The sequence below is a fragment of the Arthrobacter sp. CMU6 genome (genome assembly GCF_059090205.1).
In genome coordinates this window covers 1-105,270 of sequence record NZ_JBNHFL010000019.1, presented here as the reverse complement: position 1 = coordinate 105,270, position 105,270 = coordinate 1, and the positions used below count along the sequence as shown (strand labels likewise).

Genomic DNA, 105,270 nt, shown 5'->3' with positions numbered 1-105,270 from the left:
CCCCCCCCGCCCCCCCCCCCCCCCCCGCCCCCCCCCCCCCCCGCCCCCCCCCCCCCCCCCCCGTCGTCTCCGCCCAGCCCGGCGACGACAATGGCGGCCTGCGCACCGTCCCGGAACCGCCCGATGACCAGGGCGGACAGCGCAAGGCGCCCGAGCCGGGTGACGACAGCGGCGGACACGGTTCCGACGACTAAGACGAAATCTGCACCGGGGAAAAATTCCCAAAACGGGCCTTCTGCACTCATACGGGAGTCCCGCTCGAGCTGGCTGCACTACACAATTTTCGGGCGGCATTGGGCAACGACACGCCAATCAATAGAACACGCTTTCTTTGCTTAATCCGTAAATCAACCTGTATCGTATTCATTTAGGTAGCCCGAAACTCCTCCGGAGCCACAAACTCCAAGAGCCCCGCCCTGCATCGCAGCGCGCCAGCAACTCCCGGTACCGAAATAAAAAATCCCCCAACCAAGCCCAGCAATTCCCCGCTGTCCGGAACTCCCGGTCAGCCCGGCTCCCGGCACCACTCTCAGGGGAGCACAACAGTGATGAAAGGCCGGCATTATGTTCGCCGACACCCGCACCACCTTGACCCGCCCTGAAACCCGAACCACGACAAACTCCGCACCCAGGACCCACTCCCACCGCCGGTTCGTACCGGCCCGACGCAACCGTGCCGCGCTCAGGACGCCCACCTCCCGCAAGCAGACCATCCGACTGTTCCTCCTGGGTGTCCTCTGCACCGCGGGCTGGCTCGCCTCGCTGCTCGTGGGGCACTTCGTGGACTGTGGCCCGGAACTTCACCGCATCGGGCTCGCCGTGCACATCCTGGCCCTTGTGCTGTCCTTCGGCACCATCCTTGTTGTCGACTGGCTGGGCCTGCTGTGGCTCATGGGCAAGGTGCACATGCACGAATCGCCCAAGCTTGAGAAGGCAGCGAAGCCCCTGATCTGGGGCGGCCTGGCGCTCCTGCTGGCCTCCGGCGCCCTCATCCAGCCCGACCTCACCAACCCGGTAACCGCCGTGAAGCTCGGCTGCGTCCTCATCCTGATGCTCAACGGCCTGAGCATCGCCCCGGCCATGCACAAGATGTTCGCGCTTCCGCGGGAAACACGCTTCAGCGAACTGGGGCGCCGGCTGCGCACCCGGCTGCTGATCGCGCTCAGCATCTCGCAGGCGTGCTGGTGGACGGCCGTGCTGATCGGCCTCGTGAACAGCACCCTCCGCCGCTGGACGGGGACGTAACCAGAACCCCACGGCCGGCGCACGCGCCATTCAGGCGGGGCCTTGGGCCGCGCCGCTCTTCAGACCGGGCCGCCATTCAGGCGGGGCCGTTATCCCACCCGCTCCTGCGACTCCGCGGCTGGCGCCGGCGCGTGCCCGTTGCCGCGGCGCATCCCGTGCAGCAGCCCCGGCAGCGCCAGCGCGGCAAGGACCGCCAGACCCGCCATCGGCAGCCAGGGTGTACCCGGCCACCAGTGGTTCCGCTCCGTCAGGTCCAGCAGCCAGCCCAGCAGCGCATTTCCTGCCAGCACGGCGATGCCGCCGTAGGTGGCGGACAGCCCGTAATAGGCGCCCCGCCCTGACGCTGCCCCTTCCGATGGGATGAACCGCGGAATCAGCGACAGGATGGTGGGCGTCAGGAGCATATGTCCAAGGATCAGCGCACCGACTATGCCCGCCATCAGGGCCACTGAGCCGGCCTCCGCCGAGCCAGGACCTCCCGCACCAGAACCGGCGGCTTCCGCCTCGACAGAGGTCACGGCTGCCGCGGCCAGCGCGGCGGCCACCAGCAGGAAGCCGGCCGACATGGCCCGGCCCGGGCCCAGCCGCTGGCCGGCTGCGGCCACCGGCAGCTGCAGCAGCAGCGTCAGCACGGAGGCGAGCAGGAAAAGCATGGCCAGCCACGAACCGTCCAGGCCCCGGCGGCCGAGTTCAAGCGGGAACGCGAAGTAGAGCTGGTTGTACGCCACCATGTTGGTGCTGGCGAGCAGGCAGAACGCCACAAAGCGGCGGTTCTTCAGGCACCCCAGCGCGCCGCGTGGATGGCCTGGTGAAACGTCCGGCTCGGCCGCGGCTTTCGCCTTCCCCGGCGATCCGGCGGGGAGACGGAACCACAGGACCACCGTCACCGCAACAAAGATGGCAATTCCGGCCGCCAGCGCCGCGTCGAAGCCCCATCCCAGCAGGGCAGCTCCCAGAAGCGGGCCGGCCAGGGCGCCCATCTCCCCCGTTATCGCCAGCCAGACGAACACCGAGCGCCGGGCCTTGCCGGGAGCATGGTCGGAGTGGCCGGCATGGGACCGGTCCGCGTGGGACAGCTGGGATTCCAGGGCGGGCGAGAACAGCGCACCTCCCGCACCGGTCAGCACCGCGCCGAGCAGGAACAGCATGAAATCCGAAGCTGCCGCGAGGGTTGCATACCCGGCGATGCGGACCAGGCAGCCGGTCAGGATGGCTCGTCGGGCGCCCCACCGGTCGGCCAGCAGCCCGCCGAACAGGAACATCCCCTGCTGGCTGAAGGTACGGGCACCAAGAACAAGCCCGACGGCGGCGGCGTCCAGTCCGTAATCCCCGCCCATGGCGCCGGCCAGGAAGGGAATCACCGCGTAGAAGCCCAGATTGAACACCATTTGCGTGCCGAGCAGGATGCGCGTTTCAGGCAGGTACGGCATTGGTCAGGTGGTTCCTTAAGAGTCCGGGAAGCTGACGAGTTCCAGGGAACGGGCTGCCTCCGGCCCGGCCGCCGCACGCCCAATGGCCATAGCCGCCCGCGGGGCCCCGGCGACCGCCCGATGCGCGCATGCCGCCATGTCACTGCAGGCTACCGGAGCGGCGCAGGCCGTCGGCTGGACCCGGGCCGCCGCCACCAGCTCCTTGCTGTGCCCGTGCTGGGGGCTGGCGAAGAACTCGGCCGTCCCAGCCAGCTCCACCAGGGCGCCCTGGTACAGCACGGCGACCCTGTGGCTCATGTACCTGATGACGTTCATGTCGTGGGAGATCATGATCAGCGACAGACGGCGGTCCCGGTGCAGGCGCAGCAGCAGGTCCAGGACCTTCCGCTGCGTCACGGCGTCCAGCGCCGAGGTGGCCTCGTCGCAGATCAGCACCGACGGGTCCAGCAGCAGCGCCCGCGCGATCGTCAGCCGCTGCAGCTGGCCTCCCGAACACTGGCTCGGGTACCTGTCCAGCAGGGCGGGATCCAGCTCAACATCCCGGACGGCCTGGTGAATGTGCTCCCGGCGCCCGTCCGCCGTGCCCGTCCGCTGCCGCAGCAGCGGCGCTTCCAGGCTCGTGAACAGTTTCATCCGGGGATCGAAGGCGTCGTGCGGTTCCTGAAAGACAAGCTGAACCCCGGTGCCGGGAACGCCGGAACTGGCGGTGCCGCCGTCGTCCTTGCCGCCCGCCACGGGCAGGGCCCGGGTGACGCTGCCCCGGTCCGGGGCCTCGACCTCCACCAGCAGCCGGGCAAGAGTGCTCTTCCCGGAGCCGGACTGGCCCAGGACGCCCAGGACCTCGCCTTCCCGGAGGCTCAGCGAGACGTTTTCCAGGGCCGGGAGGGCGCCGCGGCGTGTGGCGAACCGTTTGGTGACGCCGTCCAGCGCCAGGATGTCGCGGGTCGGTGCAGGCTCCCCGGCGGCTGCAATGCGGCGGCGGGTGAGGGCACACGCCTCCAGCAGCTCCCTGGCGCATGCGGTCCGCGGCGCCCCGAGGACGGTTCTGGCCGGGCCCTCCTCCTGGACAGCGCCGGCATCCATCACCACTACACGGTCAGCGAACTCGGACACGGTGGCGAGGTCATGGGTGATGTACAGGACGCCGAGCCCGTGCTGGCGCCGCTGGGTGTCGATCAGTTCAAGGATCTGCCGCTCCAGCACCTTGTCCAGTGCGGAGGTCGGCTCGTCGGCGAGCAGCAGCTCCGGCTGTCCGGCCATGGCCACGGCCAGCATGGCCCGCTGCGCCATGCCGCCGGAGAGCTGGTGCGGATACGCCCGCGCAACCCGCGCCGGATCGTCGAATCCTGCGTCTGCCAGCAGCCGCAGCGCCTGCGCCTTGGCGTGGCGTCCGCGCAGCCCGCGGTGCAGCCTCAGCGGTTCGGCCAGGTGGCTGCCAATGGTCATGCGCGGGTTGAACATCCGCTTGGGCTGCTGGTACAGCATCCCGATCCGGCCACCGCGCAGGCGGTTGAGCTCCGCGCCGCTGGCCCGCAGCAGGTCGGTCCCGCCCAGGCTGATGGACCCCGATTCGGCCCGGATCTGCGGCGGCAGCAGTCCCAGGACGGCCAGCGCGGTCATCGTCTTGCCGCTTCCGGACGCGCCCACCAGGGCGACGAATTCGCCCGGCGCCACGGAGAGGCCGACGCCGGAAAGCACCGGGCGGGAGGACGGCGACCGCACGCTGAGGTGCAGGTCCTCGATGAGCAGGCCCTCACGCATGGGTGGCCGCCGGTGCGGGGGCGCTGGCCAGCAGCAGCCGGCTGCTGGACATGCGGGCCAGATGCTGGCCGATGAGGGTGACGCACAGCGCCACGGTGAAGATCACCAGGCCCGGTGCGAGGATGGTCATCGGCGACCTCACGGCGTAGGGCTGGGCGGCGGCGAGCATGGAGCCCCAGTCGGACTGCGGGGGCTGCACGCCGAGACCCAGGTAGGACAGGGCGCCTACGCTGATGAGGAACTGCCCGAACCGGAGGGTGGCCTGCCCCAGCAGCGGCCCGGCGAGGTGCGGCAGGATGTGGCGCCGCACAGTGAACCAGGGCGAGCAGCCCAGCACGCGGGCCGCCTCGATGAAGCCGCGGGCGGAGACATCATAGGCCAGCGCCCGCGCCAGCCGTGCGAAGGGCGTCCAGCCCGTGACGGTCAGGGCCAGCAGCAGGGAGGGATAGCCTGCCCCTAGCGCGGCCACCAGGAACAGCGCCACCACCATCTCCGGCATGGCCAGCAGGATGTCGTTGGTGCGGGTGAAGAACTCGTCCAGCCAGCCGCGCCGCCGGGCGCTGAGCACGCCGATCGCCGTGCCGATGACCGCGGTGAGCAGCGTGGCCAGGGCGGCGATGGTCAGCGAGAAGCGGCCGCCGTCGAGCAGCCGGCTCAGGGTGTCGCGGCCCAGGTGGTCGGTGCCCAGCCAGTGGGTTGCGGTGGGCGCCGACAGCCGGGAGGCGAGGTCCTGCTCTGCCGGCGGATAGGGCGCGATCCAGCCGGCCAGGGCGACGGACAGCACCACAACGGCCAGCACGCTGGCGGCAATCCGGATGTGCAGGGGAAGTTTACGCATGGCGCATCCTGACCTGGGGGTTGAGGAGCCCGTGGACCAGGTCCGCCGCCGTGGTCAGCAGGACAGCCAGCCCGACGACCACCACCACCGCCCCCTGCGCCAGCGGAATGTCGCTGTTCAGGACTCCGTCGAAGAGGAGCCGTCCCATTCCGGGGATGGCGAAGATGACCTCGACGATGACCGATCCGCCCAGCAGGCCGGCGAACCATACGGCTGCCAGCGTGGTGAGGGGCAGCAGTCCGTTGGGGATCACGTGCTTCCGGACCGTATGGAAGTAGCTCAGTCCCCTGCCGCGCGCGGCGGTGACATGGTCGGCGCCCAGCGCATCCAGCATTCCCTCGCGTACGGCGGACGTGAAATGGCTCGCCGGACGCAGGGCGAGAACCGCCACGGGCAGCACCGCCGACGTCGGGCCTTCCCACCCGGCCGACGGCAGAACGGACAGTTCGAGTGCGAAGACCAGCACGAGCATCGGCGCCAGCCAGTATTCCGGCATGGCAATGAACGCCTGGGAGACGGCGGTGATGGCCTTGTCGGCCGCACGGCCCTCGTTCAGCGCCGCGGCGATGCCCAGGATCACGGCTATCAGCGCGGCAACGGCCAGCGTCATGACCACCAGGCTGAGCGTGACCCAGAGGGCGGGCAGCACCTGGTCCGCCACGGGCGTGCGGCTGGTGTAGGACAGGCCCATGTCGCCGCTCGCGAACCGCCCCAGCCAGCGCAGGTACTGCGTCCACAGCGGATCCTGGAGTCCCAGTTGGGCACTCAAGGCCTGGACGGCGGAGTCATCGATCGCGTCGCCGGCCACCCGCGAGCGGATGATCTTGCGCACCGGATCGCCCGGCGTGACGTACGGAATGAGGAAGACCACGAAAGACGCCAGAAGAACGGCGACCACCAGGGCCGCCGTTCTCCTGGCGAGGAACAGCATCATGCGGAACCCTGGGCTTGGAGTCCGCGGTGGCGGAGTGTCACGATCCGGACTTGGCCGTTTCGGCCCGGAGCACGTAGCGCGCCAGCGGGTCCTGGACATGTGCCTGCAGGTCGGTGCGGACGGCGTCGATGGCCTGCTCGTTGACGAGCCACACATTTACGGCCTGGTCCTGGAGGATCTGGCCGGCCTCGGCGTAGAGCCGGTAGCGCTCCTCGGCGTCCGCCGTCGTGGCTGCCTTGGCGATCTTTTTGTCGTACTCAGCGTTGCAGAAGTGGCTGAGGTTGTAGGTGCCATCGCAGGTGTAGTCAGCGGTGAGGAAGCCGATGGGGTCGGCGATGTCGATCAGGCGGTTGCGCTGGCTCAGCACCATGTCGTAGTTGCCGGACAGTAGGTCCGGTTCGACGGCGGCGTACTCCTTGGTCTGGATCTTCACCGGAACGCCCACGGCCTTCAGGTTGTCCTGGATGACGGTGGCCACGTCCGCGAACTCCGCGCGTTCGACGATCGCGACGATCTCCAGCGGCCGTCCGGCGGTGTAGCCGGCGGAGGCGAGCAGCTTCTTGGCGGCCTCGACGTCCTGCTTCGGCGCTTCAGCACCCTCGATGGCCCAGGGCTCCGACGGCGCGAACGGCCCGGTGGCCGGAATCGCGGCGCCCTCATAGACGCTGGCGGCGAGCGCATCCAGATCGAGGGCCGAGCGGACCGCCTTGCGGAAGTCGACGTCGTCGAACGGGGCCTTGCCGTTGTTCATGTACAGCGTGGCGGTCCGCGGCGAATCCGCCTTCAGGACCTTCACCTTGGCGTCCGACTCCAGCGCGGCGAGGCCGGAGACCGGGATGGACAGGGACACGTCCGCTTCGCCGGTCTGGACCTGGGCGGTGCGGGTGGCGCCGTCGGTGATGAAGCGGATCTCGGCGCCGGCGAGCTGCACCTGCCCGCCCCAGTAGTCCTCGTTGCGGTCCAGGGTCAGGGACTGCTTCGGCTTCTCGGACACGGGCTCGAACGGGCCGGTGCAGTGGCCGAACGGATCAACAGTTTCGCCCTTGAAGGCGGCCGGCGACAGCACGCCGGTGTTGACGCTCGCCAGCCGGTAGGGCACCAGCGGGCTCTCCGTGGGGGTGGTCACGCGGACCGTGCGGCTGTCGACGGCCTTGACCGCCTTAACCACCTTCGGGCTGAAGGCGCGGGCGGGCACTTCGGCGTCGAGGACGTTCTGCAGCGAGGTCACCACCGCGTTGGCATCGAGGGCGGCGCCGTCCTGGAACTTGACGCCCTCGCGGAGGGTGAAGTCCCACTCGAGATCGGAGACCTGCTTCCACTCCGTGGCGAGCGAGGGCACAATCTTGCCCTGGGTCTCGTCGTAGCGGGTAAGGGTCTCGAGGCAGCCGGACAGGGACAGGATGTAGGCGGCGTCGCTCTCCAGAGCCCAGTCCGCCACAGGGGCGCGGAAGTTGTCGACGACGATCCGCTGGTCAAGATCGGCCGCCTCGCTGGATTTGCCGGCTTCGCCGCTGAAGCCGCAGGCGGACAGGGACAGCAGCGCCACGAGTCCCACGGACACGGACAGCGGGAATGAAGAGCGCAACGGTAAAACCACCTAGATTCGAATGCCTGCACAGCACGGCAGGCACATAGCGAACGGCCAAAACGAGCCACGCTGAGTGTAGGCTAACCTAACTTCTGCATCCAAATTGGCTCGTAACGGTCAGTAGTTGCGGCGGTGCTTGAGCTTGGGGAGCACGACGGCGAACACACCTGCCGCTGCGAACCCCAGTACCCCGGTGGCCGTCACGCCTGCGCTGAGGGAGGCCGCGGCCGTCACCGCGGACAGAAGCACCGGCCCGCCGGTGGAGCCGGCGTCGGCCATGAACCGCCAGAGTCCCAGGAACTGGCCGCGTCCGCGGTCGGGCGAGAAGTCGGCGCCTAGCGTCATCACCAGGCCGGAGCTGATCCCATTGCCGAAGCCGATCAGCAGGGCCGCGAGCAGCAGGCTTGTGAATCCGCCGGTGAGCGGGATCAGCACCAGGGCCACACCCATGATCAGCGTCGATGGGATGGCCACCCACTGCCGCCCGCGCCGGTCCATCACCTTGCCCGCCGGGTAGAAGACCAACATGTCGATCGCCCCGGAGAGGCCGTACACCAGCGAGGCATGCGTCGCGTCGAGGCCCAGGTGGTCGGCCCACAGCGGGATCACCACCTGGCGGGAGGCGCGGAGGGCGCTCAGCAGTAGGATGCCAATCCCGGCAGTCAGGAAGACGCCGGCATGCGAGACGGCCACGCCGCGCAGGGTGGGTTCCGGACCGGTCTTGGCGGTGGACCCGTCGGCCGCCACCAGGTCGGGGACGGTGATGGCGAGCGCGGCGGCAGCGGCCATGCCGGCCACGCCCACCCAGTACGCGCCGCTGATGCCCACGAACGCCATGGCCGCGGCACCGATGAATGGCCCGATGAAGGTGCCGATGCGGCTCACACCGCCGAGCGTAGACAGGGCGCGGGCGCGGAATACCACCGGCACGGCCTCGGTGAGGTATTTCTGCCGGGCCAGGCTGAAGACGGCGGCGGACATCCCGACGACGGCCATCGCCACCGCGAGGAGCCAGAGTCCGTTGCCAATCACCAGGGACACCCCGGCGGCCAGCAGGGCCAGCGCCCCTGCGGCGGCTGCACCCACAATCGACCAGCGTTCGCCGAACTTCAGGGTGATCATCGAGGCCGGCAGGTTGAAGAACCACGAGCCGAGGCCGATGAGGGTGACGATCAAAGCGGCCACGGCAACGGACGCGCCCAGCTCACGGGCGGACAACGCCACCACCGGCAGGATAGCGCCCTGGCCGATGCTGAACAGAAGCGCGGGGCCGAATGCCGGAACAGCAATGCCGCGGAGGCTGAAGGGCGGCGGGCTGTTCGGCGGAGTCATCCTTTTTATCCTAGGGCGCGGGCCGGGCCGCCCCCGCGGAAACTCGGGCCTCCAGGCGGCCAGCATCACAAACAAATTGATTTACGACGCCGCGGGTTTCCACCAGACCTTGGCGAAATAAACAAGTGTGCTTAGCCTTGTGTCAGGGCGAGGCGCGCGGACCCAACTGGACATCGACTAAGGTTCGGAAATAACTGAACAGCCGCAGGAGTGATCATGGAAGTCTGGCCGGGCAGCGCGTATCCACTGGGTGCGACCTTTGACGGTATGGGGACAAACTTCGCGCTCTTCAGCGAGGCGGCAACCGCCGTCGAGCTGTGTCTGATTGCCGGGGACGGCACCGAAACGCGCGTGGAACTCCTCGAGGCGGACGGGTATGTGTGGCACTGCTACCTGCCCCAGATCCAGCCCGGGCAGAAATACGGGTACCGGGTCCACGGGCCCTACGACCCCGCCAGGGGCCAGCGCTGCAACCCCAACAAGCTTCTTCTGGACCCGTATGCCAAGGCGATCGCCGGGCAGGTGCACTGGCACCCGGCGATGTTCTCCTACAACTTCGGCGACCCCTCGTCCCGCAACAACCAGGACTCGGCGCCGCACACCATGCTGGGCGTCGTGATCAACCCGTTCTTCGACTGGGCCGGGGACCGGCCGCCCCGGATCCCGTACCACCGCTCCGTCATCTACGAGGCACACGTCAAGGGGCTCACGGAGCTGCACCCCGAGGTGCCCAGGGAGCAGCGCGGTACCTTTGCCGGCGTCGCCCATCCCGCCGTCATTGCGCACCTGCAGCGGCTGGGCATCACGGCCATCGAGCTGATGCCGGTGCACCAGTTCGTCAATGACGGGACGCTGCAGGAGAAGGGCCTCAGCAATTACTGGGGCTACAACACCATCGGCTTCTTCGCGCCGCAGAACACGTACAGCTCGATCGGCCAGATGGGCCAGCAGGTCCAGGATTTCAAGGCGATGGTCCGCACACTGCACCGTGCGGGGATCGAGGTGATTCTCGACGTCGTCTATAACCACACGGCGGAAGGGAACCACTTGGGTCCCACCATGAGCTTCAAGGGAATCGACAACGCCGCGTATTACCGGCTGCTGGAGGACAACAAGCAGTACTACGTCGACTACACGGGCACCGGAAACACCCTGAACGTCCGCCAGCCGCACTCCCTGCAGCTGCTCATGGATTCGCTGCGGTACTGGGTCACCGAAATGCACGTGGACGGGTTCCGCTTTGACCTCGCCGCCGCGCTGGCCAGGGAATTTTACGACGTCGACCGGCTCTCCACGTTCTTCGAACTGGTGCAGCAGGACCCGATCGTGTCCCAGGTGAAGCTCATCGCCGAGCCGTGGGACGTCGGGCCGGGCGGTTACCAGGTGGGCAACTTTCCCCCGCAGTGGACTGAATGGAACGGCAAGTACCGCGACACCGTGCGCGACTTCTGGCGCGGCGAACCCGCCACGCTGGGCGAGTTCGCGTCGCGGCTGACGGGGTCGGCGGACCTGTACGAGCGGTCGGGGCGGCGCCCGGTGGCGTCCATCAACTTCGTCACGGCGCACGACGGCTTCACGCTGCGGGACCTGGTGTCCTACAACGAGAAGCACAACGAGGCCAACGGCGAAGGCAACCGCGACGGCGAATCCCACAACCGGTCCTGGAACTGCGGGGTGGAGGGGCCGTCCGACGATCCCAAGGTACTGGCACTCCGGGCGCGGCAGCAGCGGAACTTCATCGCCACCATGCTGCTCTCGCAGGGCGTGCCAATGATCCTGCACGGCGACGAACTCGGCCGGACACAGCAGGGCAACAACAACGTCTACTGCCAGGATTCCAAGCTCAGTTGGGTCAACTGGGACACCGTCGACATGCCGCTCATGGATTTCACGGCCGCCGTGAACCGGTTGCGCGCCCAGCACCCCACGTTCCGCCGCAGCACCTTCTTCGACGGCAGGCCGGTGCGGCGCGGCAAGGGCGAGAAGCTGCCGGACATCGTGTGGCTGAACGAGGACGGCATGGAGATGCTCCCCGAGGACTGGGGCCGCGGGTTCGGCCGGACCATCGGCGTGTTCCTCAACGGAGACGGCATCCAGGGCCGGGACGACCGCGGCCGCCGCATCACGGACGTGAACTTCCTGCTGTACTTCAACGCTCACGACGACGACATCAAGTTCACGCTCCCGTCCGGTGAGTTCGCTGAGGCCTGGGACATGGTGATCAACACCGCCGGGACCGGAGTGGAACGCGGACCGATCGACGCCGGCTCCGTGCTGAAGGTGGCCGCGAAGTCCATGGCCGTGCTCCGCGCCCGCGACCTGACGCTGCCCGAGCCCAACCTCTCCGTGGCCCCCGGCCTGCAAACCTCCGGCCCCGCGTAGACCCTCTGGCACTTTTCGCCGCTTTTTCCCCGACCCTCCCGCACTTTTCGCCGCCCTGACCCGGGCGGACAAGCAGGTCACGCGGAAATCACCCGGCGGAAACCACCCGGCAATGTGGCAGCCCCATCCTGAAAGAGCGCCAACGGCGCAACATGATCGAAGCGCCGACGGCGCCAGGATGGAGCCCTCATGCATGATTCCGCCGCCACAGGCAACGCAGCCGGTCGCATCATCGACTGCCGCCACCTCTCCCCCGGAGACACAGTTGAAGCCCGCTACAACGGCCAGCTTTACTATGTGGGAACCGTGACGGACATCGTGCCGGTCCTTGGCATGTTCTGGATACTCGAGGCCAAAACCGGGACCCGGAAACTCCTCGATCCGCTCGCCCTGCACGTGGTCCGCCAAACGGCCGCGGACACGGCCGAACCACCCAGCCGGCAACCAAATGCCGTAGCAGATCAGTGACGTTTGCCACGGCCGAAGTCGCTAGGTATTTTTACTCTCACAGCAATCTTCCGGGCGGCATTCAGGTAAAACTGAGGTCTCGCCGTCGTACTCCGGATGATTAGCAGTACGAGTGTCTCTTCTGCCCGACCGGAATCTCCGGGCAACATCGATGAGCCGCTCTGCCGCGCGCTGAACCGCCGGGGCTGTCCCGGCGGCCACTTCTTCTTTGGGGGACGCACACACCATGACCGCTGTATCCAAATGGGTCGCCGCCGGTTCGTCAGCAGCCGTGGTCGCCGGCGGGCTCTTTCTCGGAGCGACCACAGCCGCCGCAGCACCGGGTGACCCCGCCTGCGTTCAGGCCTCCTCCCAGTTTGAGGCTGCCCTCTCCGCCGCCGGCATCACTGAGACGACGATTGCCGATCTCGAGTCCAAGGCCGCCGTCGCGGCGGACGCCGAGGCGACTTATCTGGCGATGGTCGAAGCAGCGGGTGCCGTCCCCGCCGCCGAACTCGCGACTGCCCAGGCAGCGCTGGACGACGCCATCGCAGCGACCGATGCCGCCGAGGCTGCGCAGGAAGATGCCGAGGAATCAGGCGACCCTGCCGCCATCAGCGCTGCCCAGGCAGCCACGGAAGCCGCCGAAGAGGCCGAGGACGCCGCGCGGCAGGCCGTGACGGACCTGACCGCGGCCTACGACGCCGCCACCAACACGCCGGAGATCACCGCAGCCCGGGACGCCTTCAACGCGGCCGCGGCTGACTTCGACGCCGCGCTGGCCGAGGTGTCGCTCGATGAAGCTTCCGCCGCCGACCTCGCTGGCCTCTTCGAGGCCTTCCTGGCAGCCTGCAACCCCGACTCCACGGGCGTTGATCCCATCACGCCGCCGGTGACCGGACCGGTCACCGCCCCGGAAAACACGACGCCGGCCGTCGCCAGTGCGGTCAGTGTGACTCCCGCCGGGGGCGGCACCGCGCCAGCCGCCACGAACAAGGGCCTCAACGTGCAGACCGCGGCAGAAGCCGAGCCGGGCAACCACCCCGGACTGGCGCTCCTCGCCGGACTCCTCGCGGCGGGCATCGCCGTGCCCGCGGCCGTCGCCGCGAGGATGCGCCGCCTGGAGCGCAGCCGCAACTAGGCATTTCAGGGTGGACCCGCAGATGACTGCCAGCCGGCGCCGGCCCGTCCGCCGGCGCTGGCTCGCCATGCCTGCCGTCGCTGCGGCGGGTTTGGCGGCTGCTCTCTTCCTGGCGCCCTCGAACGCTGTTCCTCCAAGCGGCGGCAGCACCGCCGTCGTACCCTCAGCTGTTCCTTCGGTGGTGGGTTCCCGGAGCGCCGCGCCCGTAGCCCGCAAGGCGATGCGGCCTTCGGCGGCGGCACCGACGTCGGTATCGATCGACGCCGTCGGCCTGAACGTGCCGGTCCTGCCGCTGACCCCGAGCGCGGACGAGCTGGCTTCCGAATCACTCGTCCCGCCGCTGACTCTCGACGCTTACTGGCTGACCAGCTACGGCATGCCGGGTGCGGGGTCGACCAATACGACATACATCGTGGGGCACAGCTGGGACGGCCGGGATGCCCCGTTCAACCGGCTCAGCGACACGTCGCTCGTGGGCAAGGCCGTCACAGTCACCACCGCGAAGGGAGCCCTGCAGTACGTCGTGGATGCGGTGACGACGCACGACAAGAACACCCTCAAGGACAGCGACATTTGGAACATCGTGCCCAACCGCGTGGTGCTGATCAGCTGCTACACCGAGGACCCGTGGGGCAAGAACGTGGTGGTCACGGCCTCGCCCGCACCTTCCTGACCTCCGCGACGCTCTCCCACCGCCATGGAGTCGCGAACAGCCATCCCGGGGTTCAGCACGGAAACGACGAGGGCCGGGAGCAGTAAGCTCCCGGCCCCAGGTCCCGGGTCCAGGCCCGGAAAATCGTGCTACTCGCCCAGGAACTTGTCCAGTGCGGGAAGATCATCGGTGTTGATGTGGTCGACGCCGGCGTCGCGGAGCTCGGTCCACATGGCGTCGCGCGCGGCGCCGGGCTGGTCCGGCGTCGCCCAGAACCGCACACGGTACCCATTGCTGTGGGCCGTTTCCACATACTCCCGCAGCTTGGCGCGCTCTGCCAGCGGCATCGGCCCGACGCCCTGCCACGAAAACAGCTTGGTCCAGTTGTCGCTAACCAGCGGCATCAGGCCGGCCGGCATTCCCGCGGCCAGATCGGCGGACCGGCCGTCGTAGAAACCAAACCGCTTGTTCTCAGCCTGCATCGTCGCCAGCGGGCGGTTGCCGCTGATGACTGCGGTGACGGGCCCGGCTGAAACCTTGCCGTTGGCGTAGCGCGTCAGCAGCGCAGGGTGCTCAGCCAGTTCCTTCTCGACGGCCGCATAGGTTGTTTCGCCGTCGCTCTTGATGTCGATCAGCAGCTGCAGGCTGCCGTCCCAACCCGGGTAAACGCTGTGGCCCTGCTGCCGCACGAGCTTGTCCAGCGGGTCCAGGTAAAGGCTTTCGAGGGTGACCCCTGCGCGCGCATCAACCAGGTCGTGCGCCACGCGCAACTCGCCGTCCACCAGCCAGACGTCCGCCTCCACGCTGGTGAACCCGTGCTCGAGCGCGTCGAGCAGCGGGCGGTCGTGTTCGTAGTCGTTATGCGCGTGCGCTGCTGCATGCGGCTCGCCCAGCACAACGGCGGCATCCGGCGCCGCGGTGGATGGGGCGGCGATTCCGGCGAGCGCCGTGAGGGCGACGAGGGCGGTGACGGTGCTTTTGAGCAGCACAGGGTTCTCCTTCAGTGCGGTTGGGGGTCCGCCGTCGCGCTTCCCGGATTGGGAACGTCCGACGGCGTGCCCCACCACCCTGCCCGCCGGCAGCTAACGCTTGCCCACCGTCGCCTGACGCCCCGGTGAACAGGACGTGTCGTGCTGCGCCGGTTGGTCGAAACCGAGCGTGCCGGCGCCCTTGACCTCGACGGACTCAACAAGAAGTGAGGACGCGTCAGGAAAAACCCGGCGAAAAGTGAGGACGCGTCAGGAAAAACCCAACGAAAAGTGAGGAGGCGTGCCGGGCAGGCGGGTCAGCCGACGTGGATGCCGGGGCGGCGGGCGGGGTCGGGCTCGTTTTCGCGGATGATCTCGCGGACCACGGGGGCGGTGTCGCCGCGGCCCAGCAGCAGGTAGCGCATCAGGTGGGCCAGCGGGTTGCCCTCGGCCCACTCGAAGTACGCGTGCGGCCGGACTCCGGTGGCAGCGTGCAGGGCCAGCAGGATCGCCGCGATGGCGTTGGGCGCGGCCGGGCTCGTGGCGCGAAGGACACGGTGACCGGCCACCTCCACGCCCCGCACCGTGAGCACGTCACTGAAGCCCGAGGGGTCCGTGACATCGATCTCCAGGAACATCACGTCAGCCGTGCCGGGAACGGGGTTGTTCTCCCGTTGCGCCGCCTCCTTCTCCGCGTACTCTTTGGCGTCCCTGGCCTGCGGGCGGTTAGCGATGATGTTGATCCGCCCGTCGTAGTCAATGGTGTCCGTCACAAAGCGGCGCGCGGCCTCGTCGAACTCGATCCGGTCCACCCGCAGCTCGGTGGTCCGCGAGACCCGGGACACCAGCGAGACCACCACGATGCCCAGGATGAAGAACCCGGAGATCGCCAGGCCGTCCGGCTTCTCGATCACGTTCTCCGCCAAGGCGTAGAGCATCACGAGGGTCAGAATGGTGAAGCCGACGGCGGCCCCGCGCTGCTTCTTGCGCGCGGCGGAGATGCTCACGGCCACCGCGCCGGAGACCATCATGAACAGGATCCCGGTGGCGTAGGCGCCGGCCTGGGCGTTGACGTCGGCCTTGAAGCCGATGGTGATGAGGATGCTGATGGCTGTGTACACCAGGACCACGGGCCGCACCGCGCGGGACCAGTCCGGGGCCATGCCGTAGGAGGGCAGGTACCGGGGCACGATGTTGATCAGCCCGGCCATCGCGGACGCCCCGGCGAACCACAGGATCAGGATGCTGCTGATGTCGTAGACGGACCCGAAGCCGTTCCCGAGCCGTTCATGCGCCAGGTAGGCCAGCGCACGGCCGTTCGCCGGTCCGCCCTCCTGGAACGCCTCGGCCGGGATCAGCACGGTGGTCACGAAGCTGCTGCCGATCAGGTACACACTCATCACCACGGCCGCGGTCGTGAGGAGCTTGCGGGTGTTGCGGATCCGGTTGTGCAGCACCTCCTCCGGAGTGGAACTGGAAGCCTTCACCAGGGGCATCATGCTGACGCCGGTTTCGAAGCCGGAGAGTCCCAGCACCAGCAGCGGGAATGCCAGGATGGCAGGCCCGGCGATGTTGCCAAAGCCGCCGCCGAACGACCCCAGTGAAGCAATCCAGGCGGCGACGGCACCCGGCTGGGTGACGGCGTCGTATATTCCGGTGCCGATGATGACCGCATTCAGCAGCAGGAAGACCCCCACCAGCGGAATGGCGACGGCCACCGCTTCGGAGAAGCCCAGCAGGAACACCCCGCCCAGGATCAGCAGCATCACCACGGTGATGGGGACGGCCTGGCCCTCGAGGAACGGCGGGAGATACGGGTTCTCCAGCATGTGCACGGTGGCGTCGGCGGCGGACAGGGTGATGGTGATGATCCATGACGTCGCCACGAATCCCAGCAGCACCAGCACGAACACCTTCCCGCGCCAGAACGGCAGCAGGTTCTCGAGCATGGCCACGGACCCTTGCCCGTGCGGGCTCTCGTGCGCCACCCGCCGATACATCGGCAGCATGCCCAGCAGTGTCAGCGCCACGATCAGCAGCGTGGCCAGCGGCGAGAGTGCCCCGGCGGCTAGCGCGGCGATGCCGGGGAGGTAGGACAGCGTCGAGAAGTAGTCCACGCCGGTCAGGCACATGACCTTCCACCAGCTCTGCTGGTGCCCCGTGCCCTCGGCGGACTCCGGCCCCACCGGCTGGTGCACCTTGTGCTCCAGCAGCCACCGCGTGAGTGCGCCGCCGGGGCCGTTCTCCCGCTCGGGGTTGGGCACGCTGGCCGGAACGGAATATTGGGCTGGTGCGGTCATGAAGTGTCTTTCTGGATTTGGGGAAGGGGCGCCGCTGGCCGCTGAAAAGAGCGGCGGGAGGGCTGCCGGGCGCGGCAGGAGCGTACCCGCCGTCGGGCCGCGGGAGAGGCGCCCGACGGCGGGGAGCTACTTCGTTGCTTTGATGAGCCGGTAGATCATGTAGCCGGTCACGCCGATCCCGAGGATCAGCCACAGCAACGGGGCGCATTGGGTCAGCATGGCAGGACACGGCCTTGCGTGCTTGAGGTGGCCACGGGGTCCTTCGATTCACATGGGCAGTTTGCTGATGACCACGGGAGCCTAGCACCGGCCGGAATCCGAAAAGCGCCAAAACCGGGGATCTTAACGCTTTCTTAACGCCTCGTCCTTCACACCGGTCCCAAGGAATTCCGCGGTGGTAGCGTGACGCGTATGCGCGACGTTCCTGACCCGAAGGCCCGGCCTGCGGGCAGGAACGCCCGGCCTCCCGGCAAGAGGCCCGTGCCCGACCGCAAGAAGCCGCTGTCCGGCACCAAAAGGCCTCTGCCGGAAGCCAAGATGCCCCGCCCGGCTTCCAAGACGGCCAGGCTCGCGGCCAAAACGGCCAGGACCGCCGGCAAAGCCGCGGCGAGGACTGACACCAAGGCAACGGGCCGGGGCTTCAGCGGGCTGTGGCCCGGCGGCTCGAAGGTCTTCCCGCGCATCCTCAACGTCTTCGCACCCCAGCACCCCGCCCAGGTGATCGTGCTCGGCTTTGCCGCTGCGGTGGCCGTCGGCACCATCCTGCTCATGCTGCCCATCTCACGGAACGGCCTCGAGGGCGCACCCTTCCTCGATGCCCTGTTCACCTCCACCTCGTCCGTGTGCGTCACAGGGCTGATCACGGTTGATACCCCGGTGTACTGGAGCGGGTTCGGCGAGGTGGTGATCATGGCGCTGATCCAGATCGGCGGGTTCGGGGTCATGTCCTTCGGCACGCTGCTTGGGGTGCTCATGGCGCGCCGGCTGGGTTTGCGCTCACGGCTGTCGGCGGCCGCGGAGATCAAGAGCACCGGATTCGGCGACGTCCGCCGCGTGCTGCTTGGGGTGCTGGCCATCAGCCTCACCGTGGAGATTCTGCTCGCCGGGATCCTGGCGGCGAGGCTCGTCGCGGGCTACGGCTACGAGCCCGGGCGTGCACTATGGCACGGCGTTTTCCATGCGGTGTCCTCGTTTAATAACGCCGGATTCGCGCTGCACACGGACAACCTGATTGGTTTCGCGGGCGACCCGTGGATCTGCCTGCCCATCGCGGCCGCGGTGATCATCGGCGGCCTCGGCTTCCCCGTGCTCTTCGAACTGCGGCGGCAGTACCAGCGGCCCATCCACTGGAGCATGAACACCAAGCTGGTCCTGGTGGGCACCGCCGTGCTCCTCACGGCAGGCACCGTCTTCCTCACCGCCGTCGAATGGTCCAACCCGGCCACGCTCGGCGCGCTCAAGCCGGGCGAACGCATCCTGGCCGGGTTCTTCCAGTCCGTCATCACCCGCACGGCCGGGTTCAACAGCGTCGACATCGGGCAGATGCACGAGGTGTCCTGGCTGGGCATGGACATCCTGATGTTCATCGGCGGCGGCCCGGCCGGCACCGCGGGCGGCCTGAAGATCACCACCTTCAGCGTGCTGTTCTTCATCCTCCTGACGGAGCTGCAGGGCGGCACGGCCGTGAATATCTTCGGCAAGCGGCTCTCCCGCGCCGTGCACCGGCAGGCCATCACCGTGGTGCTGCTGGCCATTGGGCTGGTGGTGGGCTCAACGATGTTCCTCATGGTCATCACGGACTTCGGCCAGGAGCGGATCCTGTTCGAGGTGATCTCCGCGTTCGCCACGGTGGGCCTGTCCACCGGCATCACGGCCGCCCTGCCGCCGGCCGGGCAGGTGGTCCTGATCCTGCTGATGTTCATCGGGCGCCTGGGCCCGGTGACACTCGGCGCCGCACTGGCGCTCCGCGAACGCCCGCTTCTGTACGAATACCCGAAGGAAAGGCCCCTCATTGGCTAAGAACTTCTTCTCCCGTTCCCCCGAATCCGCGGCACAGGCGGACTCCGTGGTGGTCATCGGGCTCGGCCGCTTCGGCGGGTCGCTGGCGCTGGAGCTCGAGGCGCAGGGCACCGAGGTGCTGGGCATCGACTCCAACGAGGACACCGTGCAGTCCTACAACGGCCGGCTCACCCACGTGGTCCGGGCGGACTCCACCAAGGAGGAGGTGCTCCGCCAGCTCTCCGTCCACGAGTTCGACCGTGCCGTCGTGGGCATCGGCAGCGACATCGAGGCGAGCATCCTGACGACGTCGCGCCTGCTCACGTTCAAGAAGCCGCAGATCTGGGCCAAGGCCATCAGCGAGCCGCACGCCGAGATCCTCGACCAGCTCGGCGTGGACCACGTGATCCGCCCCGAGCACGACATGGGCAAGCGCGTGGCCCACCTGGTCCGGGGCTCGCTGCTGGACTACGTCGAGTTCGAGGACGACTTCGTGATGATCCGCACCAGCCCGCCCACCGAGGCCTGCGACCGTCCGCTCGGTGTGCTGGGCCTGCGCGACAAGTACGGCATCACCATCGTGGCGGTCAAGCGCCCCGGCGGCATCTGGGGCCACACCACCGCGCAAACCGTCCTGTACGACGACGACCAGATCATCGTGCAGGGCAGCAAGACGCAGGCGGAGCGGTTCAGTAACATGCCGTAGGTTCCGCCGGTGGCCGCCCGGCGGATTGCCGGGCGGCCGCCCGTGGCCGGACGGCCGGTTACCGCGTGGGGGGCGCCTCGATAAAGACCACCTGGCTCAGGCTTCTGACGGGCCGCCGCCTCCGGGCGGCAGGCTTGCCGGCGGCGTTAGCCGGATTCCCGGCGTCGGACTTCAGTTTCCCGGCACCAGCGGAATGCCCGGCACCGTTGGCATGCCCGACGGCGTTCCCAGCCCTTCCGGCCGGGACCCGCCGCACGCTGAGCTGCTCAAGATCCAGCAGCCGGCGGGCGCCGGTCCGGGCGTCGATGATCCAGAACAGGTCGATGTCCCGGAACGTGCTGCTCACGGTCCCCCGGTGCGCCAGCCGCCCGCGGTGCCAGGCCTCGACTTCGTCCCCCACCGTCAGCTCTGCGCCGGACTGCACTTCAAGCTCCACATCGTTGTTCACAGCCGGTCCCCCTTCATCGGAATGTTGATGGGTCCAGCCTGCACCACGATGTTTTCTGGAACGTTTCGGGTTGGTGTTTACTGCGAGTCATCCCTGTTTCCGGCGGTGCCCTCGAGCGCACCTCCTACATATTGGTGTGCGGCATGCCGGGAAGGACCTGAGCGCCTGTTGCGGCGGTCCAGGAAATCCGGCCGCCTTGGAAGCCCTGCATGGTCCTGCCATCCGGCGTCGTGAACTCATCTGTTGTCGGGTAGCCGAGGCTGCCGTCCTGTGCTCCGCTCTTCAGCCAGGCGGTGCGGATGGCCCCCTTGGACACCTGGGCGCCGGTCATGGAGGACCAGACGATGGCGCCCTTCTCAAACGACTGCGAGGCCCCGCCTGCCCGCAGGCCAGTGGTTTCACGCAGGTCGGTGGGGTATCCCAGGCCGCTGGTGTACCCGCCCGCCGAGAAGTACTTTTTGCCGATGGCACCGGAGAGAACGGCCAGGCTTCTGTCGGTGTAGACGATCACGCCGTTCTGGAAGGTCTGAGCCTGTCCTCCGTTGGGGGTGGCGTACTGTTCCGTGACCGGGTAGCCGAGCCTGCTCTTGTCCGCTCCGTCCTGCAGCCAGATCCCGGCAATGGGCCCATGCATGGCGCGTGCCCCGGTCCTGGGCGACCAGTAGATGATTCCGCCGTCGAACCACTGTCCCGCACCGCCGTCCTTGAGTCCCACCTTCTCGTCGGTCTGGGCGGCATTGAACCCGCCGTACTTGCCCTGGCCTGCCTTCCAGCGGGCTCCGATGGCACCGGAGATGGCGTGTGCGCCGAGCGGGGAAGCCCACGTGATCCAGCCGCCCTGGTACTGCTGGTAGACGGTGTTGTCGAAGGCGATACCGCTCCTGAATTCCCCGGACACCGGGTAGCCGAACTTGCCCTTCTCGTAGCCGAGCTTGGCGTAGACGGTTCGGATGGCGCCGCGTGAGACCTGCGCGCCGGTGGCCGGCGAGTAGACGACGAACCCGCGCTGGTACTGCCGGTACGCGCCGCCGTCTTTCAGACCGGTCCGTACGGGTCCCAGCGGTGAACCGAGGCCATACTTGACGGCCACCGCGGCAATGGCTGCGTCCCTGCCTTCCGGCGAAGTCGCCGTGGGTGTGACGCCGCCCGCGCTGGCGAAATCATTGTTGTAGCACTCCACCGAGCCGGTGGCTGGTGCCTTGATGCAGTGCTCTGCCGCATGGGCCGGTGCGGCGGCCAGAACGGAGCCGCCAAGCAGGCCGAAACCGAGCACGGCTGAAATAACTTTGGAACGCATTAATCCCCCATGAAAAAGGCCGGAATGTCCCGGCTGGGGACAGCGTAACTGATTGCAGCCGGCAAAAATGTAACTAATCCATCAACTTGAAATACGCGCTGGGAAGCCCCGGTTAGGCTCGGAAGGCCGCGGGAAAAATCCGTCATAAACGCCCCTTGGTGTGATCGGCGTCATATCATGGCGTCCAGTGCATTCCTGCTGCAGCCAACGTCGTCGTCGCCCAGGAGAAAGGACAGCCCGTGAAGCCGCACGCTTCGTTCCGTCTGTTCCGCTCCGGGCTGATCGGCTCCATCGTCCTGGGCCTGGCCGCCGGCGGACACCTCGCCGGTGGGGGCCAGCTGCCCGCGCCGGCAATCCTCGCGGCCCTGTGCGCCGTGACCATGGTTCCGGTGGCCGCGCTGACCCGTTACAAGCTGTCGCTGCCGGTCCTGACCGGGCTCATAGGTGGCGGACAGGCCTGGCTGCACTGGGCGTTCGACGCCATGTCCGCGCAAACTCCGGCGGCGGTTTCCCCGGCGCTGATGTCCGGACACGCCGGACATCCGCCGGCGTCCCTGAACCACGAGGCACTGATGATGGCCGCCCCGGCGCACGGGGCTGCACCTGGCGGCCTCATGTTCGCCGCCCACGCCATCGCCACGCTGGCCACTGCGCTGCTCCTTGCCCATGGCGAGCGGGCCCTCGGCGCACTGGCCGATTGGCTGGGCCCGCTGTTTTGGAACGCCGAGCCATCCGTCGTCGTTCCCGTCCTCACCCCCTTCCCATGCGCCACGGCCGCGGTCCTTCCGCCCCAGCACCATTCGGTGCGCCTGCCCTCCCGCCGCGGGCCTCCGCTGCCCGCGGCCGCCTAGGGCAGGTTCCTTTCACAACCGGCAGGAACTTCCGACGGCGGTCCTCCCGCTTTCCGGACAGGCTCAAGGCCTGTTATTCCTGACCCCTAAAACCTGTGAAAGGCACTCCTGCCATGAATACCTCCCTTCGCCGTACCCTCAAGAGCACCGCAGCCGCCACACTGGCAGCCGGATTCCTGGCCGCAGGCGCGGCCGCAGCTTCCGCCCACGTCACCGTCGACCCCTCCGCCACCTCAGAGGGCGGGTTCACCAAGCTCACGTTCAGCGTCCCCAACGAATCCGAAACCGCCAAGACCAACCGGCTCGAAGTGAAGCTGCCCACGGACACGCCGCTGACCTCCGTATCGGTCCTGCCCATCGACGGATGGAAGGCCCAGATCATCACCGGCACCCTGCCCAAGCCGGTCGAGGTGGCAGGGTCCACCGTGACCAAGGCGCCCACCAGTGTGGTCTGGACTGCTGACGCCGCGCACCAGATCGGACAGAACCAGTTCCAGACCTTCACCCTGTCCGTGGGCCGCCTCCCCGCGGCCGGCACCACGGTGACCCTGCCCGCGGCGCAAGGCTACACGGACGGGACCACCGTCAACTGGGCCGACGCCGCCGAGCACGAGCACCAGCATGCGTCGGCAACGTCCGCCGCCCCGGCCTCAGAGGCAAAGGAGTCCCGCCCGGCACCATCATTCGTCACCACGGCAGCCGAAAGCGAGGGCGCGCACGCGGCGGGTACCCCGGCGGCAACGCAGGCGTCGGCCGTGGCACCCGCCACTTCGGCTTCCTCCTCGGGTGGCGACACCGCCGGCTGGGTCGGGCTCGCTGCGGGACTGGTCGGCCTCGCCGCAGGTGTCACAGCGCTGGCCCGTACCCGCGCCAGCCGCGGCAACTAGCCGCACGAGGCAACTAGGCCGCCATGGTGCCGTGGGGCTACGTGATGTGGTGGAAGCGCCGGCCCACCCGCGGCAGCGCCTGGGCCATGGGCCGGCCGGCACCCCGTGGAGCCTTCGTCCGCGGACACTGGGCAGGCGTCCTGGCCGCGATGACAGCGATGGTCCTGGTGGGCATGTTCCTGCCGCTCCTCGGCTGGAGCCTGTTCGCCTTCATCCTCCTGGACACGGCCATCGCGGAAGCCAAGCACCGCCGTCGTCCATTCGAACCGGAAGCGGCCGCGGAACCGGAACAGGCGCCCTCCCGGTAGCGCCCCGGCGCAAAGTGGGCATGGCCGCCCCGGCCCGCCGTCGATAGACTGAGAATGGCCGCCGCGGCAGCAGGCCGCCCGGCCGTCCCGAACAGGAGGTCACGATGGGTTTGGGTGACAAGATCCACAACGCCGCCGAAAAACTCCACGGCAGAAGCAAAGAAGCAGCCGGCCGCGCGAGCGGAAACGAACGGCTCCGGTCCGAAGGCAGGGCCCGCCACATCAGGGCCGACCTCAAGCAGGCCGGCGAAAAGATCAAGGACGCCTTCAGGAGGCACTAAGGTCCCGCATTAGCTCGAGGCCCTGTCCGGTAAGAGCGGACAGGGCCTCGCCGCGTCTCCGGCGGGACTTCCATCGCTCAAGCAATTCAAACCGAAGAGGCGTTAAAAAAACGTTAAGATTCCCGCCGCCGGCGGAGGAAAGGCTGTTGCGGGAAAGTGCGGCACAGTACCGTGGATCCATGCCGTCCTGCGATGGCCCCCAACACCGCAGGGCGGCACTTCCATGTCCTCCGACCGGCGCTTCCCGGCCGCAGATTGCCAAAAATGGCCGCCTGCAGTTGTTTCCAAGCGACCATTCCTGCCGAAACGACGCGCCTGCAAAACCCCCGGAAGCGCGAACGGACACTTGAGGCCCTGGCCTGAAGGGCCCCAAGTGTCCGTTCGCGCTTCACTGTGCTTCGAGGCGGCCCTTCTGGATGGTGTGCCGCCGGTGGGTCCAAGGCCGCTGAAACGGCGTATTCTCGTTGACATATGAGTGCCCCCGCAAAGCCGTGTGAACATGCATCATCTGAGTAGATTGGCAGTCCTGGGAGCGGCGCTTTTGCTTGCCCTGTCAGGAGCGGGCGGCCCGCCCCAGCCCGCAACAGGCAAGTCCCTGTCGGCGACAACGGCCGGGTTCCTGCCCGCGGCGAGCCGACCCGCAATCAACCCGCCGGCAACAAGCCAGCGTGCACCCGTCCCCCGTCCTGTCCGGCAGACGGTGGTCCGCCATGCTCTGGCGGCGGCGCCCGTGACTGCCGCGCCCACTCCGGCGCAGCAGCTCGCCCGGCTCACACTGCCCCAGCGCGTCGGCCAGCTGTTCATGGTGGCGGCCGCGGCCACCGGAGCGGACGCCAACACCATGTCCGGCCTCACCAGGTTCCACGTTGGCAATGTCTATCTTGCGGGCCGCAGCCGTGCGGGCACCACGACGACGGCCGCCGTCGTCCGTCGCATGACGGCCACCGTATCGGCGGCCACCTCCGGCGGCGTTCGCCTCGCGGTGGCGACGGACCAGGAGGGCGGCTTCGTCCAGGTCCTCAGTGGCCCCGGTTTCTCGGTGATTCCCACAGCGCTGTCCCAGGGAACACAGACGACGGCGGCACTCAAGGCGAACGCGCACGTTTGGGGAAGCCAGCTGCGTGCTGCCGGGCTCACCATGAACCTGGCGCCGGTTCTGGACACTGTGCCGAGCAGACAGTTCGCCCCGCGCAACGCGCCCATCGGGTTCTTCGCCCGCGAATACGGGTTCACGCCGCAGACCGTCTCGGCCCACGGCGGCGCCTTCGCGGCCGGAATGCGCTTGGCGGGCATCGCTCCTGTGATCAAGCATTTCCCTGGTCTGGGCCGCGTTGTCCTGAACACAGACACCAGCCGGAACGTCAAGGACACCGTAACCACGCGCACCGACCCGTACCTGCTGCCGTTCCGGACGGCGATCCACGCGGGCGCCCGGTGGGTCATGGTCTCGAGCGCCTATTACACGCGCATCGACGCCGGCCACATCGCACCGTTCTCGCCTGTGATCATGCGGACGATGCTGCGCACGGACCTGCACTTCACCGGCGTCGTCCTCTCCGATGACCTGTGCAACGCGGCGCAGCTGGGTCCTTGGGCCCCAGGCACGCGGGCCACGAACTTCATCAACGCCGGCGGAACCATGCTGCTGTGCGCGAACCCCCGCGCTATTCCGGCCATGTACTCGGCCGTGCTGCAGCTCGCCCAGCGGAGTCCCGCGTTCGCCGCCGAAGTCAACGCCGCCGCCCTGAAGGTACTGACCGTGAAGGCCGGGCATTAGAGGGCGTTGCGGCCCAGTCCGCGGATTCGGCAAAAAGGGCCGCTCGAAGCGGGTCCGAAGCGGCCCTTTTCGGCGAAAGGGCGCTCGTGCAGAAACGCGGGAAGCGCGAACGGACACTTGGGGCCCTGTCCGGCGAAACCACGAGGCGAGGACCCTTCAGTGGACCAGGCCGGAGACCAGGTTGATGGTGGTGGCCAGCACAATCGCGCCGAGCAGGTAGGACAGCAGCGCGTGGCGGAGCACCGTGCCGCGAATTGCGTCTGTCTTGAGGTTGGTGTCCGAGACTTGGTAGGCCATGCCAACGGTGAAGGCCAAGTAGGCAAAGTCCATGTATCGCGGCGGGTTGTCCTGGTTGAAATCGACGCCTGCTTTGTCGCGGTAGTAGATGGAGGCGTAGCGCAGCGTGTAGAGCGAATGCACCAGGAACCAGGACAGTGTGGAAGTCCCCAACGCAAGGGCGATAATGCCCGATTTGGCTCCGCCTTCGGTGTTGGAGGCGTCCCCGAGGATCATGGCAACGCCGCCGAAGCTGGCCAGTGTGGCGGCCAGGACCAGGGCGTCGGAGGCGGCCCGGCCGGGATCGTCGCGCCGGGCGTGGGCCGCGGTGGACGCTGCCGGCAGGCGCCCGATGATGGCCCATACCCAGATCAGATAGGTGGCGGCTGCGGCCGCCCAGCCCATGGCCGGGCATAGGTCCACGACTGCAGGAGCCCCACGGCCACAGCCGTCGCCAAACCGACGACGGCCATCGCCACCAACCTGAGCCGTGAATGATGCGCCGGCCTGTCGAACTTCGATGCCTCGTGTCCAAGGCCGTCCACTCTGCTCATGGTCCGATCATTGCAGTTTCGCTGGCTCCGGCTCCGCGCCGACGCGCGTGCAGAAACCCAGGAAGCGCGAACGGACACTTGGGCCCCCGGTTGCAGGGCCTCAAGTGTCCGTTCGCGCCCGACACAGCCGCGCTAGCTGAGCGCGGGCACCTGCACCTGGCCTGGCTTGAAGCGGGCACCGGAGCCGGGGTACGTGGGCACGTCGATCCTGGCGTGGGTGTGGACTTCGCTGACGGTCGCCTTGGTGTGCTCGGCGATCTGCTCCATGGTTGTCACCCACATGCCGTCCATACCCTTGACCCGCTCGATGAGCTGCTCCAGCGCCACCGCCTTGGACGGCCGGCCGGAGATGAACGGGTGGTTGGTGAGCACGAAGCAGCTTCCCTGCGAGTGGTGCGCCTGGGCCTCGAGCGTCCACATCTCCAGCACCTTGGCGGGGCTTTCGATCACGCCGCTGCCCGTCACGCCCGGATAGAACGCGTACTGCTCCCAGTCGTCCAGCGTCCAGTCGACGGGGATCTCCACGATGTCGCGGGTGTCGCCGGCACCGGACGGGGAACCCGAGGAAACGGACATCCGGTACGGCGCGTCGCCGTCGAGCAGGCTGGAATCGTAGAGGAAGCCGCGGTCAGCGAGGAGCGCCGGCGAGTGCCAGTTCAGTTCCCACCACGGTGCCCGGTAACCCACGGGGCGGATGCCGGCGACCTTCTCCAGCGCCTCGAGTCCGCGGTCGATGTAGCTCGCTTCCGTGGCGGCGTCGATCCCCTGCATCGGCTCGTGCAGATAGCCGTGGTGGGCAACCTCGTGCCCGCCGTCGAGGATCTGCCGCACCACGTCCGGGTAGCTTTCGGCCGTGAAGCCGGGGATGAAGAACGTCCCGCGGATCTCCTGCCGCGCCAGGATCTGCAGCAGCCGCGGCACCGCTACCTTGGGCCCGTACGACTGGTGGCTCATGAGCGACATGCGCCGGGTGCTGGTGGGATCGTGCGCGATGACGCAGGATTCGGCATCGACATCGAAGGTGAAGGACGCTGCGGCGGTGAAGCCGGCCGGCCAGGTGATGGGGTGCTGGGTATCCGCGAAGGCGCTAGTGCTCATGCCGGGGTTCCTTTCGTCAGGGGGCGAAGCGGAGAGGTACAGAAGGATTTAGAGTTCGACGGCGGGAACGGGCTGGGGTGCCTCCGCAGCGGAAGATGCGTTGACCGTGGCGGTGGCGCCGCCGTCGTCTGTCACCGTCACGTACGGCCGGTGCAGCCGGGGGCCGAGTACCGCGTAGACCGCGGCACTGGTGAGTCCGCCGGCGAGCCAGGAGAGGTCCCAGCCGCCGAGGGCAACCGCGATGGGGCCCTGCATGATGGGAACCAGGCCGTACATGAACAGCCAGGTGGCCACGATTCCGGCGAGCAGCGAGGTCACGCCCGCCCAGTTGACCACGGGCAGGCGGCGGGTGCCGACGCCGTCGAACAGCCGGTCAACGTTGCCGGGCCAGCGCTTCTCCAGCCAGAAGTAGTGCACCAGCATCACGCCGCCCCAGGCTGCCACCCACGCCACCAGGCCGATCAGCCAGGCATCCAGCACGGCGGCGAAGTCCTCCTGGAAGATGAAGTAGACGACGGCGATGAGCGAGAAGACCCCGACGAACAGGTTCAGTTTCCGGCGGCTGACGGTGATGTCGAGCGCCTGGGTGGCCACCGAGAAGGTGTAGATGTTCAGGATGTTGGTGGCGATGGGGCCGTGCAGCACCATGAGGAGGACAGGCAGCGCCATGGCGCCGAAGTTCTGGACGATGAGCTTGCCGGGGTCGACCTCGCCGCTGTTGGTGGCGAGGCTGGCGCCGAGGACACCGAGCCAGACGACGGGGATGAACTGGCCCAGGACGGACGCCAGGTAGACCTTCTTCTTGGGCACGGTGGTGCTGACGAAGCGGGAGTAGTCGGCCGCGTAGGTGAACCAGGTGATGCCCCAGCCGATGCCGATGGCCGTCATCACGGCGCTCATGGCGGCGATGCGTTCGGAGCCTTCCAGGATGTTGCCCGCGGGGCCGGCGTAGGTCCAGTCGATTTTGAGGCCGAACCAGGCGACGGCCGACATGACCACGAGGATGATGATGGTGGGCGGCACGGTCCATTTTTCGAAGGCGGCGATCGCCTTGTAGCCGAACCATGCGATGGCAACCTGGGCGGCCATGATGAACGTGGCGACGCCGATCTTCCAGGCGTAGTTGTGGGCGTTGGGATCCACCCAGCCGAGTGTGCCGAACAGGGCCATGACCAGGTCGAGGATGATCCAGGTGTTGACGGCGCACCAGCCCACTACCAGCAGGGCCTGGATGGCGGCCGGGAGGTAGTTGCCGCGGCGGCCGAACGCAGCCCTGGCCAGGACCATGCCGGTGGCGCCGGTCTTCTGGCCGAGCAGGACGAAGCAGCCGAACAGGAGCATGCCGATCAGGTTGCCGAGGACCAGGACGGTGACGGTGTCGGCAAAGCCAAGGCCTAGGTTGATGCCCAGGGCGCCGAGGACCCAGTTGATCGGGGCGAGGTTTGCGCCGGCCCAGATCCAGAACTGGCCGGACACCTTTCGGGTGCGCGCGGATTCGGGAATGGGCTGGAGCCAGGCTTCGAAGTCCTCGGCCTGCTCCATTGCGGGCCCGGACTGCGGTGTTTGGGGATTGTGCATCGGAAAAGCCTCCGTATGAGGAAGAAGAGCCTCCGTGAAGAAGGGATGCATTAAGCGTATGTGCGTCACATCACAGCAACAAGGTACGATCTGTCTAACAGAATTACCTTGCCTATGACGGAGTGTAAGATCAGTGTTCCTCGAAGACGTCCTGAAGCATCAGACTGTCCAGGCGGCTGACCCGCGGCTGCGGGCGGCCCCGGACAGCGTGCCCGGCCGGCAGGTGCGGTGGGTCCACTCCAGCGAGGTGCTGGACATCGCTCCCCTGCTGCGCGGCGGCGAGCTCCTCCTCAGCGGCGGACAGGCACTGGCCACGGCTTCCGACCAGCGGCGGGTGGACTACGTCCGCGAACTGGCTGGGCGCGGCGTCGCGGCCCTGGCCATCGAGACCGGGCCCGCGCTGCCCGACATTCCCGAGTCGATGCTGATCACTGCGCAGTCGCAGGGCCTGCCGCTGTTCGAGCTGCGCAAGGTGGCCCCCTTCGTGGGCATCATGCAGGAGATCAACTCCATCCTGGTGAGCCAGTCCGTGGAGCTGCTGCAGCGCGGAGACGAGATCAGCCACGCCATGGCCGCCGAACTCGCCCACGGCGGCGGGCTGGACGATGTGCTCGCCGTGCTCGCCGGGCAGACCGGAACCGGCGTCCGGCTGGTGTCGGCGGCCGGGCTGACGCTGGGGAGTGCGGGAGCGGCCGACGGCGGGGGTTCTGGAGCGGCCGACGGCGGCGGTTCGGGAACCGGCGGTTCTGGATCAGTGAGTACGACGGCGGTTGACGTTCCGGTCCGCGGCGTTCTGGCTGCCCGGCTGGAGCTGGAGCTGCCCGAAGGCATCGACCCGACGTTTGTCCGGGTGGCCGGCGAGCGCTCGGTGGACATTCTCGGCCTAGCGCTGTTGCAGCGGATGCCGCCTGGCCTGAAGGAACTGGCGGGAGCGGAGCTGATGCGCGCCGTCCATTCCGGCGCCCAGCCGTGGCGGCTGGAGCAGCTCGGCGCGGCGGCGGGGTTCGCCGTCGCCGGCCCGGTGACCGCCGTCATGATCCGTTCCGCCGCTTCGGGCAGGCTGCGCCCGGCGCTGGACACGATCCTCGCGGCGTCCGTCCCGCATGCCGCGAGCTACGCGGACAAGCTGGAGCTCATTGCGCTGGCCGGCCTTTCCCTCGAGGGAACCCGTGCATCGCGGGCGTCACTGATCGACGCGCTGGGCAGCCTCGATGTCCCGGAAGGTTCCGCGATCGCCGTCGGACCTCTGGGGCAGGGCATTGGTGAGGCGGCGTGGTCTATGGCGGAGGCCCGGCGGACTCTCGATCTCGCGCCGCGGGCTGGCCGTGGCGTCGCCGGCGGTCCCCGGCAGGTACGGGATGCAGATGCGTTTAGTGCCGAGCGGCTGGCTGCCGAGAGCATCGACAGCGGTGCCCGCCGCGACTTCGTCCGCCGCACGCTGGGACCCATCCTCGAGCACGACGAGCAAAGGAACTCGCAGCTGCTGCATACACTGACGGTGTGGCTCGACTCCGGCTGCAACACGGCGCAGGCTGCACGCGAGCTGCACCTGGAACGGCAGTCGATGTACCACCGGCTGCAGCGCATCTTCGACCTGTGCGGCGGCGACCCCCGGGGAACGGGCCGCCTCGCCGGCCTGCACCTGGCAACCCGCCTCGCCCCACTCCCCTAGGACGCTCTCTCACTTCCTGCCGCTTTCCCGCACGGCCCTCTCACTTCCCGCCGCCCAAACCCATACCCTCCCGCCGGTGAATGCCTGCCGGCCCGCGGCGGCGGTCTGGATATGCTCGACAGATGCTGCCCGCACGCTACCTCGCTGAACTCGCGCAAACCCTGAGTTCCCTCGAAACGCTCGCGCGCCAGCCCGAGAGCGCGCTGCGCCGTCCAGTTCCGGCCTGTCCGGGATGGACTCTCGATGCGCTTTTCGGGCACATCAGTTCAATCGAACGGTGGGCTGCCGCCATTGTTCGTTCCGGCCAGTACGTCGAGGAAACAGCCCCGCCTGCAGACGGAGCCGCAGCCTGGTTCCTCGAGGGTGCGCCCGGCTTCCTGGCCACGTTGCGCTCCGTGGACCCCGTGGCGCCGTGCTGGAACTTCGGCCCTCCCCCGCGCACAGCCGGTTTCTGGCTGCGCCGGCAGGCACATGAACACGCCATTCACCTCGTCGACGCCCACCAGGGAACCGGCCTGGCGGACCCGGAGTTCGCCGAGGACTTCCTGCTCGACGGGGTCGACGAGGTCCTGGCAATGTTCACCCCGCGCCAGCTTCGGCTGCACCGGATGGCTGATCCGGAAAAGGCCGTGACCTTCCTCGTACCCGGCGGCACCGCATGGACTATCGGCAGCGGGGACCCCGCGGCGTCGGTCACCGCAGCGCCACAGGACATGTACCTGGGCCTCTGGGGCCGCTCAAGCCTGTCCGACACGGCCTTCATCGAGGGCGACGCCGAGCTGGCGCTGCGTGTCATCCGCGGTCCGCTGACTCCCTGAACCACCGGCCGAACCACCGGCCGAACCGCCGGCCGAACCGCCGGCCGCCATCGAACGCCGCCATTCCGCCGTCGGCCGCCCTTACGTGATCTGGCGCCGGTACGCTGCCATGGCAAAGACGTACGCGAGAACGAGGATCCCAAGGCACCAGGCCAGGGCGATCCAAATGTCGACGCCGACCGGCCGCTGCGCGAACAGGTCCTGGATGGTGTTGACGATCGAGGTGACCGGCTGGTTCTCGGCGAACGCCCGCACGGGACCCGGCATGGTGGCCGTGGGGACGAAAGCCGAACTGATGAACGGCAGGAAGATCAGCGGATAGGAGAAGCCGCCGGCGCCGTCCACGGACTTCGCTGACAGTCCGGCGATGACCGCGATCCAGGTGAGTGCCAGGGTGAACAGCGCGAGGATTCCGGCAACAGCCAGCCACTCCAGCGGGCCCGCCGATGTGCGGAAGCCCATGAGCAGGGCAACCAGCACAATGATCACCAGCGAGAGCGCATTGGCAACCATCGACGTCAGCACATGGGCCCACAGCACTGACGACCGGGCGATCGGCATGGACTGGAACCGCTCAAAAATGCCGCTCTGCATGTCGGTGAACAGCCGGACGGCGGTGTACGCGATGCCGGACGCGATCGCGATCAGCATGATGCCGGGAAGCAGGTAATTGATGTAGTTGTCGCTGCCTGTCCTGATGGCGCCGCCGAAGACGTAGACGAACAGCAGCATGAGTGCGATCGGCGTGATTGCAGTGGTGATGATCGTATCCACGCTGCGGATGATGTGGCGCAGGGAGCGGCCCAGCAGGACGGCCGTGTCTCCGAAGAAATGCTTGCTCATGGCTGGTCCTTACTTGACCCGACTTTGTCGTCCTTCCCCACCAGTGCAAGGAAGATGCCCTCCAGGGTCGGCTGCTTTTCGACGTACTCGATTTCCGCCGGCGGGAGCAGCCGCTTCAGCTCGGCGAGGGTGCCGTTCGCGATGATCCGGCCCTCATGAAGAATGGCGATTCTGTCTGCCAATTGCTCGGCCTCGTCGAGATACTGCGTGGTGAGCAGAACGGTGGTCCCCTGCCTGGCGAGCTCCTTGACCACCCGCCACACCTCGATGCGCGCTTCGGGGTCGAGCCCCGTCGTCGGTTCATCGAGGAAGATCACCTTCGGCTGCCCGATGAGGCTCATGGCGATGTCGAGACGGCGGCGCATGCCTCCCGAATAGGTGGACACCTTCCGCGATCCTGCTTCGGCAAGGTAGAAACGTGCGAGCAGATCATCCGCCACCGCGCCAGGGTCTTTCAGGTGCCGCAGTCTGGCAACGAGCACCAGGTTTTCCCGGCCGGAGAGGATCTCGTCGACCGCAGCGAACTGTCCGGTCAGGCTGATGGATTCTCGGACCTGGAGCGCGTGCGTCGTGACGTCGAATCCATGCACGGCGGCCGTGCCGGCGTCGGGCCGCAACAGCGTGGACAGGAGCCTCACGATCGTGGTTTTTCCGGCTCCGTTTGAACCGAGGAGGGCGAAGATGCCGCCCGGTGCCACGTCGAAGTCCACGTCCCGCAGCACCTGCAGTTCCTTGTAGGACTTTTCCAGGCCCTGCACACGGATCGCGGGTTCGCGGTCCCGAGTGTTGACCGGGTCGATGCTCATGGGACTTCCTCCTCCTTCGTGACGCTTTCGATTGCCTCGTTGAGCCGTTTCCGTTCCTTGTTGATCCACTGCCCCTCGGAGTAGTTCTGCAGAAACGTCTCCGCGAACTCCACGGGGTCCTCCCCGACGACCTCCCGGATCGGGGTTCCGCTCGCCGCGCTCTGCTCGAAGAGATCCGCCAGGTCCTCCAGCATCTTCACCAGGGTCTCCCCTTTCGTGATCGCTCCGAAGTACGTCAGGTACCGCTCCAACGCATGAATGGCTGTGCGGTAGTTCGCGGGAAGCTGCTTGGTGCGCGCTTTGTACTGCCGGTACTGCTTCTTTTGTTCGAGCGAGCCGGTGACCTGCTCGATCCATCCCATGGCCATGTCTAATTCCCTCCATCCCGGAGCTGTTCGAGCCGCTGGGCCAGAAAGCTCCACGTTCTCCAGAACTCTTCCAAGTACTCATCGCCCTGGGCGTTGAGCGTGTACACCTTGCGCGGGGGTCCTTTCTCCGACGGACGCTTCTCGACGTCGACAAGACCCTTTTGCTCCATCCTCACCAGCAGCGCGTATACGGTTCCCTCGGCGATATCGGAGAAGCCCTTCTCCCTGAGCAGCGTCGTGATCTCGTATCCGTACGCCGGATTCCCAGTGAGGAGAGCAAGAACGATGCCCTCCAGCGTCCCCTTGAGCATCTCCGTCATTTGCTTGCCCACCGGACACCTCCTCAGCTATCTAGTATTACTAGCTACCAGTACATAGTAACGCTAGGTAGACGAGTTGCAAGGGGTCGGTGAGTGCGTTGGAACAACGACGACGAGGACCATCGCCGGCGGCGACGAGGACCTCGCATTCTCGCTGGCGGAGGACGCCGTTTCCGAATTCGAAACGATGGTCCGAAAAGTTCTCTAAAGCTGAACCGCCGTGTAACGTCAGGGCAACACCGAGCCTGAGGGGGCAGCGCTATGAACCGCTATTCAACGTCGCTGATGGCAGCCACACTGGGCGGTCTGCTGCTCACCGGCTGCTCGGCCCCATCAGAGCTCAAGGCACTCGACCGCCCGGCGACGGCGGAAGACCGGCTCCCCGAAGGAGTCCATGTCAGCGACGTCGAGGATCCGGAAAGTGTCCGCCTGCTCGCGGACGACAACGGGGTCAAGTACTTCGCTGTAACTAAGCGGGAGTCCCACGCGGCGTGCCTGATCGTAGTTCCGGCCGCCGAACCCCCGATATGGGGATCGAGCTGCTCGACCCCGGTGACCGAGGGCGAGATCGTCAAGGTCGATGTCCGCGGTGCCGGATCCACCATGCTCGTCACCGACGGCTACGACACGAACCAACTGCAATCAGACGGCTGGAAAAAGGTGCACGAGAACGTGCCCATCTCACGCGGATAGCCCGACCAGGACGCCCTCTCACATCCCGACAGACCTTCCCACGGGGTCCCCGGCGGAATACGGTAAGGCCTGACGACCCGATTTGGAGGACCCGATGCGCAAAGTGACTGCCGGACTGTTCCACTCCGTAGACGGCGTGGTGCAGGACCCATTCAAGTTCCAGTTCGACAGCTTCGATGAGGACCTGGGCAAGGGACTGACCAAGATGATCAATACCGTGGACACCGTGGTCCTCGGGCGCGTCAGTTACCAGGAGTGGGCGGGGTACTGGCCCAACGCTTCCCAGGACGAGGACTTCGCCGCTTTCATCAACCCGGTGGAAAAGTTCGTCGCATCGCGCACCCTCTCGGAGCCCCTCGAATGGGAAAACTCACGCCTGATCGACGGACCTCTGGAAGAGTTCGTCACCGATCTCAAAAAGCGCGACGGCGGCGAGATCGCCGTTTGCGGCAGCATCTCGGTGACGCGCCAATTGCTGTTCGCAGGCCTCCTGGATGAATTGACGCTCATGACGCATCCTGTAGTGGCCGGCAGCGGGCGGCGCCTGTTCGAGGACGGCGACCCGCTGACCAGGCTGGAACTGAAAGACCAGTACAGGACCAGCAAGGGCAACGTCGTCAGCACCTACAGCCTGCGCAACGACTGACGCTCTCTCACATCCCGCCGCATCCAGCCAAACCCTTCCTCACATCCCGCCGCATCCAGCCAAACCCTTCCTCACATCCCGCCGCGTCCAGCCGGACGCCTCCTCACGTCCCGCCGCGTCTAGCCGGACGCCTCCTCACATCCCGCCGCGTCTAGCCAAACCCTTCCTCACATCCCGCCGCGTCTAGCCAAACCCCTCCTCACGTCCTGCACACCCAGAACTGCGCCAAGCGAACGGGCAAGTGAGGACGCGTCAGGAAAAACCTGACCAAACGTGAGGACGCGTCACGGAAAACCCGACCAAAGGTGAGAGAGGGTCGGGGAAAAGGCGACGAAACGTGAAAGAGCGTTTTTGGCGTGCCTTCAATACCGAATCGTCTGCAACTTTGTTGCGCTTGGAGCAACGTGCCTTTCGGCGTCTCAGTAGCCGGAAGCGTTCCCTGCGTCACGTCCAAAACTGCACAAATAATGCAGCTGCGGCACACCAAGCCTCAAATTACTCATTGACGAGTGAACCACGTCACGCCTAATCTGGTGCAACAGGGTTGCAACAGAAGCAACCCCAAGATTCTCATTGGTGGACACATGGAACACCCGATAACCCAAGCGGCCGGAGCAGCAGAGCAGCTGAGCGGCCAGCAGCCCAACAGCACCACTCCCCGCAGCGGCGACGAAGTCAGCAAGGACACCCGACGCCGCGTCATCACCGCGAGCTTCATCGGCAACTTCGTCGAATGGTTCGACTACGCCGTCTACGGTTACCTAGCCGGCATCATCTCCACGGTCTTCTTCCCCGAGGCCGACCGCCAGACAGCACTCCTGGCCACGTTCGGCGTCTTCGCCATCTCCTTCTTCGTCCGTCCCCTGGGTGGCTTCTTCTGGGGCCACATCGGTGACCGGCTCGGACGGCGGAAAGCACTGTCGCTTTCGATCGTCATCATGTCCGTGGCCACGTTCTGCATCGCCCTGATCCCCGGCTACGGCACCATCGGCATTCTGGCGCCGGTCCTGCTCCTGCTGGTCCGCGTCGTCCAGGGGTTCTCCGCCTCCGGCGAGTACGCCGGCGCCTCCGCCTTCCTGGTGGAGTACGCACCGGCACATCGGCGCGGACTTTATGCCGCCGTCGTACCCGCAAGCACCGCGGCGGGACTGCTGCTGGGCAGCCTCCTGGCAGCACTGCTGACGTCAGTCCTCAGCGAAAGCCAGCTGCACGACTGGGGATGGCGCCTGCCGTTCCTGCTCGCGGCCCCGATGGGCCTGATCGGCCGGTACATCCGCACCAAGCTCGAGGACACCCCCGCCTTCCGTGCCCTCTCGCAGGAAGAGCACGGCAAGGCGCCGGCCCGGGACATGTTCCGGAACAACAGGAAGCAGCTCATCATCGCCACCGGCGCGGTGCTGCTGAACGCCGTCGGCTTCTACGTCATCCTCAGCTACATGCCCACTTACCTCGCCGAGGAACTGGGCTTCGGCGCCGGGGAATCGTTCCTGGCCACCACCATCGCGCTGGCCAGCTATATCGGCTTCATCTTCCTCACAGGCATCGCCTCGGACAGGTTCGGCCGAAAGCGGATGCTGATCACGGCGTCGGTGCTGTTCATTCTGCTCACCGTCCCGGCGTTCATGCTCCTGGACACCGGCAACTTCCTGGTGATCGTCCTGGTCCAGATCCTCCTGGGCGGCATGCTCACCCTGAACGACGGCACGCTGCCCAGCTTCCTGGCCGAGTTGTTCCCTACGAAGACCCGGTACAGCGGCTTCGCCGTCAGCTTCAACCTTTCCAACGCCCTGTTCGGCGGCACTGCCCCGTTCATGGCCACCCTCCTGATCGGCCTCACGCACAACAAGCTGGCCCCCGGCTGGTACCTCGTGGCCGCCTCACTGATTTCCCTCATCGCAGTCCTGTTCGCCGTGGAGACTTCCAAGAAGCCCCTGCAGCAGCACTGACACCACACCCACCCCAAGAAAGAAAAGGAACAAGCATGACCATCACCGAAAATGAAGCTGTCAACGACGTCGCCAAGCTCGAGCGCCTGAAGGTCCTCAACAACGGTGAGAAGGTCTCGCTGACCTTCTCCGACGCCGAGTTCGAGCGCCGCCTTGCCGGCCTCCGCAGCATCATGGCCGAGAAGGACCTGGACGCGGTCGTCCTGACCAGCTACCACTCGATCAAGTACTACTCCGACTTCCTGTTCACCTACTTCGGCCGCTCCTACGCCATGGTGGTCACCAAGGATGACACGGTCACGGTCACCGCAAATATCGACGCCGGGATGCCTTGGCGCCGCAGCTACGGCGACAACCTGGTGTACACGGACTGGCGCCGGGACAACTTCATCTTCGGCATCCAGGAGGTGCTGCGCACCCGCGGCATCAATGTCCGCCGGCTCGGCGTCGAGGACGACTCGCTGCCGCTGGACAACCGGAACAAGATCCAGGCCGCGTTCCCGTCGGCCAACCTGGTGGACGTGGCCCAGGCCGCGATGCGCCAGCGCATGATCAAGTCCGCCGAGGAAATCGAGGTCATCAAGCACGGTGCCCGGATCGGCGACCTCGGCGGCGAGGCCATCCGCAACGCCATCACCGCCGGCATCACCGAGTACGAAGTGGCGCTCATCGGCACCGAGGCCATGGTGCACGAGATCGCCCGCACCTTCCCGAACTCCGAGATCCGCGACACCTGGGTGTGGTTCCAGTCCGGCATCAACACCGACGGCGCGCACAACTGGGCCACCACCCGAAAGATCCAGGAGCACGACATCCTGTCGCTGAACTGCTTCCCGATGACCTCCGGCTACTACACGGCGCTGGAGCGGACGCTGTTCTTCGGCGAACCGGACGCCCGGTCCCTCGAGCTGTGGAACATCAACGTCGAGGTCCACAGGCGCGGCCTGGAACTCATCAAGCCCGGCGCGGTCTGCAAGGACATCGCTGCCGAGCTCAACGAGATCTACGTGTCCCACGGCCTGCTCGCCAACCGCACCTTCGGCTACGGCCACTCCTTCGGCGTCCTCAGCCACTACTACGGCCGCGAGGCCGGGCTCGAGCTGCGCGAGGACATCGACACCGTGCTGGAACCGGGCATGGTGGTCTCCATGGAACCGATGATCACGGTCCTGGACGGCCAGCCCGGCGCCGGCGGCTACCGTGAGCACGACATCCTGGTGGTGGGCGGGGACGGCGCCGAGAACATCACCAAGTTCCCATTCGGCCCTGAGCACAACATCATCAGCGCCTAACACCCCCGGTTAGCCAACAGCCCCGTCGGCTAACCACAGGGCATGCCCTGCCCCGCCGGCCGTTGTCAGCAAGGCTTTCGTCTTAGCAGCCTTGGGTTAAGTACGACGACGGCGGGCGGCCGGGAGGGCATGCCCGCCCCCGCTTCCGCGGGGCAACAAAGTCCGGAAGCACAGCAGCGAAGAAATATAGTGAACACCATGACTCCCCCGGCAACACCCGCGAGCCCCGCCCCTGACGCAGGCAAAGACGCCGGCAACGGCGACGCCCGCGGCGCGTCCGTAATCGTCAACGCGATCGCTGTGCTCCGCAGCTTCACCGCGGACGAGCCCATGCTGGGCGTCACCGAAATCGCCAGCCGGGTGGGCCTGCACAAGAGCACGGTGTCGCGGATCCTGGCCACGTTCGAACAGGAACACCTGGTGGAGCGGGACCCCGACACACGCCGCTTCCGGCTGGGGATGGGCCTGATCGCGGTGGCCGGTCCGCTGCTGGCCGAACTCGAGGAACGGCGCGTGGCCTATCCGGTGCTGCGTGAACTCACCGAACGCACCGGAGAGACCAGCGCCCTCATGGTGTGGAACGGCACCGAGTCGATGTGCGTGGAGCAGATAGCCAGCCGCCAGCAGGTCAAACACACCACCCCGCTGGGCGCACGCTACAACGATGCCCTGAGCGCCTCGGTCCAGATCTTCCTCGCCGGGGAACAGGCCGAACGGGTGAACTCCCTCCTCCGCAGCGGCACCATCACCCTGCCGGGCCTCGACGACCACTCGGCCGGGGAGTACCTGCAGCGCCTCGAGGAAGTCACGGAGCGCGGCTGGGCCATCAACTATGGAGAAACGTCCATCGAGGAAGTTGGCATTGCTGCCCCGGTCTACGACCACCGCGGCGACATCGTGGCCGCCGTTCTCATCCCCGCCCCCAAGTTCCGGGTCTCCCCCGACACCCTTCAGAGCCTCGGCGAGGCGTGCGCCGGCGCGGCCCGGCTGGTCACGCACCGCCTCGGCGGCGTGGCCCCGAAGCAACGCCGCAGCGCCTAAGCGCCGCAGCTTAAGAAGCCAACCTCTCACCTGCGTTGTGGCCGGAGCTGGTGGGTGCAACATCGCATTCGGGCGGGTTGATCTCGGCCCACACTGCGTCGAGGGACAGGCCGAGGACATCGGCGATCACCGCGATGGTCGGGAACGCAGGGGTCGCCACGCGGCCCGATTCGATCTTCCGGAGGGTCTCCGGTGAGACACGGGCATCGAGCGCGGTCTCGAGCATGGAACGCTCTCCCCTGGCGCGACGCAACAAGGCGCCGAGGCGTTGTCCGCGCTCGACTTCCGCGGATGTGAGGGGCAACCTGACCATGGCTCCAATTCTAATACCGGGATAATATGACCGGTATAGTTATTGGCCGCATAAGAAGGGCGCCGCATGATCGAGATCCTTACCCCCGCCGAACTGGACCGAGCAAAAGTGTCAGGTGCCCTGGTCGCCGACATCCTGCACACGCTGAAGAGCCGCAGCTCTGTGGGCACGAACCTGCTGGACATCGACCGGTGGGCCCAGGCCATGATCCAGGAGGCCGGGGCGGAGTCGTGCTACGTCGACTACGCGCCGTCCTTCGGACGCGGGCCGTTTGGCCACTACATCTGCACGGGCGTCAACGACGCCGTGCTCCACGGGCTGCCACGCGACTACGCCCTGGCCGACGGTGATCTGCTGACCCTCGACCTCGCCGTCTCCAAGGACGGAGTGGCCGCCGACGCCGCCATCAGCTTCATCGTGGGCGAATCCAAGCCCGCGGAAAGCGTCGCAATGATCGAAGCGACCGAGCGCGCGCTGAGCGCAGGGATAGCCGCTGCGCGACCAGGAGCCCGCATCGGTGATATCTCCCATGCCATCGGCTCCGTACTCAGCGAGGCGGGATACCCGATCAACACCGAGTTCGGCGGTCACGGCATCGGATCAACCATGCACCAGGACCCGCACGTTCCAAACACCGGGCGGCCCGGCCGCGGGTTCAAACTGCGGCCGGGCCTGATGCTCGCGTTGGAGCCGTGGGTCATGGCGGACACGGCAAAGCTGGTCACTGATGCCGACGGTTGGACACTCCGAAGTGCGACAGGCTGCCTGACGGCTCACAGCGAACACACGATCGCCATTACTGACGACGGAGCCGAAATCCTCACCTTGCCGAAGCACGTCTAGGACCCCCCTACGGTGCTTCGGTCTCAGCAGCAGCCGGTGCCGCCGGAGCTGGCGCAACGGCCGGCGCAGGTTCGGCCACCACCGGGGCCGGCGCGACAACCGGCGCAGGTTCGGCCACCACCGGGGCCGGCGCGACAACCGGCGCAGGTTCGGCCACCACCGGGGCCGGCGCGACAACCGGCGCCGGTGTGACAACCGGCGCCTGGGCCGGGGCTGGTGTTGCCACGGGAGCCGGCGCGATAACCGGCGCAGGTGCCGGTGCCGGCGTTGCCACGGGAGCCGGGGCTGGGGCTGGAGTTGTCGGTTTGGGGGCCGGCTTGGGTGTAACAGTCGGAGCAGGAGTTGCCGGCTTAGGTGCGGGCTTGGGCGCCGGCGCCGGAGTTGCCGGCTTAGGTGCGGGCTTGGGCACGGGCTTCGGAACCGGAGCCGAAGTCACCGGCTTGGGGGCGGCCACCTTGGGAGCCGGCTTGGGCGCGGCCACCTTGGGCGCAGATTGCGCGGCCCGCCTGCCCGAAGGCTTCGCGGCGGAAACAGACGCCCTGGCAGGGGAAGAAGACCTCAACATTGAAACGCGCTGCGACGACGGTGCATGCTCATCGTTCACCGCTGTATGGCGAGCGCTGGCACCGACCGGAACAGCCCACGAGGGTGTCTCCGCAGCGGCGCCGGGCTTCCGGTAGTCGGTCATCCTGATGTTGGCGACAGATCCCGAGTGGCGGAGGCGCAGCAGGGTCCAGTTGTCGGGGTCCGTGTGCTTGCCGTTCAGTATGGTTTCGAAGTGGAGGTGGCATCCGGTTGATGACCCGGTGGTCCCGACCCTGGCGATGAGTTCCCCCACCTGGACCGACTGGCCTTTCTTTACACCGATGGCCTCAAGGTGGTTGTAGGTGGTGATCAGGCCGTTTCCGTGGTCGATTTCCACTCGGTTGCCGCCACCCCACGGATGCCAGCCCACGGCCCGCACCACGCCGGCGTCGGCTGCAAAGACGCGAGTTCCGCAGGCGGCGGCGAAGTCCTGGCCCCAGTGAAACTCGCCTGCCGAGCCGGTGATCGGACTTGTCCGCAGCCCAAAGTGCGAGGTGGGAACAAGGACCTCCAACGGCGCCATCAGCGTTCCGGCAACAGGGCGCCGCGCCTTCGTGGAAACCACGTCGAGTTTCTGGGTCGCATGCTTTGCCACGGTGAACACCGCACTACGGCTGTAGGACAGGAAAGTATCAGCGGAGGCCGAGACGGCACCGGTGCCCGAAACGGAGTCCTGGGCGGCCGAGGCAACGGCAGCGGATGCCTGAGGATTGCTGACGGCGATGCCACCCGGCATTTTGGCAGGAATCTGCGCTGACGAAGGAACCTGCCCGGATGAAAGAACAGGGCCAGTGCCCTGGAACCCAAGGGCATAGACAGCCAGGAAAGCCGTGCCGGCGCCTATCCGAACGGCACGACTCAGGACGGTTGGCCGTAGGACGTGCGGTGTGCGCCGGACAGCGGAAGGCGCCAGATGCTTTGACATTAGATCTCCCCATGAAGGCCGCCTAAGGCGGGTGGATGGCGGCGTGCTCCTAACATGGGAGCACGCGGGGCAGGCCAGCGAAACCGCTACGGCCGCTTATGTGGATAAGCTAGGAAGATCTTGACCGGGAGCCTGGTGAACTGCGGAAATCTTGACGTGATGTTGAGGAATCCCGGGGCGCCCGCCGGGCCCTAAGCTGCCCGACCGAAGTCCGGCCGCGGCCGACCAAAGTGCGGCCGCAGCCGCCGGGGCGGCCCCTGCGGCCGCCGGGGCGGCCCCTGCGGCCGCCGCGGCGGCAGCCCCGAGGCCCCGCCGATTCTCCGTCCAAGGACCCGGTCCAACCCCCGGAACCAGCCAAGAAAAACACCATAGTCCCCCGCCCCGGACCGGAGTATCCTGTACAGCGCCCGGCCCGTCGCGCCCGGCCAGTCCCGTCGAAAAACAGCAGGCAGTGGCATCCCTGCCGGCATCCTGAACGAACAAAACCAGTGTCAACGAAGACACAGCAGGAGGGCCCCATGCCTTCGTCCAACAGCACCCCCATCCCCCAACCGCCCACCAAGCCGTTGGTGGGTAACCTGCCCGACATTGACGCCAGCCAAGGGGTCATGGGCCTGGTCGAAGTGGCCGAACAGTACGGACCCATCGTCCGCATCCAAGTATTCAACCGCAGCATGATCGCCGTCTCCTCCCAGGAGCTGGTCAACGAGATCTGCGACGAGTCCCGCTTCGGCAAGGTGCTCGGCGTCTCCCTCCGCGAGGTCCGCGACTTCATCGGCGACGGCCTGTTCACCGCGGAAACCGAGGAACCCAACTGGCAGAAGGCGCACCGCATCCTGATGCCCGCGTTCGGCCCGAAAGCCCTGACACGGATGTTTGCCGGCATGGACGACATCCTCGAGCAGCTGCTGCTCAAGTGGGAGCGGCTGGGGCCTACGGCACGGATCGACGTTTCGGACAACGCCACCCGGCTGACCCTGGACACCATTGCCCTGTGCTCGTTCAGCTACCGGTTCAACAGCCTCTACCGCGACGAGATGCACCCCTTCATCGGCGCCATGGTCCGCGCGCTCATGGAGTCCCGGGACAGGTCCACCCGGCTGCCCGTGCAGAACAAGCTCATGATCCGCAGGCGGCACCAGCTCGAGGAGGACAACGCGCTGATGCTCGAGGTGGCGGAGCAGCTCATCAGCGACCGCCGGCGCAATCCCACTCCATCGGGCAGCGAGGACATCCTGGACACCATGCTCAACGCCGCGGACCCCGTGACCGGCGAGCGCCTGCCCGAGGACAACGTGAAGAAGCAGATGGTCACTTTTCTGGTGGCCGGACATGAGACCACCAGCGGGCTGATCACCTTCATGATGTACGAGCTGCTGCGGCATCCGGAGGTGCTGAGGAAGGCACGCGCGGTGGTGGACGAGGTCCTCGGCTCCGAAGCCGCACGGTTCGAGCACCTGCCCCGGCTGGGGTACCTGGACCAGATCCTCAAGGAGACGCTCCGGCTGTGGCCCACGGCCCCGGCATTCAACGTGGCGCCGTACGAGGACACAGTCATCGGCGGCCAGTACGAGGTCTCCAAGGGCCAGACCCTCATGGTCCTGATCCCACAGCTGCACCGGGACAAGGCGGCGTGGGGTGAGGACGCCGAGCTCTTCAACCCGGACCGGTTCTCCCCCGAGCGCGTCGAGAACATCCCGGCTAACGCGTGGAAGCCGTTCGGCAACGGCCAGCGCTCCTGCATCGGCCGCGGGTTTGCACTGCAGGAGGCCATGCTGTTCCTGGCCAAAGCCCTGCAGCGCTTCGACATTACGGCCGCGGACCCGAACTATGAGCTGCACATCAAGCACACCCTCACCATGAAGCCCGAAGGGCTTTACATCCATGTACGACGCCGGGACGTCCGGATCGGCACGGCGGCAGCTGCCGCCGTCGTACAGGAAACGACGGCTGAGGCGCCGGCGTCTGCCGCCGCCAACGGCGTCCCGGTGCGCGTGCTGTACGGGTCGAACGCGGGAACGTCCCAGGACTTTGCGCAGCGGATAGCCAACGACGCCGGGCGGCGGGGTTACAGCCCCACGATCGCGTCGCTGGACGAGGCGGCCGGCGGGCTGCCCACGGTGGGGCTGGTCGCCGTCGTCGCCTCCTCCTACGAGGGGATGCCGCCGGACAATGCCAAGAAGTTCATGACCTGGACCGAAAGCCTGCAGCCGGGCAGCCTGGCGGGCGTGCGGTACACGGTGTTCGGCAACGGCAACCGGGACTGGGCACGGACCTACCAAGAGGTGCCCAAGGCCATCGACGGGCGGCTCGCGGCGGCGGGCGCAGAGCGGATCTACGAACGCGGCGAGGCCAACGCCCGCGGTGACTTCTTCGGTGATTTCGAGGAGTGGTACGCGGGGTTCTGGCCGGCGGTGGACGGCGCCCTCGGGCAGCGGACGAGTGCCCCGGCCGGCAAACCGCAGCTGGAAGTACGGTTCGTGGGCAACGTCCGGGACACGCTGCTGCGCCAGAATGATTTGGCGCTGGGCACCGTCGTCGTCAACCGGGAGCTGGTGGACCTGACCAAACCCCACGCCCGGTCCAAGCGGCACGTGGAGATCGCGCTGCCGGAGGGCATGAGCTACCGGACCGGCGACTACCTGGCTGTCCTGCCGCTGAACCCCAGCGACCTGGTGCAGCGGGCTCTCACCCGCCTCAGCCTGGACTACGACTCACACGTGGTGCTGGCCATGGAGCACGGGGACACATTCCTGCCCACGGGCACGCCGGTGGCCGTGGGTGAGCTGTTGAGCAGCTACGTGGAACTCGCCGTTCCGGCCACCCGGCCGCAGCTGGAGCAGCTGGCCGAAGTGGCGGCGGACCCGGCGGAGCGCGCGGAACTGCAGGCCCTGGCGCAGAACCGGGAGCGGCATGCGGCGGAGATCGTGGACAACCGCGTCTCGCTGCTGGACATGCTGGAGATGTACCCGTCGTGCCAGCTGCCGTTCACGACGTTCCTGCAGCTGCTCACCCAGCTGACCCCGCGGCGCTACTCCATCTCGTCGTCGCCGCTGTGGAGCCCTGACCACGCGACCCTGACGTTCGCCGTCATCCAGGCCCCGGCATGGTCCGGGCGCGGCACCTTCGAGGGCGCGGCATCCACCTATCTGGGCCAGGCGCGGCCGGGGTCACGGGTGGCGGTGACGGTGCGGCCATCCAACGCGGCCTTCCATCCGCCGGAGTCCCTGGCGATGCCGGTGATCATGGTGTGCGCCGGGACAGGGCTGGGTCCGTTCCGCGGCTTCGTGCAGGACCGGGCGCTGAAGGCCCAGGCCGAGGGAATCAAGCCGGCGAAGTCCCTACTGTTCTTCGGCTGCCGGGCACCTGACACCGATTTCCTCTACCGGGCGGAGCTGGAGTCCTGGGCGGAGCAGGCCAACCTGGACCTGCGGCCGGTCTTCTCCAAGGCACCGTCCGACGGCCAGAAGTACGTGCAGCACCGGCTGTGGGCGGACCGTGAGGACGTCAAGGAGCTGGTGCAGCAGGGGGCCACGGTGTACGTCTGCGGCGACGGCAAGAACATGGCGCCGGAGGTCCGCGAGACCTGCGAGCGCATCTACCAGGAGGCCACCGGCGCGTCAGAAGCGGACGCCGATGCGTGGATGGATGAGGTGGAGCGCACTCATGGCAGGTACGTGGCGGACATCTTCACGTAAACGAGCGCGCTGCGTCAGGTCACGGGTTGCGCAGGAACAGGAACGCCCACGACGCAGGGCGGCCATGATGGTGAACCCGCGTTGAGCCCATAGGGGTGGCACAGCGCCGACGTCGGCCTGCCCGCCCGGGTTCGGCGCGCCCAGGCCGGCGCCTCGGTGGCGGAGTTCGCCGGCGAGGCGACGATGTTCTGGGTTGATCATCCAGTGGTCCAGCGTCGTGATGACGAGGCTGACCAGTCTTGTCAGGGGCTGCTCAGATGCGTCTCATAACTAACTATGGACACACCGATTGAAGTAGAAGCTGTCTGAACGGCGGAACCGTAGGGCATTTCCTGGGCCCTGGATTGCAGTCTTCGGGCGGAGAGGCCGGGGCAGCGCCGTAGCAAGTCCCAATTGCCGGGCGCTCCGTCCAGTCGCGTCCCCGGTTCCTGGGCGGCACCCTCTGATCACGCTTCGGTGGTTGTGATGCTGTCCTGGGCGTTCCCGTAGAGTTCGTTCAGGTTGTCACGGACCGGTGCCGTGTGTGTCGTGTGCTGGTCGAGGATGGCCGAGTGCGTGTTGAGTCCGACTGGCCGTTCCTTTGGATGCCCCAGGAGGTAGCCCTGGCCGGCGATGACGGGTTGCTGCGCGGCAGGTGCTGGGCTGTGCTGTAAGAGCAGGGTGAGCATGCCGGGGTCTTCGATGCCCTCCGCGACGATCCAGCCTCCGGCCTGCTGGACGAAAGTGATGGCGGCGGACACTGTGGCCGCCGAGGAGGGGTCCGTGTCGAGACTCGCGATAACTTCTCCGTCAATTTTTACGATGTTGAAACGGACGAGCCTGAGGGCGTGCAGTCCTGCGTTGCTCCTGCCCATGTCGTCCAGGGCCAGTCGGATGCCCCTGTCCTGGGCCCGCCGGAGAGTGCGGATCGGATCTGCATGGTTTAGTCCCGCCTGCTCGGTGACTTCCAGGACGATGTCTTCCGGTTCCAGCCCTGCGACTGCCAGCTCGGCAACCAGGTTATCCAGGTCCAAACGCGGCAGCGCGTCCGGGTGCACGTTCAGGAACAACAGCCCTTCCCAATCCTGGCTGCACACTGCCGCGAGCACCGCTGACCGTGCCCGCGTATCCAGGGCGGCAGCAATCCCGAGGCGCTCTGCCAGTTCGAATGCCTCCTGAGGCCCGCTGATCCTGGAGCCTGCCGGCAGACGCAGCAGGGCCTCATGAGCCAGCACGACTCCTCGGTGCAGGTCCCAGATCGGCTGGAACGCTACATTGAGCGGGTTCGCTGCCGGCCACCAGGGCAGTCAGCTCATCGATTTTCTCGGCGCTGACGGTGTGGCCCTCGGCCATGGACTTGAAGGAAACGCTTCGGTGCCGCCCCAGACGTTTCGCTTCGTAGAGGGCTGCATCGGCACGTTCCCAGAGCTCGGTCAGTACCAGCGGCTGACGCGTGCCGCTGGCGGCGATGCCCGCGCTGAACGAAACTCCCGGGAAGGAAGCGGCAAGGGCAACACGAACGCGGTTGAGCGTTGCCGCTGCCTGGTCTTCGTCGCTGCCGGGAAGGATGACGGCGAATTCATCACCACCGAGGCGGAAGGGCGTATCGGAGGCACCCAGCACCTCGAAGGAATCTGCGAGGGCCTGCAGGACGCGGTCACCGTGACTGTGCCCCAGCCGGTCGTTGAGCTGTTTGAAGCCGTCCAGATCCAGCAGGGCAAGCGTCACCACGCCGTACTTCTTATCGCCCAGCGTCGCCTCCAGGGAGGGCTTGAATGGGCGCCGGCCCGAGAGCCCGGTCAGCGGATCAGCGTCTGCCTGCTGCTGTGCGCGCAATTGGTGGCGCTGCAGGGACCGTCCCCCGAACAGATAGGACAAGGGTGTGGCCACAATGATTGCGGTCAGCAATCCAAGGAGTTTGTTCTGCCCCATGTCCTGGACCAGTTTGTCGATGATGTCTGGGTGCTGGTCAATTTCAAGCACGAGTGTTCCCTCCCGCCCCGCCAGCGGCACTAAGAATTCGTAACCCCTTCGGCCGGTGCCCTCATGATTGGATTCGGTAGTGACGGTTGTCTCTCCTGTGGAGAGCACCTCGGCAAAGCGTGTCCGGTCAGCGCTGTCGAGCTCACCGCGGCCGGTCTGACGCTCGCTGCGGGCGACCAGCCTCCCTGCCGAGTCAAATAACCCCACGTACACAGTTCCTTGGCTGTGTCGCAGATGTCGGATCTCCTCCGCGATTCCTTCCTCGCGCCGTACGGGGTCGGTGCGGGTGAGGGCTACCTCGAGCCCTTCGGCCAGCGCTTCGTAGTTCCGCCGGGAACCTTCCACGCCCCGGTCAATGATCTGCTGCTGGGCCAACCCGTACTCCATCACCCCTGCCACCAGCATGGCGGCGGACACCGCAAAGACCCACCGGACCATGAACGAGCGCCTCAAGGCGGCCAAAGCCCGTCGCCTTCTATGGCGTACCCGCCTGCGGGACGACCGCTCCTCAGGCCCGCGTTCTGACCACACGTGATGCCCATGATGCTCCATAAACGGCCCCCGTCGTAAGGAATAACGGACACCCTACATGCCAATCCTCAAGCAAACCGGCTGCGCGCCGGGCGCGCGGGAACTCCGTCAGCCTTGCAGGGCTGATGGACGTAGAGCCGCACGGATCCCGGTCCACCGGCACTCTTCTTCCGGAGCCGCGGTCGGAGTAGAGCCGCGGTGATGCCTCGGCCACGACTTCCGCCAACCGCTGCTGGTACTGCCCATAACTACCGGGGGACCAAGACGTTGGACGGGAAGTCCCGGCCCTGCTCAGGGGGCGTGGCGGGCTTTGTCCAGGATGAAATCACGGTCCTCCTGTGACAGCAGCGTCCCGCCGTGCAGGTCGCGGTCTGCTGGTTTGCCGATCTCCTTGCAAATACTGGCGGCTATCGTGCGGGGCAGGATCGCGGACCCTGGGTTCTCGGTGAGCCATTGCTGCGTGGAGGGGCTGAGCCTGTCCCAGTTCCCCCTGATGTCCATCTCCATTGATGCTTCCTTCCTGGGCCGGGCGTGCCACAGCGACCAATAACGGCGAGTGGATCCCGCCCAGCCTACGTCCACGGAGCGTGCTGGGAAAGAGACCCGCAGATGGGACCAGAACCAGACATCGGTCGCGAGTTCCGAGACCCCGCCTTCCAGCTGGTTCCGGTCAATTCCGCCTGAAGATGCCGATAAGTCATGCCCGTCGACGTCCGGCAACCTTCGCACCACCTCCAACAAAGATGACGGGGTACGGGAAGGGACGGGTCCGGCAGACAGGGTGCCGGTTGAGCAGTGTGGAGGGTCTGATGTGGGGCACTGGAGTTGTGGGGGCCTTGGTTTCATAGGGTTCGTCAGGTATTCCCTAGGGGACCGCGAAAGGATCGGACAACTGGCCGAAACGGTGACTCCTCGACCAGTCCGCCGGGCCCGGCAAATGCACCCCCCCTGTAGACGCCTGGCCCGGCGGGAACCACGCCCCCCTTGCAGAAGTGCCGGTTACGCGCAGTCCGCTGGCCGGAAAAGGCGCATAGACCTCTGTCAGGCGGCTGACGGGGATGGTGAAAGTACCTACCGTCATTGCCCTAATTACTGTCAGCCGGTGCGGTCGCGGGGATAATGAGGCCAAGCAGATGGAATGCTGGCCGCCCGGCCCTGGCCGGGCAGGGCTTCGGCGGAGGGACGCGACGTGGGGCCGACCAAGGCAGACATCTCGGCGGACTACAGCCGCGTCCGCTCTGACCTCAACGCCTGGCTGGGGAACGCAGCCCCCGCCCACCCTCGCCGCAGGAGCAACGGCACAAAATGGACCAATGAGGAACTCCTCTTCCATATGGTTTTCGGCTACATGGTCGTCCGCGCCCTACTTCCCCTGGTCCACTTCATCAGCCGGCTCCCCAAACCCGTCGGCAAGGCTTCGCCGCACTCCTGAACGCCGGCGCACGCCCCTTCGACGTCATCAATTACTGGGGTTCCCGCGGTGCCGCACTCTTCTATAACAAGCGGCGAATGGCCCGGAAACTCGACAAGACCGTCACCGCTATCGCCCAAAGACTGGAACGCGAGAGCCCCGCTTCGCTATCAAGATCGATGCCGTTCCCGGACCGGTGGGATCCATTCTTCGCACCGTCGATGACGCTCAACGACGTCTATGCCTATCCCACCAGGCATTACGACTTTCACGCCCGGCAGCTCAGTCTCGGCCGCCGACACCGGTAGCGGGCTCACTCGGCCAATCCAGTTCTACGCCAGGGACATTCCCCATGGCCGACAGAGCCACGCTCCCGGTCTTGGGGATTGCGGCACCCCTCGAGCGCGAACGTTACCGTTTCGTCAGCCCGGACCCATCAAGGTCATCGACCAGCACAAGGGTCTTCCGTGTTGCCATCCCGGAACCCTATCGCTCTTATGTGGATACGCTTTTATCAAAGAGTGACCAGTGAGGCAAGTGTTACCTATTGTTACTCCTGTGACTTGCGTTTACCCTTACTCCTATGGTGATACCCGGTGCGGGGATCAATCTTTCGCAGCGGCCCGGGCGCGCACCCTTACCGGTGCATCAACGTTGATGGCACTGTAAAGGAGAGTTTTAAATGGGGGAAATTCATGCCGGTGCCCCGGCATCCAGCATTCGAGGACGGCGGTTGTCCGCGTTCGTCCACCAAACCCTGGCCCGTGCACGCACGGCATCTGTTCCGTACAGGCTCGGCGAAGTAGTCATCGGCGATGATCCCTTCAACGGGCGCAGGGAAGGGGTGGTGGCCGTCAAGCACGGCACGTTTGTGGGGCTGCAGACCGCAGACCAGACCTTCTTCTACGACTATCGGCAACTGAGGCGGCCGGACTAGTAATCAGTCCAAACCACGCCAGCCCAGCCACCTGATCCGAAGCCGCGGGAGTCTGATTGAGATGTCGATTGCAAACGTGCCCAGCCATTACCTGACCATCGCCGAGGTGGCCACGATGCTTCGTGTGTCCAAGATGACCGTCTACCGACTGGTCCGCGCCCACGCATTGGCCTCCGTGCGCTTCGGCAACTCCTACCGCATTCCCGAAAACGCCGTCGAAGAGTACATCAGGAAGGCCGGCGCCCCCGCGGAAACCTAAAACCGCTTCGCGCCAGGATCCAGGACTCCATCACCATCCATGCCGGCACCCATAGGGACTCTTTTGATGGCCCCCTGCCAACTGGGCGCGTTCGCCATTCCGCCCCGCCGCCACGCCACCGCCAGGTTCCTGCCCTGCGCTCTCCGCGCACATATCGGCCCCGCCAGAAAGGCGACAGTTGCTGAGGTCGCTCTGAGTAGTGGATTCAATGGGCGCCCACACTGCGAGAGTCACTGGCGCCTACATAGTAAGCATGCTTATGATATTTGAGGCCGGACTGAACGGCCGTCAACCGGAGGAGGAACGCCATGGGACTGGGCGACAAGATCGAAAACGCTGCCGAGAAGGCCGGCGGCAAGGGTAAGGAAGCCGCAGGTGCAGCCACGGGTGATGACATCCTGCGGCTGAAGGCCAGACCGACCAGGCCAAGGGTGACCTGAAGCAGGCCGGGGAAAAGGTCAAGGACGCGTTCAAGAAGGACTGACCTGACGAAGGCGACAGGCGCGTCCTTTCCGGGGGGCACCCTGTCGCCTTTTCCGTGTTCACCGGACCGGGCCGGAGCGTCTGAATCACGGGCCTTGGCGGCAGGCCCGATGTCGCTGCCCTTATTGGGAACCGGGCCTGCCGGGCAGGCTGTTCGCGCCAGCGTCACCTGCGGCTGGTACGTTCAATGGATGACGCAATTGCCGCCTGAACCGCTGCCCGTGACCGCAGGAGATCTTTCAGGGCGGGACGGCTTCGACTCCGAATTCCTGGGACAGCACGTTCCCCTGCCCAAACTGGACGGGGTCGACACTGTCCTGCTGCCTTACACTCACTTCTCGGTGCTCATGCGCACCGACAGGCGTCTGGCCGCCGTAGCGGGTCTCGGCATCGACGGCGGAAAACTGATGGACCTCGACCGCTCCGGAATCCCCTGGAAGCTGGATCCAAGGCTGCCCGAGGACCAGCAGACAGGCGAACGGGTCTACGCCAACAACGACATCGACCGGGGCCACCTCGCACGGCGGGCATCGGCCGTCTGGGGTGACACCCGCGCCGAGGCCGCCCAGGCCAATAGAGACACCTTCCACTACACCAACGCGGCACCGCAGGCAGCAAGGTTCAACCAGGGCATGGCGCTCTGGCTGGGCCTGGAAACCTACCTGCTGGACAACGCCGCCGACTACCGCCGCCGGCTCGTCGTCTTCACCGGCCCCGTTTTCAGCGACAGCGACCCCGTGTACCGGGATGTCCAGATTCCCTTGCGGTTCTTTAAGGTCGCGGCCTTCATTCACGACGGCGACCTGGCAGCAACGGGGTACATTGTGGACCAGACCCCGGTGCTGCCGGACCTGTCACGGCCAGGACTTCAGGAAAACGCTCCCCCGCTGGGCCCGTTCCGGACCTTCCAGGTGCCCATCCGGGACGTCGCCGCCCTGACCGGACTGGAGCTGGCACAGCTGGCCGCGGCGGACCGCATGCCCGTCGCGGCGGCACAGCCAACAGCACGCCCGGCCGACACCTGGCGGCGCCTGCGCTCATTCGAGGACCTCGATCTGAACTTTGAGCTGAAGGAACAGCAGTGACCGGACGCTGCTAGGCCACGCAGACTCCTAGGACCCACGCCGGACCCTGCGGGCCGGTGTGGACTTCAGCCCGCGGGGAAAGCACTGAAAATGCGGACCGGTGATGGAGCCCCGGGCTGAGAATCAGTCGCGGCGGCTCCTGCCTTCTTTATCGTTATCGGTGGAGCCCGGAACGGCATCCTGGCCCTCGGGATAATCCGCTGGCCGGCCCTCCGGGACTCCGGCCTCGTGCGTCGTTCCGGCCTCTCCGTAGTCACCCTCGGCGTACCCGCCAGCCCCCCTCACCGCAGCATCAGCGCCCACCGTTCCGGCACCTCCGTAGTCACCCTCCGCGTACCCGCCAGCGCCCTTCAGTGCTGTACTGGTATCCGCCGTCCCGGCATCACCATAGTCACCCTCGGCGTACTCACCAGAACCCCTTGCCGCAGCACCGGTATCCACCGTCCCGGCATCTCCGTAGTCGCCTTCGGCGTACTCACCGGCGCCCTTCTGGCCAGTGCCAGCATCCACCCCTCCGCTATCTCCGTGGTCACCGGAAACGTTGCGGCTTCCCTTACCTTCTACCGCAGGACTCGGCGTGCCGATGTTGTCTTTGCGGGCATCGGATTCGTTGTTCTCTGACATTGGGGATCCTTCCTGGAAGCAGTGCACCTGAGCGGCGTGCGTGGGATTTTATCCGCGATCGCGGCGGAGCGACAGAGTTCCTCGGGCTGTAGAAAAAGTCCGCCAGTCGCGAAGAACAGTCCCCCACGCAGCTCAGCACAACAGCTCCAAGGGAACCCCGCCGCAGACCCGGGGATGACCGGTGAACGTTTGGGACCGACGGCGGGCTGGGTCGAGTATCAGGCATGGGGGGAACCTGTATCTCTGTCCGCCGCCGGCCTGCTGTCAGTTTACGCCTGCGCCGCCGGGGCAGGGCCCGACTGGCTGATCAGGCCGGGTCAGGCGGGGTACCGAGCCCGGGAAAGCTCTCCGGGCAAAGGGCCACCATGGCCGAGGGTCGCTATGGAAACCTCCAACCCGTCGTGAGCTGCAGTCAGTTGGGCCAGCACGAAAAAGCAGCATCACCTAAAACAACCCGGGTCACCTACCAGGGGCTGGCCCGCATGAAGGAACTGATCGCGGAAGTGCAAGACACCGGGCGGTACCCCTCCCCGTACGCCAGCGACCTATCGGAGCGGACCCTTGCGGCCTGGTTGAAGCGCCGCCGCAGCGAGGCGCACGCCGGGACCCTCGCCCCCGCCTATCGGGCAGGACTCAGTGTCCTGCCCGGCTGGGAGGGAACCCCACGGACCGTCGCCTCCCACACCAGATGGCAGAACAGGCTCCAAGCCCTGACGACCTACCGCGCCGCCGGAAAGGACTGGCCCCTGCACCAGGGAACAACCGGGGACGAACATGAGCTCGGCGTCTGGCTGCACCGCCAGCGGTTCGAGCTGCGCCGCGGCGAGCTCGACCCCACAAAAGCTGCGGCACTGGATGCCGCCGCGCCCGGGTGGCTGACCGGCAGGAAGCGCGGAACGATGGCGGGCGAAGCAAGATGGCAGGACCGGTTGGCAGCCCTGACCGCCTACCGGGCGGCCGGGCAGGACTGGCCCCGGCACAAGGCCAAACCCGGAAGCGAGGAGCATCAGCTCGGCATCTGGCTGCACGCCCAGCGAACCAGGATGCGCCGCGGCAGCCTCAGCCCCGCGAGGACCCAGGCACTAAACGCCGCGGTACCGGGATGGCGCACGGGCCGACAGCCAGGAAAGAAACCCAACACTCAATCCTGAGCGCCCTCCGAATCGGGGAACGGCCCAAGCCTTTCACTGGGCAAATCCGCGGACGAACCAGAGGAACCTTGCCAAAGGTTAGTAAGCATGCTTAGGTTATTGGTCATGGGGGCTGCAGGCACGCCCTACCCGGCGGCCTGCCTAACCAAGAAAAGTTCATCGAAGCCAAGGAGACACCATGCTCGCCAAGGAACACATCGACGACCTGCTCAACCGCGGCGGAAACATCCTCTCCACCGACGGGGAAAAGATCGGCTCCATCGGGCAGGTCTACGCCGATGACGACAGCGGCCAGCCCACCTGGGTCACGGCCAAGACCGGCCTGTTCGGCACCTCCGAGTCCTTCGTCCCTCTCGAAGGCGCGCGCATCGAGGGCGACGACCTTGTGGTTCCGTACACCAAGGACCAGGTCAAGGACGCCCCGAGGATGGATACCGACGGCCACCTCGAGCCCTCCGAGGAAGACCGGCTGTACCAGCACTACCAGCTCGCCGGCGGCGGACGGACCTACACAGACACCACCACCGGGCGCGACACCGACTACACCACCACCGCCGGCACCTCTACGGGCACCGGCCGCTACGATACCGGTGACGCACGCGGCACAGTCGGCCGGGACACCTCCGGGCCCACCACCGATGACGCCATGACCCGCTCCGAGGAACGCCTGAACGTCGGCACCGAAAGGCAAGCCACCGGCCGAGCCCGGCTCCGCAAATACGTAACCACCGAAAACGTCACCCAGACCGTGCCGGTCCAGCGCGAAGAAGTCCGCATCGAACGCGAACCGATCACCGACGCCAACCGCGGCGACGCCATGTCCGGCCCCGAACTGAGCGACGAAGAACACGAAGTCACCCTCCACGAGGAACGGCCCGTTGTTGAAAAGGAGACCGTCCCGGTGGAACGGGTACGGCTCGATAAGGACACCGTCACCGATGAGGTCACCGTCGACGAACAGGTCCGCAAGGAACGCATCGAGACCGACGGCACCGACGACACTCGCCGCTAATCACATGCCCGGCAGGCACCAGGCCAGGGCTGGGGCGCCAGGCCCCAGCCCTGGCCTGGATCCGGGACCCGGCTTAGGTTAATTGGCGGCGCCCCCTTGCCTGAGTAAGGCCCGAGCGCACCTCCCCGGTCAGGCCGCTTTGCCTGATAAAAAGCTCACCGAGTTTGGCTGCTTCCTCCCGGGAGAGCCACGCCGGGAATGGCCGCTGTTCATCCGCTCTCTCAAGGGTCACGGTCACTGCTCCAGGACACCATCCCGTTCTTCGCCTTGCCCCGGCGTAAAATTGAAACCCCCCGGCGGCGGACGGCCGCTGGTGCCCCGCCCGTGCCAGCCGCCACCCAGTTCCGTCGTCGGTCCCAAAAATCCCGCCGCTGTCTGCCCTTGTGCCGGAGGAGAGCTGGCTCTACGTTGGAGACCAGCGGAGGAGGACTTCCGCCCCCGCCGGTACGTCAATGCCTGCGGTGAGAGGATGACTTCCCCAGGGGGCAGCGGGTATGGCAACAGGCACAGTGAAATGGTTCAACGCGGAAAAAGGCTTTGGCTTCATCGCCAACGACGACGGGTCAGCAGATGTCTTTGCCCATTACTCGGCAATCACTTCCAGCGGATACCGCTCCCTGGAGGAGAACCAAAAGGTCCAGTTCGACGTAGTCCAGGGCCAGAAGGGCCCCCAGGCGGAAAACATCAGTCCGCTGTAACCTCCCCCGCCGGTGATCGGACGCCGACGTTTCCGATATCACCAGCGCGCCCAACACACGGTCGTGACGACGTCCAGTGACGATTCAAGAAAGTGCCCACTGCCCCGATTCCTCCGTGCAGCTCCCGGCGTGCGCCTGACCGGTATGCCAGGCGCACGCTTCCCGAGAGGGGGTTCCTTCTTGGGTCGGCGGACTCCTTCACCAATCCAATTCGGTGTCTCGAAAACCCCAGGGTTATGAGCCGGTCCGTGCCACATTGTGCACACCTCCACCGCTCGAAGAAGCCCCGTGGCCGACCCGGAGGGTCAACTTCATGGCCTCAGAAGAAGGGGTACAACGGGAAATTGGCCAGGGACTCCATGCCTCTCCCCGGAGCAGGGGAGGCTTCCGTAGGTTCGGCCGCGGCCGCCATCGAAGGTGCAGCGCGCTTAGAGCTGCTCGATTGCCCAGCAGATGCGCCTATCCCTGCCTCCGAGAGGCTGTCGGTGTCCGTTCCTGACTGAAGTGGCATTGCTGGTCCCCCCGCACCTTTAGTCTTCAGGAAATTCCTTAAAGCGCATGCTTAGGCAGTCTTGCGGCAATGCCTCAAGAGCCGCCCAGACTTTCCGCAAGATTCGATCAAGAGACATCCGGGCGGACGTCTTGGAGGCGTGGGCCAGGAAACAGCTCATGGGCGGTACTGCGGATTCCGCGGCACCCCTCAAAGCCCGCGAGGTCAGGCCCGATGCGGGGCTACTGCCGGGCCGCCACAGCGGCCGTGGTCCGGAAGTCCTAGGTCCGTGGTGCCGGTGCAGGACCAAAAAAGCGGGGCCCCGGCCCTGCTGTGGTGGCGTGGCGGGCTTTGTCCAGTATGAAGTCGCGGTCCTCCTGCGACAACAGAGTTCCGCCGTGCAGATCGCGATCTGCTGGTTTGCCGATCTCCTTGCAGATGATGGCGGCTATCGTGCGGGGCAGGATCGCGGATCCGGGGTTGTCACTGAGCTATTGCTGCATTGAGCGGCTGAGCCTGTCCCAGTTCCCCCTGATGTCCATCTCCATTGATGTCGCCTTCCTGGGCTGGGCGTGCCGCACGCCCAATACAGCCGAGTGGATCGCACCCAGCCTACGTCCAGCGAAGGGTTCGGGAAAGAGCACCAGAACGAAGCCGGGATTTCCCGAAGCCGTCTTGTACCCAATGTCCGCCGGCCTCGGCGGCACAAGGTTTCCGCCAGGCCCAGCTGGCGGGGGGAGCATAGCCAGGCCCGGCGGACTGGCCCGAAGGGCGCCTCGTTGGCCAGCTACCCAGATGCTGTCACTGGCGCCTTGGGGAAACCCGGCGAACCCTATAAAACCGATGCCGCTCTCTCAGAAACATGTCCCTCAGAGAGCCCCCACCAGAAAAGAGGGTGTGGGCCCGACTGTCGATAGGGAATTCATCACGAAGCCATGGCAGAGTGCGGCCAGTCAGGACAGGCCGAAGTTGGTGGTTCTCGTGGACATCGACGCAGCCGATACTCCTGTGCAGGTCGAAGGAGACGGATTGATGCCTCGTTCCGAACCCCTGCCCACGGCTGACGAAAAGCAGCAGCACGCCGCTTCGCCCCGAGCGGCAGCCCAGATCCCGCCGGCCTCGCCAGGCCGGGACGGAACGGGCGGGCTTCTGCAGTTCCAGCTCATGCAGCTGATCGGCGGGATCCTCGCCGAGCAGGACCTGGATCCTGACATACGCCTGGCCCTGCTTCGACACCTGTCCCAGAACCCCGGGCATCCCGAACATGCCCTGCTGGCACACCTCCGCGACGTCCAGGCCCCGAAGGAGCTGCCACCATTCAAGGCCTGCCGGAAGCCCACGATGCAACCCTCCGGTTCATAGTCCGCCCTCCCCTACGGCGCTGTCGGCGCCTTCCTGAGTTGCTTTGTCCGGGCTGCTTTGTCGAGAAGACCAGCGGACGGCTGATCCGGGAAACCAGCCCGTTCCTGGCCGTGTGCCCCGGCGTAAAATTGAAACCGGCCGGCGACGGACGGCCGCGTTGGTGTCCCCCCATGCCAGCCGGCTCCCAGCTCCGTCGTCGGTCCCGGTGCTGCCGCGGCCTTGTGCCGGTGGAGGGTCGGCTCTACGTTGGAGACCAGCGGATAAGGATGTCCGCCCCGCTGGTACGCCGCTGCCTGCGGTTAGACGAAGAGTTCCTTGGGGGCACGCATGGCAACAGGCACGGCAAGTGGCTTAACGCGGAAAAGGGCTTCGGTTTTATCGCCCCTGACGACGGGACCGGAGAGATCTTCGCCCATTACTCCGCGATCGCCGGCCGCGGTTACCAAAAAGTACAGTTCGACGTGGCGCACGGACCCAAGGGCCCCCAGGCCGAAAACATCCGTCCGCTCTAACGCTGACTGGCTGGATGGCGAGATTCCCGGACAGGTGACGCCCGGTGAGGACTCAATAAAGCGGCCGTTCCTCCTGGCTGGAAAAGGTTCAGGTCCTCGGGCCCGAGGCGCTAATACCTGACCTCGGCGTCGAAGTCATTCCCGAAGCGGCCAGTCAGTATTGCCGCGGCGTCCCTGACAGCGTCCGGGATATCTTCGAAGCTTCGGGCATGGGCTCGAAGTTCCGGGAACTCGACGACGTGTAGGTCAAGCAAAGGCGAACGCCCTTTAAAGCTGAGAGAGGCGGCAGTCCTTTCCGCAGTACTCGGAACCACAGTACAGACATTGGTTGGAGCCGATCCCAGACTTGTGCTTCCTTTGAACAAGCTCACCCATGTACATGAGAGCATCCGTGCCCATCAAAAAAAGGTAACTGCTCTCGAACAGGAGCTCGCCGAAACGAAGGCCGCGCTTGAGCGCGTTCAGGATGAGGGTCGGGCCTTGGAGGAGGCGTTCCGCGCCGGAGCTGAGGCAAGTGGAAACCGGGACGAGCTAGCCCTGCTGGCCGAACTTCGACGCCCCGACCAGTCATGAACATTCGGCACGCAGCAGGACGGGCATCCGGAAACGACGTAACGGTTACGAGGCACCATAAAGGACCGTCGAGCCGCTCCCGGCATCCTTCAACTATCACGCCGAACGGGCGGGGACCGGATCAACAAGGACTAGAAAACTCATACCCAGCATGGGGACTGGTTCCGGAGGCTGGACTCCTCTATTCCTTACCTCCGACCCCTGCCACAATAATCGTCAGGAGTGCCTGACACGAGGGGGTCGAAGGTCATGGGCTGGGTATCAACAGATAACGAGCACGAGGGCTGGGCAGCGTACGTCGCCCCTGACGGGCGGCTGCCCGTAACATCATCAGGCGAAGGAATGCTTTTTAGCGGCCTGACCGGCCGCTACGAGCCTGACAAGATGCGCCCCGACTACGAGGTGGTCCCGGACAACGAGATCGTCGGGTGGCGGGGACGCCTTGCCAAGACCGTCCCCGCTGCGAAGGCGACCGGGGCGTCCTGGGCAGACATAGGCCGTGCAGTAGGCATCAGCCGCCAGTCCGCCCACGAACGCTGGGCCGACAAGGCTGCGCCGGTTCATGCAGAGGAACCCCAGCGACGATCGCCCAACGGGCACTGAATGCACGACTCCTCCACTCTGGTCTTCAATCTCGTTTATGCCGGCACCCTGGGCATTGGACTCCTGATGTTCCTCGGTCACCTCGCGGCCTTTATCGTTCTGCTCGCCAGCGCCGCTACAGCCAAACTCCTGATGAACGCCCTTCAGGCACTCATCCGCCGCTTACGGACCCCGGGACCACGCCGGCAACTCAGCGGTCGCCATTTCTCGCCGATGTCGCCTGCCGCTACTACCTTCGACGACTAAACCTGGCCGGTCACTGCAGACGGCTTCAGCCATCGGTGCAACGACTACGGATACTGACAATTACGCCCAATCCGTGACAGGGCAGTCGAGGCGGCTGTTCACTTGTTGAGACGTATCGTTTCCTAGCGTTTCAGGACAGCTGACGCGCAGCGGTGTGGCATAAAGCGATCGCAGAACGCCGCCATTTATCGGCGAACTCCACACCAACTCGGTGTCTCGAATTCTTCCCGCCTCGAGACACTAGGGTTACGAGACACCGACAGCGCCAGATAGAGCTGTGAAATCTGAACTAAAAGCGCACCGTTGAGGTTCTCACGCGGATGTTCCGCAGCGTTGGAACCGGAACACCCTCAGCGGGCCACTCCCCCAGCACAAGGCTTCTCCACAAGGCAACCATCACCTTTTTCAGTTCAGGCTCGGTTCTTTTGGCGCACGTCTGGGCTAGAAAGCGAGAAGTGCACTCATAGTGCACTATGATGCACTCATGGATAAGAGTACATCTGCCCTGGCGGTAGCCATTGGCGGCCGGGTGCGGCGGGAACGGCAGTCACGGGGGTGGACGCTTGATCAGTTGGCGGAGGCCACGGGTGTGAGCCGGCGCATGCTGGTCAACGTCGAGCAGGGTGCCACGAATCCCAGCGTGGGGACGCTCCTGAGAATCAGTGACGCTCTTGGGATTGGACTGCCCGCGCTGGTTGAACTCCCCCGCCCGAAGCCAGTGACGGTCACCCGCCGCGGTGAGGGTGCAGCGCTGTGGAGTTCGGATTCCGGTGGCCGCGGCGTGCTGGTGGCCGGGACAGAGACGCCCGATGTGGTTGAACTCTGGGACTGGACGATGGCCCCCGGGGATACCCATGGGAGCGAAGCGCATTCACCGGGAACCAAGGAGCTGCTGCAGGTCCAGGAAGGATCCATCTCCGTTGTGGTTGCCGGTGAGACGTTCATCCTCGAGGCCGGAGACGCTGTGTCCTTTCCCGGCGACGTTGAGCACTCGTACGGCGCCGTGGGCACGGAACCCGCCCGGTTCTCCCTGGCGGTCTTTGAACCGGGCGTGGGATCAGGACACCGGCCGGAGGCGACCGATGCGTGATCTGAAAACGCTTCAGAAGTTTCTGTACGGCGCCGGGGTCGATGCGGCGGTATTCGCGCTGCGGCCGGGCTACCGCGCCGTCCTGCTGGCCGTCGACGGGCTTGTCCGGCGCGAGGCTTACAAATCGTTCGGCGCCAAGCCCCAGCGCACCCGCACAGCCTGGAAGCCCTGCGCCAGGGCCGGAGAACCCAACTCCGCGACGACACCACAACGGCACTGTTCATCCTCGACACCCTCCAGCCCATGACCGATGAGGCACTCGACAGTGCCGCCGACGACCTGGCCGACCGGCTGGCGGGGCTTGGTCCTGACGTCAGGATCGCCCGCCGTCGGATAGCCGCGGCCCCTACAGCCCATGAAGGAAATTGATATGCGCCTGCGAAACGCTTTAAACGTCCCGGTCCCGCCGTGGGGTCTGGCCGTGACGGCGATCCTGTCAGTTCAGTTGGGGTCTGCCCTGTCGGTGGATCTGATTGAGGCCGTAGGCCCGGCCGGAACAGCCTGGCTCCGGCTCAGCATGGGAGCCATCATCCTGATGTTGATTGCCCGCCCGCCGCTGCGCTCCGTCCGCCGTGGCGACGTGCTGCCGCTGCTCGGTCTGGGCATCACCACTGGGCTCGTGACGATCGGGTTCCTCGCCGCGATCGAGCACATTCCGCTCGGCACCGCCGTCGCGATTGAGTTCCTGGGACCCCTGACGGTCGCCGCGGTACGCAGCCACACCAGGAAGGCGCTCATCTGGCCGGCTGTGGCACTGCTCGGCGTCGTACTTCTGACCCAACCGTGGCAGGGCGACTTCAACCTGACCGGCGTCACCTTCGCGGCGCTGGCAGCGATCGGATGGGCCGCCTACATCGTGCTCACCCAGCGGATCGGGGACCGTTTCACCGGAATCGGGGCGCTCTCAATGACTGTGCCGATCGCTGCGGCCACGGCGGCCGTCGTCGGCATTCCGCAGTCCGCCGGCCACCTCACGTTCGGGATCCTGGCCGCAGCGGCCGGGCTCGCTATCCTGTTGCCCGTACTGCCGTTCGCGCTGGAAATGCTGGCCCTGCGCAGGATGACGCCCACAGCGTTCGGCACCCTGATGGCCCTCGAGCCAGCCCTCGGGGTCCTCCTCGGACTGCTCATCCTGCACCAGCAGCCGTCGGCCATCCAGGTCCTGGGCATCCTGCTCGTCGTCCTCGCCGGCGCCGCGGCGCAGCGGGGCGGACGACGGCGCCCGGCACACCAGGAGAACCCCAGCCCTGCGGACCTCGACTTCGTCGCCTAACGGGCCCGCAGCTGAAGGTGACTCACGTGAGCCATCACAGATTCCCGACACTCCACCCTCCTGCCTTCCCCCAACTCGAGCGAACGGACTAAAAGCATGCAACTACCCACAACTGACACCGCTGTCACCTACCCGGACGGCGCGACCACCTCGACCGGGACCGTGCTCCACGTTGAGCCTCTCCCCGATGGACGATCTGCGGTCCTCCTCGACACCACGGCATTCCATCCGGTCGACACGGCATGGCCTGACCAGCCCGCCGACCGAGGCACAATCACCACTACGGCAGGCGCACAACCGGTCGTCGACGGCGTCACCGGCGGCATCCGCGACGGCGAACTCCACCTCGGCGCGAACTTGCCCGTGCGAACAGGAACCGAAGGATGGACCTTCGTGGTCGCCCACATCATCGAAGGCCCACTACCCGCCGTCGGCGAGTCCGTGCAGATCGACGTCGACCAGGACTACCGCGCAGCCCTCTCCGCGGCACACACCGCCTGCCACCTCGCCGCGCTTGCCCTCAACGCCGCACTGTCAACAGCATGGAGCAAGGCTGCACCCCCAGACACACTGGGAAACCCCGCCTTCGACGCGCTGGCCATCCAGCGTTCGCGCATCGACGCCCACCGATCCACGGACACCTACCGCATCGGAAAATCTCTCCGCCGCAAGGGATTCTCTCCCACCTCACTCGAAGACCCCTCCGCCGTCGCTGAACGCGTCAACGCCCAACTCGCGCAGTGGATCAAGGCCGGCGGCACCGTGCGGATCGAACGGGACGATCCTGCTCTTTGTGCACGGCGAACCTGGGTCTGTGAACTCCCTGACGGACGGACCAATATCCCCTGCGGCGGCACCCACATCCACGACCTGGCCGAGCTCTCCGACATCACCACATCGCTCACCACGGCCGAAATCGACGGCGGACTCGAACTCACCATGCAAACGGTTTCCACCACGACCTGATAAATCCCCTGGAAACAACATTCTGGGGCTCTGGCAGTACGCCTAAGGAAACTTCCGATATGAATCAACAGGACAAGCAGCGACGCAGGGCGGTACGACGCATCTTCGTTTTTCACCGCCCTGGCGGACCTGGGATTCGGGGTGTCTCTTTCCTGTGTCAGCGATGGTCGAAAAGTGAGCCATTTCGTGGTTGGTTAATGGCCCCCTTGGCTTGCCGGAGGACGGCACTATTCGTGACATTGACAGGAGGCAGATGTTTTGCCCAGCTACCGAGCCTTGGCGGTGCTGGAAGCGAGGATTTACTTGGCGGCGGCGGTTATCGGGCCCAAGGACTCACAGAACACGACCATGTCCCATGCAGGATGGGGCCGGATCATCTTCGTGGGAAGCGAATCAGGTGTGAACATACCCGCTGACATGACGCACTACGGTATGACCAAAGCAGGGATGCTTGCTTTAAGTAACGGCCTCGCCAAGCTCACCGCGGAACCGGCGTGACGGTTAACACGATCCTCGGCGGCCCGACCTACTCGGACGGCGTGGCCACTACCGTCCAAAACATCGCCGAAGCGCAGCGACTCTCGACCGAAGATTTGAAGGCGATGATCATTGGCCAGAACCAGACGTCTCTCCTCCAGCGTTTCATCGAGCCGGACGAAATCGCGAGCCTCGCCGTTTATCTCTCCAGCCCGCTTTCCTCCGCGACGAACGGGGCTGCCGTGCGCGCGGACGGTGGAGTGCTGACCACAATGTTTTGACCGGCGCAGGGGCACTGCGCGCCAAATAGCGGCGCGAAAACGCCGCCGATTGCCCGGTGCGGTTCACGGCATCCTCCCCGTCGGGAGAGCCCGCCTTACCATTTAGGTGCTGGGGCGACGGCGCCGTCGCAGGTCTGGCCGGACGTGGTGTCGCAGGCGGCCAGGAACCTGTCATCTCGTCCCCGAGCGGATGGCCCGCAATGAGCACCAAGAATCACATCTGGAGGCGGGCGGCCTTCGCCGTCGTTCTCGCTGTCTCTGGCTGTTCCTACACCACAGACGACATCACACCGTCACCAACCGCACCGGATCCCATGGCTCCCTTGCAGAAGCAGATCCAGCTGTTCATGGACCAAGGCGCGGTGGCCGCCGTCGTGCAGATCCGGTGGCCGGAAGGCGAGTGGTCCAAGGCCTACGGCGTCCGCGACCTCGAGTCCATGACCCCGGCCCAGCCGACGGACCGGGTGGGGATCGCAAGCGTCACCAAAACGATGACAGCCGTGGCGGTGCTGAAGCTCGTGGACGACCACCTCATCGGCCTCGACGATCCCGTCAATGACGTCATTCCCGGGTTCACGTCCGCACTCAAGCCTCCGGGTCCCATCACAGTGAGGCAGCTGCTCAGCCACACCTCCGGGATGCCCGACGTCAACGAGGCCCTGCCACGCGATGTTGACTTCCGTCCCGCTCTCTCCCGGACGCTCACGATGGAGCGCGGCTTGCAGTTAGCCGGGACCCTCCCCTGGACCGCGTCCAGCGTAGGGTCCTTCGCATACTCGAACACGAACTACCTCGCTCTGGGCCTCCTCATCCAGACACTGCGGCACAAGCCCTTCGTCCAGGTCATGCGCGAGCAGGTCTTTGACCCCCTCGGTTTGAAGAACACCAGCCTGGACCGCACCGACCCGCGCGAGGCCGGGCTTTTGCACGGCTACGTGACCCTCCGTGGTGAGAGAGTCGACACCACAGACAACATCTTCTTTGTCGGCAATCCGGCTGCAGGGGCGGTGTCGACAGTGGTGGACCTGAATCTCTTCATGGCTGGCCTCCTCCAGGGACGGGCGCTCTCTGCGGCGTCACTGCGGGAGATGAAGACAAGCCCCGGCTTCGCCCCTTACGGGCTGGGAATGTGGGAGCACGCGGACGGTTGCTCGATCGAGTCGCGGCACGAGGGCCGGGGCTCCTTCTGGGACTACCAGACGGTCACGGTCAGCAGCGGCGACGGTCGCTACCAGGCCGCGATGGCAGTCACCATGCCACCGCTGCCCACCGAGTTGGAGGACGAGTCCAGCCAGAACAAACGTGATCTCCTGAACAGCCAGATCGAGTCCTCCCTCAACGAGACCTTGGACCGGCTCTGCGAACCGGCCAACTGAGAAAGGGCCTGCCGTTACCGGCTGCAATGGTCCAATTTTCGCTGGGCCGACTGCGAGGCTCCAAGAGACCATTTAGCCGCATGCAACAATGACCGCATGAACCGCGAACAGCGCAAACCGCTCCACGGGAACCACTAGCGGGCCTCGACCCCGCCTTCGAAGCTGCCTACGAAGCGGCGAGAAAGAGTCTCAGCGAAGGCGGCATCCCCATCGGAGCAGCGCTTGCCCGTGAGGGCGTGGTCATCGCCAGCGGACACAACGAACGGGTCCAACGCGGCGATCCGATCGCGCACGGCGAAATGTCCGCACTTCGCGCAGCCGGTCGCCAGAAGACCTACCGGGACACCACGCTTTATACCACTCTCGCTCCGTGTGCCATGTGCACCGGGAGCATCATCCAGTTCAAGATCCCCCGTGTGGTGGTGGGTGAAGCCCGTACGTTCGACGGCGAGTTCGAGCTTCTCCGGTCACGTGGCGTTGAAGTGGTGGTCCTGGACGATCAGCGCTGTGTGGACATCATGCGCATGTTCCAGGAGGAGAACCCGGACCTGTGGGCAGAGGACATCGCAGAGTAGGGACTTAGGCACGTGCACGACGCCGGAAGCTGATTTTGGTTCCCCCGTTACACTTTCGGAGTTGCCGGACATTAACCGGGTATGAGCTTGCAAGCAGTCCGGAAGGATCGTGCGGATTTGGACCGGGAAAAGCGGTTTTTGGCGGCGCACGCTGCCGGTCATGACCGTATCTACCGCTATTTCCGGCGTCGAACAGATAATGCCGCGACCGCGGAAGACCTCTGCTCCGAAGTGTTCCGGATCGCTTGGGAAAAATCAGCCGACAACAGCCTGTCGATCATGGTTCTCTTCGGCGTCGCTAAAAATGTCCTCAGGAACCACGACCGTTCGCTGCTCAGATCCGCCAACCTCATCGGCGCTCTCCGGTCCGAGCGATACGACTCGTACAGCCCGCGTGATTCCCCCGTCCAGGAGGCCCTGGAACGGCTAAATCCTGACGAGCGCGAAGTCCTGCTCCTGACTTATTGGGACGGCCTGAGCTCCAAGGAAATATCGGACCTTCTCGACACCAGCGCCACGGCGATCCGGATGCGCCTGCACCGGGCACGAAAGGCGCTGAGCCACCTCCTTCAGACACAGACACAGGGTGAAGAACTATGAACAGGAAAACCACCGCCGAGCAGGTACTCACCCAGATGGATCCCGCAAAGCAGATCACCGACGCCGAATTGACCCAAAGCAGGAAACGTTCCCTCGCAGCGATGCACTCCGTCCCCGTTGCCGTACCGGGAGTTGGCGTACAGGGAACTGACGGCGCTGGTTTGGGCAAGATCGGCCACCTCTCCCCGGCGAAACCAGAGCTCACCGCGCGCCGTCCCCGCCGCGCCCGCATCTGGCTGACTTCAGCCGCTGCTGCCACCGTCATGGCGGCATTGATCGGAGGAGACGTCCTCGGCCTGGCCGGGTGGCGGGGCGGGGCCACGGCCCAGGCGGCAGAGCTTCTCAACAACGCTGCGCAGACCACAATCAACACCACCGACCCCGTTGTGAACGCTGGTCAGTATCTCAAGGTCCGAAGCACCAATGTCTGGAGTACGGCCTACGGGCAGGCAGACGGCTCCTCCCTTGAATGGCTAGACACGGAAAAGTCCGAAATGTATATCCCGGCTGATCGGAACGATGAATGGGTGTGGCAACGATCCGGACGCATACCCACGACCTTCTTCAGTGCCGAATCCAAGAAATTCGTCCGCGAAGAAAACATTCAGCCACAGCCGGAACTTCTGCGCGCCCCCAACGGAGCCTTTTACGGTGGTCCCGGGTTTGCCCCGGACATGACCGGGTTTCCCCGCGATCCTTACCGGCTACTGAACAGCATCTACAAGCAAACCCTTGGCAAAGGACAGTCCGTCGACGGCGAAGCCTTGGTGTTCATCGCAGACCTCCTCAGAACGGGCGTCGTCCCGGCTGACCTCCGAGGCGCCCTTTACAAGGCAGCGGCCATGATTCCGGGCGTTTCAATCACGGAAGGGCAAGCAAACCTGGATGGGCGCACCGGGGTAGCGATCGGCCGCACCGAAGAGGCAGGAATGATGCGTCAGGAGATCATCATCGACCCCAAGACGGGGCAGCTGATCGGCGAGCGATCAATTCTTACTGAGCCCCTCGGTTCGATACCCGCCGGCACGGCTGTGACCTGGACCGCCATAGAAACGTCGGTATCCGACACAGCCCCCTGATCACGCGGGACGCTGCACCGGCGAACCCTCGCCGCCCGCTTCCGGCTCCCCGCGGGCCAGCCACCGCAGATGTATGGTTGTGCTGACGAACAGTTGCCGCACGTCCAACATGAGGAAGCCGCGGGTGCAAGCGTGAACGAGTACGAGGCCTCACTGGTCATCAAGTCCGGAGCGGAACTGCTGTCTTCAGCTTCCTCGGACCCCCGCTCGGAGGAAGGCTACAAGGCGGTCAGAGCCAACATCTCGGAGGCACTCAACCGCATAGCGGAGGCGCTTGCCAACTTCGAGGCCGGTTCGGGAGCCCCCAGCCGTTCAGCCGGCTGGGTCCAGGACCTTCACCGCGTAGCGGACGACCTGGTGGATCGACAAGGCTGAGGGGCCAATGACAGCGAGTGAACCCGACCTGGCAGCCGCAACCCGTTTTGACCGGGCCGTCCTGATTTTCAACCCGGGTAAGCCCGGCATGGCCGCCCGGATTGAGGAGCTGCAGCGGGACCTGGCCGCCGGAGTGCCGGACCTGCAGCTTGATCTGCTGCCCACGGAGCACGCCGGCCACGCACGGGACCTTGCACGGTCTGCGGCGGCCGCAGGGTCCCCGCTCATCGTTTCGGTCAGCGGCGACGGCGGGTACAACGAGGTTGTCAACGGGGTGATGGACGTCCCCGGCAGCAGGGCGGTCTGCACGGTGCTCGCGGCAGGGAACGCCAACGACCATCACCGGAGCATGCCCGCAAGGCCGTTGCCCGAGGCTGTCCGCCGCGGCAGGGTCCGGGACATCGACCTGCTGCGCATCACGTTCACCGAGGCACAGCAGGTACGGGTTCACTACGCCCATTCCTACATAGGCTTCGGGCTTACACCGCTGATGGCCATCGGCATCGAGAGCGGCGGAAAGGGCAAAATCCTGGAACTCATTTCCGTCGCCCGCACGCTCTCTCATTTGAAGCCGTTCGAGCTGGTCCGTGACGACGGGGCTACCGCCCGCTTCGACAGCCTGATCCTGGCCAATATTTCGCGGATGGCCAAGTACGGAACGGTCAGCGAGTCGGACGGCCCCAACGACGGCCGGTTCGAGGTTGTGACGCTCCCCCACTCCGGGCTCTGGAAAATGGCACTGATGACCCTTCGCGCCGTGACGCTGGGACTCGGCAACCAGCCAAGCGTCAGCAGCTACGCCTTCACCACGCGGGGTGCTGTTCCCTGCCAGATCGACGGCGAGGTCAGGCACCTGCCCGCCGCCACCCATGTCCTGGTGGAAAGCGCGAAGGGCGCCCTGGCCGTTATCTGATGCCTGAATTCAGCTCCCATTCCCCCCGGGAGATCGCGTACTCGACGTCCCCGTGTTCATCGCCCGGAATGGACACCGGCCAGTCAGCGACGAAGGAACGCACCAGCCGCATCCCGGACTTCTCCATCACCCGCCGCGAACCCGCGTTAACGGCCATGTTGAAGCGACCACCCGCTGCACACCGAACTCGGCAAACCCCTTGGCGAGCAGCGCACGGGAACCCTCGGTGGCATAGCCCTTCCCCCAGGCCGGCCAGCGCAGCCGGTAGCCCAGTTCCGGCTGGTCGGGTGGATCACCCGGGGCCGGCCGGTAGTGGAACCAGCCCAGGAAATCCCCGGTTGATTTCTCGATCGCGGCCCAGAAGCCGTAGCCGGGGAATTTCCGGTAGTAGCCCAGGAACGCCGGAAGGTACTCGCCTTCAATTTCCTCCCGGGGCGTCGCGGCGCCGCCCGTGATGTACCGCATCACGCGCGGATCGCCGTCGAGCTCCACGAGCCGGTCCGCGTCGTCGGAAGTGAACTGCCGCAGCAACAGCCGCTCGGTCTCCAGGAAGATGCGCATGCGGCATTCTTGCACCGGCCGGCAGGTGTGTCAGCTATTTGGCCGTCAGTTCCTTCCGGCGGAGCGTCCCGCCGATGGAGAGCTTGCGGCCGTATTCGATGGAGCCGTAGCGGAACAGGTGCACGGCCAGGCGCAGGACGAGGATCCCGACGACGAATACCTCGGCGATCACGATGGCCGCTTCAACAGCGCCAAGGGTTCCGAAACCGTTGCGGAGCAGCGCTGTGACGGGGGCGGTGAGCGGGAAGTAGGTGAAGACCTGCACGATCAGGGCTTCGGGGTCGCTGACGATGAGGCTGACGGCGTAGAAGGGCACGAAGATCAGGGCCATCAGCGGCCCGAAGATGGTGCCGGCCTCCTTGGCCGTGGGCATGATCGCGCCAATGGCCACGAGCACGCCGGTGAACAGGGTGAACCCGCCCAGCAGCAGCAGCGCGCCGGTGATCATCGGGACAGGCTCGAACACCAGGGAGGACAGGTCCAGGTCGGGCAGGGACACTGAGTCACGGAACAGGAAGTAGGCGACGGCGATCGGCGTGAGGAACACCGCTATCTGGAGGAGCCCGACGGCGAACAGCGAGATGATCTTGCCGGTCACCAGGGTGGTGGGGTTCAGGGTGGTCAGGATCATTTCCGTGACCCGGTTTTCCTTCTCCTCCAGCGTGCTGTTGAGCATCTGGTTGGACAGCAGAATGATACTGACGTAGAAAATGACCAGGAACAGCAGCGGCGGTATCACCGAGCCGATGCCGCCAGAGACCCGGCCGTCCCGGTACGTTTCGGCGTCGAACTTCACTCCCCCGCTCAGGGCGGCGGTGACTTCCGGTGAGTTGACCCGGGACTTGGCAGCGGTGACGAGCAGGTGTTTGGCCACGGCCTCATACTTGCCGTTCTCGAACATGCCTTTGTCCGCGCCGTAGACCTTGACCGGTTCGGTGGCGGGATTGGCCGGGTAGGCGAAGTACGCCTCGGACCTGCCGTCCTTCACCGACTGGAGCGCGGCGCCGGGGTCGGCCGTCAGGGTTCCGCCGGCTGCCTGGGCGAGCGCTGCGGGGATGAGGCCGGAAGCATCCGTGTAGGTGAAGGTCAGCGCCGAGTTCTTCTGGGCGTCGGCGTTGGCGGAGGTGCTGGAGTTGCTGGCGTAGACGAGGGCGAAGATGATCGCGAAGACCACCGGGATGGCCAGGGTGGCGATCACGAACCCGCGCTTCTTGACGGTGCGCATGAACTCGAACCCGACGACGGTGCCCAGGTTGTGCTGTTTGAATACTGTGCGTGCCATCGTCCTAGACCTCTGCCATTTCGTGCTGTTCCCCGTACACCTGGATGAAGATCTCCTCCAGGGACGCCCGTGCCGTGGCGAAGCTGCGCACCGCCACCCCGGCTCCGATCAGTTCCCGCAGGACCGCTGTTTCGTCCGCCCCGGCGGCCGGGGCCAGCTCGGCCTGCCCGTCGGCGTCGCGTACCACGTCGTACAAATCCGAGGCGGGGAGGATGCCCTCGTAGCCCAGCCGGTACACCGTGCCGCCGAACTGGTCCTGGACTTCGTCGACGGTCCCGTATGCCCGGGAGGTGCCGTCCTTGAGGAGGATGACCCGGTCGCAGAGCCGCTCCACCTCCTCCATCTGGTGCGTGACCATGATGACTGTGGCGCCGGCGAGCTTCTGTTCCTCGATGATGTCCATCAGCAGCCTGCGGTTCACTGGGTCGAAGCCCTTCGTGGGCTCATCGAGGATGAGCAGGTCGGGGTCGTTCATGATCGTGACGCCGAGCTGGACCTTCTGCTGCTGGCCGCCGGAGAGCTTGTCCAGCCGGACGGCGGCCTTGTCCTCGAGGCCCACCCGCTCCAGGTACGTCTGGGACCAGGCACGGGCCCGGTGTTTGCTCAGGCCCTTGAGCCGGCCGAAGTAGACCATCACGTCCAGGACGGCTTCCTTCTTGTACAGGCCGCGTTCCTCCGGCAGGTACCCCAGCCGCGCCCCGTCCCGGGGCTCGAAGACTTTCCCGCCGATGTACAGGGTGCCGGCGGTGGGCTTGTAGATGCCCAGCAGCGCCCGCAGCGTGGTGGTCTTCCCGGACCCGTTGCTGCCCAGGAACCCGAACGTCTCCCCTGCCCGGACGTCGAAGGACAGGTCTTTCACGACCGTCGTCTCCCCGAAGTCCATGCGAAAGTTTTTGATCTGCACAAGCGGTTCCACCGCGTCCCCCAACGTCATGAGGCCAGCCTATGCGAACAGGTCTAGCCATCTATTTCTTACTCACCGCGAGCGCCTGCTTGCGCACCGGTGCTTCGGCCGGCATCGTTTCCCGGCTGCGGGCTACCTAACGTGCTACCTAATGGGAGCAGTGTCACCCCTGATGAGCCGGAGGATATCCGGCGGCGGATCCCCGTCGCGGCGCGGGGCGTGCAGGCAACGGCTGAAGTAAGCCCAAGGGAAGGACTGCTCTCCGATCCGTTGCCAGCCCTGTGCCTCCAAGTCAGAAATGGCCTTGGGGTTGGCGATGATCCTGGTATGTTCCCATTGCTCCGCAGACAACTGGATGCGGTGAAACCGCACCCCGAAACCCACAGAGTGCCACCCGAATTGCCCTACCTCCCGGAGCATCGTCATTTCGTTGAAAGCGTTGACCGGGTAGAGGCGCTTCACCTCCGGCACGTCGCCCACAAACGCTTGCTGCGGCCGCCCGAACCTCTGCTGGGCGGCCTGCTTCGATACCCCGAGGATGCGGCCTATTGCCTCCCAGCTGTGACCTGCACGGCGGGCCGAGTCAACGGTGGATTGCAGGATGCTCCGCGTCTCTTCATGCGCTTGGGCGGCCACTTCAAGGATCTCGGCATAGACATCTTCTCCCTCGCCCAGCCGCTTGGAGAGCTCCGGGGTCGCATTCGCCACAGCCTGGGCGATGGCGGCGGACAGGGAAACCGGGTCCATGGCCTAGTTGCTTGCCTTTCGAATCCCCACGATGGCAGCTGACACGAGCAAAGCGCCGCATATGAAGGCGATGACGGCAACAATCAGAACCATGGCATTCACTCCACCGCTGGCGGTGAACGCGAAATATCCCATGATCATGCCGAGCAGTGCGAGCAGTGAGCCACCGTAAGCGGCGAAGCCATTTTTCTGTCGAGTAGTCATGAGACCCATTAGAGCCGCCATCGTGGACATTCGTCAATATTTTCTTGACGCTTCGATGTGTTCAGCTATTTGCCGCCCGCAATTAAGCAAAACGTTAGCCTAACGATTGGATTTATCCCCCTTTGCCATGTTAGCTTCATGCCTGTGAATGGGGACACGCGGTCGATAGCCGCCAATTTGATGTCATGGGCTCGGGGCGCGGATGCGCCAAATGCGGGGTCGAAGGTCTTGGTGCTGGAAGATGCGTCATTGGTTTCCGACCTGGCGGGCCACGGATTTTTGACGGAAGCGGCGGCGTGCTTCGTGCCGGCCGTCGATCAGACTCTGCCCGTAAGCAGCGGCGGCACGGTATTCTCCTATGTCGGTGATTTCCGGGACCCGGACGCGGATATTCAGGTCGGTGAGGACTTCTACGTCCAGCAGCAGTCGTACGCCCTTTCTGAGTTTGTTCCTGTCGGCGGCCCGACCATCCTGCGAGCGTGCAGCGACGTCGACCTCGCAGCGTTTTACCGTGATGCGGACGCGGCCCGTTCGGCTGGGAAGTTTCCAGCCGCGCTGCTCCACCCACAGTCTCTCCTCGGTGACATACCGTCCCTAGGTTTCCTTCCCGGCACGGACGAGGTGACTCACGTCTATGTCGCCGGCTCCGGGGAAGTGTTCACCTCTCCATCGGGCATTCCCCTTGGTATGTTGGACGACACTCATCTGAGCTGGTCCCGGAGTTGGGTCTCCGGGTTGGATGAGGTCGGGCTACGGCCGGAAGTCGCCGCCCGTCCATGGATCAGCCGCTACATGTTGGCGGCGGACGCCCTCCGGCATGCGGCTGTCCGGGGGCTCCAGGGTATGCGGGTGTCAGGTTTCGGCGGACATCTGGTACCGGCCTTGGACGGGATCGAAGACCGTGTACCGGGGTCGTCGTCGGTGCTCCTCTTCAACAGCAGCGTCGCCCACCTGCATGACGGTGCCACGTCAAAGACCTACAGGCTGGGCTCGGACGCCGCCAAGTTTGTTGACGTCATGCTGGTCGTCGGATCGGACGCACCTGAAGCGGCCCGGATTCTGGGCTGCCCGGAATCGTTGGCTGAGGCTTCCATCCGTCAGATCCAGAATTCGTTCAGTGCCAAAGGCATCCGGTTCGGTTCCGTCCAAGGGGCGGCCCACTAATGGCACCGCTGCTGGAAGACATCAACGGCCGGGCAGCTGCCATCCTCGGCGATCTCGCCGACGTTGTTGTCCACGACATCTACGATCCCCTCGGCGCAAGGCTGTATGACGCCGTCGCGCTTCAGGACAGCCACGAGCTGCGGGAAATGATCGCGGTTGCCCGCCGTACAACGGGGCCGATCCTGGAGTTGGCGTGTGGAGCCGGGCGCTTCACGCTGCCGCTCCTTGCACTCGGCAGGGAAGTGACGGCAGTTGATCTTTCACCATCGATGTTGGCCATATTGTCCGACCGGATGGACTCGGGCTATGCGCACTTGTGGAGGAACCTAACGCTGGTTGAAGGTGACATCTGCGATTTCAACCCGGCGCAGAAGTTCAGCACGGTCATCTTCGGTTGTGTGACGGTGTCGCTTCTTGACGCAGGTGCCCGCAGGCGGCTGTTCCAGAACATGACGTCGGTCCTGGCACCGGAAGGACGGTTCTTCCTCTCCACCACCGTTACAGAGGGCGATGCTAGCCTCGACACCCCGGGGACCCCCGTCGAGAACGTGCAGCTGGTCAAGGACTCGGCAGGAACGCGTTATTGCCTGCATGAGTACATCGTGGCCGACAGGAGTGTCCGCGAAATCACCCTCATCCCGGAGGACACGAACACCAGCGGGCCGGTGGACGTTTTCACCACCGCGGTCCGGGTCCTGCCTCCGGATCAGCTGGTCACGGAGCTGCAAGAAAACGGACTGGCAGTCCTCAACACGCATCCCGTTAGAACGCCCGGATCGGCGCACGAGATCGTCATTCTGGAAGTGGGGCTCCATGCCTAGCGCTGTCTGGCCGTCACTACAGCCTCTAATGGAAACGAACGTGGCTTCAGCCGGGGTGGTCTCGGCGTCGGGTCACAAGATCAGGTTCGGGAGCGGCGATGAGGTCCTCTGCGCCACCAGCGGCCTGTGGAACGTAAACCTGGGCTACGGCAATGAAAACATTGCCGCCGCCGTCCATACGGCGCTCCTTGACTGCTCGTACTCCACCCTGTTCCGGCAATGGAACACGGCCGCGGAGGAGGCAGCGGTTGCACTGTTGAACGCGGCAGGGCAGGACCGCTTCGGGCGCGTAATCTACTCCACGTCAGGAAGCGCGGCCAATGACCTGGTCATGAAACTGGCCAGGCAGACCCAAGACCTGAGGGGGTTTCCCCATAAGCAACTGGTTGTGGCGTTGCGGGGCAGCTATCACGGCCTGACCTACGGCAGTTTCTCGCTCACCGGCGAAGACCTGGGGCAGCGACTCTACGGCGTCGATCAAAAACTCATTCGCCACATCAGCCATGATTCCCCCGAGGAACTCTCGTCTCTGATGTCGCTGCAGGGCAACCGAATCGCCGCGGTCGTGGTTGAACCCGTCCTGGGCACCGGCGCTTATCCGGTGCCGGACGATTTCCTCCAAGCACTGTTTGGCTTAAGGGAAAAGTACGGCTTCCTCATCGTGGCAGACGAGGTGGCCACTGGTTTTGGCAGGACCGGGCCGATGTTCGCCTCCCAGGCTTGGCCTGAGGGACCGGACGTCCTGATCACCTCGAAAGGCCTCACCAACGGCGCTTGCGCAGCGGCGGCAGTCCTGACGTCACAGGACATCGCCGGGCTTTTCGTGGCATCGGGAAGTGTCTTCACCCACGGTGAGACCCAGGCCGGAACGCCGGCCACAGCCGCAGCGATCCTTGCCACCTTGTCGGAGTTCGAACGCCTCGACGCCCTTAGCAATGGCGCGGGAGTGTCACAGCAGCTCGACACCGCTATCCATGAGCTGATGGCCAGCAACCCGGCCGTCACGGCACACCGCGGCCGAGGATGTTTCAGGGCGCTGGAAGTGGCCGGACCAGACGGTTCCCCGGTGGCCGGGGCCCACATAGCATCCCTTCTCGGGAGCATACAACGGGCCGGTGCCCGCGTGTATCCAGGGCCCCGCGGCATCCAGCTGATTCCGTCCCTGACCTACTCCCAGCAGGAGGTCAGGGAGCTCTTCGCGTCGATCACCGCGGGCCTTGCGGACTTCGGTTCATCAGGGGAGAGCGAATGAATAACACAGTGCGCACGGTCTTCCCAGGGCCTTCGGTTTTCACGTCCACACCGGATTTCATCAACTGGCTAACCGGCGCGGTCCGGACATGTCCGGATTTGCCCGTCCTGACGGTCATCGATCCAGCAATCCCCCCGTCCGCGGGCGGCAAGCAGTTGTTGCAGCAACTGCAGGGCGTGGCGGACCTGTTGTGTGTTGAACCCGCAACCGACGAAGCCGCTCTGCTGCAAACAGCGGAAAGGGCCCAGTGGGCGCAAGTAGTTCTGGGCGTAGGGGGCGGCACCGCGATGGACACTGCCAAGCTCCTGCCAGCGATCTGGCACCCAGGGCACCGGATGGCCATAACGTCCAGGTCCCGAGCCGGTCATGTCATGCTCCCGGACGGACCGCCAACCAGTCACGTCCTCGGACTTGTACCCACAACTGTGGGCACCGGATCAGAGTCCTCAATGAACGCCTGCCTCACCCAAGGCATACGCAAGCGGCTCATTTCAGGTTCTGGGCTCCGGGCAGACGCCGTGCTCCTGGACTCTGCCCTTACCGCGACGCTGCCCAGCCGACTGCTCCTGACCGGGGCACTGGAGGCGATCTTCCGGCTGTCGACCCCGTTCGTCATGACCGCCACGCCGCGGCGTTCCGCCGACACCTTCGCTCTGGCATCGATCCGCGCCCTAGTCGACGCCGGTAACGAGGCCCGTAGTTTGGGACTGGGAAACGACCCCGAACGATCCGGCCAGCTGCGCCGGGACATTGCTGAACTCAGTTCGTTCTCCCAGTCCGGGTGGAGCAACCTGGGCCGCAATTCGTATGGCACACTCCCCTGGATCATCGCGACCGAGCTGTCCATGGCCACTGGAGTAGCAAAGATGGAAGCGGTGGCAGCAATACTCCCGGCCTATTGGCGCAGGATCGAATCCGGAGATGGGCGGTTCGGATCCTCGGCCCGCCTCAGGGATGTCGGCCAGGCACTGGCAGGTGCTGCCAGGACTCCTGTTTCGTCCCCGGTCGCGGCCCTCGAACATGTCCTGTCGCACTGGGGGCTGGCCCGGCCCCTGTCGTTGCAGGAACCTGACATTCATCGCATCGCACAACAGACTTCGCGCGCCTGGGGAGGTGGCCTTCCAATGCTGCAGGGCCTGACCTCCACCGACGTCGCGGCCTTCCTCAGGGAAGCCGCCGGCGCGCACACGATGGGGGGACGTGCAACCGGTGCGGCCTAGAGGACCATTCGAAAGGGGGGAAACATGAACACGGAGATGACTAACTTGCCGCTGGATCTGGATGTCGCAGAGCTGGAAGCGATGGAAGCACCCGATTTCTGGGGCGGATTCGTCGTAGGCGTCGGTGCTGGCATCGCAGCACTCGGCACCGCAGCAGCCATCGTTGCACTGACCTAAACACTGCAAAAACAACAGAAACGGATGTCGAACATGCTTGAACTGATGGATGCTTCGGCCGCTCCCCTGGACCTCGCGATCGACGAGCTGGAACAGCTCGAAGCTCCCGGGTTCTGGGACACGGCAGCCGGCTTCGGCGCAGGAGTCCTCGTCGGCGCCGCATTGGTTGGCGGCGGCGTGCTGATCTTGACCTGATCTGACGCTGCAACAGGCGACGTGGAGCGGTTTACATAGCTGCTCCACGTCGTCTGCACCACCAGGCTGCGAACCTCAAGCGGCCAGGCCAACCCGCTCCGGAAGCTCGCCGCTGTCGTTAGCGGTCAGCAAAACCGATGAATACGCAAAGAAAGCCTCACATCCGTGGTTAAAATTCTTGAATTTGATAACTTCTCCAAGACGTACAACGGGCGGGAAGTGGTCAAGAACCTCAGCTTCAGCGTCCAACAGGGCCGCATTGTGGGCCTGCTGGGAAAGAACGGAGCCGGGAAATCAACATCCCTTCGGGGAGCGCTGGGGCTCATCCGGCCAACCTCGGGCCACGCCAGGATCCTGGGAGGCTCCTTCGCCGAACTCGGGACCCAGGCCAGGCGGGTCGGCGTCAGCATCGAGGGCGTTGGCCATACACCTGATGCCACAGTCGCCAGGGACCTCAGGGTCTGCACCCAGCTCCTGGGTCTGCCTGCATCCCGCCGTGACGAAGTCCTCGACCTGACCGGCCTCGACCATGCCCGGAATCTTCCGGTCAAGAAACTTTCCACCGGGATGCGTCAGCGGCATTCTCTCGCGGTCGCCATGCTTGCCGACCCCGACGTGCTGATTCTGGACGAACCCACCAATGGACTGGACCCGGAGGGCATCCACTGGCTGCGGACTTTCTTGCGCATGCGGGCTAATGAGGGAAGCACTGTTCTACTGTCGAGCCACATGCTCGCAGAAGTGGAACAGACCGTGGACGACGTCGTCATCCTTCAACAAACGCTGCGCTATTCCGGGTCCCTGCACGACCTGACCGCCGGCGGCCAGCGACGTCTCGAGGAATGTTTCTTCGAGCTGGTTCCCCCCACTGACTCTTCACTCCCGGAAGCGGCAAAAAATGCTTAACGGAATCGCATCCGAACTGACCAAACTGCGCACCGGCCACACCTTCCTGGCCTTCATGATCGCCGGCACAGTTTTCGTCGTCGTCGCCAGCTGGGGCATTCTCACCTCTGCCCATGAGGCGGCAGCCGGAACTGCCCTCGATGCGGTCTGGGCCACCACCGAAGTAATCCGTGGATGGTTTGCACTGTCCCTGGTGATAGCCATGTTCGGCGCATACTTCGTGGCGCGTGACTTCGCCCAGGGCACGGCGGCTCGCTCAATCGTCATGGGCGGCGGCCGGCGGGCGTACGTCATCAGCAAGCTCGCCTCGGGTGCGGTCATCGGCGCCATCGGCGCCGGAATCGGAGCCGCTCTTTCCCTGCCGTCAGCGTGGCTGCTCCTCCTCACCGAAAGTTTGAGCCCGTCGGTGGACCACACAGGGTGGATGGTCCTTCTCGGCTGCGCAGTCGTCAACTTCGCCGCAGGCATCTGGGGCGTCTGTCTTGGCCTATTGGTCCGGAACACCATCGCCAGCCTCGTCACAGTCTTCGGCCTCTGCCTGGTCGTAGAGCCGGGCGTCCAGGCGATTGCACCGGCAGCCGGTCGGCTCCTGATGACCAACGCCATGGGATCGCTGTACCTGGATCCCCGCTCAGGACTGCTCGAGGTCCCCCAGGCCAGCATCGCAGTGCTCGGATGGCTTCTCGTTCTAGGCATCGGCGGGTATCTGGTCACCCTGAAGAAAGACCTGACGTAGGTTGGCAACGACCCAACCGCCGGCTCCGTCCGCTTCCCAGGTTCCGCGGTTGCGAAGTGACTTGGAAGTAGAACCCTCAGGAAAGGATTGGACTGTCTCCGACGCGGAGGGACGGATTTTCAGAGTGTCCGCAGACATTGCCGCGCTTCTGAGATCCATAGACGGAGTCCGGACATGCCAGGAGCTGGCAGGGCACCTGCTTAGGCAGACAGGGCGGCAATGGACGCCCGCGGCGGTGGCCCAGGCCCTGGAAACGTTCTCCGCCAAAAGGTGGCTGGACGAAGGCAGGCAACAAGCAGGAAAACCACGGCGGATCCGCTTTGTCCCACCCTTGACGCTGCAGATCGGGATCTTTAGCCCCGCTCCCTTCCTCGGTCGCATCAAGCCAGCACTCGACCGGCTGATCGCGACCAGGACGGTAGCGATTTACATTCTGATCATCTGCGCGGGCGGAGTAGTCCTGGCCGCCTCCTCACGGGACGCCTGGCACGCGCTGACCGCACCATTGCCCCTATCCACCTATGTTGCGGTCGTAGTGGCGATGATGTTCTCAACGATGCTGCACGAGATGGGACACGGAGCAACCCTCACAGCATTTGGCGGCAAACCCCGCCAAATAGGGTTCATGCTCTTCTACCTCACCCCTGCGTTCTTCTGTGATGTCTCGGACGGCTGGCGGCTGGATTCGAAATGGAAACGGGTGTCAGTCGCATTGGCAGGCATTGTCACCCAGGGTGTCCTTGCCGGAACTGCCAGTCTTCTTTCCCTTGCCGCGGGCACACCTGATATCAAATCCGGACTCCTCGTATACGCGGTCCTCGGATACACGTCCGGCATTATCAACCTCATTCCCTTCGTCAAACTGGACGGTTACCTGGCCCTGATGTCATACGTGAACATCAGTCACCTGCGTGACAAATCACTGCGGGATGCCCGCCGCATGATCTCCCGTGGGTTGTTCGGCCACGCCACCCCCTTTGAACTGCCCCCGCTGCGGCGGTTCAAGGTTTTCGGGGTGCTGTGCATGCTGTTCCCGGCCTATCTGATCATCACGGCCTTGTCGCTCTGGCTCGATGTGATTGCGAAGTTCGGTGGCTGGGGAGCGGTGATTGCCCTTCTTATCGTGACACTCGTCCTGGGACGGGTTGCTGCCGGCTACCTCAACATCGTCAAAGAAGGCTGGGACCGGGAGCGATCCAAACTGCGAATCCTGGCTGTGACTGCCCTGCTGACAGCGGCGACGGCGGTCTCTGCCGCGTACGTGCAGATACCGGCCACCGTTGAGGCCGGCTTCGTCAACGATTCCACAGGACCCGGAATTGTCTTCGAACAAGGAGACACGGTTCCAGCACTCCGGGTCGGACAGGCTGTCGAGATTTACGGATCCGGCCTGATCGGCATCCGGCCTCTCGGCACCCTCAGGGTGGAAAGCGGGCAAGCAGACACAAGATGGGTACCCCTGGATGCAATTGCACCTGTCACCATCGACGGAGCCCGGCTTAACGCAGTGGTGATCCCTCTGGAACGCCAAGCCGCCAGTTTGCTCCCGTCATCCGGAACAGCACGCATCCACCTTGGAAGCAAGAACGGCTACCAATGGTTCCATGAAAAATACATCCAGCCGGTCATTACCGCCGCTGCTGCGCTTGAAGGGACGACGGCGGACCAACCCTGAGTTTCGTCTGCAAGCCCGCTGTCCTGCCCCAACCGGCCCGGTCACTCCACATGGAGTGGAGCCGGCCGGCCACCCCGCTTCGGCCCGCGAAATCCGCCCTGGGAAGGTCTCGCCAGCGGACCGGCCCCGCGAGTAGCTTTGTGCCATGACTGAAGACTTCGACCTTTACGCGGAGGAATCGCAGGAAATCGCGAACGATCCGCGCCGAATCGGGTACTGGTTCTTCAGGGCGCTCCATGACAGGGCAAAGAACCTCGACGACCTGCATCTGATCGTCACGCCGGAGTCCCGGCCCAGTTGGGGATCCTTCGAAATCGCCGCCGCGCTGCTGGACTCCCTCGAGGACCCCGGCATGCTCCAGGAAGCCGTCTACGCCGAGGGGGACCTCGACGTCTGCTACATGCGTGTCATCCGGGAAGCCAAGGAGCACACGTTCATCACGCCGGCCACACTGCTGGACGACCCGCTGCTGATCACGCTCGTGTGGCGGCCGGACCACGGCCGGTGGATGGTTCATGGCTTCGGCGACAAGGTCCACCCGGACACGGTGCCCCGCGGGGTTTAGCCCACGGCGTCTAGCCCCTGCGGGGTTCCGCTTTAAGGGTGAGTTCCGGCCGCCGGCTCCGCAGCGGGATCGTCGTCGACCCACTCGAGCAGGTCGCCCGCCTGGCAACCCAGAACCCGGCACATCGCGTCCAGGGTGCTGAAGCGGACGGCCTTGGCCCGGCCGTTCTTCAGCACCGCCACGTTGGCCGGGGTGATCCCGACCCGCTCAGCGAACTCCCCCACGCTCATCTTGCGCTTGGCCAGCTCCACGTCGATGCGCACCACGATCGCCATCAGATCACCCCCTCCATCTCGGTCCGCAATGACGTCGCCTGCCGCAGCAGGTCCCGCAGCACCACGATCAGCAGAACCAGCACGGCACCGATCAGCGTGATGCCGATCAAGACCATAGGCATCCCGGGATCGCGCAGCTCGGGGGTGAAATAGATATAGGCGACGAGGGAACCGGCCATGGCCGCCAGCAGCAGCCACGCCGCGATGAACGCCCACATGATCACGTCCACCCACCGCAGCGAGGCCGGGGTGAAGATCCGGTCACGCTGGACCAGGGTCAGCAACCGCCAGATGCAGACGATCACAACCTGCAGGCACAGGGCTTCCAGTTCCGAGAACAGCAGCATCGGCCACCGCCAGGGATCCGCCCCCGGGCCCTCCTCGGTTGTGAAGAGAAACTCGCCGGGGAACGACATGACCTGGGCGACCAGCAGCCCGAGGAACACCATTACCAGCAGGACCCTGAGCGGGAGGACCAATCGACTAACGATAGACATGGCTTCATAGTCTTGGTTTTTCTATCGAAAGTCAATATGACACGGCGGTTCCCGCCGTCAGTCCTGTGGGGTGAGGAGGGCACGAGGTCACCCGCGGTTGAACCCCGGACAAACAAAAGGCAGGGAGAACTGATCTCCCTGCCACTTTCAGGATATCGCCCGCCAGGGGGCTTGCGGCAAGGCCCCCACCCTCCGCCAGAATGGGTGGCCGCGCCTACTTACTGGATTGGGGTTTCACATGTTCGACGTGATCATTAGCGGTGGCGGGCCCACGGGGATGATGCTGGCCAGCGAGCTGCGGCTGCACGGCGTGGACGTGCTCGTGCTGGAGAAGGACGCCGAGCCGAGCCAGGCCGTCCGCTCACTCGGCCTGCACCCGCGCAGCATTGAAATCATGGACCAGCGCGGGCTGCTGGACAGGTTCCTTGCCCTGGGGCAGCAGTATCCCGGTGTCGGCCGCTTCGCGGGGATCGACAAACCCCTCCCGGCGGACCTGGACACCGCCCACGGCTACATCCTCGGCATCCCGCAGCCGGTCACCGACCGCCTGCTGGCGGAGCGCGCCGTCGAGCTCGGTGCGCAGGTCCGCCGCGGCTGCGAGGTGGCGGGCTTCGAACAGGACGGGGACGGCGTCAGCGTCGAGCTTGCCGACGGCGAACGGCTGCGCTCAAAGTGGCTGGTCGGCTGCGACGGCGGCCGCAGCCTGGTCCGCAGGCAGCTGGGCGTCGGCTTCCCCGGCGACCCCGCCACGACCGAATGGATCCACAGCGAGATGGAGGTGACCACTCCGCCGGACGAGCTGGCCGAGCTGGTGGAGGAGGTCCGCAAGACCCACCGGGGATTCGGCGTCGGCCCGGCCGGCAACGGGCTGTTTCGCGCCGTGGTGCCGGCGGCCACCGTGGCCGAGGACCGCTCGGTCCCGCCCACCCTGGAGGAGCTCCGCACGCAGCTGCGGGCCTACGCCGGCACCGACTTCGGCGTCCATTCACCGCGCTGGATCACCCGCTTCACGGACGCCACCCGGCTGGCGGAGCAGTACCGCGCTGGCCGGGTGTTCCTCGCCGGCGACGCTGCGCACGTCCACCCGCCACTGGGAGGGCAGGGGTTGAACCTGGGCATCCAGGACTCGTTCAACCTCGGCTGGAAGCTCGCCGCCGAGGTCAAGGGCTGGGCGCCGGACGGACTGCTGGACACGTACTTCACGGAGCGCCATCCGGTCGCCGCCGGCGTGCTCACCATCACCCGCGCGCAGAGCGAACTGATCTCACCCGACCCCGGCCCCCAGGCGGTGCGCCGCCTGCTGGCCGAGCTGATGGAGTTCGACGACGTCAGCCGGTTTCTCGCCGAAAGGATCAGTTCCATTGGGGTCCGGTACGACTTCGGCGAAGGGCCCGAACTGCTCGGCAGGCGGCTGCGCGACATCCCCCTCTCAAGGGGGCGCCTCTACGAACTCACCCGTGACGGCCGCGGGCTCCTGCTCGACCAGACGGGCAAGCTCACCGTGACGGGCTGGGCGGACCGGGTCGATTACGTCGCGGACACCAGCGGGGAGCTGGACGCGCCCGCTGTCCTGCTCCGTCCGGACGGCCACGTCGCATGGATCGGCGAGGACCAGGACGATCTCCTCCGCCACCTGCCGAGATGGTTCGGAGCCGCCGTCGGACGCCCCGCGAAAAGCGGTAGGTAAGGGGGCTAGCTGCTCGCGCCCGAGGCGATGACGCCGGCGCCAAGGCCGGCGATGATGCCGCTGCTGGCACGTTCGACGCCGGTCCTCACCTTGGGGCGCCGCAGCCACGCCATCGCCTTGTAGGCGATGAGCGCGACGACGGCCAGGTAGGCGAACGCGATGACCGCCTCCACCGAACCCAGGATCATCGCCGTGGCCATGGTGTCGCCGCCCTGCGGGATGAACTGCGGAACCACCGCCAGGTAGAAGAGGCCAACTTTGGGATTGAGCAGCGTGGACAGCGTCCCCGCGCCGAGGCCGGCGAGCCTGCTGTACCGGAGAGTGTCTCCCTCGTTGCCGCCCGCCAGGCCCTCCTTTGCGGCCTTGCGCGTTTTGAGGAACGAGGAAATGCCGAGGTAAAGCAGGTAGAGGCCGCCCGCGATCTTGATCCAGCGGAACACCTCGGCTGACTGTTCCAGGATCGCGGCCAGGCCAACGCCCACGAGGGCCGCCCAGGCGATGGCGGCAACCGCCGAGCCCGCCGCGGCCGCAATCCCTGCACTGGGCCGGTTCATGGCGATGCGCAGCACCAGGAACGTGTCCGGTCCGGGCGTCAGGGACAGCATGAGGCACAGTCCGGCGAAGGCGGCGAGCGAGGCGAGGGTCATGGTGAGGATTATTCCTGAAAGTGCCTTCCTCACCCAAGGCGCTGCCGTGGCCCCGTGCGATAACCGGGCCGACGCCGCTCCCCCATGGAGCGGCGCCCGGTCCAGCACCCGGCCCAGAGGGACGGCTTAGGACGCCGCGTCCAGGGTGCGGAGTCACCGGGGCCGCCTCGGCGTCGGCGGTGAAGTCCGACGACGGCCCTGACGTTTCGTCCTGAACGGACGGGCCCAGCCAGTCACAGAATTGGCCTGTTGTTGCGGGCCAATGTAACGTTTGAGTCACCGGTTGGCGCACACGCCCGGCAGAACATTCTGGATTGCGTTTCGTGTGGTAAGTCCCCAGGGGGCAGTGGCCTTAGCTTCGCCTCAGACCGGGACCCCACTTTCGGGCAGGACTCGTTTCCCGGCGGCCTGCCCGTTTCGCACCCCCGAAGAGGATTTTGTTCTCATGCGCAGGAAATGTCTGCTGTTCGTTGCCATGCTCGCCGTTCTGCTCGCCACGTCGGCGTGTGGAACTGATACCCCCGCCCAAGTGTCATCCCCACAGCCGGCAGGCTACGCGGACGGCGGCACCGGGAATGGCCCCAATGCCGGGACGAGCTCCAGCAAGGTGCTGGAAATCGGGATATCCCAGTTGAACGCGGCCGAGGCCGCAAGGGCCGCTAAGGCCAAGTCGGTCGCAGCAGCCAAAGCCAAGTCAGCCGCAGCAGACGCCCAAGGCAACCGCAAGGGCGCAACTGCAAAGGCCACGGCAGCAGCTGGGAAAGAAAGCAAATCCCTAGCCAAGAAAGAAAGAAAAGCCGCCCCAGTTAAGAAAGTAAACAAATCCGCCGCACCCAAGAAGAGCACGGTCGGGGCGGCGGCAAAGACACCGCTGCCAGGCTCCCACGGCCTGAAGCCTGCCGTGCCGCTCCCTGTTCTTCCCAAGGCACCTGCACCCGTTCCGCCATCATCTGAAAAGATCGATCAACAGGGGAAACACCCCTGCCGTGAGGGCGATAAGGCACACCGTGCAGACTCCGGCATCGCGGTCGATGTGTGGATCGGTGGCCCGTGCCCGGATGGACAGGGCGAGGACGACTGCGGCAGCCGTGACACCGATTTTCGCGCGCCGGTCCTCAATCCGGCGGGCAACGACGTGGTGGCACCGGGCGCAGACGTGCTCCACGACGCCACCTGCGAGTCCGGTGACGGAGGCGCTCTCCTAAAGAAGTAGCAGCAGGCCCGCAGCGCTGCCTATCCGAGCCGCTGCCGGCAGCGATTCCGACTTCGCCTCCCAACCGTCGGCCCTGCCAGTGTCCGGACCTGGGCCCCGCCACGAGGCAGGTAACGAAGGTCGCGGGCCCCACCCTCTTCTTGTCCCGCCGACGGAGGGTGGGTACGGGGGGCTGGCGCCTGCCCCATATCGGTGTGAGGGACAGGGGCGTGGCTGGTCTCCGTGTACATGGGCGCTCCTCAGGGGTTCCGCTCCGGTTCCCGGAGCTTTCCCCCTGATCCTGCCCACCAGGGCTTTGGCACTTCTGTCCCGGTGCTGTGCGGAGGCTGTGAAGACCTTCCTTGAGCCAGTGCTATTTGCTCAAGTTGGTTCCGCCCGCGCCAAAGGCTCGCCCACGAACTCCAGCCAGATCCATTCCTGTCGGGTCCGCCATAAACCTTCGACCATATACGCTGTGCCACCCGGCCGGCGAAAACTCCCGTTCGAAAGTCCAGTCGGTGTCACCATCGACTTGAGCAAGGACGTGCAGAGTTCCGGACTGTCCCACCCGATAGGCGTATGACTTTCCCCCGCCGGTGTAATCCGTTCTCTGCCCGTTGAAAGTTACGGAAACGTCCGCCATGGCTGACCATCCTCCCCATTTCTCAGTCTTGATTGCCTTGGTAACCCTGACTATAACGATCGCGAGCGTTTGCAACCAGCGATACAGCGGACAAACTCATCCGCGGTGCCGCTTGAAGTTGCCGGGGCCAGTATCATGTTCTTTTCTTCCTGCGAAAGCGGAAGCTTAGCCCCACCCGGTCCCGGCTGCGGTCCGGCCGGAGAACCCGCCAAGCCCGTTGCCCCGGTACAGCCAGAGCGCCCCGCTGGTGTCCACGGCCAGGACGTCGGTCTTGGCGTCGCCGTTGTAGTCGCCGCGCCCGGTGAGGACGGTCATGGTGTTCCAGCCGGCACCTACCCGCGCCTTGCTCCCGAAGCCTCCGCGGCCGTTGCCCGGATAGCGCCACAGGACGCCGCCGGTGTCGCGCGCCAACAGGTCAGGCTTGCGGTCGCCGGTCAGATCGCCGGGACCCACGACGGCGGTCATGGCGTTCCAGCCGGAACCGGCCTTCGTCCGGGCGAGGCAGCCGCCGCGCCCGTCGCCGGGGTACAGCCAGAAGGCGCCGGACGCGTCGCGGGCCAGGACGTCCGCTTTCCCGTCGCCGTTCAGGTCGCCGGAACTGACGACGGCGGTCATGGCGTTCCAGCCCGACCCAACCTTTCGCTGCGACAGCCACCCGCCTTGCCCGTTGCCCGGGTACAGCCACAGTCCGCCGGCCCCGTCGCGGGCGAGGATGTCCGCCCGCCCATCGCCGTTGAAGTCTCCGGGGGCAATGATCGAGGTGAAGCCGTTCCAGCCTGAGCCCACCTGCTTGCGCGCCAGCCAGCCGCCACGGCCGTTGCCAGGGTAGAGCCACAGGAAGCCGGAGCTCTCCCGGGCCAGGACGTCGGCCTTGCCGTCGCCCGTGAAGTCACCGGCGGCGAGGACCGGGCTGAAATAGAGCACCGCCCCGGCGGCGTCCAGCCGGCCGGCGCCGCAGCCCTGCGGGCAGCCGCCGGTGATGGGCTTGGCAGTTCGCTTCAGGCGGGCTTCGACGGCAGCAGGGGTCGCCGTCGGGCCCATCTGGGCAAGGAGCAGCGCAGCTGCGCCGGACACATGCGGTGCCGCGGCGGAGGTGCCTTCGGCGAAGAAGTAGTCTTCATGGTCGACGGTCTTGGAGCCGTTATTCAGGGTGGAGAGGATGCCGTTGGGGACGCCGCTGTCCTCCTCCCCGCCGGCGTCCGGCGTCATATCGCCGCCGGGTGCTGTGATGTCGACGGTGGGGCCGAAGTTGGAGTAAGGCGCGAGGGCCCCGGTGCGGCCGGTGGCCGCTACGCTGATGACGTTGTCGCAGTTGGCGGGGCTGGACGTGGACGCCTGGGCCATCTCGTTGCCGGCTGCCGCCACCACGACGGCTCCCCGGGCGGTGGCCGCGTCGATGGCGTTCTGGAAGGTCTGCGGACACGTGGGGTTCTCGGGATCGGTGCCGCCCAGGCTGAGGTTGATCACACGGGCGGGATTCGGGTTGGGCTCAATTCCTTCCACCGTGCCTCCGGAGGCCCAGACAATGGCGTCGGCGACGTCCGAGAGCTGTCCGCCGCAGGGTCCGAGCACGCGGACGGGCAAGATCTTGGCTTTCGGAGCGACGCCGGCGGTGCCCTTGTTGTTGCCGGTGATGGCGGCGATGATGCCAGCCACGTGCGTGCCGTGCCAGGAGGACCCCATCTCCGAGGCCCCGTCGACACACTGTCCGATGCTTGACCAGTCGCCCATGTCAGTGGCGTCGGTATCGCGGCCGTCGCCGTCACGGGCGTCATCGGCATTGGTGATCATGTCGTAGCCGGGCAGCACGTTCGAGCTTGGACTGTCGTTGTCGTCCAGGTCGGAGTGCTTGGTGATGCCGGTGTCGATGACGGCCACCACCTGCCCGGCGCCCTGAGTGACATCCCAGGCGCGGGCAGCCCGGATGCCTCCGGTTTCGGCAGACAGGTTCCACTGCCAGGGGAAGTATGTGTCGCTCGGGTCGGCGGCTTTCGCCTGCAGTTTTACGTCCGGCTCGGCGTAGGCGACGGCGGGGTCCGCGCGCAGCGAGGCGAGCAACTTCTCGGCCTCGCCGTCGTCCAGTTCCTTGCTGGTGCGCACCACACGGGCTCCGCCGGCGGTGGCGCGCAGGTCCTTGGCGGTGGCGCCGAGCTTGCCGGCCGCGCGGCTAAAGGACTGGGTGCGCAGCGCGGAGCCGGCGGGGGCGGGGTCCGTGAACTTCACGATGAACTGATCTGTGGGCGGGGTGGCTACAGACGGCCTGCGCGGAATGTATGGCAGCTGCGGATCATGGGCTGCCGATGCAGGCGGGGCGAGGAGGGCCGTTGCTACCAGACCTGCGATCGCGGAGGACATGATGGCAGCAGTGAAACGTGTTCGGCGTGTAAAAAACATCGAGACCATCCTGTGCGGCGCCCTTTAACAGCACCATTTATGTGGCGCGGCCCCCAGCCGCATTCAGGATCGAGTTTAGCCCGGCACGGAGTATTCCTGCCTGCGGTACATGCCCACCAGGCCCTTCTCGGCCTGTCGCGGATCCGGCCCAGTAGAGCTGCCGGTTTGGTCGTGCGTCGGTTACTAGGCCAGGCGAGCACGAGACCGGGAGCAGTCAGATAACACAGGCCTTCCCTGGATAAGGGAGAAATGCGTCAACCCTTCGGCAATTTTGAGCATAGGCAGGGGCGGTGGAACCGCCCCGTCGAGGGGGCGTGATTTCTTGATGGAACCTTGAGCGCCCCTTGGCTGCCACTTGATGTTCACGCGGAATGCTCTAGGCATCAAAGACCGGGCAGGCGCCGCAGAAGCGAGCGACAGGGCCGCAAACAACTCAGGGGACATCATGGCAAAGATCGCAGGACGCAAGAAGCGCATCATCGTAACCACCGCAGTGCTGGCCGCCGTCGGCGGCGGCGCCGCCTTCGCATACTGGAGCTCGATGGGCACCGGCGACGGCTCCACAGCCACCGGCTCTGACACGGAGTTCACCATCACAAGCACCACCACGGCCACCGGCGGCCCGCTTTCGCCGGGCGGCCCCACCCACACCATCAACTTCAGCGTCAAGAATCCCGGGTCGGGCACCCAGCACCTCACTGCCGTGACGCCCACTGTTGCTGACACCGACGGCGTGGCCTGGACCAGTGGATCCTGCAGCGCAGATGACTTCACGTTCTCGGCAAACACCCTCACCGCTCCTGTCGATGTTGCTGCAGGCGCCACCGTCACCGGCTCCGTCAAAATCCAGATGATCAACCGCAACGTCAACCAGGATGACTGCAAGGACGTCACGGTTCCCGTGCACTTCGCCGCGAGCTGAAGGCGAAACGGGCTGACGTACCTGGTCAGTAGCTCGGTTTTCAGTCTCCGCCGGTAGACCAGCCTTCCGCCCACTTCGTGTTCAGAGGTCGACATGTCAGCCAACAGCACCAGCTCCACCAGGGCCCCACGGGCGCCTCGGGCGGGGCTGGTGCTGTTTAGGCGCTCGGCTATCCGTTTCACAGCCGTCGTCGCGTCGCTTCTTATGGCGGCGCTGGTGGGGGCTCCCGGGGCATCGGCCTTCTGGAAGTCGATGGGACTGGGAACCGGAAGCACCGTGACCGGGTCACTTTTAGCACCCGCCGACGTTACCGTTCCATCCACAGTCATAGGTTCCGTGACGGTCAACTGGACGGCGTCCGCCGGGTCACTGGCGCCTACCGGCTACTTCGTCACCCGCATCACCGGCAACGCCACGGCACCGGCCTGCGGCAGCAGTCCCGCAGCCCTCCTGGCAAGCACGTCCTGCACGGACAACGCTGCACCTGTGGGCACCCACCGTTACATGGTCACTGCTGTATACCGGTCCTGGACGGCAGTCAGCCCGGCCAGCGGCAGCGTCGCGGTGGTTTTGCCCGGTGCAAACCAACTGGCTTTCACAATATCCCCCGGAACCCAGATAGCGGGGACCACCTTCAGTCCGTCCATTTCGGTCTCGGCAGTCAATTCTCTGGGACTCCCGGTGACGGGCGTTCCTGTTACCGTGGCCCTCGGCACAAACCCGGGGGCAGGCACACTGTCCGGCACCGTGACAGCTTCCACTAATATCCTCGGTGTTGCCACCTTTTCATATCTCTCCATCGACAAAGCCGCTACGGGCTACAAGCTAACGGCTTCCTCGCCCGGCCTGACAACCGTTACCAGCGCGGCCTTCAACATCACACCGGCGGCAGCGAAGACGCTGCAGATCACCACGGCTCCTGTCTCGGGGGCAGCCTCTGCCACGGCCAGCCTTGGCCCCATTTCCGTCCAGCGGCTGGACGCCTACGGCAACCTGGTTACTGCAGGTAATCTCGCAGTCGGACTCTCCTCCAGCGCAACTGGAACCGGCACATTCGCCGCGACCGCCGGCGGACCGGCAGTCACTACCGTGACCATCCCCAACGGGTTATCGGCAGCATCCTTCCGCTACGGGGACACCAAGGCCGGAACACCCACGCTCACTGCCAGCAGCACCGGCCTGGCAGCGGCAACCCAGGCGGCAACCATCACCGCCGGCACAGCCGCGAAGCTCGCTGTGCTCACCGCGCCTCTGACGGGAGCCGCATCGACGTCCGCCACCCTCGGTCCAATCACGGTTCAGAGGCAGGATGCATTCGGGAACCCCGCCACGGCGGGCTCCACCACGCTGCTCGTCTCCTCCACTTCCGGGACTTCAGTCTTCGCCGCCAGCCCCTCAGGCGCTACGGTGACCCAGATGACCCTGGGCGCCGGCGCGTCGACCGCGGACCTTTACTACGGGGACACGATGGCAGGATCCCCCACGCTGACCTTCAGCGCTACTGGGCTCGCCACCGCGACCCAAACGCCAACTGTGTCCGCGGCACCGGCGTTCAAACTGAGGTTTGTTGGCCAGCCTGCCAGCTCAGTCGACAAGAACTTTCCGTTCACTCCGGCGATTTCCGTCGAAGTCGTTGACCAGTTCAACAACCGCACGGCCAGCACCGCGTCCATAACCCTGGCTACAGTCGCCCCTTGTCAGATCAAGGGGGCGACCGTCCACACGGCCGCTGCGGGCTTGGCTACCTTTGCTGACCTGCAGCCCCAGGGTGCCGGTTCCAACTGCACGCTAACCGCAACCAGCGGAACGCTTACGGCAGCCAACAGCTCTGTGTATTCTGCTAAGTAGGGCATCCTTCTACCCTGTTTTCCATGTCCTGCGGGTAGGGCACCCAACTATGTCCACGGCCGGTCTTAGCCAACAAACCACTGCCCTGTAGGCAGTCTCCTGGGGGAACATCATGGAAGATTCCGGCAACGTCGGCATACATCGCCGCGGTCTTTTCAATCTCGGACGCGCGGCAGCCACAGGCGGCGGGCTGCTCGCCCTAACGGCAGTCGCGGCACGTCCGGCCGCGGCGACAACCCTCCCCGCGCCCACCCCCGAGCCGCTACCCTCCGAGACTGCGGAGCCGGTTCCGACGGCCCCTCCCGTGGCCACCCCGGAACCGGTGCAAGAGTTCACCAAGGCCACGATCGGCCTGTCCGAAGTCGACAACACCTCGGACCTGAACAAGCCGGTCTCTATCGCCCAGCAAGCTGCCCTCGACGGCAAGGCAGACGACAGCGGATTGGTTCGCGGCGCCGATGGAAAGAGCTACCGCGTCGTTGCCTGTGCAATCCGCAACGCAGGCCAAGGGTTCCAGGTCATCAACGACGCCGCCCACACGCCTGTCGGAGTCAGCGCAATCTCCACGGCGAAGGACGGCATGTCCGTCACCATCAGGCTCAGCTTCCAAGGCGCCACCGTCAGCTCGGTCGTCGTGGCTCCCGATGAAACACTGGCAGCCGCAGGCTACGTGGTCGGCGCCTCAGTAGGCCTGGGCACCATCACCCTGTTCGCCTCTCAGCCGGGCGGATTCGGAGACTACGTGTCATGGAACGGGTCCAGATGGGTGTCCCTGAATGGTTTGGTCACCAGCACCTCCATGAACCGGACAACCGGTCTGATCACCTGCACCCATGCCAATATGTCCTCACCCTTTGGCGGCTCGGTGACGTCCAGAAGCCTCACGAAACGCGCCAATATGGAGGGTGTATCCGCCACGAGCACGACCCTCTACCTCGTGGATTCTGCCGGAAAACCAGTCAAAACACCCACCACGGACTCCCGGTTCTGGATCACGCGGACGGGCGCCCGTCGCGCCAGCATGGCCCAACTCGCCAAAGCCGGCTCCATCATTTGGGTGTACGGCATGCTCGAAGCTGACTGACTTCACTCAGGCAAGCCAGCCAGAAACGACCCAATCGGTGTGCCGAGACACCCCGCGTGGGTGGGCCCAGCCGAGACCAAGGTGTCGGATCTGGACCGGCCCATCATCGTAGGCCGATGCGAACATCCCTTCAGGGTGAGTCGTCCAAGTTAGTCATGGCGTTCTTCCCGTCGGCGTGCGGTGTCCCGGCTGTGCCGTTCCCTGACCGTATTCAAGGCTTCTAGATAATCCTTATATCCTGCCCCGGCCAAGCGTGACATCGCTAGAACCGACAGCGTTGACGGTGACGGTCGAAAACTGAGCCATTGTGACGGCTTAACGTCTAGCGGTGGTTGCAACACCTGAGCGATTAGGCGTTGCAATTGGGAGAGATGAAAAGACCAAGAAAGTCCCGGGGCGCTCCTCCAAAAAAAGCTGCACGGGCTCACCACCGCGGACGCTCGCCGTCCCCGCGAAAGTGGCAAGCGACCTCGATGAGGCGCAGACCGGCACCGTCACGGCGCGGGCCAGGCCACAAGGCGGCCCGCTGCCCGTGACAATATTCGCGTCCGGCCCGGACAGGCCGGAGGAGCCTACGCTCGTCGAGATCCCGGAGCAGTAACTGGCCCGCGGGCCACTACGTGTTCCTGCGGGCGGGTACTGTCAGCGCGTCAGTGCCAGCCAGACGACGGCCGCCGTCGCCGCGGCCAGGGTTCCCAGTCCTGCATAGGAAAGAGCCTGTAGCCGGCGTTTCCGCGTCTGACGCTGGTGAAAACGGTCATGGTTTGAGTTCCCCATGCACCGACCCTAGGCAGGGTTCCTTGGAGCTACCTTGGAGAGCTCAATCCTCCCTGCGCTACTTGGCCACCAGACTCTCTTCAAGCTGAGGTGTATCCGCCACGGGGCCGCGTTGCGCGCCACGGTTCCGCAGCCGGGCCTCGACGGGACGCTCAAAAAAGGTGTAGAGGACGCCGGCCAGCGGGATGGCTACGGCAATTCCGACGACGGCGAACACGGCCCGCTCGGCAAGAGTCTCCGGGCCGAGTTCCAGTGCGGTCCGCAGCACGAGCTCGTGGACCAGGTAGAGCGCGAAGGACCATTCGCCCAGTTTCACCATGGCAGGCGCGCTGGCGAAGGTGGGACGGCCTCCGCAGCGGTCACGGTCCGCATAGGCCGCAATCAGGAGGGCGAAGCCGGGAATGCAGAGAGCGCCGGCCAGCGGCCCGGCGGTGTGCCATGGCGCGATGCCGTCGACGACTTCGAGGATGAGGAAGGAGCCGATGGCCGCAGCCGCGCCGACGCCCACACCGAAGCGGGGCTTCCAGCCTTTCCTCATGGCCAGGGCCAGGCAGACACCCACAATGAACTCTGCGATCCTGAATGCGGGGAACGTGTAGAACAGGGCTCCCCAGTCGAAGCCGGGGGCGAACGCCAGCAGGGTGGCCACGAGGGAGACGGCGGCGGCGAAGACCGCGGCGCCGACGCGGAACAGCCTTCCCGGTTCGAGGCGTGACAGCCGCACGGCCAGGAACGGGAACACCGCATAGAAGAACGCTTCACAGGAGAGCGACCAGGACACGCCGTTGTAGGCGTACACCCAGTGCTGTTCGCCGAGCCAGGCCTGCACGAGCAGCAGCGAGGCCAGGAGTCTGGGCAGGGACTGGTCACCCTGGGTGGCTAGGGCAAGAACGACGGCGGCCACCGCCGTGAGTGCGTGCAGCGGCCAGATCCGGGCGAACCGGCGCCAGTAGAACTGCCGCTTGGAAGTGCGTGGGTTCATGGACCAGGCGAGCACGAACCCGGACAGCATGAAGAAGAAGGTCACACCGGTCTGTCCCATGGACACGAGCGGATACATCTCTGGCACCAGCGTCACTGCTGCGTGGTACAAGACCACGAGCATGGCGGCGATGAACCGCAGTCCTGTCAGTGAATCCAGGCGCGTGCGTGAAATCGTTTTTCCTCCTTGGGCGACGGCAATGAACCGTACACTCTACCCGCATCCACATGGAGCTGCCGCCCGCGGGCGGCGGTAAGCCAACAGCGCTTCCGCCGATCGGGGCAGCAGGGGCGGGAAGCTGCCTAGTGTCTGGACCTGAACCGGATAATCACGGCGGAAAGACCACTTGCTGCGGCCAGAGACCCGAGCATTAGTGCCAGTGCTGATGCGTATTCGAAGATAGTCATCGCGGCTGAACCTTTCAGTTGTGTTGCGGCGACACTACCCTCACGAAGCGGGCCCTTCTAAGAATGAGTCCAGCGTGTTGGATCAAGATTTGACAACGGGGGTCCTCCCATTGCGCGATTGCCTATGAGCGGCAGCAATGCTCACCGTCGGAGGAACTCACCTGTACCCGTCCACCCTCCAGCAGCGGTCTCCGTGTACGCTCGCCGCGTCTCGGTCCTCAAATATTCCAGGGTCACAGGGTCGCCGCCCCGGTCGTGTGCCGCGCTATAAGCTCGCAGCACGTTTCGGCCAGGAGTTCCTTGATCGCGGCACTGTCCGCTGGTGGCGACCTCGCCCTGTCCAAGACCCTAGTTGCATTGCGTCCTGGTCTTCGTAGTCGCAGTGCCCAGCCGCTGAGAGTGCTGTGGGTGCTTGACGCAGCTAACCGTGTACCTGCGGCCAGGATGCGTGGTCAGAAGACCCGACAGGATCCCGTCATCACATAGTGCGTCACTCCCGTAGCGCTTTCGGCCACCGCCACGGTGTGATAGCCGCCTCAAGCGAATTTCGTTGCTGAGGCATCGGGAACGCGCAACCGTTAGGCGGGAGTTCGAGGTTGCACTGGCACACAGGTGGAGCCGAAAGTATACGAGGCACGAGCCGTCTCCCAACGCAACCGCAGTCATGATGAGCGGCTCAAACAACCCTAAAAGTTTAGGAAGGGGCAGCCAGCACGCCTACGTCCCGAAGAACGTGGTAACGCCGCACCGTCACCGCGATGAGCTTCTGCTCTCAGGCATTCTCGGCAGAGACCAACGAATTGATGCGGGCAGTCCAAGGGACCGTCACCCTCCCCACGGGGCACCGTAACCTTCATGTCAGCATCATAGGCCCTGTCTGGCGGCCGCACTTGTTTTCTCGTCCGGCAACGGTAACTCGCCGTCATGATACGTCAGCTAGGGCGACTTTCAGCCTTCTTGTTGAAGCCCTCCTCCTGGTACCCGTCCACGATCGCAGCCGCAATCTCCTTGTAAGCTCGCCTCGTCTCCGGCTTCAGGTGGTCCAACGTGACGAGGTCACCATCGGCCACCCCGCTGTCGTGCGGCACGGCGATGAGCTCGCGGCACATCCCGGCGAGGTGTTCCTCGATGGCATCCTTGTCCACCCGGTTGGACACCTCGTCCTTATCCGTGATCACCACAATTGCGTTGCGCGCCAGGTCCTCGTAGCCATGGCCGGCGAGCCACTGCAAGGTACTGCGGGCGCGCTTGGCACCACTCACCGCATACCCTGCGGCGATGATCAGGTTATCCGCCGACTGCAGAATTCCACTCATCGCATTGTGGGTCACTCCGGTGCCGCAATCGGTCAATGCCACCGAGTAGTAGCTGGAGATGAGCTTCCGGATCCGCAGGTACTCCTCGGCCGTAAGCGAGTCGGACACCTCCGGGTCCTGCTCCCCGGCGATGAGGTGCAACCGGCCGGAGTGGTGCATGTAGCGGGACAGCTCCGTGAGCGAGTCGACCGAGTCGATGTTCTTGAGCAGGTCCGTAATGGTTCGTGGCGTGGCCTTCTGGTAGATGCCCTCTCCGAGGGCGCGCTCCACGAGGTCACCCGAGTCCGGGTTGGCATCGATGGCGCACGGCGGGTCGCCCCGGAACTCAGCCAACGTAAGCCCGACGCCCACAGTAGTCGAGGTCTTGCCGATGCCGCCCTTGAGGCTGAGAACGGCGGTGTTGAAACTGCCCTGAAGCTGGCGCGAGACACGGCGTGCCAGCTCGTCTTCCTCGCGCTCGAGTGAGCTGGGGCCCAGGTTCCAGGCGCCGCCGGTTGCCCGGTACAGGAAACCGCGGAAGCCCTTCTTGGGACGCGGCTTCTGCTCGCGGACAAATGACGTTGGCATGGCGGTCGCGTCCGCAGTGGGCACCTCAGGTTCCGGGACGCTTTCCGGGACACGCGACGGTGGCGCTCCCGCCGGCTGGCGGTCCGGTGTCGGCGGGGTGGGCGGGCCGGGCAGCGAGTCGGATAGAGCGTCGGCGGCCGCGGCTGCTTCAGCCCAAGAGGAGCTACGGATGGGACGGGGCGGTGCGGTGGGCTCAGGTGTCACGGCGGGAAAAGTTCCTGTCCAGGCGTCGGAGCCGTCGGCGTTACGGCGGCGGAAGCGGCGGCGCAGCTGGGGCTGCACCTCGTCGTTATCGGCCTCGGCTAATCGGTTATCCGCTGCTTCAGGCATAATTCGGTCCCCCGGGACTCACAGCGGCGTCCCGCTGCGGTGGTCGATTGGCGTGGTTCAAGCATTCATTCTAGGTGCTTCCGACTGCCCGAACGGTCAGGACCCTTACCAACACCCCTCGAGGTGCCGGGAACGGCCCGCGTCAACTGTGCGTGAGGGCTGCTGACACGACGGCGATGGTGGCCACCAGGAGGACGGCCAGCACCACGTAGCCCCACCATTTGGGCCTGCTGCGATGCGGGTTGATGTCGATGTATGGCACGCTATTTCACACGTCCCTGGGCAACCGCAGGAACGGGAACTGCGGCAGGCGCAGCGGCCCGTCGCTTGAGCCGCAGCATCCAGTAGAGCCCGGCGAACGGAACCAGCAGGCTCCCCATCAGGACGGATAGCGCAAGTACAAAATCGGTGACAGCCACGTTGAAACCTCCGCAAGCGGCAGCTCCTTCGACGCCACCGGAGCGACAACGCATCGGGTGCGGCAAAGGGACTGGGAATGGACCCCCCATTTTTGGGTCGATCGCCAGCCTACTTAGCAGTGTAGAGCGCTGTCCAACCGGACACGCCCTTTGACAGCTTCAGCCAGTATTCACTTGTGAGCTTTGTTGCCGCCCCTTATATGCGCAGGGCCAGCATCACCACCACAGCAGTCGTAATGGCCAACACTGAGAGCCCCGCATAAGACAGCAGGCGAAGCTGACTGCCGCGGGCCTCCCGCCGCGAGTCCCTGCGGTACCGGACTCCCCCACGAGCTCTCATGCTGGAGATGTTATGCACGGTAAATCAAGAAAAGCACAGCGCTTCCTCAAGGAATGCTCAAGACGGCCATCATCAAGCCAAGTACCTTGCATGCCAACCCTTCATTGGGGGCCCGGTTCATCTTGCCGAGAGCCGACGGCGCAGTCCTTGCGGCCGCCTGCTATGCCCCGCACGATGGCCGGGAAGCGTCGGCAGTGGCTCCACGGGAAGACCTGATACATCCGTCAGCGCGGACTCCGGTACGCGCGGCATGTCCTGCTGGTCCAGCCAGGACCGTTCGGGCGATGGGTCATCGGCGACGATGTGCTGCACGATGAGGCGGTGAATGACTGCGCTGATTCCTGTTTTCATGACCCAAAACTAGGGACGTCGAAGGGCCGCCAGTAGCGTAGTCACTACCTGTCTTTCCGGGCACAAAGGTACCCGGAAAGACAGAACTACTCGGTTCGCTGCTGCGGGCGGGTCTCCTGTAACCGCTTGATGAACCAGCGGGACTGCTCCGGACCGTACGGCAGGACCGGAATGGCTTTGGTAGCATCCGATGGGGTGTCGCGAATCGACTGCCGAGCCTGGCGGACGGCTGTGGTCATGGTGTCCGCCATGGTCTTGACGAACCGGTCGCTGCATGGTTCTCCGTGGCCAGGCACCAGGAATTCGTAGCGGTGACGAAGTGCGGAGAGGTGCCGCAGTGCATCGGCCCATTCTTCCGGGTAGGAGTCCTCGAATGAGGGGTGCGATCCCTGTTCCACTAGGTCGCCGGCAAAAAGGGTGCTGGTGGTTCCCACCAGGAGGTCGCCGTCGGTGTGACCGCGACCCAAGTAGAACAGGGTGACGGTCTGCCCGCCGAGATCAACTAGCACCGGCCGGTCGTGGACAATCGCGTTGGGGACGACCAGCTCCACGTTGTCGCCCTCGCTGGCAGCCATCTCGGGTTCGAGGTCCGTGACTTCACTACGCTGGGCATCACCATTGTCGTCGATCTCTTCGGCACAGTTTTCATGCGCCCAGAACTCCTCAACGCCGGCTTCAGCGAACACGGCATTGCCGAAGAAGTGGTCGTAGTGCGCGTGGGTGTTAACAACAACAAGGGGAAGTGGCGTCTTCTCGCGGACGGCGTGCAGGATTTCTTGACCCTGCCGCGGCCCGGAGCCTGTATCGATCACCATGGCACGTTCAGTACCAACAATCAGGCCGGTGTTGAGCTTGGAAGCGTCAGTTACCAGCACATAGTTGTCCGTGCCGACGTCGAGCCATCGTGACATCTCTTCTCCGTACATCTGGGGAGCATCTGCGGTCTTCAGGCCTCGATTCTATCCATGAGGGCTCGCCTTAGCAGAAGAGTGTCAGGTAAGTCGTGCAGTGAGGGCGGCTTGGGGTCGCCGCAACGTTGGCGAAAGTACGAACTAAACTCGAGCCGCAACAGTCTAAGACATCGGGGATTCCAGTCATTCAGGCTTGATACCGTCAGGCATCCAATGGACTCAGAACGTAAACCTGGCGCCCGTGCAATCGTCGATACTATGAGTCACGAGTCCCGCCACAGCGGAGTTGCGGGCCGGGACAATTTACCCTACGTCGTCTATGGATAGCTAGGCTGACAGAATCGGGCGCTTCCCCAGTCTGGCAAGCAATGCATCACGAACAAACGGCGTATGCTTTTCGGTTACCGCCCACAAAGGAATGCATACTACCGTCGAGACAACACCCAGTAAATAAACGGCTAATATGATTCCAACGGAATTAGGCGAAACGAAAGTTACAAATGCTGAAACGAGTAGTTTCAATAGCGGCAGATGGTACGCATAGATAGAGAAGGACCAGTCTCCAATTTTACCCGTATTTCGCACCCATGCTGTTGACTGAGACCCGTCAACGGCCAACAGCAAAATTAGAGGTGACACTGCCAGCGCCACCAAGGCAAATCGGATCTCATAGGTGAGCGAACTAGATGCCACCGCCACCACGCCTAGTCCCACGAAGGCGAGTGCTGCAAAGATGGACCGTCGGCGGCCAGCCCAAGACGGCAATGCGACTGCCCTCCATCGGACCAGAACGATAGACACCACTACGCCCAGCAGCCAAGCAAAAATGAGTCTGAATATCGGCCACCCAAAGATAGCGACGCAACCCAGCGACACAAAGACGGCAACGGTGAATTGCGTCCAAGTTCTGCGAGCTATTGATCCGACGGCAACAGTAACCCCTGCGAAGAGAATGTAAAACCAGAACTCGAAAGATAGGGACCACAACGCATCGTTAGATCCATAGGCGTGACAGCGTGTCGACTGAAGAAAAAGGAGATTACATCCAGCAGAAAGAGGGTCCAGTTCCCCGGGGCTTCGGACCGAGTCAAACGCATCCTTGAACAACCCTCGTGAGATAGCGTCCGCCAGTAGGGTCAGTACAAGTGCTGGAACTAGCACAACCCACATGCGCGACAGTCGTTTCGCAAGGTAGTCGCGCCAAGAAAAGCGTCCCTCTCGAACTTGTCTGATCACCTGCCCGCCAACGAGGTACCCGCTCAGCACAAAGAACACTGCCACCGCTTCTTCCGCGAACGCGGTGGGAGCCAGGGCTAGCTGCTGCCACCCTGCTGGCTCCTCACCGAGCGCCTGAAAAAGATAGGACCTGGCATGGCTGAACACGACAAGCAATGCAGCCAACCCGCGCAGAACGTTAAGCGAGTGAATGGTTCGATTGGCCATAAGCCTTCCCCCAACAAGTGACAATGACTCCGTCAACTGTACCTGTGGAGTCGGCCCTTGCCCGACACGGAGATACTTGCCTTAGTGTCTGCGAGCGTCTTACACAGACCCCCGATTACCCTGTCCGCTGGGCTCGCAGAAGGTCACAACGCGTCGAAGTTGGCTAGCCCCCCCCCAATTTGGTGACCCAACCCAATGCAAATTACAAGCAGGTAGTTCGTAGAACAGCTACGCGTATATGGATCAGGCGAGCAAGTAGCGTGTGTCGATAAATAGGGTACTGGCTACGCTGGCCGCACCTCAATGTCAATAAATACCGTGTGGGCATGACCACACACTCATATGGACCCTCCACGGATTATCCCAAGGTTTCCATTCCTTCACGCCAAAGCAGCAGGCGAATTATGGATACCGCTAATCCATACGCAATTTGGATCAAGCATCCCAGCTTTTTTATGTCCTCCGGTTTACATCGTTCGATCACGGCGGCCAAAGCCCACAACAACGGAGTTCAGCAATGAGACGGGTGGCTAAAGGCGAGTTTTCAGGCTCTTCACAGGGGAATGTCGATCGCCGCGCTCTACTTCGACTCACTGCAGCCGCAACCACACTCACGGGGGCATCAACGTTGTCTGGCTTTATATCCAGTCCTGCAGAAGCCGTCACTCCTCTGGCAACGGGCGGGACGTTGGCTGCGGATATATCTTCCCCGGTAGCTACATCCACCTTTGTGAGTGAAGGGCTAGGAGGCCTCGTACTCGACGTAACATCCCAGACATACGGGGCCAAAGGCGATGGAATCGCTGACGACCATTTCGCAATTGACAAGGCTGCAGCCGACCTAGAGGCGTTTGGAGGTGGCGTCTTGTTTCTACCGAAAGGCATTTACAGGACGAGCACGCATCTCCGCCCTCGCAACAACGTCCGATTCCAAGGAGCAGGAATAGGAGTTACTGTAATTAAGCCTTACCAATCAGCAGCCTTCACCGGTCACGGGACCCTGTCACAGCCCATAGAACGACCTGAATGGATGGACATGACCTGGGATGGGTCGGACATCGCGCAGACCTACAGCGTCAAGGGTCAGTTCAGCATGTATCTGAGAAACGCCTTGTGGCAGCGGGTCGAATGCAAGAATTTCACGGCGACCGGATTTGGCTCTGACTACCTTCCTGGCGGGCGCTACATTGATTGCGTGGCGACGGGTAACGGTCGTGGACAGGTCATAGACGGGCCTGGCATGTCGGGCTTCGGCATCGGCACTGGACAATACGAGGTCGAAGATGTCTTGGTTCAAAACTGCCGGTCCTTCAACAACACCAACTACGGCATATTCGTTGAACGCCAACCATCCGAGGGTGCCTACAACTCCCACGGAGTGCGGGTAATCGGCAACTATGTCGACGGAAACTGCTACGGAATCGGTGGCTGCGGCGTAGCTGGATCCGTTTACGCTGACAACATAGTCCGCAACTCAGTTCGTGACGGCATCGCGATACATGCAGGTTCCGGGCTCTCTCCCCTGGGGATGCCTGACAGTCGCGCAACAATCACAGGCAATCACATATTTGGCAGCGGCCGAGATGGCATTCATTTGGACTATGGCCGAAACAGCATCCCGGCCACCAAAGCACACCACATAATCAGCATGAATAATGTACACGACAATGTCCGCGATGGACTGCGTATCATCTCACCACGATGGTCATCGGATGTTCTCCGTGGAATCAAGATAACTGCTAACAAGTTCACGAGTAACGGTGGAGAAGGTGTGAATATTGTTTTGGCACCAGGTGCTGAGCTTGGGGTACGCATCGACGATCTCCACGTAGAAGACAACGATCTGAATGGTAACGGTCGCAACGGAATTCACTTGGGAGTGAACATGATCCGGCCGGTCATCAAGGGCAATACTTGCTACGATGACAAATCAACCAAAACGCAGATTTTTGGCATTGTTACGGATGCCGGCTTCAATCTCACCGATGCAACATTCATTGATAATATTCTGCTTGGAAACCGTAGCGGAGCAGCACAGTTCAACAGCGGCTGGGCCGGCGACAGCGAGGTGCGCGGCAATCGTGGTTATGCTCCCGGATGGGCGCCTATCACCGTTAGCACTTCCCCCATCAACTACACCTGCGGCGTGACACCGGAAGTCGTTTACTGGGCCGGGGGAGCCACGTCGGCTGTGAAATTGACTCCTAGGGGCAGCACTCAAGCGATCGTTCTCTTGAATTCCGGAGCCGAAACGATCCCGCTTTTGCCCGGTGATTCGCTGGAATTCACGTATTCTGCTGCGCCCACCTCCCTCAAAACTATCCGACGGCAATGATTGTCCGAATTTGATTTCGATGTGAAGAAGTCGGAATCTTGGTTACCATCCTCTAACCTAGGGATGATGTCGAGGAGCGGTCTGGGCTGATCGGCGGCCCCAGCGTACCTTAGGCTCCGGCGAAACAGAGCGGTTTTAAGGACCGGCGGCGGCCAAGCGGCACCTCGATAATTGAGGTGTCAACGCGACGAACGGCTGCTGCTTCAACTCTGGTCACAAGGATCTCGACGACTTACCGACTGGGCCAGTCGCAGCCACCTAGGTGTACTGAGTCAGGACGTTGGTTACATCGTGAACAGGTGAAGATCTCTTAGGTTGGTGGTTACCACACACAGCCAACGACTAAGCCGTCTTCATGTCCCACCGTAATGCGCGCCTGACCCCGACTGGTAGACGGATTCTCATCGAACGCATCCTGGACAGGCCGTCCGATTGCCCATGTAGCCAAGGAAATGGGTATCTCGCCGACCTGCGCCCACCGCTGGATAAGCCGGTATCGCGCCCACGGCTGGGACGGAATTCAGGACCGAAGCTCCAGACCGAAGTCCTGCCCGCATGCCACACCAAGGCAGAAGTCGTTGCCGACGTGCTGTGATCCAGCGCGTGGAACACCGCGAGGGCCCACTGGATCTGGCACCGCGCTGCGGCACCAGCGCCAGGACGGTCTCCAGAATCCTCGCCAGGGCAGGCATGCCAAGACTGTGGGACTTGGACCCCGTGACAGGGGAACGGATCCCGGCCGCACGCGCCACGGACCGCCGTTACGAACGCGACGCTCCGGGCGAGATGATCCACGTCGATGTCATGAAACTCGGGGCGTGTCTCCGACGGCGGCGGCTGGCGGGCCGACCCGACACAAAGCCCTGCCAACCCACCGCTCCTCAGAGAGGAAAATGGGCTCCGACCATGTTCCCACCCGGGCCGCCGCGGCCATGGCAGCCCATGGAGCCCCCGTGAAACGCGTTATGACCGACAACGCCTTCGCCTACCGACTTTCCTAGGATTTCCAGAACGCACTCACCGCACTGGGCGTGAAAGACATCCTGATCAAACCACGCCACCCCTGGCAGAACGGCAAAGCCGAGGGCTTCAACCGCACCCTCCCGGAAGGCTGGGCCTACCGGCAACCCTTCACCTCAAACCAGGCACGCACCGAAGCCCCGCAGCCTTGGCTAAAGTTCTACAATAACCACCGGCCCCACGGCAGCCTCGGAGGCAAACCACCCATCAGCAGGTGCAAACAACCTACTGGCTGAGTACACCTAGGCGGTCTCCTGGCCAGACCATCTCCTGGTTTTTCGACAAACCTGCCTCAAGGTAAGACACTGCTACGCAATATCCTCGCCTTCTTCGCCAACCGTGCTACGTGACGCGCGTGGACCACCCATCTGTACGTTGCGCGTCCCAGCAGCTAACCGGCCCCGCCCTTGCCGGACCATAGAGCTGCACATGAGGCAGGCAACGGCTGATGCGACGGACAGGACCATATGCCAGTGGCCCGCCCCTTGCGCATGAACACATCAACGCATCAACGTACGAACTGGGTTTACTCTACTGTGACGCTCTTGGCCAGGTTGCGCGGCTGGTCCACGTCGTAGCCCTTGGCGGCGGCAAGTTCGCACGCGAAGATCTGCAGCGGGACCGTGGTCAGCAGCGGCATCAGCAGGGTCGGGGTTTCCGGGACGTAGAAGACGTGCTCGGCGTAGTCGCGGACCGCTTCGTCGCCTTCCTCGGCGATCACCAGGGTACGGGCACCGCGGGCCCGGATCTCCTGGATGTTGGACACCACCTTGGAGTGCAGCGAATCCCGGCCGCGCGGGGACGGGACCACCACGAACACCGGCTGGCCCTCGTCGATCAGCGCGATCGGGCCGTGCTTGAGCTCACCGGCCGCGAAGCCCTCCGCATGGATGTACGCGATTTCCTTCAGCTTCAACGCGCCCTCGAGCGCCACCGGGAAGCCCACGTGGCGGCCCAGGAACAGCACGGACTTCTCGTCCTTCATGCTCCGGGCCAGCTCGCGCAGTTCCTCGGCCGAGTCCAGGATCTTCTGGATCTTCGCCGGGATCTTGCCCAGGTCAGCCAGCACATCCTTGACCTGCCCGGAGAAGATGTTCCCGCGCAGCTGCGCCAGGTACAGGCCCAGCAGGTACGCCGCGGTGATCTGGGCCAGGAACGCCTTGGTCGAGGCCACCGCGATCTCCGGACCGGCGTGCGTGTACAGCACCGCGTCGGACTCCCGCGGAATGGTCGAGCCGTTGGTGTTGCAGATCGAGACCGTCTTCGCGCCCTGCTCCCGGGCGTACCGCACGGCCATCAGCGTATCCATCGTCTCGCCGGACTGGCTGATGGACACCACCAGGGTGTTCTCGTCCACGATCGGGTCCCGGTACCGGAACTCGTGCGCCAACTCCACCTCGGTGGGGATCCGGCACCAGTTCTCAATCGCGTACTTGGCCACCAGGCCCGCATAGGCTGCGGTGCCGCAGGCCAGCACGATGATCTTGTTGACCTTCTTCAGCAGCTCCGGGTCAATCCGCAGCTCATCCAGGGTCAGCCGGCCGTTCAGGTCCGAACGCCCCAGCAGGGTCTGCGCGACGGCGTCGGGCTGGTCATGGATTTCCTTCTCCATGAATGAGGAGAAGCCGCCCTTCTCAGCAGAGG

The 105,270-nt window shown here is 65.1% G+C and carries 100 protein-coding genes and 5 pseudogenes; 65 read left to right on the top strand and 40 right to left on the bottom strand.

Translation table 11 applies throughout. From position 1 onward, the window contains the following. Positions 1–564: 564 nt before the first annotated feature. On the top strand, positions 565–1,245 hold the full coding sequence (locus AC5RWD_RS14700; RefSeq protein WP_494020709.1) for a hypothetical protein: 681 nt from the start codon (positions 565–567) through the stop codon (positions 1,243–1,245). Positions 1,246–1,334: 89 nt separating this feature from the next. On the opposite strand, the gene AC5RWD_RS14695 is transcribed toward AC5RWD_RS14700, so the two are convergent. The 6 genes from AC5RWD_RS14695 to AC5RWD_RS14670 all read right to left on the bottom strand — a co-directional run bounded on the left by AC5RWD_RS14695 (position 1,335) and on the right by AC5RWD_RS14670 (position 9,128). Then, complete coding sequence (locus tag AC5RWD_RS14695) at positions 1,335–2,675, bottom strand: MFS transporter (protein ID WP_494020708.1); 1,341 nt, start codon at positions 2,673–2,675, stop codon at positions 1,335–1,337. A gap of 15 nt (positions 2,676–2,690) precedes the next feature. Beyond that, a complete protein-coding gene (locus AC5RWD_RS14690; RefSeq protein ID WP_494020707.1) occupies positions 2,691–4,436 on the bottom strand; it encodes an ATP-binding cassette domain-containing protein in 1,746 nt (581 codons plus the stop codon). Beyond that, a complete protein-coding gene (locus AC5RWD_RS14685) occupies positions 4,429–5,274 on the bottom strand; it encodes an ABC transporter permease (RefSeq protein ID WP_494020706.1) in 846 nt (281 codons plus the stop codon). Before AC5RWD_RS14685 ends, AC5RWD_RS14690 begins: the two co-directional genes overlap by 8 nt. Then, positions 5,267–6,208, bottom strand: coding sequence for an ABC transporter permease (locus AC5RWD_RS14680; RefSeq protein ID WP_494020705.1), 942 nt, complete (start codon positions 6,206–6,208; stop codon positions 5,267–5,269). Before AC5RWD_RS14680 ends, AC5RWD_RS14685 begins: the two co-directional genes overlap by 8 nt. A gap of 37 nt (positions 6,209–6,245) precedes the next feature. After that, positions 6,246–7,793: an ABC transporter substrate-binding protein gene (locus AC5RWD_RS14675; RefSeq protein WP_494020704.1), complete on the bottom strand. Its 1,548-nt coding sequence runs from the start codon at positions 7,791–7,793 to the stop codon at positions 6,246–6,248. 120 nt (positions 7,794–7,913) lie between these two features. After that, positions 7,914–9,128 (bottom strand): MFS transporter, encoded by a 1,215-nt coding sequence (locus AC5RWD_RS14670; protein WP_494020703.1) that lies wholly within the window; start codon positions 9,126–9,128, stop codon positions 7,914–7,916. Between the two features lie 216 nt (positions 9,129–9,344). Between AC5RWD_RS14670 and glgX the strand changes: the two genes are divergently transcribed. The 4 genes from glgX (at position 9,345) to AC5RWD_RS14650 (ending at position 13,771) form a co-directional block, all read left to right on the top strand. Next, entirely contained in the window at positions 9,345–11,510 is a 2,166-nt protein-coding gene (glgX, locus tag AC5RWD_RS14665) for a glycogen debranching protein GlgX (protein WP_494020702.1), read from the top strand. A gap of 189 nt (positions 11,511–11,699) precedes the next feature. After that, entirely contained in the window at positions 11,700–11,978 is a 279-nt protein-coding gene (locus AC5RWD_RS14660; RefSeq protein ID WP_494020701.1) for a hypothetical protein, read from the top strand. Between the two features lie 226 nt (positions 11,979–12,204). Continuing rightward, on the top strand, positions 12,205–13,098 hold the full coding sequence (locus AC5RWD_RS14655; protein WP_494020700.1) for a hypothetical protein: 894 nt from the start codon (positions 12,205–12,207) through the stop codon (positions 13,096–13,098). Between the two features lie 10 nt (positions 13,099–13,108). Further along, positions 13,109–13,771 carry a class F sortase gene (locus tag AC5RWD_RS14650; RefSeq protein ID WP_494020699.1) on the top strand — a complete coding sequence of 221 codons (663 nt, stop codon included), beginning with the start codon at positions 13,109–13,111 and terminating at the stop codon, positions 13,769–13,771. A 128-nt stretch (positions 13,772–13,899) separates the two neighbouring features. Here the strand turns inward: AC5RWD_RS14650 and AC5RWD_RS14645 are convergent, their stop codons facing one another. Together AC5RWD_RS14645 and AC5RWD_RS14640 are read right to left on the bottom strand one after the other, a co-directional pair. Continuing rightward, positions 13,900–14,739: a phosphatidylinositol-specific phospholipase C/glycerophosphodiester phosphodiesterase family protein gene (locus AC5RWD_RS14645; RefSeq protein ID WP_494020698.1), complete on the bottom strand. Its 840-nt coding sequence runs from the start codon at positions 14,737–14,739 to the stop codon at positions 13,900–13,902. A gap of 296 nt (positions 14,740–15,035) precedes the next feature. Beyond that, a complete protein-coding gene (locus AC5RWD_RS14640) occupies positions 15,036–17,018 on the bottom strand; it encodes an APC family permease (protein WP_494020697.1) in 1,983 nt (660 codons plus the stop codon). Between the two features lie 411 nt (positions 17,019–17,429). Between AC5RWD_RS14640 and AC5RWD_RS14635 the strand changes: the two genes are divergently transcribed. Beyond that, positions 17,430–19,037, top strand: a complete 1,608-nt coding sequence (locus AC5RWD_RS14635; RefSeq protein WP_494020696.1) for a TrkH family potassium uptake protein — start codon at positions 17,430–17,432, stop codon at positions 19,035–19,037. Continuing rightward, positions 19,030–19,722: a potassium channel family protein gene (locus tag AC5RWD_RS14630; protein WP_494020695.1), complete on the top strand. Its 693-nt coding sequence runs from the start codon at positions 19,030–19,032 to the stop codon at positions 19,720–19,722. The genes AC5RWD_RS14635 and AC5RWD_RS14630 overlap by 8 nt, the downstream gene beginning before the upstream one ends. Before the next feature lie 58 nt (positions 19,723–19,780). Here AC5RWD_RS14630 and AC5RWD_RS14625 read toward each other — a convergent pair whose 3' ends face one another. Beyond that, positions 19,781–20,170, bottom strand: coding sequence for a hypothetical protein (locus AC5RWD_RS14625; protein ID WP_494020694.1), 390 nt, complete (start codon positions 20,168–20,170; stop codon positions 19,781–19,783). Between the two features lie 124 nt (positions 20,171–20,294). Beyond that, positions 20,295–21,467, bottom strand: coding sequence for a hypothetical protein (locus AC5RWD_RS14620; protein ID WP_494020693.1), 1,173 nt, complete (start codon positions 21,465–21,467; stop codon positions 20,295–20,297). Positions 21,468–21,706: 239 nt separating this feature from the next. On the opposite strand from AC5RWD_RS14620, the gene AC5RWD_RS14615 reads away from it, so the two are divergent. The 5 genes from AC5RWD_RS14615 (at position 21,707) to AC5RWD_RS14595 (ending at position 25,571) form a co-directional block, all read left to right on the top strand. Further along, entirely contained in the window at positions 21,707–22,318 is a 612-nt protein-coding gene (locus tag AC5RWD_RS14615; RefSeq protein WP_494020692.1) for a hypothetical protein, read from the top strand. Positions 22,319–22,431: 113 nt separating this feature from the next. After that, positions 22,432–23,205, top strand: coding sequence for a YcnI family copper-binding membrane protein (locus AC5RWD_RS14610; RefSeq protein ID WP_494020691.1), 774 nt, complete (start codon positions 22,432–22,434; stop codon positions 23,203–23,205). 23 nt (positions 23,206–23,228) lie between these two features. After that, entirely contained in the window at positions 23,229–23,513 is a 285-nt protein-coding gene (locus AC5RWD_RS14605; protein WP_494020690.1) for a hypothetical protein, read from the top strand. 104 nt (positions 23,514–23,617) lie between these two features. Beyond that, the gene (locus AC5RWD_RS14600; protein WP_306925217.1) at positions 23,618–23,794 is read left to right on the top strand and encodes a CsbD family protein; all 177 of its coding nucleotides are present in this window, start codon (positions 23,618–23,620) and stop codon (positions 23,792–23,794) included. 730 nt (positions 23,795–24,524) lie between these two features. Next, positions 24,525–25,571, top strand: a complete 1,047-nt coding sequence (locus tag AC5RWD_RS14595; RefSeq protein ID WP_494020689.1) for a glycoside hydrolase family 3 N-terminal domain-containing protein — start codon at positions 24,525–24,527, stop codon at positions 25,569–25,571. A gap of 156 nt (positions 25,572–25,727) precedes the next feature. Here the strand turns inward: AC5RWD_RS14595 and AC5RWD_RS14590 are convergent, their stop codons facing one another. From AC5RWD_RS14590 to AC5RWD_RS14580, 3 genes are all read right to left on the bottom strand, one after another. Further along, positions 25,728–26,270, bottom strand: a complete 543-nt coding sequence (locus AC5RWD_RS14590; protein WP_494020688.1) for a DUF1345 domain-containing protein — start codon at positions 26,268–26,270, stop codon at positions 25,728–25,730. Between the two features lie 263 nt (positions 26,271–26,533). Beyond that, positions 26,534–27,499 carry a polysaccharide deacetylase family protein gene (locus AC5RWD_RS14585; protein ID WP_494020687.1) on the bottom strand — a complete coding sequence of 322 codons (966 nt, stop codon included), beginning with the start codon at positions 27,497–27,499 and terminating at the stop codon, positions 26,534–26,536. Between the two features lie 48 nt (positions 27,500–27,547). Next, positions 27,548–29,077 carry a purine-cytosine permease family protein gene (locus AC5RWD_RS14580; protein WP_494020686.1) on the bottom strand — a complete coding sequence of 510 codons (1,530 nt, stop codon included), beginning with the start codon at positions 29,075–29,077 and terminating at the stop codon, positions 27,548–27,550. A 133-nt stretch (positions 29,078–29,210) separates the two neighbouring features. Between AC5RWD_RS14580 and AC5RWD_RS14575 the strand changes: the two genes are divergently transcribed. Both AC5RWD_RS14575 and AC5RWD_RS14570 read left to right on the top strand, forming a co-directional pair. Beyond that, positions 29,211–30,749 (top strand): PucR family transcriptional regulator, encoded by a 1,539-nt coding sequence (locus tag AC5RWD_RS14575; RefSeq protein ID WP_494020685.1) that lies wholly within the window; start codon positions 29,211–29,213, stop codon positions 30,747–30,749. A gap of 122 nt (positions 30,750–30,871) precedes the next feature. Next, on the top strand, positions 30,872–31,567 hold the full coding sequence (locus tag AC5RWD_RS14570; protein WP_494020684.1) for a maleylpyruvate isomerase family mycothiol-dependent enzyme: 696 nt from the start codon (positions 30,872–30,874) through the stop codon (positions 31,565–31,567). Between the two features lie 81 nt (positions 31,568–31,648). Here AC5RWD_RS14570 and AC5RWD_RS14565 read toward each other — a convergent pair whose 3' ends face one another. The 4 genes from AC5RWD_RS14565 to AC5RWD_RS14550 are packed head-to-tail and all read right to left on the bottom strand — an operon-like array spanning position 31,649 to position 33,916. After that, the gene (locus tag AC5RWD_RS14565; RefSeq protein ID WP_494020683.1) at positions 31,649–32,410 is read right to left on the bottom strand and encodes an ABC transporter permease; all 762 of its coding nucleotides are present in this window, start codon (positions 32,408–32,410) and stop codon (positions 31,649–31,651) included. Continuing rightward, positions 32,407–33,216 (bottom strand): ABC transporter ATP-binding protein, encoded by an 810-nt coding sequence (locus AC5RWD_RS14560; RefSeq protein WP_494020682.1) that lies wholly within the window; start codon positions 33,214–33,216, stop codon positions 32,407–32,409. Before AC5RWD_RS14560 ends, AC5RWD_RS14565 begins: the two co-directional genes overlap by 4 nt. After that, the gene (locus AC5RWD_RS14555; RefSeq protein WP_494020681.1) at positions 33,213–33,584 is read right to left on the bottom strand and encodes a DUF1048 domain-containing protein; all 372 of its coding nucleotides are present in this window, start codon (positions 33,582–33,584) and stop codon (positions 33,213–33,215) included. Before AC5RWD_RS14555 ends, AC5RWD_RS14560 begins: the two co-directional genes overlap by 4 nt. A gap of 2 nt (positions 33,585–33,586) precedes the next feature. Then, a complete protein-coding gene (locus AC5RWD_RS14550) occupies positions 33,587–33,916 on the bottom strand; it encodes a PadR family transcriptional regulator (protein WP_494020680.1) in 330 nt (109 codons plus the stop codon). A 249-nt stretch (positions 33,917–34,165) separates the two neighbouring features. Here AC5RWD_RS14550 and AC5RWD_RS14545 point away from each other — a divergent pair, with 249 nt between their 5' ends. From AC5RWD_RS14545 to AC5RWD_RS14525, 5 genes are all read left to right on the top strand, one after another. Beyond that, complete coding sequence (locus tag AC5RWD_RS14545; protein ID WP_494020679.1) at positions 34,166–34,597, top strand: hypothetical protein; 432 nt, start codon at positions 34,166–34,168, stop codon at positions 34,595–34,597. 94 nt (positions 34,598–34,691) lie between these two features. After that, positions 34,692–35,243 carry a dihydrofolate reductase family protein gene (locus AC5RWD_RS14540; RefSeq protein WP_494020678.1) on the top strand — a complete coding sequence of 184 codons (552 nt, stop codon included), beginning with the start codon at positions 34,692–34,694 and terminating at the stop codon, positions 35,241–35,243. Between the two features lie 584 nt (positions 35,244–35,827). Continuing rightward, positions 35,828–37,189, top strand: a complete 1,362-nt coding sequence (locus AC5RWD_RS14535; RefSeq protein WP_494020677.1) for an MFS transporter — start codon at positions 35,828–35,830, stop codon at positions 37,187–37,189. 35 nt (positions 37,190–37,224) lie between these two features. Beyond that, entirely contained in the window at positions 37,225–38,481 is a 1,257-nt protein-coding gene (locus tag AC5RWD_RS14530) for an aminopeptidase P family protein (RefSeq protein WP_494020676.1), read from the top strand. A gap of 198 nt (positions 38,482–38,679) precedes the next feature. Next, entirely contained in the window at positions 38,680–39,522 is an 843-nt protein-coding gene (locus tag AC5RWD_RS14525) for an IclR family transcriptional regulator (RefSeq protein ID WP_494020675.1), read from the top strand. Positions 39,523–39,532: 10 nt separating this feature from the next. Here AC5RWD_RS14525 and AC5RWD_RS14520 read toward each other — a convergent pair whose 3' ends face one another. Beyond that, positions 39,533–39,835, bottom strand: a complete 303-nt coding sequence (locus tag AC5RWD_RS14520) for a helix-turn-helix domain-containing protein (RefSeq protein WP_494020674.1) — start codon at positions 39,833–39,835, stop codon at positions 39,533–39,535. A 66-nt stretch (positions 39,836–39,901) separates the two neighbouring features. On the opposite strand from AC5RWD_RS14520, the gene map reads away from it, so the two are divergent. Next, positions 39,902–40,678 carry a type I methionyl aminopeptidase gene (gene map / locus AC5RWD_RS14515; protein WP_494020673.1) on the top strand — a complete coding sequence of 259 codons (777 nt, stop codon included), beginning with the start codon at positions 39,902–39,904 and terminating at the stop codon, positions 40,676–40,678. 7 nt (positions 40,679–40,685) lie between these two features. On the opposite strand, the gene AC5RWD_RS14510 is transcribed toward map, so the two are convergent. Beyond that, a complete protein-coding gene (locus tag AC5RWD_RS14510) occupies positions 40,686–41,999 on the bottom strand; it encodes a M23 family metallopeptidase (RefSeq protein ID WP_494020672.1) in 1,314 nt (437 codons plus the stop codon). Between the two features lie 707 nt (positions 42,000–42,706). Between AC5RWD_RS14510 and AC5RWD_RS14505 the strand changes: the two genes are divergently transcribed. After that, positions 42,707–45,886: a bifunctional cytochrome P450/NADPH--P450 reductase gene (locus tag AC5RWD_RS14505; protein WP_494020671.1), complete on the top strand. Its 3,180-nt coding sequence runs from the start codon at positions 42,707–42,709 to the stop codon at positions 45,884–45,886. A 446-nt stretch (positions 45,887–46,332) separates the two neighbouring features. On the opposite strand, the gene AC5RWD_RS14500 is transcribed toward AC5RWD_RS14505, so the two are convergent. The 3 genes from AC5RWD_RS14500 to AC5RWD_RS14490 all read right to left on the bottom strand — a co-directional run bounded on the left by AC5RWD_RS14500 (position 46,333) and on the right by AC5RWD_RS14490 (position 48,886). Further along, complete coding sequence (locus tag AC5RWD_RS14500; protein ID WP_494020670.1) at positions 46,333–47,100, bottom strand: EAL domain-containing protein; 768 nt, start codon at positions 47,098–47,100, stop codon at positions 46,333–46,335. Then, positions 47,087–48,310 (bottom strand): GGDEF domain-containing protein, encoded by a 1,224-nt coding sequence (locus AC5RWD_RS14495; protein ID WP_494020669.1) that lies wholly within the window; start codon positions 48,308–48,310, stop codon positions 47,087–47,089. Before AC5RWD_RS14495 ends, AC5RWD_RS14500 begins: the two co-directional genes overlap by 14 nt. A gap of 360 nt (positions 48,311–48,670) precedes the next feature. Continuing rightward, positions 48,671–48,886 (bottom strand): hypothetical protein, encoded by a 216-nt coding sequence (locus AC5RWD_RS14490; RefSeq protein WP_494020668.1) that lies wholly within the window; start codon positions 48,884–48,886, stop codon positions 48,671–48,673. 631 nt (positions 48,887–49,517) lie between these two features. Between AC5RWD_RS14490 and AC5RWD_RS14485 the strand changes: the two genes are divergently transcribed. From AC5RWD_RS14485 to AC5RWD_RS14465, 5 genes and pseudogenes are all read left to right on the top strand, one after another. Then, positions 49,518–49,811, top strand: a complete 294-nt coding sequence (locus tag AC5RWD_RS14485) for a hypothetical protein (RefSeq protein ID WP_494020667.1) — start codon at positions 49,518–49,520, stop codon at positions 49,809–49,811. A gap of 661 nt (positions 49,812–50,472) precedes the next feature. Next, entirely contained in the window at positions 50,473–50,727 is a 255-nt protein-coding gene (locus AC5RWD_RS14480; protein WP_494020666.1) for a hypothetical protein, read from the top strand. Positions 50,728–50,788: 61 nt separating this feature from the next. Beyond that, a complete protein-coding gene (locus AC5RWD_RS14475) occupies positions 50,789–50,986 on the top strand; it encodes a helix-turn-helix domain-containing protein (protein WP_494020665.1) in 198 nt (65 codons plus the stop codon). A 308-nt stretch (positions 50,987–51,294) separates the two neighbouring features. Beyond that, positions 51,295–51,470: pseudogene (locus tag AC5RWD_RS14470) on the top strand (CsbD family protein). A gap of 190 nt (positions 51,471–51,660) precedes the next feature. After that, the gene (locus AC5RWD_RS14465) at positions 51,661–52,554 is read left to right on the top strand and encodes a DNA/RNA non-specific endonuclease (RefSeq protein WP_494020664.1); all 894 of its coding nucleotides are present in this window, start codon (positions 51,661–51,663) and stop codon (positions 52,552–52,554) included. Positions 52,555–52,677: 123 nt separating this feature from the next. On the opposite strand, the gene AC5RWD_RS14460 is transcribed toward AC5RWD_RS14465, so the two are convergent. Next, positions 52,678–53,178, bottom strand: a complete 501-nt coding sequence (locus tag AC5RWD_RS14460; protein WP_494020663.1) for a hypothetical protein — start codon at positions 53,176–53,178, stop codon at positions 52,678–52,680. Positions 53,179–53,579: 401 nt separating this feature from the next. On the opposite strand from AC5RWD_RS14460, the gene AC5RWD_RS14455 reads away from it, so the two are divergent. The 21 genes and pseudogenes from AC5RWD_RS14455 to AC5RWD_RS14355 all read left to right on the top strand — a co-directional run bounded on the left by AC5RWD_RS14455 (position 53,580) and on the right by AC5RWD_RS14355 (position 68,830). Further along, on the top strand, positions 53,580–54,329 hold the full coding sequence (locus AC5RWD_RS14455) for a helicase associated domain-containing protein (RefSeq protein ID WP_494020662.1): 750 nt from the start codon (positions 53,580–53,582) through the stop codon (positions 54,327–54,329). A 178-nt stretch (positions 54,330–54,507) separates the two neighbouring features. Beyond that, positions 54,508–55,341 (top strand): DUF2382 domain-containing protein, encoded by an 834-nt coding sequence (locus tag AC5RWD_RS14450; protein ID WP_494020661.1) that lies wholly within the window; start codon positions 54,508–54,510, stop codon positions 55,339–55,341. Between the two features lie 494 nt (positions 55,342–55,835). After that, complete coding sequence (locus AC5RWD_RS14445) at positions 55,836–56,039, top strand: cold-shock protein (protein ID WP_494020660.1); 204 nt, start codon at positions 55,836–55,838, stop codon at positions 56,037–56,039. A gap of 1,522 nt (positions 56,040–57,561) precedes the next feature. Next, entirely contained in the window at positions 57,562–57,891 is a 330-nt protein-coding gene (locus AC5RWD_RS14440) for a hypothetical protein (RefSeq protein WP_494020659.1), read from the top strand. Positions 57,892–58,218: 327 nt separating this feature from the next. After that, positions 58,219–58,403, top strand: a pseudogene (locus AC5RWD_RS14435) (cold-shock protein). 357 nt (positions 58,404–58,760) lie between these two features. Further along, the gene (locus AC5RWD_RS14430) at positions 58,761–58,976 is read left to right on the top strand and encodes a hypothetical protein (RefSeq protein WP_494020658.1); all 216 of its coding nucleotides are present in this window, start codon (positions 58,761–58,763) and stop codon (positions 58,974–58,976) included. A 222-nt stretch (positions 58,977–59,198) separates the two neighbouring features. Beyond that, entirely contained in the window at positions 59,199–59,579 is a 381-nt protein-coding gene (locus AC5RWD_RS14425) for an Lrp/AsnC family transcriptional regulator (protein WP_494020657.1), read from the top strand. Further along, positions 59,580–59,825 (top strand): hypothetical protein, encoded by a 246-nt coding sequence (locus AC5RWD_RS14420; RefSeq protein WP_494020656.1) that lies wholly within the window; start codon positions 59,580–59,582, stop codon positions 59,823–59,825. Between the two features lie 484 nt (positions 59,826–60,309). Beyond that, positions 60,310–60,915, top strand: a complete 606-nt coding sequence (locus AC5RWD_RS14415) for a helix-turn-helix domain-containing protein (RefSeq protein ID WP_494020655.1) — start codon at positions 60,310–60,312, stop codon at positions 60,913–60,915. After that, entirely contained in the window at positions 60,908–61,162 is a 255-nt protein-coding gene (locus tag AC5RWD_RS14410; RefSeq protein WP_494020654.1) for a hypothetical protein, read from the top strand. The genes AC5RWD_RS14415 and AC5RWD_RS14410 overlap by 8 nt, the downstream gene beginning before the upstream one ends. Beyond that, a complete protein-coding gene (locus AC5RWD_RS14405; RefSeq protein WP_494020653.1) occupies positions 61,159–61,284 on the top strand; it encodes a hypothetical protein in 126 nt (41 codons plus the stop codon). Before AC5RWD_RS14410 ends, AC5RWD_RS14405 begins: the two co-directional genes overlap by 4 nt. A 1-nt stretch (position 61,285) precedes the next feature. Beyond that, entirely contained in the window at positions 61,286–62,188 is a 903-nt protein-coding gene (locus AC5RWD_RS14400) for an EamA family transporter (protein WP_494020652.1), read from the top strand. Between the two features lie 96 nt (positions 62,189–62,284). Further along, positions 62,285–63,154: an alanyl-tRNA editing protein gene (locus AC5RWD_RS14395; protein WP_494020651.1), complete on the top strand. Its 870-nt coding sequence runs from the start codon at positions 62,285–62,287 to the stop codon at positions 63,152–63,154. Positions 63,155–63,412: 258 nt separating this feature from the next. Continuing rightward, complete coding sequence (locus AC5RWD_RS14390) at positions 63,413–63,652, top strand: SDR family NAD(P)-dependent oxidoreductase (RefSeq protein WP_494020650.1); 240 nt, start codon at positions 63,413–63,415, stop codon at positions 63,650–63,652. Beyond that, positions 63,649–63,912 (top strand): SDR family oxidoreductase, encoded by a 264-nt coding sequence (locus AC5RWD_RS14385; RefSeq protein WP_494020649.1) that lies wholly within the window; start codon positions 63,649–63,651, stop codon positions 63,910–63,912. The genes AC5RWD_RS14390 and AC5RWD_RS14385 overlap by 4 nt, the downstream gene beginning before the upstream one ends. Positions 63,913–64,112: 200 nt before the next feature. Next, entirely contained in the window at positions 64,113–65,288 is a 1,176-nt protein-coding gene (locus AC5RWD_RS14380) for a serine hydrolase domain-containing protein (protein ID WP_494020648.1), read from the top strand. 143 nt (positions 65,289–65,431) lie between these two features. Continuing rightward, positions 65,432–65,863: pseudogene (locus tag AC5RWD_RS14375) on the top strand (nucleoside deaminase); the annotation flags it as partial. 117 nt (positions 65,864–65,980) lie between these two features. Then, on the top strand, positions 65,981–66,463 hold the full coding sequence (locus tag AC5RWD_RS14370) for an RNA polymerase sigma factor (protein ID WP_494020647.1): 483 nt from the start codon (positions 65,981–65,983) through the stop codon (positions 66,461–66,463). Continuing rightward, positions 66,460–67,542, top strand: coding sequence for a CU044_5270 family protein (locus tag AC5RWD_RS14365; protein ID WP_494020646.1), 1,083 nt, complete (start codon positions 66,460–66,462; stop codon positions 67,540–67,542). The genes AC5RWD_RS14370 and AC5RWD_RS14365 overlap by 4 nt, the downstream gene beginning before the upstream one ends. 132 nt (positions 67,543–67,674) lie before the next feature. After that, complete coding sequence (locus tag AC5RWD_RS14360; protein ID WP_353712879.1) at positions 67,675–67,917, top strand: hypothetical protein; 243 nt, start codon at positions 67,675–67,677, stop codon at positions 67,915–67,917. A gap of 7 nt (positions 67,918–67,924) precedes the next feature. Further along, the gene (locus tag AC5RWD_RS14355) at positions 67,925–68,830 is read left to right on the top strand and encodes a diacylglycerol/lipid kinase family protein (RefSeq protein ID WP_494020645.1); all 906 of its coding nucleotides are present in this window, start codon (positions 67,925–67,927) and stop codon (positions 68,828–68,830) included. 126 nt (positions 68,831–68,956) lie between these two features. On the opposite strand, the gene AC5RWD_RS14350 is transcribed toward AC5RWD_RS14355, so the two are convergent. From AC5RWD_RS14350 to AC5RWD_RS14330, 5 genes are all read right to left on the bottom strand, one after another. Continuing rightward, positions 68,957–69,391: a GNAT family N-acetyltransferase gene (locus AC5RWD_RS14350; protein WP_494020644.1), complete on the bottom strand. Its 435-nt coding sequence runs from the start codon at positions 69,389–69,391 to the stop codon at positions 68,957–68,959. Between the two features lie 34 nt (positions 69,392–69,425). Next, positions 69,426–70,673, bottom strand: a complete 1,248-nt coding sequence (locus AC5RWD_RS14345) for an ABC transporter permease (RefSeq protein ID WP_494020643.1) — start codon at positions 70,671–70,673, stop codon at positions 69,426–69,428. Between the two features lie 4 nt (positions 70,674–70,677). Then, a complete protein-coding gene (locus AC5RWD_RS14340) occupies positions 70,678–71,607 on the bottom strand; it encodes an ABC transporter ATP-binding protein (protein WP_494020642.1) in 930 nt (309 codons plus the stop codon). Positions 71,608–71,721: 114 nt separating this feature from the next. Beyond that, a complete protein-coding gene (locus AC5RWD_RS14335) occupies positions 71,722–72,324 on the bottom strand; it encodes a hypothetical protein (protein ID WP_494020641.1) in 603 nt (200 codons plus the stop codon). A 3-nt stretch (positions 72,325–72,327) separates the two neighbouring features. Beyond that, positions 72,328–72,528 carry a hypothetical protein gene (locus AC5RWD_RS14330; RefSeq protein WP_494020640.1) on the bottom strand — a complete coding sequence of 67 codons (201 nt, stop codon included), beginning with the start codon at positions 72,526–72,528 and terminating at the stop codon, positions 72,328–72,330. A gap of 138 nt (positions 72,529–72,666) precedes the next feature. On the opposite strand from AC5RWD_RS14330, the gene mpaB reads away from it, so the two are divergent. From mpaB to AC5RWD_RS14280, 10 genes are all read left to right on the top strand, one after another. Then, on the top strand, positions 72,667–73,692 hold the full coding sequence (gene mpaB / locus AC5RWD_RS14325; RefSeq protein ID WP_494020639.1) for a daptide biosynthesis RiPP recognition protein: 1,026 nt from the start codon (positions 72,667–72,669) through the stop codon (positions 73,690–73,692). Next, entirely contained in the window at positions 73,692–74,513 is an 822-nt protein-coding gene (gene mpaM, locus AC5RWD_RS14320) for a daptide-type RiPP biosynthesis methyltransferase (protein WP_494020638.1), read from the top strand. Before mpaB ends, mpaM begins: the two co-directional genes overlap by 1 nt. Next, the gene (mpaD, locus tag AC5RWD_RS14315) at positions 74,506–75,765 is read left to right on the top strand and encodes a daptide-type RiPP biosynthesis aminotransferase (RefSeq protein WP_494020637.1); all 1,260 of its coding nucleotides are present in this window, start codon (positions 74,506–74,508) and stop codon (positions 75,763–75,765) included. The genes mpaM and mpaD overlap by 8 nt, the downstream gene beginning before the upstream one ends. Beyond that, positions 75,762–76,985 (top strand): daptide-type RiPP biosynthesis dehydogenase, encoded by a 1,224-nt coding sequence (mpaC, locus tag AC5RWD_RS14310; RefSeq protein WP_494020636.1) that lies wholly within the window; start codon positions 75,762–75,764, stop codon positions 76,983–76,985. The genes mpaD and mpaC overlap by 4 nt, the downstream gene beginning before the upstream one ends. A gap of 36 nt (positions 76,986–77,021) precedes the next feature. Continuing rightward, positions 77,022–77,162 (top strand): daptide-type RiPP, encoded by a 141-nt coding sequence (locus AC5RWD_RS14305; RefSeq protein WP_494020635.1) that lies wholly within the window; start codon positions 77,022–77,024, stop codon positions 77,160–77,162. Between the two features lie 33 nt (positions 77,163–77,195). Then, the gene (locus AC5RWD_RS14300) at positions 77,196–77,357 is read left to right on the top strand and encodes a hypothetical protein (protein WP_175305001.1); all 162 of its coding nucleotides are present in this window, start codon (positions 77,196–77,198) and stop codon (positions 77,355–77,357) included. Positions 77,358–77,522: 165 nt separating this feature from the next. Continuing rightward, on the top strand, positions 77,523–78,263 hold the full coding sequence (locus AC5RWD_RS14295; protein WP_494020634.1) for an ABC transporter ATP-binding protein: 741 nt from the start codon (positions 77,523–77,525) through the stop codon (positions 78,261–78,263). Further along, entirely contained in the window at positions 78,256–78,999 is a 744-nt protein-coding gene (locus tag AC5RWD_RS14290; RefSeq protein WP_494020633.1) for a hypothetical protein, read from the top strand. The genes AC5RWD_RS14295 and AC5RWD_RS14290 overlap by 8 nt, the downstream gene beginning before the upstream one ends. A gap of 1 nt (position 79,000) precedes the next feature. Beyond that, the gene (mpaP, locus tag AC5RWD_RS14285) at positions 79,001–80,674 is read left to right on the top strand and encodes a daptide biosynthesis intramembrane metalloprotease (protein WP_494020632.1); all 1,674 of its coding nucleotides are present in this window, start codon (positions 79,001–79,003) and stop codon (positions 80,672–80,674) included. Positions 80,675–80,819: 145 nt separating this feature from the next. Continuing rightward, the gene (locus AC5RWD_RS14280; RefSeq protein ID WP_494020631.1) at positions 80,820–81,239 is read left to right on the top strand and encodes a hypothetical protein; all 420 of its coding nucleotides are present in this window, start codon (positions 80,820–80,822) and stop codon (positions 81,237–81,239) included. A gap of 32 nt (positions 81,240–81,271) precedes the next feature. Here AC5RWD_RS14280 and AC5RWD_RS14275 read toward each other — a convergent pair whose 3' ends face one another. Then, complete coding sequence (locus AC5RWD_RS14275) at positions 81,272–81,514, bottom strand: helix-turn-helix domain-containing protein (RefSeq protein WP_494020630.1); 243 nt, start codon at positions 81,512–81,514, stop codon at positions 81,272–81,274. Next, positions 81,514–82,011 (bottom strand): DUF2975 domain-containing protein, encoded by a 498-nt coding sequence (locus tag AC5RWD_RS14270; RefSeq protein WP_494020629.1) that lies wholly within the window; start codon positions 82,009–82,011, stop codon positions 81,514–81,516. The genes AC5RWD_RS14275 and AC5RWD_RS14270 overlap by 1 nt, the downstream gene beginning before the upstream one ends. Positions 82,012–82,249: 238 nt before the next feature. Here AC5RWD_RS14270 and rox point away from each other — a divergent pair, with 238 nt between their 5' ends. Then, the gene (gene rox, locus AC5RWD_RS14265; RefSeq protein ID WP_494020628.1) at positions 82,250–83,698 is read left to right on the top strand and encodes a rifampin monooxygenase; all 1,449 of its coding nucleotides are present in this window, start codon (positions 82,250–82,252) and stop codon (positions 83,696–83,698) included. Between the two features lie 5 nt (positions 83,699–83,703). Here rox and AC5RWD_RS14260 read toward each other — a convergent pair whose 3' ends face one another. Next, the gene (locus AC5RWD_RS14260; protein ID WP_494020627.1) at positions 83,704–84,345 is read right to left on the bottom strand and encodes a LysE family translocator; all 642 of its coding nucleotides are present in this window, start codon (positions 84,343–84,345) and stop codon (positions 83,704–83,706) included. 283 nt (positions 84,346–84,628) lie between these two features. On the opposite strand from AC5RWD_RS14260, the gene AC5RWD_RS14255 reads away from it, so the two are divergent. Further along, positions 84,629–85,558: a hypothetical protein gene (locus AC5RWD_RS14255; RefSeq protein ID WP_494020626.1), complete on the top strand. Its 930-nt coding sequence runs from the start codon at positions 84,629–84,631 to the stop codon at positions 85,556–85,558. Between the two features lie 787 nt (positions 85,559–86,345). On the opposite strand, the gene AC5RWD_RS14250 is transcribed toward AC5RWD_RS14255, so the two are convergent. After that, positions 86,346–88,535, bottom strand: a complete 2,190-nt coding sequence (locus tag AC5RWD_RS14250) for a S8 family serine peptidase (RefSeq protein ID WP_494020625.1) — start codon at positions 88,533–88,535, stop codon at positions 86,346–86,348. A gap of 484 nt (positions 88,536–89,019) precedes the next feature. Here AC5RWD_RS14250 and AC5RWD_RS14245 point away from each other — a divergent pair, with 484 nt between their 5' ends. From AC5RWD_RS14245 to AC5RWD_RS14235, 3 genes are all read left to right on the top strand, one after another. Next, positions 89,020–89,496 carry a hypothetical protein gene (locus AC5RWD_RS14245; protein WP_494020624.1) on the top strand — a complete coding sequence of 159 codons (477 nt, stop codon included), beginning with the start codon at positions 89,020–89,022 and terminating at the stop codon, positions 89,494–89,496. Positions 89,497–89,589: 93 nt separating this feature from the next. Beyond that, positions 89,590–91,344: a hypothetical protein gene (locus AC5RWD_RS14240; RefSeq protein WP_494020623.1), complete on the top strand. Its 1,755-nt coding sequence runs from the start codon at positions 89,590–89,592 to the stop codon at positions 91,342–91,344. 112 nt (positions 91,345–91,456) lie between these two features. After that, a complete protein-coding gene (locus tag AC5RWD_RS14235) occupies positions 91,457–92,428 on the top strand; it encodes a hypothetical protein (protein WP_494020622.1) in 972 nt (323 codons plus the stop codon). 642 nt (positions 92,429–93,070) lie between these two features. Here the strand turns inward: AC5RWD_RS14235 and AC5RWD_RS14230 are convergent. The 7 genes from AC5RWD_RS14230 to AC5RWD_RS14200 all read right to left on the bottom strand — a co-directional run bounded on the left by AC5RWD_RS14230 (position 93,071) and on the right by AC5RWD_RS14200 (position 100,271). Beyond that, positions 93,071–93,205, bottom strand: coding sequence for a hypothetical protein (locus AC5RWD_RS14230; protein ID WP_494020621.1), 135 nt, complete (start codon positions 93,203–93,205; stop codon positions 93,071–93,073). Between the two features lie 58 nt (positions 93,206–93,263). Beyond that, entirely contained in the window at positions 93,264–94,337 is a 1,074-nt protein-coding gene (locus AC5RWD_RS14225) for an acyltransferase family protein (RefSeq protein ID WP_494020711.1), read from the bottom strand. Between the two features lie 1,189 nt (positions 94,338–95,526). Next, positions 95,527–96,807 carry a MinD/ParA family ATP-binding protein gene (locus AC5RWD_RS14220; protein ID WP_494020620.1) on the bottom strand — a complete coding sequence of 427 codons (1,281 nt, stop codon included), beginning with the start codon at positions 96,805–96,807 and terminating at the stop codon, positions 95,527–95,529. Between the two features lie 263 nt (positions 96,808–97,070). Then, on the bottom strand, positions 97,071–97,226 hold the full coding sequence (locus AC5RWD_RS14215; protein ID WP_494020619.1) for a hypothetical protein: 156 nt from the start codon (positions 97,224–97,226) through the stop codon (positions 97,071–97,073). A gap of 457 nt (positions 97,227–97,683) precedes the next feature. Further along, entirely contained in the window at positions 97,684–97,917 is a 234-nt protein-coding gene (locus AC5RWD_RS14210) for a hypothetical protein (RefSeq protein WP_494020618.1), read from the bottom strand. Positions 97,918–98,003: 86 nt separating this feature from the next. Next, on the bottom strand, positions 98,004–98,828 hold the full coding sequence (locus AC5RWD_RS14205) for an MBL fold metallo-hydrolase (RefSeq protein WP_494020617.1): 825 nt from the start codon (positions 98,826–98,828) through the stop codon (positions 98,004–98,006). Positions 98,829–99,155: 327 nt separating this feature from the next. Then, complete coding sequence (locus tag AC5RWD_RS14200; RefSeq protein ID WP_494020616.1) at positions 99,156–100,271, bottom strand: acyltransferase family protein; 1,116 nt, start codon at positions 100,269–100,271, stop codon at positions 99,156–99,158. A 517-nt stretch (positions 100,272–100,788) separates the two neighbouring features. Here AC5RWD_RS14200 and AC5RWD_RS14195 point away from each other — a divergent pair. From AC5RWD_RS14195 to AC5RWD_RS14185, 3 genes and pseudogenes are all read left to right on the top strand, one after another. After that, positions 100,789–101,265: pseudogene (locus AC5RWD_RS14195) on the top strand (glycosyl hydrolase family 28-related protein); the annotation flags it as partial. 42 nt (positions 101,266–101,307) lie between these two features. Continuing rightward, a complete protein-coding gene (locus AC5RWD_RS14190) occupies positions 101,308–102,606 on the top strand; it encodes a right-handed parallel beta-helix repeat-containing protein (RefSeq protein WP_494020710.1) in 1,299 nt (432 codons plus the stop codon). Positions 102,607–102,961: 355 nt separating this feature from the next. Continuing rightward, positions 102,962–103,862: pseudogene (locus AC5RWD_RS14185) on the top strand (integrase core domain-containing protein). A gap of 290 nt (positions 103,863–104,152) precedes the next feature. Here the strand turns inward: AC5RWD_RS14185 and glmS are convergent. Continuing rightward, positions 104,153–105,270, bottom strand: a 1,118-nt coding sequence (gene glmS, locus AC5RWD_RS14180; RefSeq protein ID WP_494020615.1) for a glutamine--fructose-6-phosphate transaminase (isomerizing), incomplete at its 5' end; no start/stop codon positions are given.

Excerpts from the sequence above, each read along its gene's own strand:
- AC5RWD_RS14700 (WP_494020709.1), top strand. The coding sequence starts at position 565 with ATGTTCGCCGACACCCGCACCACCTTGACCCGCCCTGAAACCCGAACC.
- AC5RWD_RS14695 (WP_494020708.1), bottom strand. The coding sequence starts at position 2,675 with ATGCCGTACCTGCCTGAAACGCGCATCCTGCTCGGCACGCAAATGGTG.
- AC5RWD_RS14690 (WP_494020707.1), bottom strand. The coding sequence starts at position 4,436 with ATGCGTGAGGGCCTGCTCATCGAGGACCTGCACCTCAGCGTGCGGTCG.
- AC5RWD_RS14685 (WP_494020706.1), bottom strand. The coding sequence starts at position 5,274 with ATGCGTAAACTTCCCCTGCACATCCGGATTGCCGCCAGCGTGCTGGCC.
- AC5RWD_RS14680 (WP_494020705.1), bottom strand. The coding sequence starts at position 6,208 with ATGATGCTGTTCCTCGCCAGGAGAACGGCGGCCCTGGTGGTCGCCGTT.
- AC5RWD_RS14670 (WP_494020703.1), bottom strand. The coding sequence starts at position 9,128 with ATGACTCCGCCGAACAGCCCGCCGCCCTTCAGCCTCCGCGGCATTGCT.
- glgX (WP_494020702.1), top strand. The coding sequence starts at position 9,345 with ATGGAAGTCTGGCCGGGCAGCGCGTATCCACTGGGTGCGACCTTTGAC.
- AC5RWD_RS14660 (WP_494020701.1), top strand. The coding sequence starts at position 11,700 with ATGCATGATTCCGCCGCCACAGGCAACGCAGCCGGTCGCATCATCGAC.
- AC5RWD_RS14655 (WP_494020700.1), top strand. The coding sequence starts at position 12,205 with ATGACCGCTGTATCCAAATGGGTCGCCGCCGGTTCGTCAGCAGCCGTG.
- AC5RWD_RS14640 (WP_494020697.1), bottom strand. The coding sequence starts at position 17,018 with ATGACCGCACCAGCCCAATATTCCGTTCCGGCCAGCGTGCCCAACCCC.
- AC5RWD_RS14635 (WP_494020696.1), top strand. The coding sequence starts at position 17,430 with ATGCGCGACGTTCCTGACCCGAAGGCCCGGCCTGCGGGCAGGAACGCC.
- AC5RWD_RS14620 (WP_494020693.1), bottom strand. The coding sequence starts at position 21,467 with ATGCGTTCCAAAGTTATTTCAGCCGTGCTCGGTTTCGGCCTGCTTGGC.
- AC5RWD_RS14610 (WP_494020691.1), top strand. The coding sequence starts at position 22,432 with ATGAATACCTCCCTTCGCCGTACCCTCAAGAGCACCGCAGCCGCCACA.
- AC5RWD_RS14605 (WP_494020690.1), top strand. The coding sequence starts at position 23,229 with ATGGTGCCGTGGGGCTACGTGATGTGGTGGAAGCGCCGGCCCACCCGC.
- AC5RWD_RS14600 (WP_306925217.1), top strand. The coding sequence starts at position 23,618 with ATGGGTTTGGGTGACAAGATCCACAACGCCGCCGAAAAACTCCACGGC.
- AC5RWD_RS14585 (WP_494020687.1), bottom strand. The coding sequence starts at position 27,499 with ATGAGCACTAGCGCCTTCGCGGATACCCAGCACCCCATCACCTGGCCG.
- AC5RWD_RS14580 (WP_494020686.1), bottom strand. The coding sequence starts at position 29,077 with ATGCACAATCCCCAAACACCGCAGTCCGGGCCCGCAATGGAGCAGGCC.
- AC5RWD_RS14570 (WP_494020684.1), top strand. The coding sequence starts at position 30,872 with ATGCTGCCCGCACGCTACCTCGCTGAACTCGCGCAAACCCTGAGTTCC.
- AC5RWD_RS14565 (WP_494020683.1), bottom strand. The coding sequence starts at position 32,410 with ATGAGCAAGCATTTCTTCGGAGACACGGCCGTCCTGCTGGGCCGCTCC.
- AC5RWD_RS14560 (WP_494020682.1), bottom strand. The coding sequence starts at position 33,216 with ATGAGCATCGACCCGGTCAACACTCGGGACCGCGAACCCGCGATCCGT.
- AC5RWD_RS14555 (WP_494020681.1), bottom strand. The coding sequence starts at position 33,584 with ATGGCCATGGGATGGATCGAGCAGGTCACCGGCTCGCTCGAACAAAAG.
- AC5RWD_RS14545 (WP_494020679.1), top strand. The coding sequence starts at position 34,166 with ATGAACCGCTATTCAACGTCGCTGATGGCAGCCACACTGGGCGGTCTG.
- AC5RWD_RS14540 (WP_494020678.1), top strand. The coding sequence starts at position 34,692 with ATGCGCAAAGTGACTGCCGGACTGTTCCACTCCGTAGACGGCGTGGTG.
- AC5RWD_RS14535 (WP_494020677.1), top strand. The coding sequence starts at position 35,828 with ATGGAACACCCGATAACCCAAGCGGCCGGAGCAGCAGAGCAGCTGAGC.
- AC5RWD_RS14530 (WP_494020676.1), top strand. The coding sequence starts at position 37,225 with ATGACCATCACCGAAAATGAAGCTGTCAACGACGTCGCCAAGCTCGAG.
- AC5RWD_RS14525 (WP_494020675.1), top strand. The coding sequence starts at position 38,680 with ATGACTCCCCCGGCAACACCCGCGAGCCCCGCCCCTGACGCAGGCAAA.
- AC5RWD_RS14520 (WP_494020674.1), bottom strand. The coding sequence starts at position 39,835 with ATGGTCAGGTTGCCCCTCACATCCGCGGAAGTCGAGCGCGGACAACGC.
- map (WP_494020673.1), top strand. The coding sequence starts at position 39,902 with ATGATCGAGATCCTTACCCCCGCCGAACTGGACCGAGCAAAAGTGTCA.
- AC5RWD_RS14510 (WP_494020672.1), bottom strand. The coding sequence starts at position 41,999 with ATGCCGGGTGGCATCGCCGTCAGCAATCCTCAGGCATCCGCTGCCGTT.
- AC5RWD_RS14505 (WP_494020671.1), top strand. The coding sequence starts at position 42,707 with ATGCCTTCGTCCAACAGCACCCCCATCCCCCAACCGCCCACCAAGCCG.
- AC5RWD_RS14490 (WP_494020668.1), bottom strand. The coding sequence starts at position 48,886 with ATGGAGATGGACATCAGGGGGAACTGGGACAGGCTCAGCCCCTCCACG.
- AC5RWD_RS14485 (WP_494020667.1), top strand. The coding sequence starts at position 49,518 with ATGCTGGCCGCCCGGCCCTGGCCGGGCAGGGCTTCGGCGGAGGGACGC.
- AC5RWD_RS14480 (WP_494020666.1), top strand. The coding sequence starts at position 50,473 with ATGGGGGAAATTCATGCCGGTGCCCCGGCATCCAGCATTCGAGGACGG.
- AC5RWD_RS14475 (WP_494020665.1), top strand. The coding sequence starts at position 50,789 with ATGTCGATTGCAAACGTGCCCAGCCATTACCTGACCATCGCCGAGGTG.
- AC5RWD_RS14465 (WP_494020664.1), top strand. The coding sequence starts at position 51,661 with ATGACGCAATTGCCGCCTGAACCGCTGCCCGTGACCGCAGGAGATCTT.
- AC5RWD_RS14460 (WP_494020663.1), bottom strand. The coding sequence starts at position 53,178 with ATGTCAGAGAACAACGAATCCGATGCCCGCAAAGACAACATCGGCACG.
- AC5RWD_RS14450 (WP_494020661.1), top strand. The coding sequence starts at position 54,508 with ATGCTCGCCAAGGAACACATCGACGACCTGCTCAACCGCGGCGGAAAC.
- AC5RWD_RS14445 (WP_494020660.1), top strand. The coding sequence starts at position 55,836 with ATGGCAACAGGCACAGTGAAATGGTTCAACGCGGAAAAAGGCTTTGGC.
- AC5RWD_RS14440 (WP_494020659.1), top strand. The coding sequence starts at position 57,562 with ATGCCTCGTTCCGAACCCCTGCCCACGGCTGACGAAAAGCAGCAGCAC.
- AC5RWD_RS14420 (WP_494020656.1), top strand. The coding sequence starts at position 59,580 with ATGCACGACTCCTCCACTCTGGTCTTCAATCTCGTTTATGCCGGCACC.
- AC5RWD_RS14415 (WP_494020655.1), top strand. The coding sequence starts at position 60,310 with ATGGATAAGAGTACATCTGCCCTGGCGGTAGCCATTGGCGGCCGGGTG.
- AC5RWD_RS14410 (WP_494020654.1), top strand. The coding sequence starts at position 60,908 with ATGCGTGATCTGAAAACGCTTCAGAAGTTTCTGTACGGCGCCGGGGTC.
- AC5RWD_RS14405 (WP_494020653.1), top strand. The coding sequence starts at position 61,159 with ATGACCGATGAGGCACTCGACAGTGCCGCCGACGACCTGGCCGACCGG.
- AC5RWD_RS14400 (WP_494020652.1), top strand. The coding sequence starts at position 61,286 with ATGCGCCTGCGAAACGCTTTAAACGTCCCGGTCCCGCCGTGGGGTCTG.
- AC5RWD_RS14395 (WP_494020651.1), top strand. The coding sequence starts at position 62,285 with ATGCAACTACCCACAACTGACACCGCTGTCACCTACCCGGACGGCGCG.
- AC5RWD_RS14380 (WP_494020648.1), top strand. The coding sequence starts at position 64,113 with ATGAGCACCAAGAATCACATCTGGAGGCGGGCGGCCTTCGCCGTCGTT.
- AC5RWD_RS14365 (WP_494020646.1), top strand. The coding sequence starts at position 66,460 with ATGAACAGGAAAACCACCGCCGAGCAGGTACTCACCCAGATGGATCCC.
- AC5RWD_RS14355 (WP_494020645.1), top strand. The coding sequence starts at position 67,925 with ATGACAGCGAGTGAACCCGACCTGGCAGCCGCAACCCGTTTTGACCGG.
- AC5RWD_RS14350 (WP_494020644.1), bottom strand. The coding sequence starts at position 69,391 with ATGCGCATCTTCCTGGAGACCGAGCGGCTGTTGCTGCGGCAGTTCACT.
- AC5RWD_RS14345 (WP_494020643.1), bottom strand. The coding sequence starts at position 70,673 with ATGGCACGCACAGTATTCAAACAGCACAACCTGGGCACCGTCGTCGGG.
- AC5RWD_RS14340 (WP_494020642.1), bottom strand. The coding sequence starts at position 71,607 with ATGACGTTGGGGGACGCGGTGGAACCGCTTGTGCAGATCAAAAACTTT.
- AC5RWD_RS14335 (WP_494020641.1), bottom strand. The coding sequence starts at position 72,324 with ATGGACCCGGTTTCCCTGTCCGCCGCCATCGCCCAGGCTGTGGCGAAT.
- AC5RWD_RS14330 (WP_494020640.1), bottom strand. The coding sequence starts at position 72,528 with ATGACTACTCGACAGAAAAATGGCTTCGCCGCTTACGGTGGCTCACTG.
- mpaB (WP_494020639.1), top strand. The coding sequence starts at position 72,667 with ATGCCTGTGAATGGGGACACGCGGTCGATAGCCGCCAATTTGATGTCA.
- mpaM (WP_494020638.1), top strand. The coding sequence starts at position 73,692 with ATGGCACCGCTGCTGGAAGACATCAACGGCCGGGCAGCTGCCATCCTC.
- mpaD (WP_494020637.1), top strand. The coding sequence starts at position 74,506 with ATGCCTAGCGCTGTCTGGCCGTCACTACAGCCTCTAATGGAAACGAAC.
- mpaC (WP_494020636.1), top strand. The coding sequence starts at position 75,762 with ATGAATAACACAGTGCGCACGGTCTTCCCAGGGCCTTCGGTTTTCACG.
- AC5RWD_RS14305 (WP_494020635.1), top strand. The coding sequence starts at position 77,022 with ATGACTAACTTGCCGCTGGATCTGGATGTCGCAGAGCTGGAAGCGATG.
- AC5RWD_RS14300 (WP_175305001.1), top strand. The coding sequence starts at position 77,196 with ATGCTTGAACTGATGGATGCTTCGGCCGCTCCCCTGGACCTCGCGATC.
- AC5RWD_RS14290 (WP_494020633.1), top strand. The coding sequence starts at position 78,256 with ATGCTTAACGGAATCGCATCCGAACTGACCAAACTGCGCACCGGCCAC.
- AC5RWD_RS14280 (WP_494020631.1), top strand. The coding sequence starts at position 80,820 with ATGACTGAAGACTTCGACCTTTACGCGGAGGAATCGCAGGAAATCGCG.
- AC5RWD_RS14275 (WP_494020630.1), bottom strand. The coding sequence starts at position 81,514 with ATGGCGATCGTGGTGCGCATCGACGTGGAGCTGGCCAAGCGCAAGATG.
- AC5RWD_RS14270 (WP_494020629.1), bottom strand. The coding sequence starts at position 82,011 with ATGTCTATCGTTAGTCGATTGGTCCTCCCGCTCAGGGTCCTGCTGGTA.
- rox (WP_494020628.1), top strand. The coding sequence starts at position 82,250 with ATGTTCGACGTGATCATTAGCGGTGGCGGGCCCACGGGGATGATGCTG.
- AC5RWD_RS14260 (WP_494020627.1), bottom strand. The coding sequence starts at position 84,345 with ATGACCCTCGCCTCGCTCGCCGCCTTCGCCGGACTGTGCCTCATGCTG.
- AC5RWD_RS14250 (WP_494020625.1), bottom strand. The coding sequence starts at position 88,535 with ATGTCCTCCGCGATCGCAGGTCTGGTAGCAACGGCCCTCCTCGCCCCG.
- AC5RWD_RS14245 (WP_494020624.1), top strand. The coding sequence starts at position 89,020 with ATGGCAAAGATCGCAGGACGCAAGAAGCGCATCATCGTAACCACCGCA.
- AC5RWD_RS14240 (WP_494020623.1), top strand. The coding sequence starts at position 89,590 with ATGTCAGCCAACAGCACCAGCTCCACCAGGGCCCCACGGGCGCCTCGG.
- AC5RWD_RS14235 (WP_494020622.1), top strand. The coding sequence starts at position 91,457 with ATGGAAGATTCCGGCAACGTCGGCATACATCGCCGCGGTCTTTTCAAT.
- AC5RWD_RS14230 (WP_494020621.1), bottom strand. The coding sequence starts at position 93,205 with ATGGGGAACTCAAACCATGACCGTTTTCACCAGCGTCAGACGCGGAAA.
- AC5RWD_RS14220 (WP_494020620.1), bottom strand. The coding sequence starts at position 96,807 with ATGCCTGAAGCAGCGGATAACCGATTAGCCGAGGCCGATAACGACGAG.
- AC5RWD_RS14210 (WP_494020618.1), bottom strand. The coding sequence starts at position 97,917 with ATGAAAACAGGAATCAGCGCAGTCATTCACCGCCTCATCGTGCAGCAC.
- AC5RWD_RS14205 (WP_494020617.1), bottom strand. The coding sequence starts at position 98,828 with ATGTCACGATGGCTCGACGTCGGCACGGACAACTATGTGCTGGTAACT.
- AC5RWD_RS14200 (WP_494020616.1), bottom strand. The coding sequence starts at position 100,271 with ATGGCCAATCGAACCATTCACTCGCTTAACGTTCTGCGCGGGTTGGCT.
- AC5RWD_RS14190 (WP_494020710.1), top strand. The coding sequence starts at position 101,308 with ATGACCTGGGATGGGTCGGACATCGCGCAGACCTACAGCGTCAAGGGT.